The organism is Colwellia sp. BRX10-1, assembly GCF_014077545.1.
In the GTDB taxonomy this organism is placed as follows: domain Bacteria; phylum Pseudomonadota; class Gammaproteobacteria; order Enterobacterales; family Alteromonadaceae; genus Colwellia_A.
In genome coordinates, this window is sequence record NZ_JACGWC010000003.1 from 173,015 (window position 1) to 283,225 (window position 110,211).

The 110,211-nt window shown below is 38.3% G+C and carries 106 protein-coding genes and 1 tRNA gene (1 of these 107 running past the window's edge); 81 read left to right on the plus strand and 26 right to left on the minus strand.

Annotated elements, in window-relative coordinates:
• A protein-coding gene (locus tag H4J75_RS04635) for an acyltransferase (RefSeq protein WP_182221492.1) crosses the window boundary here: on the minus strand, nucleotides 1-1,095 show its 5' portion. Its footprint begins 57 nt before the window's first position; 1,095 of the gene's 1,152 nt are visible here — the first part of the coding sequence; the start codon lies at nucleotides 1,093-1,095; its stop codon lies off the left edge, out of view.
• Entirely contained in the window at nucleotides 1,092-1,823 is a 732-nt protein-coding gene (locus tag H4J75_RS04640; protein ID WP_182231391.1) for a GDSL-type esterase/lipase family protein, read from the minus strand. Before H4J75_RS04640 ends, H4J75_RS04635 begins: the two co-directional genes overlap by 4 nt.
• Before the next feature lie 205 nt (nucleotides 1,824-2,028).
• Between H4J75_RS04640 and H4J75_RS04645 the strand changes: the two genes are divergently transcribed.
• Nucleotides 2,029-3,927, plus strand: a complete 1,899-nt coding sequence (locus H4J75_RS04645) for an acyltransferase family protein (protein ID WP_182221494.1) — start codon at nucleotides 2,029-2,031, stop codon at nucleotides 3,925-3,927.
• A 195-nt stretch (nucleotides 3,928-4,122) separates the two neighbouring features.
• On the plus strand, nucleotides 4,123-5,583 hold the full coding sequence (locus H4J75_RS04650; RefSeq protein ID WP_182221495.1) for an oligosaccharide flippase family protein: 1,461 nt from the start codon (nucleotides 4,123-4,125) through the stop codon (nucleotides 5,581-5,583).
• 275 nt (nucleotides 5,584-5,858) lie between these two features.
• Here the strand turns inward: H4J75_RS04650 and H4J75_RS04655 are convergent, their stop codons facing one another.
• From H4J75_RS04655 to H4J75_RS04670, 4 genes are all read right to left on the minus strand, one after another.
• Nucleotides 5,859-6,431, minus strand: coding sequence for an acyltransferase (locus H4J75_RS04655; RefSeq protein WP_182221496.1), 573 nt, complete (start codon nucleotides 6,429-6,431; stop codon nucleotides 5,859-5,861).
• Between the two features lie 6 nt (nucleotides 6,432-6,437).
• The gene (locus H4J75_RS04660) at nucleotides 6,438-7,928 is read right to left on the minus strand and encodes a polysaccharide lyase (RefSeq protein WP_182221497.1); all 1,491 of its coding nucleotides are present in this window, start codon (nucleotides 7,926-7,928) and stop codon (nucleotides 6,438-6,440) included.
• A gap of 15 nt (nucleotides 7,929-7,943) precedes the next feature.
• Nucleotides 7,944-9,113 (minus strand): glycosyltransferase family 2 protein, encoded by a 1,170-nt coding sequence (locus tag H4J75_RS04665; protein ID WP_259368897.1) that lies wholly within the window; start codon nucleotides 9,111-9,113, stop codon nucleotides 7,944-7,946.
• A gap of 98 nt (nucleotides 9,114-9,211) precedes the next feature.
• The gene (locus H4J75_RS04670; protein ID WP_182221499.1) at nucleotides 9,212-10,159 is read right to left on the minus strand and encodes a glycosyltransferase family 2 protein; all 948 of its coding nucleotides are present in this window, start codon (nucleotides 10,157-10,159) and stop codon (nucleotides 9,212-9,214) included.
• Nucleotides 10,160-10,250: 91 nt separating this feature from the next.
• Between H4J75_RS04670 and H4J75_RS04675 the strand changes: the two genes are divergently transcribed.
• Both H4J75_RS04675 and prsT (H4J75_RS04680) read left to right on the plus strand, forming a co-directional pair.
• Nucleotides 10,251-11,396 carry a GNAT family N-acetyltransferase gene (locus H4J75_RS04675; RefSeq protein WP_182221500.1) on the plus strand — a complete coding sequence of 382 codons (1,146 nt, stop codon included), beginning with the start codon at nucleotides 10,251-10,253 and terminating at the stop codon, nucleotides 11,394-11,396.
• Nucleotides 11,397-11,490: 94 nt separating this feature from the next.
• Complete coding sequence (prsT, locus tag H4J75_RS04680; RefSeq protein WP_182221501.1) at nucleotides 11,491-14,148, plus strand: XrtA/PEP-CTERM system TPR-repeat protein PrsT; 2,658 nt, start codon at nucleotides 11,491-11,493, stop codon at nucleotides 14,146-14,148.
• 514 nt (nucleotides 14,149-14,662) lie between these two features.
• On the opposite strand, the gene H4J75_RS04685 is transcribed toward prsT (H4J75_RS04680), so the two are convergent.
• From H4J75_RS04685 to H4J75_RS04695, 3 genes are all read right to left on the minus strand, one after another.
• Entirely contained in the window at nucleotides 14,663-15,610 is a 948-nt protein-coding gene (locus H4J75_RS04685; RefSeq protein ID WP_182221502.1) for an EDSAP-1 family PEP-CTERM protein, read from the minus strand.
• Nucleotides 15,611-15,819: 209 nt separating this feature from the next.
• Complete coding sequence (locus H4J75_RS04690; protein WP_182221503.1) at nucleotides 15,820-17,445, minus strand: FAD-binding oxidoreductase; 1,626 nt, start codon at nucleotides 17,443-17,445, stop codon at nucleotides 15,820-15,822.
• A 231-nt stretch (nucleotides 17,446-17,676) separates the two neighbouring features.
• Nucleotides 17,677-18,552, minus strand: a complete 876-nt coding sequence (locus H4J75_RS04695) for a dienelactone hydrolase family protein (protein WP_182221504.1) — start codon at nucleotides 18,550-18,552, stop codon at nucleotides 17,677-17,679.
• A 175-nt stretch (nucleotides 18,553-18,727) separates the two neighbouring features.
• On the opposite strand from H4J75_RS04695, the gene prsT (H4J75_RS04700) reads away from it, so the two are divergent.
• On the plus strand, nucleotides 18,728-21,475 hold the full coding sequence (gene prsT, locus H4J75_RS04700) for an XrtA/PEP-CTERM system TPR-repeat protein PrsT (protein WP_182221505.1): 2,748 nt from the start codon (nucleotides 18,728-18,730) through the stop codon (nucleotides 21,473-21,475).
• A 113-nt stretch (nucleotides 21,476-21,588) separates the two neighbouring features.
• On the opposite strand, the gene H4J75_RS04705 is transcribed toward prsT (H4J75_RS04700), so the two are convergent.
• Together H4J75_RS04705 and H4J75_RS04710 are read right to left on the minus strand one after the other, a co-directional pair.
• Complete coding sequence (locus H4J75_RS04705; RefSeq protein WP_182221506.1) at nucleotides 21,589-22,395, minus strand: PEP-CTERM/exosortase system-associated acyltransferase; 807 nt, start codon at nucleotides 22,393-22,395, stop codon at nucleotides 21,589-21,591.
• 112 nt (nucleotides 22,396-22,507) lie between these two features.
• Complete coding sequence (locus H4J75_RS04710) at nucleotides 22,508-23,332, minus strand: patatin-like phospholipase family protein (protein ID WP_182221507.1); 825 nt, start codon at nucleotides 23,330-23,332, stop codon at nucleotides 22,508-22,510.
• A 152-nt stretch (nucleotides 23,333-23,484) separates the two neighbouring features.
• On the opposite strand from H4J75_RS04710, the gene H4J75_RS04715 reads away from it, so the two are divergent.
• A complete protein-coding gene (locus H4J75_RS04715; protein WP_182221508.1) occupies nucleotides 23,485-24,261 on the plus strand; it encodes a serine protease in 777 nt (258 codons plus the stop codon).
• 6 nt (nucleotides 24,262-24,267) lie between these two features.
• On the opposite strand, the gene H4J75_RS04720 is transcribed toward H4J75_RS04715, so the two are convergent.
• The 3 genes from H4J75_RS04720 to gpmI form a co-directional block, all read right to left on the minus strand.
• Nucleotides 24,268-25,032, minus strand: a complete 765-nt coding sequence (locus H4J75_RS04720; RefSeq protein WP_259364996.1) for a divergent polysaccharide deacetylase family protein — start codon at nucleotides 25,030-25,032, stop codon at nucleotides 24,268-24,270.
• Between the two features lie 208 nt (nucleotides 25,033-25,240).
• Nucleotides 25,241-26,392 carry a peptidoglycan DD-metalloendopeptidase family protein gene (locus tag H4J75_RS04725; RefSeq protein WP_182221509.1) on the minus strand — a complete coding sequence of 384 codons (1,152 nt, stop codon included), beginning with the start codon at nucleotides 26,390-26,392 and terminating at the stop codon, nucleotides 25,241-25,243.
• Between the two features lie 28 nt (nucleotides 26,393-26,420).
• Nucleotides 26,421-27,962 (minus strand): 2,3-bisphosphoglycerate-independent phosphoglycerate mutase, encoded by a 1,542-nt coding sequence (gene gpmI / locus H4J75_RS04730; protein WP_182221510.1) that lies wholly within the window; start codon nucleotides 27,960-27,962, stop codon nucleotides 26,421-26,423.
• A 203-nt stretch (nucleotides 27,963-28,165) separates the two neighbouring features.
• Here gpmI and H4J75_RS04735 point away from each other — a divergent pair, with 203 nt between their 5' ends.
• From H4J75_RS04735 to gpsA, 5 genes are all read left to right on the plus strand, one after another.
• Nucleotides 28,166-29,392: an RNA-guided endonuclease TnpB family protein gene (locus H4J75_RS04735; RefSeq protein ID WP_182221511.1), complete on the plus strand. Its 1,227-nt coding sequence runs from the start codon at nucleotides 28,166-28,168 to the stop codon at nucleotides 29,390-29,392.
• A 190-nt stretch (nucleotides 29,393-29,582) separates the two neighbouring features.
• Nucleotides 29,583-30,011 carry a rhodanese-like domain-containing protein gene (locus tag H4J75_RS04740; protein WP_182221512.1) on the plus strand — a complete coding sequence of 143 codons (429 nt, stop codon included), beginning with the start codon at nucleotides 29,583-29,585 and terminating at the stop codon, nucleotides 30,009-30,011.
• Nucleotides 30,012-30,037: 26 nt separating this feature from the next.
• Entirely contained in the window at nucleotides 30,038-30,292 is a 255-nt protein-coding gene (grxC, locus tag H4J75_RS04745) for a glutaredoxin 3 (RefSeq protein WP_070375115.1), read from the plus strand.
• Nucleotides 30,293-30,335: 43 nt separating this feature from the next.
• Complete coding sequence (gene secB / locus H4J75_RS04750) at nucleotides 30,336-30,854, plus strand: protein-export chaperone SecB (RefSeq protein WP_182216040.1); 519 nt, start codon at nucleotides 30,336-30,338, stop codon at nucleotides 30,852-30,854.
• A 55-nt stretch (nucleotides 30,855-30,909) separates the two neighbouring features.
• Nucleotides 30,910-31,917, plus strand: a complete 1,008-nt coding sequence (gpsA, locus tag H4J75_RS04755) for an NAD(P)H-dependent glycerol-3-phosphate dehydrogenase (RefSeq protein WP_182216042.1) — start codon at nucleotides 30,910-30,912, stop codon at nucleotides 31,915-31,917.
• A 43-nt stretch (nucleotides 31,918-31,960) separates the two neighbouring features.
• Here the strand turns inward: gpsA and trmL are convergent, their stop codons facing one another.
• Entirely contained in the window at nucleotides 31,961-32,425 is a 465-nt protein-coding gene (trmL, locus tag H4J75_RS04760; protein ID WP_070375112.1) for a tRNA (uridine(34)/cytosine(34)/5-carboxymethylaminomethyluridine(34)-2'-O)-methyltransferase TrmL, read from the minus strand.
• A gap of 95 nt (nucleotides 32,426-32,520) precedes the next feature.
• Here trmL and H4J75_RS04765 point away from each other — a divergent pair, with 95 nt between their 5' ends.
• Nucleotides 32,521-33,459 carry a cation diffusion facilitator family transporter gene (locus H4J75_RS04765; protein ID WP_259366403.1) on the plus strand — a complete coding sequence of 313 codons (939 nt, stop codon included), beginning with the start codon at nucleotides 32,521-32,523 and terminating at the stop codon, nucleotides 33,457-33,459.
• A 2-nt stretch (nucleotides 33,460-33,461) separates the two neighbouring features.
• Here H4J75_RS04765 and H4J75_RS04770 read toward each other — a convergent pair whose 3' ends face one another.
• From H4J75_RS04770 to H4J75_RS04780, 3 genes are read right to left on the minus strand one after another with little or no spacing between them, the layout of a single operon-like run.
• Nucleotides 33,462-34,502, minus strand: a complete 1,041-nt coding sequence (locus H4J75_RS04770; RefSeq protein WP_182221513.1) for an alpha/beta fold hydrolase — start codon at nucleotides 34,500-34,502, stop codon at nucleotides 33,462-33,464.
• Between the two features lie 60 nt (nucleotides 34,503-34,562).
• Nucleotides 34,563-35,966, minus strand: a complete 1,404-nt coding sequence (locus H4J75_RS04775; protein ID WP_182221514.1) for an ATP-binding protein — start codon at nucleotides 35,964-35,966, stop codon at nucleotides 34,563-34,565.
• Entirely contained in the window at nucleotides 35,966-36,679 is a 714-nt protein-coding gene (locus H4J75_RS04780; RefSeq protein WP_182216048.1) for a response regulator transcription factor, read from the minus strand. The genes H4J75_RS04775 and H4J75_RS04780 overlap by 1 nt, the downstream gene beginning before the upstream one ends.
• A gap of 241 nt (nucleotides 36,680-36,920) precedes the next feature.
• Between H4J75_RS04780 and H4J75_RS04785 the strand changes: the two genes are divergently transcribed.
• Nucleotides 36,921-37,418, plus strand: a complete 498-nt coding sequence (locus tag H4J75_RS04785) for a Spy/CpxP family protein refolding chaperone (protein ID WP_182221515.1) — start codon at nucleotides 36,921-36,923, stop codon at nucleotides 37,416-37,418.
• Between the two features lie 5 nt (nucleotides 37,419-37,423).
• On the opposite strand, the gene H4J75_RS04790 is transcribed toward H4J75_RS04785, so the two are convergent.
• The 4 genes from H4J75_RS04790 to rsgA all read right to left on the minus strand — a co-directional run bounded on the left by H4J75_RS04790 (nucleotide 37,424) and on the right by rsgA (nucleotide 42,306).
• A complete protein-coding gene (locus H4J75_RS04790) occupies nucleotides 37,424-39,406 on the minus strand; it encodes a M56 family metallopeptidase (RefSeq protein ID WP_182221516.1) in 1,983 nt (660 codons plus the stop codon).
• A 71-nt stretch (nucleotides 39,407-39,477) separates the two neighbouring features.
• Entirely contained in the window at nucleotides 39,478-39,858 is a 381-nt protein-coding gene (locus H4J75_RS04795; RefSeq protein ID WP_070375106.1) for a BlaI/MecI/CopY family transcriptional regulator, read from the minus strand.
• 508 nt (nucleotides 39,859-40,366) lie between these two features.
• Complete coding sequence (gene asd / locus H4J75_RS04800) at nucleotides 40,367-41,239, minus strand: archaetidylserine decarboxylase (protein ID WP_310733761.1); 873 nt, start codon at nucleotides 41,237-41,239, stop codon at nucleotides 40,367-40,369.
• Between the two features lie 29 nt (nucleotides 41,240-41,268).
• Complete coding sequence (gene rsgA / locus H4J75_RS04805) at nucleotides 41,269-42,306, minus strand: small ribosomal subunit biogenesis GTPase RsgA (protein ID WP_182221517.1); 1,038 nt, start codon at nucleotides 42,304-42,306, stop codon at nucleotides 41,269-41,271.
• A gap of 325 nt (nucleotides 42,307-42,631) precedes the next feature.
• On the opposite strand from rsgA, the gene orn reads away from it, so the two are divergent.
• The 5 genes from orn (at nucleotide 42,632) to H4J75_RS04830 (ending at nucleotide 49,348) form a co-directional block, all read left to right on the plus strand.
• Nucleotides 42,632-43,177, plus strand: coding sequence for an oligoribonuclease (gene orn, locus H4J75_RS04810; RefSeq protein WP_182221518.1), 546 nt, complete (start codon nucleotides 42,632-42,634; stop codon nucleotides 43,175-43,177).
• Nucleotides 43,178-43,427: 250 nt separating this feature from the next.
• Entirely contained in the window at nucleotides 43,428-43,913 is a 486-nt protein-coding gene (locus H4J75_RS04815) for a DUF4442 domain-containing protein (protein ID WP_070375103.1), read from the plus strand.
• Nucleotides 43,914-44,089: 176 nt separating this feature from the next.
• The gene (locus tag H4J75_RS04820; RefSeq protein ID WP_182221519.1) at nucleotides 44,090-47,443 is read left to right on the plus strand and encodes a hypothetical protein; all 3,354 of its coding nucleotides are present in this window, start codon (nucleotides 44,090-44,092) and stop codon (nucleotides 47,441-47,443) included.
• A 24-nt stretch (nucleotides 47,444-47,467) separates the two neighbouring features.
• A complete protein-coding gene (locus tag H4J75_RS04825) occupies nucleotides 47,468-47,671 on the plus strand; it encodes a DUF1289 domain-containing protein (RefSeq protein ID WP_182221520.1) in 204 nt (67 codons plus the stop codon).
• 12 nt (nucleotides 47,672-47,683) lie between these two features.
• Nucleotides 47,684-49,348, plus strand: a complete 1,665-nt coding sequence (locus tag H4J75_RS04830; protein ID WP_182221521.1) for a response regulator — start codon at nucleotides 47,684-47,686, stop codon at nucleotides 49,346-49,348.
• On the opposite strand, the gene queG is transcribed toward H4J75_RS04830, so the two are convergent.
• Nucleotides 49,335-50,495, minus strand: coding sequence for a tRNA epoxyqueuosine(34) reductase QueG (queG, locus tag H4J75_RS04835; protein ID WP_182221522.1), 1,161 nt, complete (start codon nucleotides 50,493-50,495; stop codon nucleotides 49,335-49,337). The genes H4J75_RS04830 and queG overlap by 14 nt on opposite strands.
• Nucleotides 50,496-50,539: 44 nt before the next feature.
• On the opposite strand from queG, the gene H4J75_RS04840 reads away from it, so the two are divergent.
• The 13 genes from H4J75_RS04840 (at nucleotide 50,540) to H4J75_RS04900 (ending at nucleotide 64,871) form a co-directional block, all read left to right on the plus strand.
• Nucleotides 50,540-52,162, plus strand: a complete 1,623-nt coding sequence (locus H4J75_RS04840) for an NAD(P)H-hydrate dehydratase (protein WP_182221523.1) — start codon at nucleotides 50,540-50,542, stop codon at nucleotides 52,160-52,162.
• Between the two features lie 19 nt (nucleotides 52,163-52,181).
• Nucleotides 52,182-52,655 carry a tRNA (adenosine(37)-N6)-threonylcarbamoyltransferase complex ATPase subunit type 1 TsaE gene (tsaE, locus tag H4J75_RS04845; RefSeq protein WP_404842705.1) on the plus strand — a complete coding sequence of 158 codons (474 nt, stop codon included), beginning with the start codon at nucleotides 52,182-52,184 and terminating at the stop codon, nucleotides 52,653-52,655.
• A 38-nt stretch (nucleotides 52,656-52,693) separates the two neighbouring features.
• Nucleotides 52,694-53,998: an N-acetylmuramoyl-L-alanine amidase gene (locus H4J75_RS04850; RefSeq protein ID WP_182221525.1), complete on the plus strand. Its 1,305-nt coding sequence runs from the start codon at nucleotides 52,694-52,696 to the stop codon at nucleotides 53,996-53,998.
• Nucleotides 53,999-54,029: 31 nt separating this feature from the next.
• Entirely contained in the window at nucleotides 54,030-55,937 is a 1,908-nt protein-coding gene (gene mutL / locus H4J75_RS04855; protein WP_182221526.1) for a DNA mismatch repair endonuclease MutL, read from the plus strand.
• 4 nt (nucleotides 55,938-55,941) lie between these two features.
• Nucleotides 55,942-56,907, plus strand: coding sequence for a tRNA (adenosine(37)-N6)-dimethylallyltransferase MiaA (gene miaA / locus H4J75_RS04860; RefSeq protein ID WP_182221544.1), 966 nt, complete (start codon nucleotides 55,942-55,944; stop codon nucleotides 56,905-56,907).
• 102 nt (nucleotides 56,908-57,009) lie between these two features.
• The gene (gene hfq / locus H4J75_RS04865) at nucleotides 57,010-57,267 is read left to right on the plus strand and encodes an RNA chaperone Hfq (protein WP_070375096.1); all 258 of its coding nucleotides are present in this window, start codon (nucleotides 57,010-57,012) and stop codon (nucleotides 57,265-57,267) included.
• A gap of 88 nt (nucleotides 57,268-57,355) precedes the next feature.
• The gene (gene hflX, locus H4J75_RS04870) at nucleotides 57,356-58,663 is read left to right on the plus strand and encodes a ribosome rescue GTPase HflX (RefSeq protein ID WP_182216096.1); all 1,308 of its coding nucleotides are present in this window, start codon (nucleotides 57,356-57,358) and stop codon (nucleotides 58,661-58,663) included.
• 54 nt (nucleotides 58,664-58,717) lie between these two features.
• Nucleotides 58,718-59,863 (plus strand): FtsH protease activity modulator HflK, encoded by a 1,146-nt coding sequence (gene hflK / locus H4J75_RS04875; RefSeq protein WP_182221527.1) that lies wholly within the window; start codon nucleotides 58,718-58,720, stop codon nucleotides 59,861-59,863.
• 3 nt (nucleotides 59,864-59,866) lie between these two features.
• Nucleotides 59,867-60,754: a protease modulator HflC gene (gene hflC, locus H4J75_RS04880; RefSeq protein WP_182221528.1), complete on the plus strand. Its 888-nt coding sequence runs from the start codon at nucleotides 59,867-59,869 to the stop codon at nucleotides 60,752-60,754.
• An 86-nt stretch (nucleotides 60,755-60,840) separates the two neighbouring features.
• Nucleotides 60,841-61,029: a DUF2065 domain-containing protein gene (locus H4J75_RS04885; protein WP_182203168.1), complete on the plus strand. Its 189-nt coding sequence runs from the start codon at nucleotides 60,841-60,843 to the stop codon at nucleotides 61,027-61,029.
• Between the two features lie 144 nt (nucleotides 61,030-61,173).
• Entirely contained in the window at nucleotides 61,174-62,472 is a 1,299-nt protein-coding gene (locus H4J75_RS04890) for an adenylosuccinate synthase (RefSeq protein WP_182216102.1), read from the plus strand.
• Nucleotides 62,473-63,029: 557 nt separating this feature from the next.
• On the plus strand, nucleotides 63,030-64,271 hold the full coding sequence (locus tag H4J75_RS04895) for a malic enzyme-like NAD(P)-binding protein (protein ID WP_182217248.1): 1,242 nt from the start codon (nucleotides 63,030-63,032) through the stop codon (nucleotides 64,269-64,271).
• Between the two features lie 246 nt (nucleotides 64,272-64,517).
• Nucleotides 64,518-64,871, plus strand: coding sequence for a hypothetical protein (locus H4J75_RS04900; protein WP_182221529.1), 354 nt, complete (start codon nucleotides 64,518-64,520; stop codon nucleotides 64,869-64,871).
• Nucleotides 64,872-64,893: 22 nt separating this feature from the next.
• Here the strand turns inward: H4J75_RS04900 and metJ are convergent, their stop codons facing one another.
• On the minus strand, nucleotides 64,894-65,223 hold the full coding sequence (gene metJ, locus H4J75_RS04905; protein WP_070375088.1) for a met regulon transcriptional regulator MetJ: 330 nt from the start codon (nucleotides 65,221-65,223) through the stop codon (nucleotides 64,894-64,896).
• Between the two features lie 183 nt (nucleotides 65,224-65,406).
• On the opposite strand from metJ, the gene metB reads away from it, so the two are divergent.
• From metB to rluF, 4 genes are all read left to right on the plus strand, one after another.
• Nucleotides 65,407-66,564: a cystathionine gamma-synthase gene (metB, locus tag H4J75_RS04910; RefSeq protein ID WP_182221530.1), complete on the plus strand. Its 1,158-nt coding sequence runs from the start codon at nucleotides 65,407-65,409 to the stop codon at nucleotides 66,562-66,564.
• A 40-nt stretch (nucleotides 66,565-66,604) separates the two neighbouring features.
• A complete protein-coding gene (gene metL / locus H4J75_RS04915) occupies nucleotides 66,605-69,055 on the plus strand; it encodes a bifunctional aspartate kinase/homoserine dehydrogenase II (RefSeq protein WP_182221531.1) in 2,451 nt (816 codons plus the stop codon).
• A 192-nt stretch (nucleotides 69,056-69,247) separates the two neighbouring features.
• Nucleotides 69,248-70,699: a hypothetical protein gene (locus H4J75_RS04920; protein ID WP_182217241.1), complete on the plus strand. Its 1,452-nt coding sequence runs from the start codon at nucleotides 69,248-69,250 to the stop codon at nucleotides 70,697-70,699.
• A 487-nt stretch (nucleotides 70,700-71,186) separates the two neighbouring features.
• Nucleotides 71,187-72,002: a 23S rRNA pseudouridine(2604) synthase RluF gene (rluF, locus tag H4J75_RS04925; protein WP_083277955.1), complete on the plus strand. Its 816-nt coding sequence runs from the start codon at nucleotides 71,187-71,189 to the stop codon at nucleotides 72,000-72,002.
• A 95-nt stretch (nucleotides 72,003-72,097) separates the two neighbouring features.
• Here the strand turns inward: rluF and fusA (H4J75_RS04930) are convergent, their stop codons facing one another.
• Nucleotides 72,098-74,203, minus strand: a complete 2,106-nt coding sequence (gene fusA, locus H4J75_RS04930) for an elongation factor G (protein WP_070375085.1) — start codon at nucleotides 74,201-74,203, stop codon at nucleotides 72,098-72,100.
• A 324-nt stretch (nucleotides 74,204-74,527) separates the two neighbouring features.
• On the opposite strand from fusA (H4J75_RS04930), the gene H4J75_RS04935 reads away from it, so the two are divergent.
• From H4J75_RS04935 to H4J75_RS05095, 33 genes are all read left to right on the plus strand, one after another.
• Nucleotides 74,528-75,067, plus strand: coding sequence for an RNA polymerase sigma factor (locus tag H4J75_RS04935; RefSeq protein ID WP_182221532.1), 540 nt, complete (start codon nucleotides 74,528-74,530; stop codon nucleotides 75,065-75,067).
• On the plus strand, nucleotides 75,057-75,602 hold the full coding sequence (locus H4J75_RS04940; protein WP_182221533.1) for a hypothetical protein: 546 nt from the start codon (nucleotides 75,057-75,059) through the stop codon (nucleotides 75,600-75,602). The genes H4J75_RS04935 and H4J75_RS04940 overlap by 11 nt, the downstream gene beginning before the upstream one ends.
• Nucleotides 75,586-77,613, plus strand: coding sequence for a hypothetical protein (locus H4J75_RS04945; RefSeq protein WP_182221534.1), 2,028 nt, complete (start codon nucleotides 75,586-75,588; stop codon nucleotides 77,611-77,613). Before H4J75_RS04940 ends, H4J75_RS04945 begins: the two co-directional genes overlap by 17 nt.
• 73 nt (nucleotides 77,614-77,686) lie before the next feature.
• Nucleotides 77,687-78,160, plus strand: coding sequence for a hypothetical protein (locus tag H4J75_RS04950; RefSeq protein ID WP_182217232.1), 474 nt, complete (start codon nucleotides 77,687-77,689; stop codon nucleotides 78,158-78,160).
• A 246-nt stretch (nucleotides 78,161-78,406) separates the two neighbouring features.
• The gene (gene rpsJ / locus H4J75_RS04955) at nucleotides 78,407-78,718 is read left to right on the plus strand and encodes a 30S ribosomal protein S10 (protein ID WP_070375080.1); all 312 of its coding nucleotides are present in this window, start codon (nucleotides 78,407-78,409) and stop codon (nucleotides 78,716-78,718) included.
• A 12-nt stretch (nucleotides 78,719-78,730) separates the two neighbouring features.
• Nucleotides 78,731-79,369, plus strand: coding sequence for a 50S ribosomal protein L3 (rplC, locus tag H4J75_RS04960; protein ID WP_070375079.1), 639 nt, complete (start codon nucleotides 78,731-78,733; stop codon nucleotides 79,367-79,369).
• Nucleotides 79,370-79,384: 15 nt separating this feature from the next.
• Nucleotides 79,385-79,990: a 50S ribosomal protein L4 gene (rplD, locus tag H4J75_RS04965; protein ID WP_070375078.1), complete on the plus strand. Its 606-nt coding sequence runs from the start codon at nucleotides 79,385-79,387 to the stop codon at nucleotides 79,988-79,990.
• Nucleotides 79,987-80,289, plus strand: a complete 303-nt coding sequence (gene rplW / locus H4J75_RS04970; RefSeq protein ID WP_070375077.1) for a 50S ribosomal protein L23 — start codon at nucleotides 79,987-79,989, stop codon at nucleotides 80,287-80,289. Before rplD ends, rplW begins: the two co-directional genes overlap by 4 nt.
• A gap of 12 nt (nucleotides 80,290-80,301) precedes the next feature.
• Entirely contained in the window at nucleotides 80,302-81,126 is an 825-nt protein-coding gene (gene rplB, locus H4J75_RS04975; protein ID WP_070375076.1) for a 50S ribosomal protein L2, read from the plus strand.
• Nucleotides 81,127-81,214: 88 nt separating this feature from the next.
• A complete protein-coding gene (gene rpsS, locus H4J75_RS04980; protein WP_070375075.1) occupies nucleotides 81,215-81,490 on the plus strand; it encodes a 30S ribosomal protein S19 in 276 nt (91 codons plus the stop codon).
• Nucleotides 81,491-81,500: 10 nt separating this feature from the next.
• Nucleotides 81,501-81,833, plus strand: coding sequence for a 50S ribosomal protein L22 (gene rplV / locus H4J75_RS04985; RefSeq protein ID WP_070375074.1), 333 nt, complete (start codon nucleotides 81,501-81,503; stop codon nucleotides 81,831-81,833).
• A gap of 12 nt (nucleotides 81,834-81,845) precedes the next feature.
• Nucleotides 81,846-82,541: a 30S ribosomal protein S3 gene (rpsC, locus tag H4J75_RS04990; RefSeq protein WP_070375073.1), complete on the plus strand. Its 696-nt coding sequence runs from the start codon at nucleotides 81,846-81,848 to the stop codon at nucleotides 82,539-82,541.
• A 10-nt stretch (nucleotides 82,542-82,551) separates the two neighbouring features.
• Entirely contained in the window at nucleotides 82,552-82,965 is a 414-nt protein-coding gene (gene rplP / locus H4J75_RS04995) for a 50S ribosomal protein L16 (RefSeq protein ID WP_070375072.1), read from the plus strand.
• Complete coding sequence (rpmC, locus tag H4J75_RS05000) at nucleotides 82,965-83,156, plus strand: 50S ribosomal protein L29 (RefSeq protein WP_070375071.1); 192 nt, start codon at nucleotides 82,965-82,967, stop codon at nucleotides 83,154-83,156. Before rplP ends, rpmC begins: the two co-directional genes overlap by 1 nt.
• The gene (gene rpsQ / locus H4J75_RS05005) at nucleotides 83,156-83,407 is read left to right on the plus strand and encodes a 30S ribosomal protein S17 (protein ID WP_070375070.1); all 252 of its coding nucleotides are present in this window, start codon (nucleotides 83,156-83,158) and stop codon (nucleotides 83,405-83,407) included. The genes rpmC and rpsQ overlap by 1 nt, the downstream gene beginning before the upstream one ends.
• A gap of 333 nt (nucleotides 83,408-83,740) precedes the next feature.
• A complete protein-coding gene (gene rplN / locus H4J75_RS05010; RefSeq protein ID WP_070375069.1) occupies nucleotides 83,741-84,109 on the plus strand; it encodes a 50S ribosomal protein L14 in 369 nt (122 codons plus the stop codon).
• Nucleotides 84,110-84,121: 12 nt separating this feature from the next.
• The gene (rplX, locus tag H4J75_RS05015) at nucleotides 84,122-84,436 is read left to right on the plus strand and encodes a 50S ribosomal protein L24 (RefSeq protein WP_070375068.1); all 315 of its coding nucleotides are present in this window, start codon (nucleotides 84,122-84,124) and stop codon (nucleotides 84,434-84,436) included.
• 15 nt (nucleotides 84,437-84,451) lie between these two features.
• Entirely contained in the window at nucleotides 84,452-84,997 is a 546-nt protein-coding gene (gene rplE, locus H4J75_RS05020) for a 50S ribosomal protein L5 (protein ID WP_070375067.1), read from the plus strand.
• 4 nt (nucleotides 84,998-85,001) lie between these two features.
• Nucleotides 85,002-85,307 carry a 30S ribosomal protein S14 gene (gene rpsN, locus H4J75_RS05025; RefSeq protein ID WP_070375066.1) on the plus strand — a complete coding sequence of 102 codons (306 nt, stop codon included), beginning with the start codon at nucleotides 85,002-85,004 and terminating at the stop codon, nucleotides 85,305-85,307.
• A 19-nt stretch (nucleotides 85,308-85,326) separates the two neighbouring features.
• The gene (rpsH, locus tag H4J75_RS05030) at nucleotides 85,327-85,716 is read left to right on the plus strand and encodes a 30S ribosomal protein S8 (protein ID WP_146799770.1); all 390 of its coding nucleotides are present in this window, start codon (nucleotides 85,327-85,329) and stop codon (nucleotides 85,714-85,716) included.
• Between the two features lie 10 nt (nucleotides 85,717-85,726).
• A complete protein-coding gene (gene rplF / locus H4J75_RS05035) occupies nucleotides 85,727-86,260 on the plus strand; it encodes a 50S ribosomal protein L6 (protein WP_070375065.1) in 534 nt (177 codons plus the stop codon).
• A 9-nt stretch (nucleotides 86,261-86,269) separates the two neighbouring features.
• Complete coding sequence (rplR, locus tag H4J75_RS05040) at nucleotides 86,270-86,623, plus strand: 50S ribosomal protein L18 (RefSeq protein WP_070375064.1); 354 nt, start codon at nucleotides 86,270-86,272, stop codon at nucleotides 86,621-86,623.
• Nucleotides 86,624-86,632: 9 nt separating this feature from the next.
• Nucleotides 86,633-87,142 carry a 30S ribosomal protein S5 gene (rpsE, locus tag H4J75_RS05045; protein WP_070375063.1) on the plus strand — a complete coding sequence of 170 codons (510 nt, stop codon included), beginning with the start codon at nucleotides 86,633-86,635 and terminating at the stop codon, nucleotides 87,140-87,142.
• A gap of 6 nt (nucleotides 87,143-87,148) precedes the next feature.
• Nucleotides 87,149-87,328, plus strand: a complete 180-nt coding sequence (rpmD, locus tag H4J75_RS05050; protein ID WP_070375062.1) for a 50S ribosomal protein L30 — start codon at nucleotides 87,149-87,151, stop codon at nucleotides 87,326-87,328.
• 2 nt (nucleotides 87,329-87,330) lie between these two features.
• Nucleotides 87,331-87,765 (plus strand): 50S ribosomal protein L15, encoded by a 435-nt coding sequence (rplO, locus tag H4J75_RS05055; RefSeq protein ID WP_070375061.1) that lies wholly within the window; start codon nucleotides 87,331-87,333, stop codon nucleotides 87,763-87,765.
• Between the two features lie 6 nt (nucleotides 87,766-87,771).
• Complete coding sequence (secY, locus tag H4J75_RS05060; RefSeq protein ID WP_070375060.1) at nucleotides 87,772-89,100, plus strand: preprotein translocase subunit SecY; 1,329 nt, start codon at nucleotides 87,772-87,774, stop codon at nucleotides 89,098-89,100.
• Between the two features lie 38 nt (nucleotides 89,101-89,138).
• Nucleotides 89,139-89,252, plus strand: coding sequence for a 50S ribosomal protein L36 (gene rpmJ, locus H4J75_RS05065; RefSeq protein WP_083277954.1), 114 nt, complete (start codon nucleotides 89,139-89,141; stop codon nucleotides 89,250-89,252).
• Nucleotides 89,253-89,410: 158 nt separating this feature from the next.
• Complete coding sequence (rpsM, locus tag H4J75_RS05070; RefSeq protein ID WP_070375059.1) at nucleotides 89,411-89,767, plus strand: 30S ribosomal protein S13; 357 nt, start codon at nucleotides 89,411-89,413, stop codon at nucleotides 89,765-89,767.
• A 13-nt stretch (nucleotides 89,768-89,780) separates the two neighbouring features.
• Entirely contained in the window at nucleotides 89,781-90,170 is a 390-nt protein-coding gene (rpsK, locus tag H4J75_RS05075) for a 30S ribosomal protein S11 (RefSeq protein WP_070375058.1), read from the plus strand.
• Nucleotides 90,171-90,203: 33 nt separating this feature from the next.
• On the plus strand, nucleotides 90,204-90,824 hold the full coding sequence (gene rpsD / locus H4J75_RS05080; RefSeq protein WP_070375057.1) for a 30S ribosomal protein S4: 621 nt from the start codon (nucleotides 90,204-90,206) through the stop codon (nucleotides 90,822-90,824).
• Nucleotides 90,825-90,848: 24 nt separating this feature from the next.
• Nucleotides 90,849-91,838 carry a DNA-directed RNA polymerase subunit alpha gene (locus H4J75_RS05085; protein ID WP_070375056.1) on the plus strand — a complete coding sequence of 330 codons (990 nt, stop codon included), beginning with the start codon at nucleotides 90,849-90,851 and terminating at the stop codon, nucleotides 91,836-91,838.
• A 42-nt stretch (nucleotides 91,839-91,880) separates the two neighbouring features.
• On the plus strand, nucleotides 91,881-92,285 hold the full coding sequence (rplQ, locus tag H4J75_RS05090) for a 50S ribosomal protein L17 (protein ID WP_070375055.1): 405 nt from the start codon (nucleotides 91,881-91,883) through the stop codon (nucleotides 92,283-92,285).
• Nucleotides 92,286-92,435: 150 nt separating this feature from the next.
• Complete coding sequence (locus tag H4J75_RS05095; RefSeq protein WP_070375054.1) at nucleotides 92,436-93,335, plus strand: phosphoribulokinase; 900 nt, start codon at nucleotides 92,436-92,438, stop codon at nucleotides 93,333-93,335.
• Between the two features lie 39 nt (nucleotides 93,336-93,374).
• Here H4J75_RS05095 and H4J75_RS05100 read toward each other — a convergent pair whose 3' ends face one another.
• Entirely contained in the window at nucleotides 93,375-93,779 is a 405-nt protein-coding gene (locus tag H4J75_RS05100) for an OsmC family protein (RefSeq protein WP_182221535.1), read from the minus strand.
• A 251-nt stretch (nucleotides 93,780-94,030) separates the two neighbouring features.
• Between H4J75_RS05100 and H4J75_RS05105 the strand changes: the two genes are divergently transcribed.
• From H4J75_RS05105 to H4J75_RS05165, 13 genes are all read left to right on the plus strand, one after another.
• Nucleotides 94,031-94,107: transfer RNA gene (locus H4J75_RS05105), tRNA-Trp, on the plus strand.
• A gap of 87 nt (nucleotides 94,108-94,194) precedes the next feature.
• Nucleotides 94,195-94,575 carry a preprotein translocase subunit SecE gene (secE, locus tag H4J75_RS05110; RefSeq protein WP_070375052.1) on the plus strand — a complete coding sequence of 127 codons (381 nt, stop codon included), beginning with the start codon at nucleotides 94,195-94,197 and terminating at the stop codon, nucleotides 94,573-94,575.
• Between the two features lie 2 nt (nucleotides 94,576-94,577).
• Complete coding sequence (nusG, locus tag H4J75_RS05115) at nucleotides 94,578-95,174, plus strand: transcription termination/antitermination protein NusG (RefSeq protein ID WP_197517671.1); 597 nt, start codon at nucleotides 94,578-94,580, stop codon at nucleotides 95,172-95,174.
• A 267-nt stretch (nucleotides 95,175-95,441) separates the two neighbouring features.
• Nucleotides 95,442-95,870, plus strand: a complete 429-nt coding sequence (gene rplK, locus H4J75_RS05120) for a 50S ribosomal protein L11 (RefSeq protein ID WP_070375051.1) — start codon at nucleotides 95,442-95,444, stop codon at nucleotides 95,868-95,870.
• A gap of 3 nt (nucleotides 95,871-95,873) precedes the next feature.
• Complete coding sequence (gene rplA, locus H4J75_RS05125; protein ID WP_070375050.1) at nucleotides 95,874-96,578, plus strand: 50S ribosomal protein L1; 705 nt, start codon at nucleotides 95,874-95,876, stop codon at nucleotides 96,576-96,578.
• Between the two features lie 299 nt (nucleotides 96,579-96,877).
• Nucleotides 96,878-97,372, plus strand: coding sequence for a 50S ribosomal protein L10 (gene rplJ, locus H4J75_RS05130; RefSeq protein WP_182217228.1), 495 nt, complete (start codon nucleotides 96,878-96,880; stop codon nucleotides 97,370-97,372).
• Between the two features lie 114 nt (nucleotides 97,373-97,486).
• The gene (rplL, locus tag H4J75_RS05135; RefSeq protein ID WP_070375048.1) at nucleotides 97,487-97,846 is read left to right on the plus strand and encodes a 50S ribosomal protein L7/L12; all 360 of its coding nucleotides are present in this window, start codon (nucleotides 97,487-97,489) and stop codon (nucleotides 97,844-97,846) included.
• A 259-nt stretch (nucleotides 97,847-98,105) separates the two neighbouring features.
• The gene (gene rpoB / locus H4J75_RS05140) at nucleotides 98,106-102,134 is read left to right on the plus strand and encodes a DNA-directed RNA polymerase subunit beta (protein ID WP_070375047.1); all 4,029 of its coding nucleotides are present in this window, start codon (nucleotides 98,106-98,108) and stop codon (nucleotides 102,132-102,134) included.
• Between the two features lie 101 nt (nucleotides 102,135-102,235).
• Entirely contained in the window at nucleotides 102,236-106,447 is a 4,212-nt protein-coding gene (gene rpoC, locus H4J75_RS05145) for a DNA-directed RNA polymerase subunit beta' (RefSeq protein WP_070375046.1), read from the plus strand.
• Between the two features lie 186 nt (nucleotides 106,448-106,633).
• Nucleotides 106,634-107,008 carry a 30S ribosomal protein S12 gene (gene rpsL, locus H4J75_RS05150; protein WP_011045492.1) on the plus strand — a complete coding sequence of 125 codons (375 nt, stop codon included), beginning with the start codon at nucleotides 106,634-106,636 and terminating at the stop codon, nucleotides 107,006-107,008.
• A gap of 116 nt (nucleotides 107,009-107,124) precedes the next feature.
• The gene (gene rpsG, locus H4J75_RS05155; protein ID WP_070375045.1) at nucleotides 107,125-107,598 is read left to right on the plus strand and encodes a 30S ribosomal protein S7; all 474 of its coding nucleotides are present in this window, start codon (nucleotides 107,125-107,127) and stop codon (nucleotides 107,596-107,598) included.
• A 223-nt stretch (nucleotides 107,599-107,821) separates the two neighbouring features.
• Entirely contained in the window at nucleotides 107,822-109,930 is a 2,109-nt protein-coding gene (fusA, locus tag H4J75_RS05160) for an elongation factor G (protein ID WP_182217227.1), read from the plus strand.
• Nucleotides 109,931-110,008: 78 nt separating this feature from the next.
• Nucleotides 110,009-110,211, plus strand: a 203-nt coding sequence (locus H4J75_RS05165) for a GTP-binding protein (protein WP_259364653.1), incomplete at its 3' end; no start/stop codon positions are given.

Genomic DNA, 110,211 nt, shown 5'->3' on the forward strand with positions numbered 1-110,211 from the left:
GATGCCTCTACTTTCAATATATTTAAATGATAATTTTGCGACATAATATGTGCCGATTAATGTTCCAGTAAATACAATAAATAATAACCATTCATTGACAATTTCAAATTGAATACAGAATAATATTAATGCGGCAATGATTAAATTATGAAATAGATAGGCACTATACGAAATGTTGCCACAAACGTTAAGTATTTTTATTAATTTTGAAGGAAGATGTACTTTTCCAAATAAAACTGCAATAACAGCTACGAATGAAAGTAGAATATACCAGTTCCAAACACCTGATATTATTGGGTAATCAGGAAGGTCTATGAGACTGTTTGCAATAAGTGAAGCTGTAATAAAGCTTAACAATAATAATGGCATAGCAAACCTGAGTGTAAGTATCTTCTCTTTTGATAGGAGTTGACTGTAAATATATCCAATAGTAACGCCACCACAAAAACTAAATCCCAGCATGAACACTGTAGTTTGACTGAAATGAGATAGGTTAAATTTATAAATTAAATATAATACAAGGCCAATGACTAGAGGCCCAATAAATTTCATATATTTTAACGATAGTATCAATAATGGAAAAATCAGATAGTATTGAAACTCAACGGGTAAGCTCCAATATGCATTGTTAAATAGACCAGATGTGCCAATCACGTTTTGAGACAAAATTAGGTACTGAATTATGTCATTTAAAGAATATGGTGTTACAAATTGTTTTTCAATCCAAAAACCTTGTAGCTCGGTATAAAACGTAGAGAATATAGGTTGAAAAAGAATATAGATTAATAACGAAACACTAAATGCAGGCCATATTCTAAAAAATCTTTTTATATAAAAATGGCTTAAGGGTACGGCTTTATTGATATGGCTAATGTATAAGGTTGTGCCACTAAGTGTAAAGAATAGTAATACACCAAAAGTTCCTAAATCGAAAGAATATAATATCGCAGGTAATGATGTGCTATTTTCAGAGAAATAGTCAACCTCTGTTGCTCTAATAATGTGGGATATAACAACGAAAAAAGCTGCAATTCCACGAAGCCAAGTTAATTGTTCTAGGTACCCTGAATTCGCAGTTGTTGTTTTCTTCTTCATTTAGCACTCAGCTGTTGTTTTAATTGTTGAATCCATATTTCATAACCATCTTTATTCAAATGTAACCCATCACCTAAGTGTAAGCTCTGTTTTAAATCACCATTTATATCAATGAATTTATTAGAAGACTTTAATAATGCTATGTTATCAAAGCTTTTAGCTAGCTTTAATAAATCTTTATTAAACGAGGATATTTTTTTCTTTAACTCAATACCCTGTAACTTACTATCTATTGGTAATAGTTCATGAATAAATATATTAGATATTCTTCTTAATTGTTTAAGCATAATTGCATATTCAGCGATAACCTGCTCGACTGAATTGTTCCTTAAATCATTAATTCCTACGCTGATAATTACGGAGGATGCACGCCTTAAAGACTTATAATGTAAGCTGCGTTTGAGTACACCGTTAATGGTATCATGACCTATGCCAAAATTTACTGCAACAGGGCGAATCGAACTTACGGATAGCCCTTGGATAAGACTATCACCTATAAAAATGAAAGCATTCGGCCCTGTGTTTTCATCTACTCTAGCGTGCATGGTGTTCATTGCTGCTATGTAATAAATTACCGATTCATTAGCGGGAGCTAACTTCAGTTTTATTGCAAGCCTAAGTGCTAAATTTGGGTAAATAATAATACCAATCAAAATACTATGAAGTATAAATATATAGATTAGAAAGGCAAAGGATCTTTTGCGATTGCTTGTTAAGAAATTTACCATTTGAAATTAATATCTGCAAATAAAGCTAATTATATAGATAGTAGAATATAGCAATATTAATACTCGCACAATTCAAACTCGTGAGTATTTGATTTTTGAATCTAAAGTTTTTAATTGTGCTATATTATTAACAGGATCAGCGTGTTGACAATAGACATTTTTCACGCATTACGCATTAAAATCATTACATATAAAGGCTCATCAATTGTTTAGAAAAGATATTAATGGTTTGAGAGCTATTGCTGTGATTGCGGTTGTTCTTTTTCATTTTAAACCTAATTGGCTTCAAGGTGGATTTGCAGGCGTAGACGTATTCTTTGTTATTTCAGGTTTTTTGATGACGGGGATTGTCTTTAGGGGCTTAGAACGAAATAGCTTTTCAGTTTTTCAGTTTTATATTGCAAGAGCTAATCGTATTGTTCCTGCATTGTCTGTGCTGTGTATCTTTTTACTCTTAATCGGTTTCATATTTCTAACACCCATTGCTTACCAAGCATTAGGGAAGCATATAGTTGGCAGTATTGGTTTCTTTTCAAATATAACATATTGGACAGAATCTGGTTATTTTGACTCTTCATCTCATGAAAAATGGCTACTGCATACTTGGTCATTATCTGTTGAATGGCAATTCTATATTATCTATCCGTTAGTGTTGTTTTTACTCCATAAGCTTTTATCCATCAAAAATCTTAAAGTAATTATATTAATTGGAACCATTATTAGTTTTATTCTATGTGTTTTCTTTAGTTACCAATGGCCTTCTGGTGCTTATTATCTTCTACCATCACGTATGTGGGAAATGTTACTTGGTGGTGTGGCTTATATTTACCCCTTAACTTTTTTTGAAAACAATAAAAAACGAGCTGAAATTATAGGTTTATCCTTTATAGCAGGTTCTTATGTTTTAATCTCTCAAGCAACACCATGGCCAGGTTACCTAGCTATCTTTCCTGTGTTTGGTGCTTACTTAATTATTCAGGCACGCAATGAGGAAAGTTTTATAACAGGGAATTTTATTTTTCAAAAGATAGGGACTTGGTCGTATTCTATTTATCTATGGCACTGGCCGATAGTTGTGTTTATCTATTATTATTCTTTACCTAAATATTACAGTTTAATCGGAATCGGGCTATCTGTATTTTTAGGGTATTTAAGTTATAAGTACATTGAAAAAATCAAACTAGCTTATGTATTTACATATAAAGACTTTATATTTAAGTGTAGGCCTTTATTAATGGTGTGTTTCGTCGGCGCTGTATCGCTATATGTATACTATACAAATGGAACGCTTGCGCATTCTTCAGCTGCACTTTCTCCGATCACGAAACACATGGTACCTAGTCCTTATCGTAATAAATGTCATGCAGGTGTTGACCATTTCATTGAGCCAAGTAACACATGTGTTTATTTTAATGATAACGTTACGTGGGCTATTTTGGGAGATAGTCATACTGTCGAGCTAGCTTACGCATTAGCAAAAAAGCTGGAATATAAAAACGAGTCTATCAAGCATTTCAGCTTTTCCGATTGTATTCCGTCCTATGGACAGAATGAAGAGTTTAGTAAGTGCTCTAGGTGGACTAAGGATTCTGCAGAAAGTATAATAAATGATGATGCTATTCAGAATGTCGTAATTAACTACAGATACTCCTTAGCATTATTTGGAGATCAGTTAACCAATTATCCCGCAATTCCTCACACATACCTTAAAGACGAGCTCAAACGAAAACAAATACTTAATGCTTTAGATCTGCTTATTCAAGTTATTGCCAAAAATAAAAAAAATGTTTTTGTAATTAAACCAATACCTGAGTTAGGTAAAGATGTACACGTCCTTTTGAGGAATAACTACCGTCAGGGCGCAGATATTAAAAATGTAAAAGGAAGTACTGTAGAATACTATGAAAAAAGAAACGAATTAATCCTTAATCATTTTAAAAACACTGAATATCAAGATAATGTAAAATATATAGATCCTGTAAAATACATATGTGATAAAAGAGATTGTTGGGCTATTAAGGAAGGTTTGCCCATTTATTTTGACGATGATCATCTAACTGTTTTTGGAGCATCGTTAATAGCAAATGAAATATTCAACGATTAATTTTTATATGATGTTTATAAAGATAACTAAAAGCTCAATATTATAGTTTAGTTAATTAAAAATATTTTAAATGTAATTAATACAAACGAATAGTTCGTTTATATTAGGTTATAATCTTATTAAAATTAATTAGCGATATAATACTTCTACTTTTTAATGATTTTTAAGTCTAGCATAAAGGAATATAATTTAAGAATGGCTTCACTCACGACTCAAGTTCTTAGCAGTTCATTTTTACTACTTATCATTAGACTAATTCAACGTAGTATTGGATTGATTAGTACGTTGATCTTAGCACGGGTTTTGACACCTAATGATTTTGGTATCGTTGCTATATCAGTACTAGTCGTTCATTTTTGTGATGCATTATCTGCTACAGGCAGTCAGCAGTATATTGTGCAAAAAGCTGAAGTTGATTCTGATGATGTTAATTCGGCTTGGACGATTGATATTATAATGAAATCAGTATTATGGATAATATTGGTGCTTGCCGTTCCGCTAATTACTTCTTTTTATGAACGTCCTGAAATTGAAAATGCTTTATATGTTAGTTCATTAGTACTGTTAATTGGGGCATTTAAAAGTCCAGGTTTAATGCTATTAAGAAGGGCACTCTCATATAAACCAATATTTAGAATAAGTATTCTTCAGAAACTGTTATCGTTTAGTATTGTTATGATCTTCGTTTATTTTGAGCCCAGTTATTGGGCACTAATTATAGGAGATCTTGTTTCTAGTCTAACATTAACTATTGGCTCATACTATATTCACTCGGCTAAGCCTAAATTTTGTTTGAGCAAAATTAAAGAACAATGGTCTTTTTCTCAGTGGGTATTACTTAAAGGTGGAGTAGGTTTTGCTCGAGCAGAAAGTGATACTATTTTGGTGTCAAAATATTTTTCTTCTGAAGCGCTAGGCGCTTATCACTTGGCTCGCCACCTTTCTATTATGCCTAGCAGTGAAATTATTGGACCTGCTATAGAGCCTTTAATAGCGTCATTTGCTAGAGTTAAAAATGAGCCTGAAAAATTAGTTTATCAATTCACATTAAGCTTATTGGTTATTGTTTTATTAATAATGCCTGCTTGTGCTTTTATTTGGACATTTCCTGAACCTATTATTAATTTTTTTCTTGGTGATCAATGGAGTGTTGCTTACCCAATATTAAGTGCTTTATCTATTTTTTTGTTTACAACCGTTATAAGTCAATTATTGAATCAATTTTGTATCGCGCTTGGTAAAGTTAAGTCCTTATTTATGTATGACGTGTTAAGCTTATTAATTATCGTAGGCGTTTTATTAACGCTTATGACCGATAGTTTATATCACTTTTCCCTTCTAAGAGGTGGAGTGGCATTTGTTCTAGTGTCTTTATTTTTTGTTTACCTAAAATCTATCGCAAATTTATCAATTCTTTACATCAGTAAATTGATTCTCCCCATTGCTGTTTTATCTTTAATCTCCGCTACGTTAACTCTCGAAGTTGGTATTGAAAGTTGGGGGGGGGGGATGTTCAGCTTGTTTTATTACATGATTGTTTTTGGGTTAATCCACATAATATTAATTGTCCTTAGTTATATTATTTATTATAAAAATATAAAAGAGGGTATTCATATTTATAACCTAGCTAATAGTGTTTATAGTAAATTTAGATGAGCGTCTGGTAAACGAACCTGATAATTTATCCACAATTTTTCTGGTTACAACTATGAAAAGCAAAAAAGCATTGACTAGTATAATCATGTGACGCTTAACTTAACATACAGAGACTCAAAACCATTTACCTTGATTCAGTTGTGTGTACCAGCAGCCTGTGAGTATCTATTACTTTGCCACGTTACCCATCTACCAATTTAGCTTAGGTATTGTGATCGTATTCATTAGACGCAGCAATTTCAAAAAAGCTAGTTGCAATTCCGCCCACGTTTACGCTATTTACCAGTTCTATACTTTAAAATCTTAGCTGGATTACCAGCCACAATAGCAAATGGTGGCACATCTTTAACTACAATAGTACCAGCCGCAACAATAGCTTTGTTTCCTACATTTGCCATTATAATAGAGGCATTGCCAATCCAGCAGTCCTCACCGATTCTTATCTTTTCGTATTGCCCTCCTTGCTGCTGAATAGGTATTTCAATATCATCAAAGTTGTGTTGATTCTTGCCACTCAGGATATGTACGCCACTCGCAATTAGAGTGTTTTTACCAATTATTGATTTACCAATATTACATTGTGGTCCAATATAGACATTTTCATTAATTTCGGTATCTTGATGTGAAAATAGCGTACCGAAAGATATTACGCCACTGAAGGAACATTTTTTCATTGTTAATTGATAGAAGGCTTTACGGTAATAGCTTCCAACCTTTCCAGGTATAAGGCTTAAAAGTTGTGATATAGTACTGAATATCGATTTACGATGACCTACTGGTGTTATTTTTAACAGTAAGTAAAATGGAATTGTTAACAGTGTAAAAAAAATTTCTAATGTGTATTTCATATACTTTTATTTCTTGTTGTGAATTCTTGAACCTATATATTTTGAAGCGATAACAAGATCATCTATAAATAAGGTTAGATCTTTAGGGGCTGTTGCACTACCACCGTGATAAATATTAAGCCATACACTCTCAATACCAATAAGTAGGTTGTCTGTGAAACGAATGTTATCTCGTGAATATACTAATATACCATTCACCCATGCTTTCAAAACACCATCATTTTGTCCTAAAGTATTCATATGGACATATTGTTCTATGCTATACCAAGTGTTATTTTTTAGCACACTGAGGTCATTTAAATTCCATATATCTTCATCACCATATGAATATTTCATATCAGCATGGTAGATATAGCTTCCAGTAGGTGTTTTAGACGCAAGTATATTTTCATTACTTAATGTCGATGAGAACGAGCCTCTTGTAGACCAACCGTTTGTACCATCACTCCTTCTGCCACCCCATCCTGCTCTATAGCTTTCATTACCATAAATGCCAGAAAATCCGGGTAACTTTCCACCAGTAGATGAAGACCAATTACTGCCTAGCTGCAGGTTATATCGAAAGTAAGCCGATTTAACCTTTTTATTAGTATCTAATGATAAGGTGGTAAGGGGATAATGTGCACTTATACCGGAATGCTTACCTTTTTTTATAGTTATCTCTAAGGCAGATTTATTTAAAGGGATAAAGCTTTCATATTCATTATTATCTGTTGTTCTATAGCTCTCCCAAAAAGATACACCCCATTTTTCTCTCCATTGTTCATCATCAAAACTTTCATAATATAAAACATGCTTGTCATGTTTTAAAGCTTCATCATTTTCATAGTTATCAACCAAACCAAACTCTCTAATGTAAAAGTTAGGCTCAATATTTACCGAATATAAATTTAGCGATGAAGTCCGTATGTCTTTAGCTGAAGTTAATTGTAGATTGGCTTCAATTATATCTTCTTTTACTTTACCTAAATCAAATCTTATTAATAAGTTGTGATAAGCATTAAGTAGTGGTTCATTATTTAGGCAACGGTAAGTTGACACATCCAACTCTGTATCAGCTACAGCCGTTAAATGATATGTTTTAAGTTTAGTTTTAATCTTTAGACTAGGCGATAAAGGTGCAGAACTATTATCTTTAGAAAAAAAAGTGGCATTATCCCCTTTTAAACGTTTAACTAAAAAACCATGATTAACAATTACGTTTTTTTGCCAATATTTTACTAATATAGTTACATTAATACTGATTACATCATTCTTTTTTTTATTTTTGATGTTAATACTTGTAAATGGTTTATTCCCTTGTGGAATTAATTGAGCATCTAGCCAATCACCCTGTTTATTCTTCCAAGTTTTCCCTGCTCCTCTATTATAGAAATCTCTTGTAGCACCTTCATGGATGTTTTTAATATCATCACACTTCCCTTCAGACCAAGTCGATGTTTGACTAAAAGAGTCATTAGAAAATAATGTTAATAAAATAAATAAAACATATTTCATATAAATCTGCCTTTACTATTGATAATTAAATAAAGTATCAAAGAATATTTTTATTAGGGCTAAATTACAGATAGTAAGTATCACAATACCTTTTGTTTTGAGTAGGCCTTTTTCTTTTGTAGATACTCTAGGTGTACTCCAAGTTACTTGAATATTACCAGCAAGAGCGGTTAAAACCCCCAAGAGCGAGTAATAATTTACCATTAAAAAATAATAGGGGATAGAGAACAGAGGAGAGATTATTTTATTCCTAGACTTTAAAAAACCAACTTGAGCAAGCAAGATAAACAAAATACCCAATAAAGTTATTATTTGAAAAACAAAAATATTTTCATAAGATAAAAATAATGAACCGAGGGCAAAGCACATTATAAAAACAGGTATTAGCCAACGTAGCAACTTGTGAGATATAACTTCAAAGCTAAAAAAACCAAATTTTAAAGGATTCAAAACTTCCTTCATTTTCATTAAACCACGAAAGCTTCTATTTACTATTCGTTGTTTTCTTTTAGCTTCTTTGGCGAAATCTCCTGCAGTTTCTTCTAAACAATTTGCTTCGTGATCAAACACACCTCTATATCCTTGAGCAATGATTTGTAATGGGTTAACAAAGTCATTAATATCTTTTGCATCTAACTTGATAAATAAAGCTCGACGAATAGCATAAATAGCACCATCGCCACCCACAACAGAATGTAATTTACTTTCTAATGTTTTTAACTTGATTTCATAACGCCAGTATATATCTTCACTGGCTGCTGCTGCACTCGTTTTTCCATCGGTATACAAAGCTGCGCCAACTACATATCCAACGGTTTTATCCGCAAAGTTTCGGACTAATTTTTTAATAGCATCAGTTTCATACATTGCATTTGCGTCAGAAAAAACCACAATTTCTGAAGTTACTTGCTCCATGGCTAAGTTAATTGCAGAGGTTTTACCTAAGCGACCTTCTTGTCTGATTAGCATTATACCTTCTGTAGAGTATTGTTTTGCTATTTCGTCAGTACCGTCATCAGAACCGTCAGAAACTATGATGATCTTTAATTTATCTCTAGGGTAGTCAATGGCTAAACTGTTCTCTATTTTCTCTTTAACTACATCTACTTCGTTATAACAAGATATAATTAATGATACTTCAGGGGTTAGCATTTCATCTTGGCGTGTGGCTTTAGTTTTTAACAAAATACTAAGCAGCTTAAGTAAAAGTGGGTAACCAAAATATACATATAAGATAATGCATAGGGATAGTAATGTGATAACTAGAATAAAAAATGTCATATTTACCTAAATTTTTTTGAATATCTTAATGTGATCCGATCAAAGAATGACAGTGTGCGGCCAATAATATAAAAATAATGCATTAAGGATGTTTTTACTATTGATTCTAACTTTAGTTCTTTGAATTTATATAAGGTTAAAGGAATAGTCATTAATATCATAGATAATATATAAAAAATAATCCCCTGTAATAAGCCTGTACTGATTATCTGTATTACGCTTAACGATAAAAGGCATAAATGAAAAAGCGTAATTAATGCTATTTTCGACTTGAATATAGAATATATATTTTTAAAATCTTCACGACCATGCCAACGCTCCCTTTTAATGAACTCGCCTATTGTTGCAGGGTATCCATAATGAATCACCTTCAATGATGGTGTGGGTCTTATTTTAGCACCAGTTTGTTTTGCTCTTACGCAAAAATCGTGGTCTTCAGCTGTTTTAAGTGTTTCATTGAATCCAGATATTTCATCAAATAAAACTTTAGATGTTATTAAGTGACCGGAGTTAATATAATTATCTGATGTGCTGATTGACAATATATTAAACCAGCTATTATTAATGATGTTGGATGTTTCTGGTGCCAAACATCTTGACCCAGTTATTAATAACGGTTCTTCAATAATTTGGTTAATAACACCCATGATATTATTTTGCCATTCTTGGGTGAGTTCTACGTCAGCGTCTAAAAAAACTAATATATTCCCCTTTGATTTACTTACACCATAGTTTCTAACGGCTGCAATGGTACCCTCAGGACAAGTTAAAACAGTATCATTGAATGATTGAGCTATTTCTATAGTATTATCAGTAGAACCATTGTCTACAATAATCACTTCATAATGGCATTTTGGCGCGAAATTATGCAGTTGCTTTAGTGTATTGCTAATAAAGTTCTTTTCATTAAAAGCGGGGATTATAAAAGACAAGTAGGGTGTGGTTATCATCTAAATCTCATAAGTTAGGCTATATGTGAAATTAACACTTTCTCATGCAACGTTTATATAGTATTTTGCTAAAGTTGTTTTAAGAAAAGCTTTGTTTATTAAGTATAAGGGAATAGCCATTAATATATCAATAATACCTTTTAATACGTCAAATAAAAGGGATGTTTCATTAAAATGGCAAAATCTTGAAAAAAGAGCTGAAAGTAATGTTTTCTTATCCTGGGCATGGATCGGAAGTTGGCTTGATCTAATTACTGGTAAAGTATTTATTGTTGAAGCTGAAGATAATAATCGAGTTGTTGGATTAGGTTTTTTGGTTGAGAAAGAAAGAAAGATATTTGGATTGTTTTCTATAAAGCAATGGTATCTACATCGAACTGGTAATACACCGCAAGATCAAATATGGATTGAACATAACGACTTTTTACTAGATGCAAATGTTGCAGAGCTAGTTAGAAAAGAAATGATAGATTCGGTTTGTGTTTTTGCCTCCCATATTCATGAGGTGATTATTGGCTTATCTACTGATAATGTTATTAGAAGTTTTACTTCATGTTTTCATCATGATTTCCCTGATATTACCCCTCTAATAGAAACAAACGCATATACTGTCGAAACACAAAGTTATACGGAAGAAGTAAAAGAAAAATTTATAAACGAGGTGCTTTCAAAAAATACTCGTTCACAGGTTGCGCGAAGTGAAAAATTATTAAAGCAACTCGGTGAAGTCGATTTCTCAATCATTACCCAAGCTGATGAAGTTAGAGCGTTAATCAAGAATATTGCTAAAATACATATTGAACGATGGAGTAACTCAGTTGAAGGAAGTGGCTTTACAAACAGTGTATTTAATGACTTTCATGATGCAATGATTAATGATGATGAAAACAATGTTGTGCAAATTGCAGTCTTATCTCTGAATAAAGAACCCGTAGGCTATTTATTGAATTATGTTTATAAAGATCAAGTGTGCTTCTATTTATCAGCGTTAACCTCTTTTGATGATAATAAAATTAAAGTTGGTCTAACTTTACATACTAAGGCTATTCAATATTATATTGATCAGGGTATATATAGTTATGACTTTCTTGGTGGTGATGCCCGTTATAAGCGGTCAATGTCGAATAAAAAGTATAATTTAGTTATGAATTGTTACCAAAGAAAATATCTATTGTTAAAACTAGAGAATAAATTTAAAAATTATAAAGCAATATTCAAAAAGGTATTATCTTGTTAGTATTTGCCATATTACTCATAATTATTTCGGCTAGAATTGGTTGGATTTTCAGCTATAAGTATGAATGTACAATAAAATAAAGTGAAGGAATACCATGAAATTCAGTAATAAATTAATTATCACAATGGCGGTGGCTTTCAGTTTAGCTGCTTGTTCACCTCAAAAAACAGCGAATGAATACATTCAAAGTGCTAAATCGCATGTTGCGAATGGTAATAGTTCAGCTGCAATTTTAGAATTAAAGAATGCGATCTCAATTGAATTGGAAAATCCAGAATCTCGACTCCTATTAGGAACTTTATATTTAGAAGTTGGTGATATTGAAGCAGCAGAAAAAGAGCTTACAAAATCCTTAGAGCTAAATGGCCCTTTAGATCTAATATTACCAAAATTATTTAAAGCGCTTAATTTACAAGATAAAAGTGAACAAGTAATCACATTAGCAAACCAAAATGCAAAATTACCTGAAAGTGTTTTACCTGAAATATTACTCTATAAAGCACTCGCGCATATTAAACTTGGCGATCAGGCAAAAGCCGAAGAAATTATAACTCAAGCAAGTGAATTTTCATCTGAGTCAGTTTATAGTCAATTAGGTGAAGCTTACATTATGGCAGAGTCTACCAATATAACTGATGCTTTAAGTCTCATTGAAAAGATTTTAGTCAAAACACCAGAGTTAACAGAAGCGTTAATATTAAAAGGCCAGTTATTATTTATTCAAGGTGACTTTAATACTGCTATTACATCTTTCAATAAATTTTATCTCTTATTACCAACCAACACAAAAATTAGATTATTCTTGGCAAATAGTTATGTGCGGGCTGAAAGATATTCTGAAGCCGATGAGCATTTAGATTTTTTGTTAAAAATAATTCCAGAACATCCATTTACAAATCAATTGAAAGGCTTGGTCTATTATCAAAAGGGAGATTATGAAAATGCTTTAGCACATACAGATAAAGCTATACAAAATGGTTTGAATGTTTCTTCAAATAGAATCGTTGCTGGTTTAAGTGCATTTAAATTACAACAATATGAGCGAGCACACCATTTCTTAATTACTCTTGATGAATCTTTAGCGCCTACCCACCCCGTGCGTAAAGTTTTGGCTGTCGTTCAATTAAAGCTTGGTTATAGTTCTGAAGCTGCAAGTACATTGAAAACTATGGATGGAGCAACGGCTGACGATATTAACCTTCTTACTACCGCCAGTTTTGAACTATTAAAAGCTGGAAAGTTTCAAGAAGCTAAGGCATTAGTAACTAAAACTAATGATATAGATATTAATAATCCTCAAGATATAGCGAAAATTGGTATTTTGAAACTTTCAATGAATGATTTGGAAGGAATTACAGATTTAGAAAAAGCCTCTGAGATTGACCCTGATTTACCAATAGCTAAATTCGCACTTGCGTCTGCTTATATTCAAAATAAAGAATACCAGAAAGCATTAGACTTGGCTGCTAAATGGAAAGAGACTAAAACAAATGAAATTGAAGGTTACAACCTAACAGCCAAAATTTTACTGTTGAAAAATGAAATTGAAAAAGCTGAACATGAACTTGAATTGGCTTTGAATATCAATGAGTACAACCCATACTCTCTAATATATTTTACTATAAAAGAATTTGGAAACAAAAAGTATGATAAATCTTTAGAGCTTGTAGAAAAGTTACTTGAGAGGTCTCCTTATCATTTAGCCGGACTTCGTTTGCAATATAAGGCTTATAAAAAACTGGATAAAGTTAACATAGCTATTTCACGAATAGAAAAAAGTTATATTGATAATATTGAAAGTCAGAAGTACTTAACTTTATACGCTGAAGTTCTTTTTATCGAAAAAAATTATATTAAAGTCATTGACCTATTAAGTGCTATTGATGAAGAAAAGATGACTCAAGCCATTTATTGGGTTCTTCTTGGTGACAGTTATATGCAACTTGACAAAAATGAAAAAGCATTAGATACGTTTAATCGTTGGTTAACTTTACAGCCTCAATATCGTGTAGCTTGGTTGAGAAAAGTCACATTGCAAGAGAATTTGAAAGACTATTTAGGAGCATTATCAACAACTAATTCAGCGTTGAAAATAGCACCAGATAACCTAGAATTTAAGCTCCTGAACATTCACTTTCTAATTATTACTAAAGACTTTGTGCAAGCGCAGGAGCAATTGGATGGGTTAACTAACGATCAGGGAAGTTTACCTTTAGCTCAAGGATTACAAGCTAAGATATGGTTGTCTGAAGGTAAATTTAAAGAGGCAGTTCAAGGAATTAAGGGGTTGTATAAAGAGTTACCTAGTACTTATAATGGAATATTGGTATTTTCTACACTGAAAAAAGTTGATCAAGAAAAGGCGGCATTTACGTTTATTAAAAAGCATGTTGAAAAATTTCCAGACGATTTAATCATTCAAAATTTACTAGCGGAAAGCGCTCTTAAGTTTGATAAACCTTTGGCTCAAGCACAATATACCCTGCTTTTGGATAAATCACCCGATGATCTGTCTATTCTGAATAATTTGGCTTGGGTTGAATATGAATTAGGTAATTTTCAATCTGCAAATAAATACGCTGATAAAGCATTAGTTATTAACAATAATCATCCTGAAGTTCTCGATACTGCGGCTTTGATTAAGCTTCAGTTAGGAGATAAGAATAAAGCTATTGAACTATTAAAAAGGGCGGTTTTACTCGCACCAAAAAATAAGGAAATAGCAAAGCACTATCAAGACGCAATTAGATAAACCGTAACAAAATTAGTATAGATGCCTATCATTAAGACCCATTTTGGGTTTAGGATAGGCAGACTATGAATAAGAAAAACTTAACCGACCCTCGTAAAACACTCAATAAGATAACCGTTGAAGCTGCTTTAAACACAGGTTTAATGGCTCCTTAGGCATCTTTAGAAAAATATAACACCAGCAATAGCCTAAATGGCCACACATCAAGGTATATTCTCAGTAAATACGTCCTAGTAACGCATGAAACTTTACGTGACAGAGAAGGCAGTTTTTAACATCAGTTAGTTAAAAGTAACTAAACTCAATTCACGTCAATGAACGATAAAGTTTTTGTAAATTTAAATAAATAGTGATGCGTTATTGTAGGTGGATAAGTGAAGGGAAATTATAATTTAACGTAGTTACAAGATAGGGAGTAGGAAAGAATATTCAGATTTTTTTGTTAAAAATAAAGCCCTCATATGAGGGCTTTAAATAACGGAGCTTGGTGTAATTAAGAATTAAGAATTAAGAATTAAGAATTACGACGACGTGCTGCACCAGCTAGACCTAATAAGCCTAAACCGAACAATGCAATAGAAGTTGGCTCTGGAACAAGCGAAACGTTAGTGCTTGTAGTTTGAGAGATATTCAATGCGTACGCGTTTTGAGCTTCTAGTAAAAAGTCACCAGAATTAAAGTTTTCATTTGAGTTAACTGCTTTAGAGTTTGAACCAGGGAATAAAGTATTAAACATAGCGCCGTCACGACCTGAAACAGTTTCATCAACAATGTTCCATTGTTGTCTTAAACCAGTATTAATATTTGTTAGTGAAACAGTAAAGTTTGCAAATGCAGTGGTTGTAGCTGTTATAAGGTCATCAAATGCAACATCAGCAGTTATAACAGATGCCATATCTAAAACATAATCTAAAGTAAAGTTAACATTAGCATTGGTACCGCCATTAAATTTGAATATAGCTTCAAATTCATTAAATATATTACCATTTGAACTCGCATTACCTTGAGGTACGCTTGATAATGAACTTTCTGCTAGAGTAAAGCCTGATGAAGTCCCATCTATTGCATTGCCCGATACATTTTGGTCAGAATATGAATAATTTAAATCATTAGCTAATCCAGTTGACCAATGCAAGGTGCCAGCATTTTCTGCTGCAGGGGTATTCAAACCTAAAACTGTACAGTTACCAACACATGCTAATAATGCATCAACATCGCCTAATGCTGATGATGAATCAGCATCGCCTGCAGTTAAGTTTGTGCCTATATTTATTTGTGCTGAAGTATTACCTTCACGAGACCCTGAAGCTAAAAATAATAAGTCCGCTGAAGATACACCGTTTAAAGCAAAGTTATTTACTTCAAGGTATGAGCTAGCAATTACACCAGCATTCGCGCCAAAAGACGCTACAGTTAAAACAGAAGCAGCGATTAAGCTTTTTGTTAGATTAATTAATTTCATTTTTCTCTCCGATTCCATTTGGAATGTTAGTTCGTTTGATTAGTTGTCTACCTACTAATATGCTTACATCGTGCCAATAATTCATGCTGTTGTTTTTTATGTTGTTTTTTTTTAGTTTTTTGCTTGGGTATTCAATAGTGTAAAAAAACCTGACAACTTATTAGGCCAAGGTGTTTTGTTATAATGAATGATCCCTAGTTATCGTAATTCTAAATCCCATATTTATCTGGTGATAAAACAGTCTGTTGATCAAGAACACTCTTTATTTTTTTCAACTGAGGTATTAAGGAACTGTCAATTTTACTATAGGCTTCATGCGCATGGCTCGAAAGCCGATAAGGAAAATAGCCTTTATTGGTTAGCGCTTCAAACATCTCATCATGACACGCTAAAGCTTTTACATCTTCACCCTCGATATCACGATCATAAACCAGCGACACAACGCAGTCTAAAGTTCGTTCAGTTAATAGCGTGATAGATAATCCTGGTTCATAACCATATTTAATTTGAATAGCATTTATAATCTTAACCATTGCTTTTACATGTTGGCCATCAATGGGGGCTATTGGGGCTAACCATAATAAACCGACGTTGTCTTGGGTGGGATCTAATCCGTCGATAGTTTTGGGTGGTGTTTTCTTTCGCCAATAAGTACTCGGAATAAAGTAATTAGTGGGAATTCCTTGTTTGAGACGAAATACTTTTTCAAGCAATGGGATATTACTATTGAAATCTATCCCGGTAATTAGACTCAGTATGCCTTTAAATTTCATCGCTAGATTTAAAGTCGATTGATCGATGAACTTGATATCAGTTGTAACGGGTTTAATCGCCTGTTTAAGTATTTTTTTCCATACTTTTACTTCCGCCTTTGTGCCGTAGAATGCACCCGATACACTCCAAGCATTAACCATAAACTTCTTTTTTAACGTGTTTTTGATGGATTCGGGTAATGGCGTTTGATTTTTCGCTTTTTTCCAAGGATAAAAGCTGAGTGCTTGAATAGCTTTATGATCGTTACCAATATGCGCTGAACTTTTAATAATGCCATTTAATTTTAACGGTTGTAGTGCATCTATTAAATCAGCTATTTTATCTTCGTCTTTAATGCTGATAAAGAATGCTTCAAAATGTTCAGGCTTTGGCATAAGCCATAAAGTCATCTTAGTGACAATACCAAAATTTGATTGCGTGAATAAACCATCAACATAAGGGCCAATGCCCCATTTATAACAATCTGCTGCAACCGGTATCACACCATTTTTTGAGAACTGTTTAAAGCCGGTGTTAATTAAACTGCCATCAGCTAATATCACTTCAAAACTACAAACGTTGTTAAAATGATCACCATATTCGGTATGGCCAAAACCTCTTTCCATCGTATTGCCGATAATACTACACTCAGGAGACGACCCTGTGGCGTCCATCCAGAACTTTCCACCTTGTTCTTGTAAGTATTCGTAAAGATCTTGTTGGGTTACACCTGGGGTTAAGGTAATAGTTCCTTGTTTGTCGTCGTAGTTATCGAGTTCTTTAATACGTGAGAGTTGCATTAATATGGCATTATCAAAACTTGGTTCTTGCGCCGAATATCCCCAGTTTTTTCCTGAGCTTACCGTGCTAATTGCAAACTTTGAGTCGTCATTGGATAAATTATACTGGTTAATAGTTTTAACTATTTGCTGAACTTGCGCTGTATTTGCAGGCTTGATTACAATTTTATTTGTATTTTTATGGGGGAACGTTCCTAAATTATATTCAGCGACTTTTTCACTTGAAGTAAAAATGTAGTCTTTACCCACTATTGTTGTTAATAGCGAAATTAGGTTATTCATAGTTACTCTTTTTGGATATATAGATTGTAAATTATTATATGACATAATAATTTTATTGGCATTTTTAAGACAATAAATTCGTGTTTTTATTGATCCTGCATCAGTTTCATAAAATTTTGTAGAGGGAGTTATTGCTTTTTTAAAACTCGTATTGTGATGCCAGTCGTTTTATTTTGAAAGCTACCGGCATCACAGGGTATTTATTATATTTGCTGATATTTTTAAATATTATTACTCATTAAGATCAAAAGCTTTGTTGAAAAATTTAACTGCTTTATGACGAGATTTAACTGCAAGTTTCTTATTCGGCTTTAAGGTAACAGTGCCGCCTTGTCCTAAATGTGCAAAGGGATCTTCAACGATTAATGTCGGTTCAAGTCTATCCCATGCGTGGTAAGCTTTTTTATATACATTAAGGTCAGTTAACTCCTTATCTACATCAACCAAATTATTCACCATGTTTGAACAGGTGTCAGGTAAATCGTAATCGTCATATTGCCCGGTTTGAATTAATACCGGTGCACCGGTGAGTTTTTCAAATTCAAAACCAGGAACATTATTGTATACCCAACAAACAGGGTAATGAGCAACATGGGCGGCATATCGAAGAGAGCTACCTGTCATACCCATATATTGTTCAGTAGCCGTTAACATGGATAAAACTCCACCCCAAGAAAATCCAATAATACCTATTTTAGACGAGTCTATGTCGGGTCTTGACGCTAAATAATGTAATGCAGCAATAGCATCGGGTAAGGTTTCTTGTGGACTGGCTGGTCTGTCGGTTCCTCCGGCTAGGTTGCGAGCGCCCCAAAGATCAAGTTCAATGGTTACGATCCCATTTTTATTAAGCGACTTTGCGTAAAAATCACCCGTGCTATCTATACCGCCTGAGCTATGCATAATGACTACTGCAGGCATTTTTGATGTGTTATCTGTTCGTGGAATACTTAATTTTGCCGATACTAGCCAGTTATTTTCAAGTGTTTGAACGGGAATACTTACGTAATTAATGATTGGAAGCTGGTATTTTTCAATTTTAATTTTTGCAGAAACGGGAAGTGAGCATAAGAGTACAGATACAATAAAGCCTAATATTTTAAACATAATAAATTCCTTTTATTTAGAGAGTTTTTTATCAAATAACAATACACACGATAAAAGCATTTGTCATATATATTTATACGTAAGTGTGATTATTTATATTTCATATAAAAAGATGTCTTAATGCTTTAGTATCATATGTAAGTATTTAATCCAGAAAAAAGATACAGGAAGTTTAATGAAATTTTTAAAGTCGATAATATGTATAAGTGTTGTTATGGTTTTATCTGCATGTTCTGACACTGAGTCGGCACAAACATATATAACCAAAGCAGAGAGCTCAATTTTAGAAAAGCAAAACAACGCGGCAATTATTTCATTAAAAAATGCCCTTAAAATTGATGGTGAAAATGCACATGCGCGATTCTTACTAGGCCGGTTATATTTAAGTGATGGTGATGCCGAAAACGCGGTGAAGGAGTTAGAACGCGCTAATAAATTAAAATATGACTTTGATAAAGTTCTCCCTTTACTCGCTCGAGCCTATATATTGACAGAATCTGATGACGATGTTTTAGCGCTTGAAATACACGAAAAGTCTTTATCAATGCCAAATACTCAATACCTCGCCTATAAAACTTTAGCATCATTGAGATCTGGGAAAAATGAGCTTGCCCAGGCAATAGTTGATGAAGCACTTTCTCTATTTGGATCAGATGGCTACAGCCAGTTAGCGAATGCCTATTTAGCCTTCTCAACACAAAATATTGATCATGCAAGTTCACTTGTGAAGCAAATTTTAACGACAACGCCAAACAATGCTGATGCACTTATGTTACAAGGTCAGATTGCGACGGTTGAAAATAACTATGCTTTAGCTGTTGATAGCTTTAAGCAATATCAAGTATTACAACCTAATTCAGGTAAAGTGCAATTTTTTATCGCTGATTCTCTCATCAAAAATGGCCAATATGATGAGGCTGAAGCCATTGCTGATGTTATTTTAGCAAGAATTCCGACTCAACCTTTTTTACAATATATTAAGGCGATGGCACGCTTTGAAAATAAAGACTACAAAACGGCAAACGTTCTTGCTAATCAATCGTTAAGTTCAGGGTTTAATTCTTTTAGTTTGAAATTAGTTGCCGGGGCAAGTGCTTTTTATTTGCAAAACTATGAGCAAAGCCATCTTCATCTGAAAGATTTGATTTCATATTTACCCGCAGAACATCCGGTCAAAAGAATGCTTGCGTTAAGTCAATTACAGTTAGGTTTGATTGATGATATTAGTGAAACACTAAATGGTTACGACTCAAATAATAAAGAAAACGCACAGTTTTTATCTACATTAAGCTATGAATTATTAGAAGTAGGGGCTTACGAAAAAGCACAAGAAATGGCTAATTATGCCTCTAGTGCGGAGGATATGACGGCTGAAGAAGTTGCAAGAGCCGGTATTTTAAAACTAATGATGAACGATCCTTCTGGCATTGAAAAATTAGAATTAGCTTTACAGCAAGACCCTGAATTGATTTCAGCAGAGCTTGCACTGGCCTTTGCTTCAATTCAGTCTGGAAACTTGGCTAGAGCTACTAAAATTGCAGACAAGTGGTTGGAGTTATACCCAAATAAAGCAGGGGGACATAATCTACAGGCGAGAATCTTATTCAAAAACAATAAATTTGAGGAAGGAAAGGCTGCATTAGAGAAAAGCCTAGCATTAGAGCCTAATAATGTGTACGCATTAACTGAAATTGTAAAGTTGGCTGCTTATCAAAAAGATACCGAACAAGCTACGTTATTGACAGAGCAGGCACTTAAAGCACATCCGAATAATATTGAAGTACTTCGCCTATACTTTGAGTTTCACAAAAATGAAGAAGGCTTAGAGGTGATTGCTCAGGCTCAAAAAAGTAATGCCGATAATGTTAAACATGGAATGCTATTAGCCGAAGCTCTTATACAGTTAGATCAATTTAGGCAAGCTAGTACGATATTGAATGGTTATCAATTAAGTGGAAGAACCCCAAAACGTTATTGGCAGTTAGTACTTATGGCTAATGCTAAACAGCCAGATGCTAAAGATGTCTATTCAATCTTAGATAAGTGGTTTAAGAATAATCCTTATCATATTGAACCTGCCTTTTTATTAGCAAATTATTGGACGAGCAAAAAATTTCCTGACAGAGCATTGGGTGTATTAGATGAAGCCTCTAAAAAGCATCCTAACAATCTAATGATTAATTTGGTGAAAATGCAGGTTTTATTAGATAGTGGTGGAATAGCAGATGCGAAAGATTTGTTTAAATCATTAGAAAAATTTGATGTTAATGAAGATTTAAAAGCAGGAATAGAAGGTAGGATTTTCTTACTGGAAAGAAATTTTATTGATGCAATACCTAAACTTGAGCAGCAGTATAAGGCCAGACCTACTAGTAATAATGCGACGTTTTTAGCTTTTGCTTTGGAAGGAAATAATCAAAAATCGCAAGCTATTGAGCTGTTAGAGCAGTTTTCTGATAAGGAAAACATAGAAAATAAAATTGATCCTCGCGTTAGCCTGAGTTTAGCAAATATGTATTTAGCTGAACATAAAGACAAAGCTATTATTGAATATGAACGACTTATTAAAGCTAGCCCGAAAAATATTGTGGCATTAAATAATTTATCATGGCTGTATATGGAAGACAAAAAACATTCACAGGCCCTGGAATATTCGAAACAAGCCTATGCTATTAATTCGACAATACCGAATGTTGTTGATACTTACGCTCAGGTCTTATTAAAATTAGATAATAAAGTCGAAGCATTAGCAAAAGCAAAAGAAGCTTATGATTTGTCTAAAGGGAAAGATACTGATATTGCTTTAAACTATGTAGAAACGTTATTAGCAAATAATAATAGAGTAGAAGCCCAACGTATATTGAGCGAAATAACGGTGGTATCAGCGGAGCAAATAGAGAAAAAAAGGAAATTGTCTGAATAGTTGAAGGTTTGTTGTATTAGTAGCGAAAAGAGAAGACGTACATTTTATTTTCGCTACTTTTATCAGTATTTTCTCTGATGATATTATGAACAGTGAATATTCGAGATAGTTAATTAAAACTGGCTACGGATATCTTTTTGTATTTCTTTATACAAGCTCTTAAAGCCACTTGTTAGGTTTTCTAAAAATATTTCAGCATTAATATAATAAGGAGCGCGTAAACCATGATATTCAATAGGCTCACCAATTTGTATGAATTTAATGCCAACAAACTTCATACTACGGGCTAAACGTGGCTCCATCATAACAAAAGCATGCTTTATACCGGTATCGATAGCTAAAGTGCCAGCAACCATATACAAACCTATCGCAATAAATGGGAAACAGCGCAGTTCTGATTCAGAATATGAACCTTCACTAATGGCACCAATGGCAGAACCCTTAAAACGATCTGATTTACGACGTCTGAAGTCAGCTTTTACAGCCAAGCGAGAAAATTCACCAATCTCTTCACGTTTGAATTTTTTAGGATCGTAGTCTTTATTTTGAATCGCGTCATAACAAAACTTTTCAATCGGTAACAATTCATCTTCATTGCTTGAGCGAACTATACGTACACAACTGGTGTAATTATTGGTTGGCTTGTGCTGAATTAGAGCAAAAATAGAGTGAGGATCAAACTCATCCATTTCCATACCATTATCTTTTTGATTTTCGAAGGCTAATTCTTCACAGTAAACATTGTGACGAATTTTAAATACTTCGTTACGAAGGCTTTTAGTAGAGGCGTATTGTGGCTTGAGAAACTTGGTGAAATGCTCCGCAATATTTCCGGCATCATGATTGACCTTAAACGACGCCACTTTTTTTGCGACATCGCCAATGATAGGGGAATTTAATATTAATTTGCTTAGACTCATTTTCTCATCCATTTGTCTTCATGTTATTTCGTGATAGAAGTCATTGCGTCACGAGACATACTATTAATATAACCTAATACCGGAGAAATATTACTATTAACTGTTAAAATTTTTATTTTTTTCCCAGTTTTATCGGTAATACTTCCTCTGCTGTTTTAAAGCCAATATCAAATAAGCTTTGTTTTTGCTCTGTCGTCATGGAAAAGTCAACGGCAGAGTAATTGCCAATATTAACTACTACGGTATTGTGCCAGAAGGCTTCATTAATATATTCGCGCGAGATCGTGGTCATAAAGGTACGAATAAGCAGGGTTACGTACTTATAAATTGGGAAAAAACCTTTAATATTAACTTCGTTATTTTCATGCTCACCCTTAAGGCGAAAACATAAAACCGGTGTCCCATCTTTTGCCCAGTCTCGATGTAGGGCGTCTTCAGATAAAATACTGCCATCAACCATGACATGTTCGCCAAAAGTCTTAAAACTAAATATTAAGGGAATGGACATCGAGAATCTTACTGCCAGTGATACTTTTACATCAGGGGTGAGCTCTTTGTTGAAAATAACGGGGGTACCTTTAGCGACATCTGTTGCAACAATATGTAAATTATAATCAAGCTCGGCAAATGTTTTTCCACCGAGTAGGCCATCCATCCATTGTTCAAAACGGTCACCTGAACTTAAACCGCCGTTGCGAATTAATTTTAATAATGAAAATTCTCGGAACTTGTTATAGTTAGTATTTAAAGCGATATCTTTAATTTCCGCTGGGCTTAAGCCAGCTGCAAACAAGCTGCTAACAATACTGCCACCTGAAACCCCTACTAAGTGATTGAAGTCGATGTCATAAGCTTGTAGCGCATGTAAGATGCCAACATGTGCCGGCAGTCGTGTGCCGCCACCAGCGAAGATAGGAACTACTGTTTTTTTTGTCATATTGTTGAACGACCTTAAGAAATAGCTGCCTACAGAGATATAACATATTGTTATAATTATTTTAATTATGAGTAATCATAGCTGTTTTTGCGAGTAAAACGCAGTAAACTTATTGACGATAAATAATATTTATAATGAATGGAGGGTTTAAGATGCGTTATTTGAAAATAATATTAAGTGTTTATTTAATTTTTTATACCAGCTCAGTACTAGCCGATTTAGCGGATACCGTTGAAAAAATAAAACCGTCAGTAGTGGGTATTGGTGTTCATACCCCATCGGGTCGTCAGCAAAATAGTTTGAACGGCAGTGGCTTTGTTATCGGTAATGGCCGCTATGTGGTCACCAACTTTCACGTTTTACCCAAAGAACTTGATGAAAATACTCTTCAACAGATGGCGGTGTTTACTGGCTCTGGAAAAGCGGCGAAAGTGCGAACCGCTGATATTGTTGCTAGTTCGCAGTTGCACGATATCGCCGTACTAAAAATCCATGGCGCGCCACTGCCCGCGATGCAACTTGCAAATAAAGAATTTAGTCGAGAGGGCAGCTATGTTGCATTTACGGGCTTTCCTATTGGCGCTGTTTTAGGTCTATACCCTGTGACCCACCGCGGTATTATTGCCAGTATTACACCAACGATAATCCCGGTGGATAATGCTCAGCAAATTAGTATTAAGATGTTGAAAATGTTACGTAATCCTTATTTAGTTTATCAACTTGATGCTACCGCTTACCCTGGCAATAGTGGCAGTGCTTTATATGATGTTGATTCAGGAGAAGTGATTGGTATTATTAATAAGGTGTTTGTGCAGGAGTCAAAGGAAGCGGTTATTACTAATCCTAGTGGCATAACATACGCGATTCCGGTTAAATATTTATTAGCCTTACTAAAAAAAGATAACATTGATTATCTCGGTACTAATTAGTAATTTTTAGTCTTCAGTTATGACGGTAAGGTCTTGCAGGATTTTGGGTGAGTCTATTAAGGATGAAACGGGCACTAAGTCAATATCAAGGGCTGCGAGTAACGGTATTAAACGATTGAGTGCTGCGATCGTTTCAGGGTGAGGGTGCGCAATAGCCACCACTGATTTATATTGCTGGGCGTGCTCTATAAGCTGCATAAATTGCTGATCAATATAGTCAGTGGTTAATTCGTTATCTAAAAATATTTGTCGGTGGGTTGTTGGAACACCTACCTGAAGGGCGATATGTTCTGCTTTGGTTTTGTTGGTAGTAACACTGTCGACAAAAATTAAATCTCGCTCTTTTAAAAAGCGCATGGTCCACATCATAGGATTATAAAGTTTGGTTAGTTTACTCCCCATATGGTTGTTGATACCAATAGCAAAAGGTATCTCAGCGAAAGCAAGTGCTAACTGATGGCGGATTGACTCTTCATTCATTTTAACGGTTAGTGCGCCAGGTCCTAGCTTTTTACCATTTTCTGCTTCCATTGGTATGTGCAAAATAATTTCGTTATTTTTATGATAGCCTTCTAAAGCCAGCCTTTTACCATAAGGCGTATGGGGGAGAATAGCGAAGGTTATTGCGCCGGGTAAGGTTAGCACGGCAGCATCACTTTTTCGGTAACCAATATCGTCAATAATAATGGCAACTTGTGCGTTTTTAGCGGTTGCTAAAGGCGTTATACTTAGTAACGTCAATAAAATAATTAGTTGTGGGAATAAAGGCAAAAGAACTCTTAATTTGGAAAACATCATTATTAACCGAGATTATCAGTAGAAAAAGTTAAAATCGAGGAGAAGTTAACTTTTTATCTTCATGTAAACCAAGCTTTAGGGTTAACTGCTTGACCATCGCTGGGTATTTCGAAATATTTACAGCGAATTGACTGTTTTTATTAGCAGAAAAATAAGACTCAGCAGGCGCTATATTTTCACTTTATTTAAACCAAGCTTTAGGGTTTACTGCCTGACCATCGCTGCGTATTTCGAAATATAATCCAGATTGACTCTGCCCACCACTTTGTCCAACAAGTGCTATCGGTTCACCGGTTTCTACCCGGTCACCTACTGACTTTAATAACGCTTGGTTATAGCCATATAGGCTCATATAGCCGGCGCCATGATCTAACACTGTGACTAAACCATAACCTTTTAACCAATCTGAAAATAATACCGTGCCGTTATGAATGGCTTTAACTTGTTTACCAACAGGAGCGGCTAACAAAATACCTTTCCATTTTAAGTAGCCTTGTTTGCGAGAGCCAAAACTGTGGCTAATTTTGCCTTTAACCGGCCAAGAAAGTTTTCTTTTTAATTTTTTTAGGCCAACTAACTCTGCACTTTGCTGTGCTAATGTTGCGATTCGTTGTAATGCCACCACTAAGTTTTGTTCTTCGGCCACTAATTGAGCTAACAGCTGTTTGCTACCAAGCAGCTCTTGATTTAATGCGCGAATGGTGTTTTTTCGTTCTTGCTTAGTGTTTTGAAATACGACTTTTTGTTCGGCTTGTTGTTGTTTTATGAGATTTAACTTTTTGGCTTGCTCTTGGTGTTGTGTCGTTACGGCGAGCAAATCACTTAAGACAATCTGAAATTGGTCAATTTCTTTGATGCGAGCATCGTTCAAATATTTATAATAGGTAACGGTACGTTCTACGCTAGCAGGGCTTTGCTGGTTAAGTAATAATTTAATATAGTCGTGATGTCCCGATGTATAAGCGGCTCTTAATTGTTGGGCTAACACTTTTTCTTGTTGCTGTTTCTTGTGCGTTAAGGTTATTTTTTCTTGCGCGAGTTCTTTTAATGTTTGCTGAGTATCTTCAAAATCATCTTGGGTTTTAATCATCGCCTTTACTATTTTAGCGATTGAAATATCGTCATTTCTTAATTGATTTTCTAAAGATGAGCGTTTATTACTCGTTTGTTTAATCGATTTTTCTTGCTCAACTATTTGCTGCTGAACTTTCGACAATGCTTGATTGGTTTTATTGGTCGTATCACCATTACTCGACGACTGTTCAGTGGCGTTCACCGACATCAATACGCAGCTAAGGCTGAATATTGATGCAAATAAAGATATTTTTTTCACGGTAAATTTCATTTTAATAATAATTTTCTTAGATAAACTTCATTAACGAATGACCGGTCATTTGCTCGGGTTGCTCTATATCCATCAGCTGTAATATTGTTGGCGCAATATCACTCAATGCGCCATTTTCTGCTGGTTGAGCGGGTCGGCCAATATAAATTAGCGGCACAGGTTCACAGGTATGCGCTGTGTGTGCTTGCCCTGAATTGTTATCAACCATTTGTTCAGCATTGCCATGGTCAGCAGTAATTAAACACTCGCCACCCACTTTTTCTAGAGCGGCAACAACACGGCCTACGCTAGCATCAACCGCTTCACAAGCGGCTACGGCAGCATCAAACTTTCCAGTATGACCCACCATATCACCATTTGGATAATTACAAACGATAAAGTCGTGTTCACCGCTTTCAATGGCGGCGACTAATTTATCAGTGAGTAACGCTGAATTCATTTCTGGCTGCAAGTCGTAGGTGGCAACTTGTGGAGAAGGTACTAAAATACGCTGTTCGCCAACAAATTCACTTTCTTTACCACCGCTGAAGAAGAAGGTAACGTGCGCATATTTTTCTGTTTCTGAAATACGTAATTGCGTTTTGTTGTTTTTCTCTAACCATTCACCCAGTACGTTCTCAAGTGCTACTTTAGGAAAAGCGATATTGGCTTTTATGTCACCGGCATATTCGGTGAGCATGACAAAGTCAGCAATAGCAGGACACTTCTTACGCTTAAAGCCAGAAAAGTCTTGTTCAGTAAAGCAACGGGTAAATTGACGCGCACGGTCGGCTCTAAAATTCATAAAAATTAAGGAGTCACCATCATCAATTTCTATGGTTTGGTTGTTCTTGTCTACAATCGCTGAAGCGGCAACAAACTCGTCATTTTCATCACGGGCATAAGCGGCGGCTAATGCCTCAGTTGCGCTTGAATATTTATACTGCGCTTCACCACTAACCATTAAGTTGTAGGCTAATTCGACACGATCCCAACGTTGGTCACGGTCCATGGCATAATAACGACCAATTACCGAAGCTATCTGGCCACAGCCTAGCTGTTGGAATTTTTCTTGTGCTTTAATCAATGACGCTTCTGCGCTACGTGGTGGCGTATCGCGGCCGTCTAGAAAAGCGTGTAAGTAAATTTTACGGGCACCTTTTTCTTTAGCGAGTTCGAGCATTGAAAAAATATGATCTTCATGGCTATGAACGCCACCTGGTGATAATAAGCCAAAAATATGTACGGCTTTATCATTTTTAACGGCTTTATCAACCGCATCATTAAGTGCTTTGTTGCTGTTAAATTCTTTATCTTTTATCGATTTGGTAATACGAGTGAAGTCTTGATAAACAATACGACCAGCGCCTAAATTAACGTGACCCACTTCTGAGTTGCCCATTTGTCCGTCAGGTAAACCTACTGCCATGCCTGAGGTGCCAATTAACATATGTGGATAGCGAGCATTTAAATCGTCGAGTACCGGCGTTCTTGCATGAAAAATAGCATTAGATTCTGTAGATTCTCGGTATCCCCAACCATCTAAAATCAGTAATACGGTAGGTTTTTTATTTGGCATTTTAGTTTCCATAACGGTGAAATTAGCTAATTATTCACCAGTATACCAAGGCAAATCAAGAATTGCTTGTGTGGTATTAGACAAAATATTTCAAATGAATTGTGTGCTTTTATCAGCACCGTCGAGAAAACTCGGTACTTTAGTGCCGAGATGAATCGATAATTTCTTGACAATCTCTGCTTGTACAGTACTCTATACAGTATATGAAAAGGACGCTTAGATACAATTACCGGCTCAAGCCGACAGCAAACCAAGAAGCCAAACTCATTGTGTTTGGCTCATATGCTCGTGGGCTATGGAACTTGTTGCTGTCTGAAAATATACGTCGATATCGCTATGATAAAACGTTTTTATTTTACCATGAAATGGCTGGTTTGATTCGAGATTTAAAAAAATTCGATGAACTCTTATGGCTGAAATCCTTTGATTCTGCGGCTTCTCAGCAAGTGGCTCGCGACCTTGAAACGGCACTGAAAAATTCATTCACTAAATGTCGGGCTCAGAAATTCCCAACGTTTAAAATCAGTTTTAAACAAAAAAAGCTTCACGATGATAGCTTTCGATGTGTTAACAATTCTAATTGTATTCGCATAGAAAATGGCGCTATCAGTATTCCAAAAATTGGTAAAGTGCCGATTGTATTACATCGAAAACTAGCCAGTAAAATCAAAACAGCTACGGTGCAATTTAAGCACGGAAAATGGTATGTTTCACTCACTCAAGAAGTTGAGTGCAAAAGCGCAAAGCAAGTGCTATCAACGCTTGTAGGTTATGATATCAACAGCCAGTACACCGTCGTTGGTTCAAATGGGTGGTACGTTAAAAATCCGAAAGCTTTCAAAAAATCTTCAACCAAATTAAAGCAAATTCAAGTCCAGTTGAGCCGTCGAAAGAAAGGCTCTACTCGCTGGCACAAAACAAAAACACGCTTAAATAAACTTCATGGAAAAATCTCTCGCCAACGCTTAGCGTTTGCTCACGAAGTATCATGTTCGATAGCCAAGACCAGTGATATTATCGTGTTTGAGGATTTAAACGTGAAAGGAATGCAGCAGTTTAATGGCCAAATGGTGAACGATAATGTGATGGGTATGGTCACAGTGTTAACTAAGTACAAGGCTGAATTAAATGGCGCTGTGTACCATGAAATAGGTCGATATGTGAAATCGTCAGGCATTTGTTGCGAATGCAAACATGAGCATAAATTCGATTTGAGAGTGAGAAATTTCGCGTGTGAGCGCTGCGGCACAGTGCAGTGTAGAGATTTTTCTGCGGCTAAGTCTATTGCAGACACAGGCGAAAAAGAGTTAATAGCTAATGGGATATTAGTTAGGGCGTTGCCCAAAGCTCAGCAGAAATCACCTTCTAAAATGAAAGTCTTTGAGCAATCAAAGTTTGGTGTGGGAACTGAGAAAAAAGAAGCAGCCTAGCCGTTAAAAGCTAAATTGCAGAAGCTCGGTACTTTAGTGCCGAGTAGTTCACTCGTTATCAGTCGGTTGTATCAACAAAAAAAACCTTTTCATTGATTTAATCGCTTATCACGTAAAGTTCTTTTTGGGTTTGCTTGGTAATTCTGTATACTATCGTCAACTTTTTATTCAACCAATATTTATTATTTTTATGGATCAATTAATTATTTTTGCTGGTAATCATCCAGCACTAAGCGCTGCTTGGGCAGTTATTGTCGTTCTTATTATTGTGACGACTATTCGTATTCAAATGTCTCCTATTAAGCAAATATCTACACAGGAACTTACTTTTTTAGTAAACCGTGAAGAAGGTGTAGTAGTTGATATTCGTACCGAAAAAGAATTTAAAGCGAGTCGTATCATCGATTCGAAAAATTTAGTGAAAGAGAAAGTATCAAATAATGATTTTGCTACCCTTGAAAACTATAAAGATAAACCCATCATAGTTGTATGTACCGCAGGAATTACTGCTACCCCGGTTGCTAACCAATTACTTAAAGCAGGCTTTACTAAAGTAAGCTTGTTAAAGGGTGGTATGAATTCTTGGGTTAATGCCGGTTTACCACTGGTTAAAAAATAATAGCTAATAACTAATAAAGGTTTGATATGACAGTTGATATTTATACTAAAGTAACTTGTTTTTACTGTATGCGAGCAAAAGCTTTACTCGAAGAGAAACAAGTAAGCTTTAATGAAATTAAAATCGACAATAATACAGAATTGCGTAATGCCATGATCAAGCGTAGTGGCGGTGTAACTGTGCCACAAATCTTTATTGGTGATCATTATGTCGGGGGCTGCGATGAACTATTCGCACTTCACGCCGCTAATAAATTAGATGAACTTTTAGCAAAAGATTAAAAGTCATCATTATATAAAATAATAAATACAATAGGAAAAAACTATGTCTGATGAGAACACCAATAACGCTGATGCGCCAGAAGCAGCTACTGAACAAGCCGCACCACAATTTGCTATTCAACGTATTTATACAAAAGATATCTCTTTTGAAACGCCAAATTCTCCTGCTATTTTCCAAAAAGATTGGAAGCCTGAAATTCAATTAGATTTAGATACTAAATCAAATAAATTGGCTGAAGATACTTATGAAGTTGTTCTTTCAGTAACCGTTACCGCGACTGTTGAAGGGCAAACGGCCTTTTTAGCTGAAGTCCAACAAGCTGGTATCTTTTCTATTGGTAATTTACCTGAAGCACAACTTGCTCATACTATTGGTGCATTCTGCCCAACAACATTATTTCCGTATGCACGTGAGTCAGTGGCGAATTTAGTGAGTCGTGGTTCATTTCCACAAATTAATTTAGCACCAGTAAACTTTGAAGCACTATTTGCTTCATATGTTCAACAACGTGCCGCACAAGCACAAACTGAACAGATGCCTGCGAGCAGTGAAACTCACTAATTAACGGTTTTTTTTCAAAATCGGCTAGTAGTAACAATAAAATGGAAGTGATGATATGTCGAAATTAACGGCAAAAATCACGGTTTTGGGGGCAGGGTCTTATGGCTCTGCCCTTGCTATTTGTCTCGCTCGAAATGGTCACAAAACCGTATTATGGGGACGAGATCCTCAACATATTGCGCAAATGCAAGCGTCTCACTCAAATGAGAAATATTTACCGGGTAGTGAGTTTCCACCCTCACTGACAACGACTAACGATCTTGAAAGTGCTGTTCAAGCGAGTGAAAACATTTTAGTGGTTGTACCGAGTCATGCCTTCGGCGAAATGCTCAGCCAAATTAAACCCTACTTATTACCAAAGGCTAAAATAGCTTGGGCAACCAAAGGTTTAGATCATAAAACAGGTCGATTACTGCAAGATGTTGCCCGTGATATTCTGGGGGATGATATTTCATTGGCCGTGCTTTCTGGGCCAACCTTTGCAAAAGAGATGGCGGCTGGCTTACCAACGGCTATTTCATTATCGTCAACTGATGATGATTTTGTCACTGAAATTTCTGATCTATTACATTGTGGCAAAACCTTTCGGGTCTATGCAAATAAAGACTTTATTGGTGTACAACTCGGTGGTGCGGTTAAAAATGTGATCGCTATTGGTGCTGGCATCGCCGACGGTATTGGCTTTGGTGCCAATGCTCGTACTGCGTTAATTACCCGTGGTTTAGTTGAAATGACACGTTTAGGCTGTGCACTTAATGCCGAGGCAAGTACTTTTATGGGGATGGCTGGATTAGGTGATTTAGTCTTAACTTGTACTGATAATCAATCACGCAACCGTCGATTTGGCTTAGCACTTGGCAGCGGCGTTGATGTTGAAAAAGCGATGGCTGATATTGGCCAAGTTGTTGAAGGCTATCGTAATACCAAAGAAGTTTATATGCTAGCACAACGTATGGGCGTAGAAATGCCGATAGTTGAGCAAGTCTATCAGGTACTTTATTGCGGAAAATCAGCAAAGCTAGCCGCTGCTGATTTACTGTCCCGCGACCGTACTGTCGAATAATTTTACACCTTGTTTGGCTTCGTTTATCTTTACTATTGTAAATTTAAACTGAGCCTTCAAAGCCCATTTGTCGCCAAGCTTCAAAAATAAGCACTGCGGTGGCATTCGATAAATTCATACTCCGGCTGTCTTTTAGCATGGGGATACGAATTTTATCTTCATCGGGTATTTGCTGTCTTACTTCTTCTGGCAAACCACTGGTCTCTGAGCCAAAAAGTAAATAGTCCCCAGGTTTAAAGGCAATATCACCATAGTAATTGGTTGTTTTAGTGGTTACCGCTAAAACTCGCTCAGGTTGTTCACTTTCGATAAAAGCTTGGTAATCTTTATGGCGCTTAATGGCTGCAAACTCATGGTAATCTAAACCTGCTCGGCGAAGCTTTTTATCGTCTAGGTCAAAGCCAAAGGGTTCAATAAGGTGTAGCCTAAAGCCTGTATTCGCACAGAGGCGGATAATATTACCGGTATTCGGTGGAATTTGTGGCTGAAACAAAACGACGTCTAACATAAAAATGTACTTAAATTCGAAGATGATAAGGTATTATACCAAACGAATTACTATATTGTACAAATTAGCGCTTAAGTAGCAAGCATGGAAAAGTAATGACTATGAGTGAAGCTTTATCAAAAAAAAATGATTACAGTTTTTGGGTAAGAGTAGCTGCTTTCGCTGCTACTGGAACGGCCTTATTACTTTTTCTTTTGAAACTATATGCTTGGGTGGTAACAGATGCTAGCTCAATGCTGGCTTCGGCCACCGATTCGATGTTGGATTTATTTGCTTCGTTGATGAATGTGGTTATTCTTCATTATGCATTGGCACCCGCCGATGAAAAGCACAAATTTGGTCACGGTAAAGCCGAGAGTTTAGCCGGTTTAGTACAAGCCGCTTTTGTGACCGGTTCTGCCTTGTTATTGATCTTTCATGGCTTTGACCGAATTATTCACCCCAAACTGGTTGTTAAAACAGAAATAGGCATAGTGGTGACGATTATAGCTATCGTGATGACACTGTTACTAGTGGTGTTGCAACGTTTTGTGATTGCCAAAACCCGTTCCGTTGCCATTAGTGCAGATGCTTTGCATTACCAGTCAGATTTATTATTAAACCTGGGCGTATTAGCGGCGTTGATTTTAAGCAGTGGCTACTCTTTATATGCAGATGGCATCTTTACTTGTCTTGTTGGAGTGTTGCTATTGAGTGGCGCTTTAAAAATTATTTACTTAAGTGTGCACAACTTAATGGATCATGAACTGAGTGAAGAAGAGCAGACTGAAATTACCGCTATTGTGGTTGCTCATGATTCGACCATAGGTGTTCATGACTTGAGAACCCGACAATCAGGCCCGCATCGCTTTATTCAATTTCATTTAGAGCTCGATGACCGACTGTCTTTACTGGAAGCTCACGATATTGGTGAAGCGATAGAAGAAGAAATTGAAGCGAAATTCTCGCCTTGCGAAGTGTTTATTCATCATGATCCCACTTCAGTGGTGCCAATTAAAACGGTTAATGTAGATCAAGAACCGAAACAGAAATAACATTAAGTTGAATGTGTATCAAACCACTGCAGTGCTTTTTTTAAGGCGGGGCTGCGGTACTGGTCTTGCTCAAACATAAGCTCGTGCCGCGCATTGTCGACAGTGAAAGGTTTGCCTTCAGGGCAAGACTGTTGGTGGTATTGGTGCAATTGCTGGCAGAAAGTGTTTTGCGCTTTATTACAAACGATCGTGTCGTTACTTGCCTGCATGACTAAGATAGGTGTAGTCAATTTAGCTAAATCTGCAAAAATATTTTTCTTAGCGATAATGGCTTCTTTGAGCCAATGAGTGGTGACGCCGCCCAATTGTATTTCTTTATTTTTCTGATAAAGTTCCACAAAAACTTGGTAGCGAACAGTCGATTGACTAAGCTCATTTTTAGCAAAAGGTGTATCGTTAAAGGCCGTTTGTCCAATAAAAAAATTAGCTTCAGTAGCTAAGTAAGCGTTAAAAAAATCACCTAAATAAATAATCCCTTTGGCAAGCCAGTTAGCGATATTGCCGTAGTTAACTGCAATCATTGGCGAGGTTAACACCGCAGATTTTGCTGACAGTGGGTATAACTGCATCATGCGAACAGCAATGGCTCCCCCCATCGAATGTGCTAATAAATGGGGTTTTTTAGCGGGCGTTTTACTGGCATTATTTGTGGCACTTTCTAAAACAACCTCATCAATAAATTTTTTAAGATCTTCGGCGTAGTCATCAAATTTTTTTACATAGCCTTTTTGGCTATCATTCAACAAACGTTGTGACAAACCTTGACCACGGTGGTCGACGATAAATATATTATAACCTTGCTGATATAAGTCAAAGGCGAGCTCTTGATACTTTAGATAGCTTTCAGACCGTCCGGTAACCAGTACAAGATTTTCTTGATTTTTGGAGTGAGTAAAGGTTGCGTAATTTATTCTTATTTTATCGACGCCACTAAAAGATGAAAAATAACCTAGCTGCCAAAACTGTTTTATTTCAGTTGATAAGCGAGCACTAAGCTCACTTTCTTTGCCATAGTCATTACTATTGATTTTCGCTAAAGCCATGTTGTTTAATCCTAAGGTCGCATGACATTAGCGGTGATAACTCACTTATGCTCATCAGTTTTATGTCAGTGTTGTGCTTATTGGCAAAGTAATGGTTACAGATAAACCACCAGAGTCGTTGTTTTTAGCACTAATTTCACCATTATGTGCTAATACTGCTTGCTGCGCTATCGCTAAGCCTAAGCCGGTGCCACCCGTGTTTCTATCTCGGGCTTCATCGACACGATAAAAAGGCTGAAAAAGTTTTTCGATGGTACCTTGAGGAACGCCATTACCGCTATCGCTAATGATAATCTTAATACTGTCTTGTTGATTGAGAATAACACTCGCCATATAAATGACCACTTCACTGTGCTTTGGGCTATATTTAATGGCATTAATAATGACATTACTAAAAGCACTGCTTAATAAATTTTGATCTCCAGGTAGATCCAAAGAGAAAAAGTGCTTCATAGTAATTAAGATATGTTTTTCGTCAGCAAGGTACTGGCAGTCTTGACAGATATCGGCTAATAATTCATCAAGATGAACGGTTTGCAAATTAATTTTTTGAAAGGTGTTTTCTAATCGAGAAAGAGAAAGCACATCGCTTATCATTTCATTTAAACGGCTAACTTCTAGTTCACAGCGCGCGAGATGCTTTTTTTGCAGCTCGGGTTTGTTAATCGCTTGCTGAGCTAGGCCAACCGCAAGTTGTAAGCGAGTCATCGGGGAACGAAGCTCATGGGAAACATCGGCTAATAAACGCTGATTAGCGGTTAGATTTAATGATAACTTGTCGGCCATAGTATTAAAGCTGGTGGCAAGTGAACCCAGTTCGTCTTTTCTTTTATTGGCATGTTCGATACGGGCATCAAGCTGACCGTTACCAATATCGGTTGCCGCACGTCGTATTGCCAATATTGGCTTAATTAATGTTCGTGCTAATAACCAGGCTAATAGAGCACTGACCGCAATGGGGATGGCAAGTTTCAACCAATTGGGCAGTTGCATAATAAAGGAATCAAAATGTCGAGACTGACCTTTAATGGCTAAATATAGTTCGACGGGTTGATTATCTAAAATGATATTTTTAGGGCCGGTAATACGAGATCTCGGAAATTGAATCGAGGTGATGGCTGAAAAGCGATTTTTTTCTAGGTAGCTAACCAAGTCTTTTAAAAAACGGCTACTATCGGTGGTGAGCTGACCACTATCAATATTTCTGATAATAATAGCTTCATTAGGTGACTTTCCTCGATATCGCAAAAGTCCATCGGCTGAAGTATTATTCCTTTCAATATGTTTAGCGATACGGTTCAATTTTTTGAGGTCACCATGGTGTGCAGGCAAAACAATACTGTTCTGTGCTAACTGCGCTGAGATAAATCGTGTTGCTATAATAGAGCTTAAGGCGAACAGCCAAAACCATAAAAATATCTTAAAGCCAATCGATGAAAATGACTGTCTAATTTTATTGAGCATTAGTCATTTATCCCCGTGCTCTCTCCTGTGAGGAAGATATAACCCGCGCCTCGAATGGTTTTTAATTTATCACTTGCAGAAAACTCGAGTAACTTACGGCGAATATTACTGATGTGCATGTCGATACTGCGATCAAAAGCACTCAATTTTCGTTTCAAAATTTGTTCTGATATTTCATTTTTACTGACGATTTGACTGGCATTATTCATCAGCAAAGCCAATATTTGAAATTCGGTACCGGTTAATTCAACTAACTGTTGATGGCAAAAAGCCTGACGAGTGCTATGTTCAAGCCTGACCTCATTAATTTGCTGATGGCTGATAGTACTTTCATTGGACTTAACTATTTTAATACGCCGTAAAATAGCTTTAATGCGTGCCAGTAATTCACGATGCTGAAAAGGTTTCGCTAAATAGTCATCGGCGCCTAGCTCCAAGCCTAATATTCTGTCGTCGTTATCACCTTTAGCCGTTAACATTAAAATTGGCGTTTTATGCTGGCCACCTAAGGCTTTTAATACTTCAAAGCCATTTAGTTTTGGCATCATAACATCAAGTAATATCAGTGAGAATTTTTCATCATAAGCACGTGCCAGACCACTAACACCATCATGGCAGGCTTCTAATTCAAATCCTTCATACGAGAGATACTCAGTTAATAACTCAGTGAGTTCTTTGTCGTCATCGATGATTAATATTTTCTGTTTGCTCATGAGGTTTTGTTATCTTTTGTTAGTGACGGTATTTGGCGTATCTTAATATTAACTTAACTGTTATTAGAAAACTGACTTTGTTGTTGCCTTTACAAAAACTTTACACTGCCTTGCGTTTCTTTGCGTTGCAAGGTTTATAGTTACCTCACTTAGAAGAATGAATCGATTCACCGAGCTCGCTCAGTAATTGATTGATTAACTTATTCGATATTATTATCAATTTAACCCAGAGGTAAATCTTATGAAAAGTAAACTATCAGTTTTATTAGCCAGTGCAGTATTAACCTTATCCTTAGCAAGTACAGCAGCGTTGGCCATTAATAACGGCGATGGCGTTAACAATGACCGTCATGATGCCAAGCATACCGGTAACCATCAGCACAAATCAAAGCGTGGCATGAAAGGTGACTTTAAAAGAATGGCGAAGTATTTAGCGCTTACTGACGAACAACGTGAACAGGCAAAGGCGATAAATAAAACGGCAAAAACAAGTGGTTTAGTATTGAAAGAGAGCATGCAAGGTTTTCATCAACAACGTAAAGTGTTACTGATGGAAGAGCACTTTAATGAACAAGCTTTTGTTGATTTACAAAGTCAATACCAAGATATTATTGCACAAAAAGCCTTAATTAAAGCAAAGAAAGAACACAGTTTTATGATGATATTAACGGAGGCACAAAAAGAAAAAATGCAGTCACATCAAAAGCATGATGGGAGAAGAAAGCATCTTGCTGAGTAATCTTATTATCTAGCAATACTGAAAGAAAATATTTTAGACATGGTGCTTTCTACCGGTTGGTCATTATAACTTGCCGGGGTGAAACGCCATTTTTCTAATGATGAACGAATAGTATTACGAAAATAACTGACTCTGCCTTCACCATCGTATTGAATATCACGTACATAGCCATTTTTATCTATGGTGAATGTAACTTCTACATCTGTTTCAATACCTTTTCGCTTAGCATTGGCAGGGTATTTTGGGTATGTTGATGTCAGTAATTGCGCGGGTGCGTGTTCTGGCATGTAGTTAGTTGTCGATTCACTTGTCGAGGAAAGTACTTGCTCTATCATCTGTGAGCGACGAGTTGTTGGTAGCGCTAAGTGCGAATTTATGGCTAATGGCTGCTTAGTCAAATCAGCTATTTGTGCAGCGTATGGGTTTTTTAATAATGAAGCTTTTTTGGTTGAGTCAGTGCGCTCAAAGGCTAATTCTGCTGGCGATTTACCCATAGTAACCGTTTGACTTAATGCCAATTGAGCTAAAGATTTGTTTACCTTTACTTGAGTACTAGGCAGTTCAGCTTGATTTTTTTGAACAGCCAAAGATTCAGTAAAATTACTTAAAGGTTCAGATTTAGCCTTTTTAAGCCCGACTAATTTATTGTTTACGACTGTCGCTAAGGTATCGACAGTATTCTTTTCTTGGGGATTGTTGGCATTACCCGTGTTTTTAGTACTGTCGTTGTTCTCAAAGTAAGCTTGTGCGACTACGAGCTCAGCATTTACTGGATTTTTATTGGTCTTTTTAGGAAAAAATGGCGCTATCATCTTTGCGGGTAGTTTGTTTTCTAAGGCATTACTTTCATTGCCTCGGTGTAATAATTGCTGCGCCAAAGAAGGTAACGCTATTTCATCGCCACTATCTGTGTATGTTTTGAAGTCATCATCGGCGCTGCGGTATAAAGGAATGGTATCAGTGCCTATATCTAAGCTAGGAATTTGGATGTATTTTTTACTGCCCACAGCAATAATTGAGAAAATAATGACGATAGACGCTAACCATTTTCCTGAGTGAGTCGTTGTTGAGCAGTGTTGGTCGTGGTCAACTAAACGTAGAACGCGTTGCTTTAAATCACCACCCGATGCCGCCATTGCCATAGCGGGAATAGAATGATGACGGTGGCTGTCACATATTGAAGCGGTATCTGCCAGAGTGTGCGCATAAGCAACAGGGTTACCACAATGCTGCACAGCAATATCATCACTACAATATTCACGCTCATTACGCATTTGCTTTGACACCCAACGCACAGCGGGGTGGAAGAATAAAAAGATTTCTACCAAGGTCTGAATGAAGTTAACTAGATAGTCATGTCGACGAATATGTGCCAGTTCGTGCAATATCAACATATCAAGTTGTGCGGGTGTTAAACCTGTCAACATAGTAACGGGAACAAGTACTATCGGCTTTAACCAACCTATTGCCATAGGCACATCATTTTTAAGCGAGATTAAAAGTCGAGGTGAACAGGTTAATTTTACTTGTTCAACTAAGTGCTGAAATCTGGCTTCAAGTTCAGCATTTGCCGGCGAGGTGCCTATTTTGGGTAGTTGGTTAACATTATATAATTCGATGAACAGCTTTAGCGCTAAGGCAAAGCTTATTGTTACCCATGTTAATGATAAATAGGGTAAGAATTCAACCGCATTGGAGTACCAAACAGCTGTGTTTTGGGCGTCATTATTTATGATATCGCCCAGCAAGATGCTGTTATTTAATAAAGGACCAAATTGTGGAAAGTCAGCTTGAGAGATAATATAGAAAGTGAAAAAAGGCAGTAATAAATTAGCTACCATAGCCAATGACGCCATCGCATAACGCCATTGTGGTTTTTTATAAGAAGTAAAGGTTAATGCCAACTTTAGCGCAAGCGCAACGAAAATCCCTTGCCAAAGAAAATGGATAAGGGTTAACGATAAATTGTATAAAAATGGACTACTCATTAAATTAATCTGACATTATCCTTCCATGTTATAGCACTTTTTAGATTGTACTATAACAAGTGTAGCAGTTTTTACTTTTCTAGCTCATTAAGTAATTGACGAATGTCGGCAATTTCTTCTTTACTGGTTGATTCATCTAAAGCTCGCATCACTAATTTTGACGTTGAGCCACCAAAAGCCTTTGAAGCTAGGTCTTTTAATAATGAAGATTGTGTAAAAGTTTCACTATTTGATGGTGCATAGACATGGGCACGATTACTTTCGTCTCGAATGACCAAGGTTTTTTCATGCATAATTTGTAAAATCTTCAAAACAGTGGTGTAGCCTGTCTTTTGCGTTTTACTGACAACATCATGTACCTGACGAACTGTTGCTGGACCGACTTTCCAGAGAACATTAAGCAAAGTTAACTCTGCTTCTGTAGGCTTGATATTTGTATTATCTCGAGCCATCTAAAATCCTTAATACTATGAATAATTATAAGTTATATACGAATGCAATCGTATCTTGTGTTGATAAAATGAGCAACACCTTTTGTTGTTAGTGGCTTTGTTTTAAAATATCACTATGATAACAAAGGTTTTTAAATTGAATTTATTTTTGATTTGCTCAAGGTTTAATGTAGTACGAGCGAGGTAGTTAGTAAAAATGGTAGCGATTTTTAGTGTGATATTAATTAAACATCGACCGGTGATTTTTGATGGTGTTTGACTAAGCTCCGTGATTACAGGGGGCAGTGAACTTATCGATAATCGAGATAATTATGCACTAGAAAAGACATCAAAACAGAGTGGTTAGCGATGTTATTGGTCACGAAGGCATCATCGACCCAGACTTATTGCCCTGATTGCTGGTCGTACTGAACGTCAAGCTCTATAACCCTTACCAAAATCTAACGAAAAGCCAATAGCATATTCAGGAAATACACTACTGACTCTTTAATGAGCAATGACTTTATGGTTAATCAGCGTTAACAACATTGGCGTAGAGTTCACCTAAGCGGGTAACTGTGCCTGGATAAGCATCAACATCAAACTCGATCATGCCAGGACCAAACGTTGATACTACCGTAGAGCCAAGTTTAAAACGTCCCATTTCATCACCTTTTTCAAAAGTGATCGCATCAGCGCCGTCAGCAGGGTAACTTTCTCTGAAAATTCCTTTGGCTCTAGGTGAAGTAACCGTACCTGCCCAAGTCGTCTCTATACTAGCAACTATGGTTGCGCCAACAAGTACCATAGCTAAAGGTCCTGAATTTGTATCAAAGATAGCGACAACACGTTCGTTACGAGAAAATAAGTTAGGCACGTTATTAGCGGTTAATGGGTTAACAGAAAATAAATCACCGGGTACAAAGATCATTTCGCGTAATGTTGCTGCCATCGGCATATGAATACGATGATAATCTTTTGGTGCTAAATAAATACAAGAAAACTTTCCGCCTTGAAAAGGCTTTGCCGTGTTATATGAACCACCCAGCAAGGTTTCCAATGAATAATCGAAACCTTTTGCTTGTATTAAACGTCCGTCTTCAATATCGCCTTGCTGACTAATAGCACCGTCAACGGGATAGCAGAGTGTTGTTTCATTGTTATCAATAGGGCGCGCGCCATCTTCAAGTTCGCGGGTAAAAAAATCGTTGAAGGTGGTAAAGTCTTCAGCATTTTTAAGCTTTGCTTCTGACATATTAATGCCGTAATGCTTGATAAATGCCTCAATGGCTTTTGTGGTTACTCGGCCACATTCCGCAGCGGCAAATTTTCCAGCTAAACGCGAAATTAAATGTTTAGGCATGAGGTATTGAAGTGTGATTTTTAATTTATTTAAAAGCACTGAATTTCCTTTATATTATTAATATTAATTTAGTCGTTAAAACGAGAGGTTAATTTATTATCGCCTAGGCTGGCTAAAATGCGTTGAAAGCTCGCTAAACGTTTTGGATGTATTTTCATTTCTTCACCTGCTGCTATCAATGCACAACCAGGATCATTTTGGTGTTTACAATCTCTAAATCGGCAACCACCCAAGTAATCTTCAAATTCAATAAAGCCACCATAAACTTCTGCTGGCGTTAAATGCCACAAGCCAAACTCTCGAATACCGGGTGAATCAATTAAATCACCACCTTGTTTAAAATGGTATAAGCGAGCAACCGTTGTCGTGTGTTGACCTAAACCAGAGTTTTCAGAGACTATTTTTGTCATTAAACCCAGTTCAGGCATTAAGGTGTTTGTAAGTGTTGACTTACCCACACCAGATTGGCCTACAAAGATACTGGTATGTTCGCTAAGTTGTTTCTTAAGCTCTTCTATACCGTGTTGAGATTCATTACTGACATAAATCACCTGATAACCAATCTCACGATAAATATCGAGATGTTGCTCAATTTCGGCTTTACTGGCTTTATCAAGTAAATCAGTTTTATTGAGTAAGATAACCGGTGTGATACCTGTTTGCTCTGCAGCCACTAAATACCGGTCGATAATATCAGGGTTAAAGGCAGGTAACACCGAAGAGACAATTAATATTTGTGTGATATTTGCCGCTATGGGCTTTACACCGTCATAAACATCTGGACGACTTAATACCGACGTTCGCTCATGAACCGCTTCAATGACTCCTGAAATACTGTGTTGTGTTTCTTTACCTCTGCGCCATAAAACTTTATCACCACAGACCAAAGATTTAACGCCGCGGCGTATATTACAACGTATGCATTCACCATTTTCTGCTTCTACATCGGCATGTTGGCCAAAGCGACTGAGAATAGTGCCGTTTTCAGGCTCTCCCAACTCAGTATCTTGCCATTGCACTTGCTCTGGTTTATTACGCAGTTTTTTAGCTTGATTATCTTTAATGCGCCTTGTCTGACCTTTAGTCAGTTTTTTTAGCTTAGACATGGAGTTTTATCATGATAATTATGGAGTTTCACTCGTCTTTTAAAAGGGTAATGCGACAAAAAGTTTTAATCACAGTTCATTGTCACGTATTATACTGACTAAATCACCATTCATCTAATATACTTGTAATAGTAATATCAGTCTCACTTAGTTTGTTACCTTGCTGTGGCGAAGAAAACAAATGAAGATAAGGCGCTTGATTGAATAATCGTGAGCTATTACGATAAAGAGCAACTTAGCCTTGGCGTACTTTAGGGGGCACAAGTGGGTGATAATTTAATGATATTGGTATCAGTAAAACAGTTGGCATTTTTAAGGAAGCGGCATGACAGGTAACGAGACAAATTTAATTTGGTTAGATTTAGAAATGACAGGCCTAGAACCCAATACAGATGTGATTTTAGAGATTGCCAGCATAGTGACTGACAGTCAGTTAAATATTTTAGCTCAAGGACCTGTTTTTGCTATTCACCAAAGTGACGAGGTGTTAGACAATATGAGTCAGTGGTGTATCGAACACCATGGTCAATCAGGCTTAACTACACGTTGTCGTGAAAGTGTTAGTACGCTAGCCGATGCTACCGAGGCGACGATTAAGTTTGTTGAACAATATGTGCCAAAAGGTAAGTCACCGATGTGTGGTAATAGCATTGGACAGGACAGACGCTTTATTAATAAATATATGCCTGATTTTGAAGATTACTTTCATTACCGGAATATAGACGTTAGCACCGTTAAAGAATTAGCGCGTCGCTGGAAACCTGAAGTGTTAGATAAAGTGGTAAAAACGGGCGCTCATTTAGCGCTTGATGATATTTTAGAGTCAATTGCTGAAATGAAAGTTTATCAAGAACACTTCTTTAAACTATAACGCTCAGCAATAATGTATAAATCAAAGCGCTTAGGGCGCTTTTTTTATGCACGTTTTTAACTGGACACTCACTATAATTTTGTCACGCGCTTTTATCTGGACACTCGCTTTTAACTGGACACTCACTATAAGTTTGTCACGGGCGTTTTTAACTGGACACTCACTATAAGTTTGCCACGGGGTAAAAAAACTTGAAGGTCAGACCAGTTTGCGCGACACTTAATTAAAATTAACAGCAGGCAAATAAATTATGGCGAACAAATTTGGAAAAATAATCAGTAAAGTTAATAGAATGCCGCGCTTTATGCGCTCTTTTTTACTGACTAAAATCTTCTGTTCGACAGTAAAGTATGCTGGTACTTCATCAATAAAGTTGATTTCTGTTTCTCATACCAAAGCGGTATTATCGTTAGAAAACAAAAAGAAAGTACAAAACCATATTGGTGGTGTTCATGCCATTGCTGCGGCACTGTTGGCAGAGTCGGCGACGGGTATCGTTTTTGGGATGAATGTTCCCGACACTTGTGTACCGCTATTGAAAAGTATGACATTTCATTTTCAAAGACGAATGCAGGGAAATTTGTCTGCGGTAGCTGTATTAAGCCTCGCTGACATAGAACAAATAGAAAATGCGGATAAAGGCAGTTTGATGGTTAGTGTCGAGATTACCGATGAATCTGATCAACAGCCTATTGTTTGTGAAATGGAGTGGGCTTGGGTAACCAAAAGACGTTAAATTTGAGAAGATAAAAAGAGCCTGCAAACGCGCTGATTGATTTAACCTTAGTCGGCTATGAGGCGCGTTATTTTTAAAACAGCTTACTCATATCGTTATTAAAAACCGTTGATTCTTAGTGACAATTCCTTACACTGTATTTTTAACTAAATTTACCGTTGAAGGTATTGATCAATATGGACGCTACTCGTTACTTTTTTCAGCAATTATCAGGACGATTCTTTCGGATTGCTTTTCTTTCATTTATTCTCTTTAGCGCCTTAACTGCTCTGTTAGTTCTTCGTGATAATCAAGTGACCTCGTTAGTAGAGAACGAGCTGCCATCGTTAGCGAATAAGCATAAACAACAACAACAAATTTTAATCACTTATCTAGCATTAGAAAATTTAGCTAAACGTATTGATGCCAAAAATTTATCTGCTGACTATGAGGTCGCCCAACAGCAAATTAATAAAATATCTTTACTGGTAAAAAATAATAAAGCTCAGCTTGATTTGATGTATGTTGGCCATAAAGAATTTTCAGGTGTTATTGATAAACTTAGTGAAAATCATCAGAGAAACACTCAACTTAAGCAAAATACCATTATTCAACTGCAGTTAATTAATGATCAATTAACGGTTGAGATTAAGGAAAAACAGCGACAAAAAAATCTGCTGTTACAGCAACTCAATTCAGATAAATACACAGATAAAGTCACCGCAACCCGCGCTAAGGCCTATGTAAAGCAAATTACAGAATTGAGTGACTTGCAACAATTACAACAAACCATTATCCGTGCACTATTAGCCTTTCAACAATTGAATTTACAGTCTTCTATTTTAGATTTTGATGATGTTAGTACCGAGCTAAAGCAAGTATTAACAACCTTTCTCCCAGAAGAAAGCACGGTTAGCCAACAGGGTGAGTTATTAACGCTACAACTTAATACTTTAGAGCAATTATTATTTTCACAACAGAATTCGGTAGCCAAGTGGCGCAGTCATTTACGGTTATCTCGTTTATATGTCGAATTTATTGAGCAACAACAACAAAAATTACAGCTGTTAGTGCTTGAATCTATATCACCAGGGTCTTTATCTGCAGATAAAAAATTACGATTAATCGATTGGCTGCCTACTGAGATAAATGATTTTTTAGAAAAGCAAAACCTCAATGTTAACAATCAAGATTTACAAGTGACTGTGCTTAGTTTGATCGCACTACTATTTGTGCTGTTATTGTCGATGTTATTTAAAAGTAAAAGCAAAATAAAAAAATATGGCCAAGAGAGTGTGCAATTATTTAGGCAGTTCATTGAAAAAAGAACAAAGGATAGTGATGAAAAACTGACCCCCGACTGTTTTAATTCAATGGAAAATAAAGAAATTGCTGAACAGCTTGAAACCGCGCTCGAAACAATGATTAACCCTGAGCACAGTGAGCAAGAGTATCAGCAACAGCTTAGTGAGCAGCAAGCCGCTAATGACAATATAAATCAACAAAATGAAGAGATTAAAAAATTAAAAGCGTCCCTACAGCAACTCGCATTAACCCATAACACGCAAATTTTAGAGCGACAATCACAAGACAATGAAAACACCGCAAAGTTAACCAATATGGTGGTGCGTAGTATGTTGCAAAGCCAAAGTGTTTCTATTGGTGCTGGTGTAACTTCGGTACAAGTTTATCGACAACTCGCGCGTATTTTTGATTGCTGTCAACAACATAAAATTCGTAGTGAATTTTTATCTGCGGTCAAACCTATGACGCTAAGCGATGTTGCTTTACACAGCGAAATTGACGCGGCATTACTTAATATTATTGCCGATGCCCATTTACAGCGTAATAAAATTTATTACCAACAAGATCCACAATTGTTAACTGCTGCGAAAGTTGACGTACGCTTATTTCACCGGCTGTTAAGTGGCCTATGCCGATTACTGCTTGCTGATTTATTTAAAGCTAATTTACATATTAGTACCCTTGTTATCGATAAAAATGAAGGCCAGCAAATTGTTCGTTTTGATTTTTCTGTGACCAGCAAAAAAACAATCGCAAAGCTACCTGAGGCCCTCGAGTGCTTATTATTAGACGAGCGCCTTGAGTCAGCAAAAACCAATACAAACGATACCCTTGATTACATATGCTTACTGTTTGATTCACTTAACGTCACAGATAAAAATGTGCAGTTACAAGAAAAGGGTTACCAGTTCTGCTTTACTCTGCCGATAGGTTTTGCTGATGTAGCACAAGAGATATCGGTAGAGCGTATTAATTTAAAGCAAGCCAATATTTTGTTGTTATCAAGTGATGCCGACATTTGCAGTATTACAGAAAAAGCGATCACTTCAGCTAATGGCATAATAACTACCTTAGCCGATCCTGAACAAGTTATTGAACAACTGAGTACCGCGCAGTTAATTGATAAAAGCATTGATGTCGTTATGTTGGCCAGTGACCTTTATGTAAAATCAGTTGAAAAAATACAGCAACAGATATCAAGTTTATCGATAGATATTCGGCCAAAGCTTTTTGTTATGCAACCCTATCTTAATGCGCCTTTAGAGCGATATGGCTTGTTTGAACAGACAGAAACGCCATTGCAAATACTCACACTTCAGCAAAGCTTAGCTGATTTTTTAACGACAGAAAAAACGACTAACCATCAACTTTCTGCCAGTGTGTTTAATAAACATCAGTATTTATCGACCCAAGTTGAAGTGCTCTTTGCGGTGGAAAATCCAAGTAAACAGTTAACTTTGCTGCGTATTTTACAATGGTTAGGACTACAGGTAAAAATTGTCTGTCAGCCTAAAACAATGACTCAATTGTGGAGCTCTGGAAGATACTTATTGTTATTTACCGAATTTGAACAATCACCTTTTATTAAAATGTCTGCTGGAAAAAGTGTACGCCGTGACATTTTTACTTTTAATCAAAGTAATTTCTCCGTTGAAGACTCACCAAAATTGGCAGATAAGTGGGCTGTTTCTATTTTACCTGCTTTGCATGATGTCGATGCTTTGGTGCTACTTTTACAGCCTTGGTTGAAAGCAAAGCCAACTAAAGTGGTTGCTATTAATACAGTAAAAGCACAAAGTAATAAGACTAAAGAGCATAATAATATTGACGCTGAACTGTTAAAAACAACTGAAAAGCTTGATAGCGTATTATCAAACTTAGATTTAACACCCGCTGCGAAAACAAATCAACCTGAACCTTTTAACCTTGAACACTATGCAAAAAATCAGGGCTCTGCAGAATTGGCAATGTTGATGCTAGATGACTACCTTGCTGATATTGATGACGCGATGAAAAAATTATCAACGGCACTAGCGGTACATAATTACCCATTAGCGATGAGTCTAACGAGTAGCATGTTTACAACCAGTAAAATATTAACCGCTAACGACTTTATTGATATTAGCCAACAGCTATTATTTAGTCTTACGTCAAATACGGTCATAGAACATCAACAAGTTATGTCGTTATTTAGTCAATTAAGCAAACAGCAACGCCTGTTAAATGAGTTTGCTGAGGCAATATAATATGACTACTGGGATATTAGTTAAATGAGTTTCAAAACTGAAAAAGAAATGGATGTTGCTAGTCCTTGTGTAAGAAATTGCTGTTTAAATGCCGATGATGTCTGCCTTGGTTGTTTCCGCCATATTGATGAGATTTTGGCGTGGACAAGCTATAAAAGTAAAGAAAAAATAACGGTAATTAACAACTGTCAACAAAGACGAATAGTGATTCAAAAGAAGCACGATTAAGGTAAAAGTTAAATGGAAATTACTGAACAAAGTGAATTAGACGATTTTTCACAACTTACCGTGCTGATAATAGACGATAACCGATTAGTTCATGACACCTTAAAAAGAGGATTGTATGATATCGGTATTAATCACGTAAAATGTGCAGAAAGTGCTTATTACGGTATAAGGTTATGTGAAACAACACGTTTTCATATTGTTATTTGCTCATTCAATGTAAATAGTGATAAAGACGGTTTTCATTTACTCGAAGAATTAAAATTCAGAGGTCATGTTAACAAAACCACAGTTCTTATTTTTCTCAGTACTGAAACGAATGAGTCTCTTGTTAATTCAATTGTCGAATTACAGCCCGATGACTTTTGGGTAAAACCACTCGCCCCTAAAACAGTGCAACAACGTTTAATCCATACCTTGCAAACTAAAAAGCAATTATTCAATATGTATCGAGCGACTGATACTAAGAGTTTTTCGAAAGTTATATATTTTGCTGACCGCCATCTTGTTAATCAAAGTTTACACCAATATCACCCCAATATATTGCGGATGAAAGGTGAGGCTTACTTAAGTCTTTTAGAATTTGAAACGGCAGAATCTTTTTTTAAAAGCCTATTGAAAACCTATACCTACGCTTGGGTTTATTTAGGCTATGTAAAGTCTTTGTTAAAGCAAGGGCGTATAAACGAAATTAATGAACTGATTGAAAAGTTAATTAATAAGCCCGCTACTCGATTTGGGGCTCATGATATGCTGGCGCAATATTATATTGAGCATGAGCAATATGAAAGAGCCTACGATGAGATAAAAAAAGCAACTGCGTTGTCGCCACGAAATATTGAACGTAATAAAAAATCATGGGATTTAGCACGACTCAATCATGACCATGAAGGACAATATATAGCGACACGAAATATCGCCCAGCAAGCGAAAAATTCTATTCATGATTCACCCGAATTACTCTTAAATGTTATTCGTTCAGGCATTGATTTAGCGGCGGCTATTACTGACGAACGATCCTTTAAAGTTTTGCAGCAAACAGACAAGCATATTAAACAACTTCAAAATGATTATAGCGACGCAAATGAGTTTAAACAGCAGTTATTAGTGATCCAAGCACGGTTATATATTGTTCGTGAACAAAAAGAGAAGGCCACTAAACTTGTTGAAAACCATGTTAATTTTATTGCGTCACCGCAAATTGAAGACAACCTAGATAAAGTGAAAGTCTTTCACGAATTGGGTATGCGCGAAGAAGCGCTGAAAATGTTAGAGATTATCGGTAAACAAGTCTCAGGTGATTCATTAACGAGCCAAGTGATCAATAAATATATTGAGCAAGAAAGTCTTGAGCGTGCTGAAATTAATTTTTCACCCAAACAACTGAACGATATGGCGATTGAACATTTCGAAAAAAATCGTTTACAGCCCGCGCTTAAGGCTATTCAGCAAGCTCTAAGATTAACACCTCATAATATTAAATTAACGATGCGTATGTTAAAAATATTGGTGGTGATTAAACAAAGTAATGAATTTGATGAAAGTCATCAAAAACTGGGCGATGATGCGTTTGCTTTACTCTTGTCTGCGAACATTAAAGGCAGCGGTGTTGAGTCTATAGAGCAGTTAAAAATAAAGTGGCAGCAAGCTGAATCAGCTGAGCCTGCTAAGCATCTCTAGGTAAACCTTTTTCAACACTGCGGATCAAGCGCTCGGTTAATCGTTGATTTTTTATTGGAAAGTCACTTTGCTGTTCTGCAGCGATTCGCTTATTGTCTTGTTGATGCAATGCCCAATTAATATGTTCAGCAACCATAGGCTCTGCGGTTGCTAACTTATTATTTAACGCCTTAACATTTTCTGCACTATATGGCGCATTACCGATGGCAACGGAAATATTTCGTTGCCAGCTATTAAAACCAATACGGCGAATGGGAGACCCCTCTGTTTTATTGAGAAAGGTCGCTTCATCCCAGCTAAATACGGTTAATAATTCAACATCATCAAGATTTTGGCGAGGGGAAAAGTCGCCTTCGTGACTGATGTTAGCAAATTTGTTCCATGGGCAAATGAGTTGGCAATCATCACAGCCATAAATTCTATTGCCAATTAACGGCCTAAACTCTTCTGGAATTGCGTCACGTAATTCGATGGTTAAATAGGATATACAACGGCGAGCGTCTACGACATAAGGAGCCACTATCGCTTGGGTTGGGCAAATTTTAATACAAGAAACACAACTACCGCATTCATTGGCTGTTTTTTCATTAGTCGGTAACGGGATATCAACTAAGAGTTCACCCAAGAAAAACCATGAGCCGGCACTTTTGTTAATTAATAACGAATGTTTACCGACCCAGCCTAACCCTGCTTTTTCTGCTAAAGGTCGCTCTAAGATAGGTGCTGAGTCAACAAATGGGCGAAAGTTGAAGGTTTCACAGTACTCACTAATTTTATCACCGAGTTGTTTGAGGCGTTTGCGCATTAATTTATGATAGTCTCGCCCCAAGGCATAGCGGCTGATATAAGCATGGTCTTTCTTTTTGAGCGTACGGGCAAATTTTGCTTCGGGGGGTAAATAATCCATGCGAACACTGATCACCCGCGTTGTTCCTTCAACAAGCTCTTGGGCGCGTGCTCGCATTAAACCATGCTTTTGCATGTAATCCATTTCACCGTGATAATTATTTTCTAGCCACGTTGTTAAGGCTTGTTCATGACTTGATAAGTCAATATCACTGAAACCTATTTGCGAAAAGCCTAATTCTTGACCCCAAAGCTTGATTTTTTCAGCTAATTCTTGATAGTTAATATTAGGTGTTGTCATAGTTAACATGTCATCGCAGTACAATTTGGTAAAGGGAGATAGAAATGGAAATAAAACTGTTGAGTGCAAGCTTACCACAAGCTGCTTTTTCCGCGAAGCAAGTGTTAGCTAATGAAGCAAAAGTTGCTGCTATAGAAAATATTGAAATGTATTCATTGATGAAAAATGCAGGTCAGGCTGTTTTTCAGCATATCAAGCAAAAATATCTTCAAAATGAAAATGATATAGGTCAAAAAATAGCTAGCCAAAAGCTGTTAGTTATTTGTGGAAAAGGTAATAACGGTGGTGATGGGTTTGTGATTGCACGTTTAGCTGTGCAAGCTGGTTTTCAGGTTTCTGTGCTACTAACGACAAAACCAGAAGAATTATCCGGCGATGCTTTACGCGCTTACCAAGCTTACATCAATGTTAATAAAGTTGAAAATGGCTTGATTATATTTGATCAAAAAACGGCTAATGTTGAAATGGTAGCGAATTTTCAAGGGAAGTTAATTATTGATGCACTATTTGGTATTGGTTTTAAAGGACGCCTACCAGAAACTCTAGTGACATTAGTTACTTCTATTAACCAGCATTTGGCAAAAGTGATTAGTGTTGATGTGCCTTCAGGTTTATGTGCAACTACAGGTGTTGTTGAAAATACGGCAGTCATTGCTAACAGTACTGTCACTTTTATTGCTCTAAAGTGCGGTTTAGTGACGGGACAAGCCATTAACCATGTTGGGGAAATCTATTTTGCTGATTTAGCATTAGGTCAAGCATTTACAGATCAAGTGAAGACCAATATCACGGTTTTTGGCAACGACTTTTTTGCTGCTTTACCTAAACGCAAAGCAAGCAGTCACAAAGGAAATATTGGATTATTACTGGCTGTTGGGGGCGGAGAAGGTTTTGCTGGTGCGATACGTTTGTCGGCAGAGGCGTCATTGCGCAGTGGTGCTGCATTAGTGAGTGTTTGTTGTCATAAAAATAATCGAGCATTAGTCTTTAATGGCCGCCCAGAATTAATGTTAGCGCCTAGTTGCGCAGAACAACTTGTGGGATCAATGACATTAAGTAAAGCTAAGGCTTATGTGCTTGGCCCTGGTTTGGGTCAAAATGAGTGGAGTCAGGCATTATTTGATTTAGTACTGGCTCAAAAAAAATTATGTGTGATTGACGCCGATGGTTTGAGTTTGTTGGTGCAAGCTTACCAACAAAATTTATTAACGGATAAAATTAAAAGTAACCCTTGGGTTTTAACGCCGCATCCCGGTGAGGCTGCAACGCTATTAAATTGCACTGTGACAGAAATAGAGCGAGATCGTTTTAGCGCCGTAAAAAAAATAGCCCAACAATATCAATGCGTGAGCGTATTGAAAGGAGCAGGGAGTTTGATAAGTGATGGTCAACAGGTTTGGGTGAACACAACGGGTAATTCAGGCATGGCAAGCGGAGGCATGGGCGATGTGTTATCAGGTATTATTGCGGCATTGCTAATGCAAAAAAGCTCGTCAGAAAAAGGGGAGGGACTGCAAGAGCGAACTGATTTTGCAAAGCTTACAGCCTTGGCCGTTTATATTCATGGTAAGGCTGCTGACATTATTGCGCAAAAGCATGGAAAAATTGGTATGCTAGCAAGTGACCTATTGCCAGTTATACGGCAGCTTATAAATAATAAATTTTAGAAAATAATTGATGAAAGAAATGCTTACAAACAAAAACTACTTTTTAGCTGATGAATCAGCAACTATAGCTATGGGTAATAAATTAGCTGATATTGTAAAAAAAGAACTAAAACAAGGTATTGTAGTATATCTTTATGGTGACTTAGGTGCGGGAAAAACCACCTTAACTCGAGGTTTTGTGCAAGGTATGGGGCATATTGGCCACGTAAAAAGCCCAACCTATACTCTCGTTGAACCTTATGAATTACATGACTGGTTAGTTTATCATTTTGATTTATATCGCTTGTCAGATCCTGAAGAACTAGAATATATGGGCATTCGAGATTATTTTGCAGATAACTGCTGTTGCTTTATTGAGTGGCCAGAAAAGGGGCTAGGTATGATCAAGGCACCTGATTTGCGTATCGACTTAGCGTATAGTGAAGAGCAAAGAACCATCAACATACAAGCAAAGACCTCTTTGGGTGAGCTCGTAGTAAATGCGCTTAGTTAATGTGCGCTAATAGACGCAAAAGGAAAGGGCAGCAGTAAATGAATATTCGATCGTTATTATTAGCTATGTTATTAACCGTTAGTGTTTTCTTTGAAGCGCAGGGTAATAGCATCGATGGCGTTCGTGTCTGGCCAGCCCCGGAAAATACCCGTATTGTTTTTGATCTCAGTGAACAGCCTGATTATAAGTATTTCAGTTTACAGAATCCTCAGCGTTTAGTCATAGATTTTAACAACAGTAAGAATCATGTTTCGTTTAAGAATATCCTTAAAAAGGATAAACGCATAAAACTGATCCGCACCAGTAAATCGCGTATTAAAGGCACAACACGTTTAGTATTAGAATTAGCGGATAATTACTCTTTGGCTGTTTTTCCGCTTGCACCAGCTGGACAATACGGTAACCGTTTAGTGATTGATTTATTCGATGAAGAGAAAATTAGCCAAGGCGACCATACCCCCAAAAATGATCATCGAGATATTCTTATTGCCATTGATGCTGGCCACGGTGGTGAGGATCCTGGTTCTATAGGCGGTAAAGGCAGCTATGAAAAACGTGTTACGTTAGCGATTGCTAAAAAACTTGCTACCTATATTAATAATGAAAAAGGCATGAAAGCGGTAATGGTGCGCGATGGAGACTATTATGTTTCGGTCGGTCGACGTAGTGAAATAGCCAGAAAAAACCAAGTGGATTTTTTAGTGTCAATCCATGCCGATGCCTTTAGAACACCTCAACCTAACGGAGCCTCAGTCTGGATTGTATCGCACAAACGGGTTGAGTCAGAAATGGCCAAATGGCTGCGTAACCGCTCGAACAACTCCGAGCTTTTAGGTGGTGGCGGTGGTGTTATTAAAAATACCCGCGATGATAACTTGGCAAAAACCTTAGCAGATATGAATAAAGAGCATTCGCAGGGTGTCAGTATTAGCATGGCGAATAGCGTACTAAAACAACTGAAAAAAATTACTAAAATGCACAAGAAAGTTCCCCAACATGGTAATTTTGGTGTGTTAAAATCTTCAGATATTCCTTCGATTTTAGTTGAAACAGGTTTTATTTCTAACCATAGAGAAGAGCAAAATTTAAACTCTAGTGCTCATCAGCGCAAGCTCGCTAAAGGTATTTTTAAAGGTATTAAAGACCATTTTATGATTCAACCGCCGATGGGCAGTTATTATGCCTCTATTGAAACACGACAACATAAAATTACTCGCGGTGAATCTTTATCTGTGGTTGCACAACGCTATAGTGTTTCAGTACGAGAATTAAAAATGGCAAATAGTTTAACCTCGAATACCGTTCGCATAGGTCAAACCTTAACCATACCTCGCGCCGATTAATTTATTATAAATAGTTAACAGATCAAAATTTATGACCATAGAAATCCTTCCAGCACGCCTAGCTAACCAAATTGCTGCCGGTGAAGTCGTAGAACGTCCTTCATCAGTGGTGAAAGAGTTAGTTGAAAACAGCTTAGATGCTGGCGCAACGACCATTAAAATAGACATTGAAAAAGGTGGCGCTAAACGTATTCGTATTAGTGATAATGGCTCGGGTATTGTTAAAGATGAACTAACGTTAGCGCTAAGTCGTCATGCGACCAGTAAGATTAAAGATTTAAATGATTTAGAAGGTATTTGTAGTTTAGGGTTTCGTGGTGAAGCACTGGCAAGTATTAGCTCAGTCTCTCGTTTAACGTTGACGTCAAAACCTGCTGAGCAAGAATCAGCTTGGCAAGCCATTGCCGAAGGGCGAGATATGGCAGTAGCGTTACAACCCGCTGCACATCCTAATGGCACGACCATTGATGTTGTCGACTTGTTTTTTAATACCCCCGCGAGACGAAAATTCCTTCGTACTGAAAAAACAGAGTTCACTCATATTGAAGAGGTTATTAAGCGTATCGCTTTGGCGCGCTTTGATGTTAGTTTTATTTTGTCACATAATCAGAAAGTGATTAAGCATTTTAAATCAGTCAATAATAAAAGCTTATACGCAAAACGGGTAGCACAAATTTGTGGTCAGAAGTTTATTGAGCATTCACTGGAAATAGACTGCCAGCATGGCGATTTACAATTATCAGGTTGGGTAGGGCTACCAAGCTTTGCCCGTAACCAAAATGATTTATGCTTTAGTTACGTGAATGGCCGTATGATGCGAGACAAGTTAATTAATCACGCCATTCGTCAAGCTTATAGTCATCTGTTACCTGCGGATACTTACCCAGCTTTTGTGCTGTTTCTGGTGCTTGATGTCCGAGAAGTTGATGTAAATGTTCACCCAGCAAAACATGAAGTACGGTTTCATCAAGGGCGTTATATTCATGATTTTATTTATTCGGTTTGTCATAACGCGTTAAGCGAAAATGCTAATGTTGGCTTATTGCCTGGATCAGAGGATCAACCCTCGGCTACTTTACCACTTCAGCCTGAAAGCCATGCGGTAAATTATAGACAAGACAATCAGCTTGAGTCAGATGAAACCGGGCAGCAATTAACGCGTGATTATATTAAGCCATTGACGAAAGTTACCGATGTTCAAAGCGAACCCTATCAAGGTAGCAATCCAGGTAGTCAAAAGAATTATTCATCTTATACGCACAGTAATAACCAAGTGAGCAGAAATGCTGCGCAAGCTTATCAAACATTGATGACGCCTTTGTCTAATGGAAAGTCAGATGAAGACAGTACCGCTCTGCCAATACACGAGGTGAATGAAAATGAGCACTTAGTGTTAACCAAGATTATTGATGAAAAATATGCGGTGATAACGTTAGACAATGAACTACGTTTATTGGCATTACACAAAATAGAGCAAGCGGTTAAATTCTTCGAAGTAAAAAACAGATGGCAGCATAATTTTGTTAGCCAGCCGTTACTATTGCCAATTAAGATATCGTTAACGCAAGCACAAGTCACTTTTGTTGAAGCACAGACTGATGCACTGAAAAAAATAGGTATTATCGCGAGTGTTTTATCTAAGAGCAGCATACAAGTACGAGAGTTTCCGGCCTTGTTAAGAAATAAAGATGTAAATTTAAGTGTTAATAAGCTCTTAACTCTTTTGTGTTTAGAAGATGGACAAGAATTAACAAATAGTGATTGGCAACAAGCCTTTGCAAGTTTATTATCCGCTGATTCTTACGATAACCAACAAGCTAAAAGCCTACTCCGTTTGAGTCAGCAACAATTAAATCCTACCTTTGAGCAGCAGCTACGCTTGAATTCGGTATTGATAGACCTCACATCATCAATAAGAATGTTAACGAATGCTACTTAAATTGATGCCTGACGCTTTATCAACAAACAATATTGACAGTAAAAACCGTAAATTACCGCCAGTCATTTGTTTGATGGGGCCTACTGCATCAGGTAAAACAGCGTTAGCAATGGCATTACATGATGCCTTGCCATGCGATATTATCAGTGTTGATTCTGCGCTTGTTTATCGTGATATGGACATTGGTACTGCAAAACCAACAGCAGAAGAATTAGCAAAGTATCCGCATCGATTAATTAATCTAATTGATGCCAGTGAGAGTTACTCTGCCGCTGATTTTTGTCGTGACGCTTTAGTAGAAATTGAGAAAATTAGGGCGAATAACCGCATACCTTTATTGGTTGGCGGTACTATGATGTATTTTAAAAGCCTGATTGATGGTATTTCGCCTCTGCCGGCGGCCGATGTAAAAATTCGCCAAGGCATAGCCGACGAAGCTGAACAATTTGGCTGGGAGAGCATTCATCAACAACTTGCTAGCGTAGACCCGGTTTCTGCCGAACGTATTCACAAAAATGATCCGCAACGATTAATGCGGGCATTAGAAGTTTACCGCCTAACGGGCAAAAGTATCACCGACTTAACGAAAGTTAAGGGTGAACGACTCAGTGGTGATGTTTTACAATTTGCTATCTCACCGAAAGAGCGTAAAGATTTACATGGTCGTATTGCGCTTAGGTTTGAACAGATGATTGAACAAGATTTTGAATCAGAAGTTGTTAAGTTAAAGCAGCGTGACGATTTGCATGAAAATTTACCCGCTATTCGTTGTGTTGGTTATCGACAGATGTGGGAATATTTAGATGGTGAAGTCGACCATGATGAAATGGTTTTCAAAGGCATTTGTGCGACGCGACAACTGGCTAAACGACAGTTAACTTGGTTGAGAAATTGGCCAAATTTACAATGGTTGCATATGGAAGACGAAAATAATTTAAAACTAATTATGTCTTCAGTAAGCAAACTTTAAACCTTGATGTATAATAAAAACAGTTGCATAGTAAGTAACTAGTTTTCTAGAGAAAAAACTCTTACATACATTTATTAAAAATAACAAAAAAGGGGCCAAACAATGGCAAAGGGGCAATCTTTACAAGACCCATTTTTGAATGCTTTACGACGTGATCGCATTCCGGTAGCAATATATTTAGTTAATGGCATTAAACTACAAGGACAAGTAGAGTCCTTTGATCAATTTGTTATTTTACTTAAAAATACAGTGAGTCAAATGGTCTATAAACACGCCATTTCTACTGTTGTTCCTTCACGGGCAGTTTCTACGATGCCAGCACCACAAACTGGTGATTATAGTCAGGAACAGCAAGATTAATGATTTCGTTGAGTTTGGTTGTACACCAAATATTACGTGTCCAAAAGTTTCTTTTGGTTTAACTATTTAGTTTATAGGTAATACTCAATTGTTTGATCGTTATCAAGCAGGTGAACAAGCTATTCTTGTTCACCTCGATTTCCCTGATGAAAATGCGCGCGAAGACTTACAAGAATTTGAAATGCTTGTTAGCTCTGCGGGCGTTAACGCGCTTGCAATTGTTACAGGTAAACGTACTACACCTCATACTAAATTCTTTGTTGGTAGTGGTAAAGCTGAAGAAGTTGCCGAGGCGGTAAAGTTACATCAAGCCAATGTGGTACTTTTTAATCATGCACTTTCTCCTTCACAAGAAAAAAATATTGAAGCATTGTGTGAGTGCCGCGTTGTTGACCGAACAACACTCATCCTAGATATTTTTGCCCAGCGCGCTCGAACACATGAAGGTAAGATGCAAGTAGAACTTGCGCAATTACGTCATATGAGTACGCGTTTGATCCGTGGCTGGACACACCTTGAAAGGCAAAAAGGTGGTATTGGCCTCCGCGGGCCTGGTGAAACTCAGTTAGAAACTGATCGTCGTTTACTTCGCGACCGTATGGTAAATATTCGTAAACGCTTAGAACGTGTGGAAAAGCAACGCCAGCAAGGTAGAAGAGCAAGAACACGCGCTGAAATACCGACAATTTCTTTAGTGGGTTATACCAACGCAGGTAAATCGACGCTGTTTAATATTATTACTCAGGCAGACGTTTACGCAGCAGATCAATTATTTGCAACCTTAGATCCCACATTACGAAAAATTGAAATTGAGGATGTTGGCCGAGCAATTTTAGCTGACACCGTTGGCTTTATTCGTCATTTACCTCATGATTTAGTCGCCGCTTTTAAAGCAACATTGACTGAAACCCGTGAAGCTGAACTATTATTGCATGTCATTGATATTTCAGATGATAGGCGAACTGAAAATATTGAACAAGTTGAAACGGTTTTAAAAGAGATCGAAGCGGGCGATGTTCCGCAATTATTAATTTGTAACAAAATAGATGCTTTGGAAGATATTGAACCACGCATTGACAGAGACGATACAGGTCTACCTATACGAGTATGGTTATCTGCACAAAAAGGCATAGGGATTGAATTACTTTTTCAAGCGCTAGCTGAACGACTCGGCAAGAAAATAGTCAAGCATAACTTATGCTTACCTCCTAGCGAAGGTAAACTACGTGGTGTGTTTTATCAATTAAATTCTATTGTTGATGAACGGTATGACGAAGATGGAAATTGTTTATTGAAAATTAAATTACCTGCAAGAGAGTGGGATAGATTAATTAAACAGAGTGAAGCTGATATAGAAGGCTTTATTGAACGTAAACAGACTGATATATTACCGTAATGGGTAAATAGTAGTTTTAGCACTTATTTAAATTTATAGTTAGTGGAGAAGACCATGGCGTGGAATGAACCGGGGAATAATGATAAAGACCCCTGGAAAAAGAAAGATGATAAGAATCAAGGCCCACCAGATTTAGACGATTTACTAAAAGATATTGGTAATAAGTTTGGCGGTATTTTTGGCGGAAAATCATCAAAAGATGGCAGCAAGAAAGGCGCATCAAATGTTGGTATCGCTATTGCGCTAATCGTGGGTATTCTTGTTTATGCTTTTAGTGGTTTCTACACCATTAAAGAAGCTGAAAAAGGTATCGTATTACGTTTCGGGCAATACGATGGCACAGTTGAACCAGGTTTACGCTGGAAATGGACATTCGCCGAACGTATTATTCCTGTTGATATGCAAACAACACGCGACTTACCTGCATCTGGTTTTATGCTAACCAAAGATGAGAACGTGGTACGTGTTGAAATGCAGATACAGTATCGTGTTGTTGATGCCCGTGATTATATTTTCAGTGTTACTGATGCTGACGACAGTTTAAGCCAGTCACTAGACAGTGCTTTACGCTTCGTTATTGGTGACTCTAAAATGGATGATATTTTAACAAGTGGCCGTGAAAAAGTGCGTCAAGATGTCTGGAAAGAATTAGATGACATTATTGCCCCGTATAATCTTGGTTTAATTGTTGTCGATGTTAACTTTAAAGATGCTCGTCCTCCTGAAGAAGTCAAAGATGCTTTTGACGATGCTATTTCAGCACAAGAAGATGAAGTTCGTTTTTTACGTGAAGCCGAAGCCTATGCCCGTGGTATTGAACCAAGAGCACGTGGCCGAGTGAAACGTATGGAACAAGAGGCCATCGCTTATAAACAACAAACGGTATTAGATGCCGAAGGTGAAGTTGCTAAATTCAATAAATTACTTCCAGAATACCTTGCTGCTCCAGAAGTTACTCGCCAGCGTATGTATTTATCAACAATGGAAAATGTTTATGCCAATACCAGTAAGGTTATGGTTGATGTTGAAGGTGGCAATAACATGATGTATTTACCATTAGATAAAATGATGCAAAATCAGTCTTCTGGTCAACGTACTTTACCTGAGAGTCAAACTCGAGCGACGCAATCGATTAATACCCAAAGTACTGCGCCTGATTTATCAGGTCGTGCAGACAGATTTAATGAAGGGAGAAATTAAGCAATGAAAAACTTTATTATTGCCCTAATTGTATTATTCTCAGTATTAACCGTCTCTTCTGTTTTCATTGTTTTTGAAGGACAACGTGGTATCGTTTTTCAGTTTACAAAAATTAAACGTGATGCTGATTCAGGTGAAATGATTGTTTATGAACCGGGTTTACACTTTAAAATACCCTTCATTAACAACGTTCGCAGACTTGATGCTCGTATTCAAACGCTTGATGAAGCGCCTGATCGCTTTGTAACATCTGAGAAAAAAGATTTAATGGTCGACTCATTTGTTAAGTGGCGTATTGTTGACTTTTCAACGTTCTACTTACGTACTTCTGGCTCAGTAGAAAATGCTCGTGCGTTATTGAAACAAAAAGTAAATAATGGTTTACGTACTGAGTTTGGTACGCGCACCATTAAAGAAATTGTTTCAGGTGACCGTGACGGCATTATGGCTAAAGCGTTAGCAAGTGCCTCAAGTAGTCGTGAAGACTTAGGTATTGAGGTTATTGATGTACGTATTAAAGCGATTAACTTACCCGCTGAAGTCAGTGCTTCTATCTATGACCGTATGCGAGCAGAGCGAACAGCTGTAGCAAAAGAGCATCGTTCTAAAGGTCAAGAGCAAGCGGAAATCATCCGTGCTACGATAGATTCTAAAGTAACAGTTATGTTAGCGACAGCACAAAAAGAAGCACAAGAAATGCGTGGTGAAGGCGATGCGTTAGCGGCTAAAGTTTATGCTGATTCATATGGACAAGATCCTGAGTTTTTCAGTTTTTACCGTAGCCTTGAAGCATATGAAAAAAGTTTTAGTAGTAAAAGTGATATCTTGGTGGTTAAACCCGATAGTGATTTCTTTAACTACTTAAAAGAAGGCGCTACAATTAAAAAGTAAGCTACTTTTTTGATAAAAAAGCCATGACTTGTCATGGCTTTTTCGTATCTGCTAGTTACCTATAGAAGTGATTGAGGAGTAATAACATGGTAGAGACACTATTAACGGCATTTGCTTTGGTACTGATTATTGAGGGGCTTATTCCTGCACTTTTTCCAAATAAGTGGCGCGACACTATGGAAAAGTTAGCGCAACAATCAAGCTTATCTATTCGTAATATTGGCATTAGCTTACTCGTCGTAGGCACATTTATTTTATGGTTACTGAGTTATTAGACTAAAGAATGACATAAAAGTTTTTCATAACCCCTTTAGTTAATTGAATATTTTTAAATTGCATTAAAAATCATCATTTATTACTTGGACTACTATTTGATTTTTGATAAAATCCCCGCCTAATTTTTTATCGAAATTGAAAACATGGGCAAAAACGTCGTAGTTCTAGGCACCCAATGGGGTGACGAAGGTAAGGGTAAGATTGTTGATTTACTCACAGATAAAGCTAAGTACGTCGTACGTTATCAAGGAGGCCATAATGCAGGTCATACTTTGGTAATAGACGGTGAAAAAACCGTACTTCATTTAATTCCATCGGGCGTATTACGTGACAATGTGAAATGTTTAATCGGCAACGGCGTAGTTTTATGCCCGAAAGCCTTGATGACAGAAATCGCAATGTTAGAAGCCAAAGGCGTTCCTGTACGTGAACGTTTACTTATTAGTGACGCTTGTCCGTTAATTCTTCCTTATCATAATGCTCTAGATGCTGCGCGAGAAATCGCTCGCGGTAATAAGCCTATTGGTACGACAGGGCGTGGTATTGGTCCAGCTTATGAAGACAAAGTTGCTCGCCGTGGTTTACGTGTTGGCGATTTAGTTTGTGCTGAGTCATTTGCGATTAAATTAAAAGAAATTGTTGATTACCATAATTTCTCTTTAGAGCATTACTACAAAGTTGCACCCGTTTGTTATGACACTGTGCTTGCTGATGCTTTATCAGTTCGTGACGTTATCCTTAAAATGGTTGCCGATGTCGCTGAAATTCTTGATCAAGCCCGTAAAAACGGCGAATCAATTATGTTTGAAGGTGCTCAAGGTACTTTACTTGATATTGATCACGGTACTTATCCTTATGTAACGTCTTCAAACACTACTGCAGGTGGCGTTGCTACCGGTTGTGGTTTTGGACCTCGTCATTTAGATTATATTCTAGGTATTACTAAAGCATACACGACACGTGTTGGCTCTGGTCCTTTCCCTACAGAATTAGATGACGAAATTGGTGAACATTTAGGTACTGTAGGCCATGAATTTGGCGCGACTACTGGACGTGAACGTCGATGTGGTTGGTTTGACGCGGTTGCTATGCACCGTGCCATTCAAGTTAACAGCGTAACAGGATTTTGTTTAACTAAACTTGATGTTTTAGACGGTTTAAAAACCCTTAAAATATGTACAGGTTACCGCACTGAAGCTGGCGACATTATTACTGTACCGCCTACAGCTGCTGAAGGTTATGACAGAATTACACCTGTTTATGAAGAAATGCCAGGTTGGTCTGAAGTTACTGTTGGCGCAACTTCTCGTGACGCTTTACCTGCTAATGCGATCGCTTACATTAAGCGTATTGAAGAATTAACAGGTGTACCGGTTGATATTATTTCAACAGGTCCAGATCGTAATGAAACCATTATTTTAGTAAACCCGTTTGCTGAGTAATTACAGCGAATAATTTTTTTCTAAAATAAGACGAAAAAAACCACCCCTGAGGTGGTTTTTTTTTACCTAAAATAAATTATTTCAACAGCCATTATTGAATATAAATTCAAAAGCAATTAATCAAGGTTATAAGCGATAGTGACAACGTTGATGAAGATTAATTATTAATTGGATAACTTCACCGATAAATTCGTTGTTGTGTATTGAAAAAAAGGAAAATCGATGGCTAAATTTTTTAAGTCAAAGAAGTTTATAAAAGTGGTCATAAAATACGGTGAATAGATTAAGCTGTATAGCGAATATTTAGTTTTATGATGTGCAATACAAAAGGGCTAAGGGTATGTTTGTTATAGCTTCTAGCACTTTTTTATATAAGAATAACGTTGGAACAAAATGTAAGATTACAATAGTATATACCCGTTACTTTTTAAAGATCACAGACAAAGGTGTATCTTGATTGATAACGAGTCTATAAAACTATGCTGTATATAAACAAAATAAAACGTGAAAAATGGCATATATAAGACAATAAATTCACCTAACGCATAGGATCAATCATGACTGACTTTCGCCAACAAGCACTTGATTACCATCAATTCCCAACACCTGGAAAAATAAGTGTTGAATTAACCACGGCCGCTGAAACTAGCCGTGATTTAGCACTCGCCTATAGCCCAGGTGTTGCTGAACCGGTTCGCGCAATTGCGGCAAATCCCGATGATGTTTACAAATATACGGGCAAAGGCAATACCGTCGCTGTTATTACCAATGGTACCGCTATTTTAGGGTTAGGTAATCTAGGTGGTATGGCGGCTAAGCCGGTAATGGAAGGCAAAGCATTATTATTTAAGCGATTTGCAGGTATTAATTCATTTGATATCGAAGTTAAACATAAGACAGTTGAAGAATTTATAAATACGGTCGCCAATATCGCTGACAGTTTTGGTGGTATTAACTTAGAAGATATTAAAGCACCAGAGTGTTTTGCTATTGAAAAGGCACTTATTGAACGTTGTAAAATACCGGTATTTCACGATGACCAACATGGTACGGCTATTGTTACTGCTGCTGGAATGATCAATGCCTTGGAAATCCAAGGTAAAAGTATTAAAGATGCCAACATTATTTGTCTTGGCGCAGGCGCAGCAGCGATTGCTTGTATGGAACTATTAATCAAATGTGGCGCTCAGCGCGAAAAAATCTACATGCTTGATACTAAAGGTGTCATTCACACCCGACGTGATGATCTTAACGAATATAAGCGTATGTTTGCTAATAATACTGATAAACGTACCCTTGAAGATGTTATCGATGGCGCAGATGTATTTGTTGGTGTTTCTGGACCTAATCTACTTTCTGCTGAGCATGTAAAATTAATGGCACCCAATCCAATTATCTTTGCTTGTTCAAACCCAGATCCTGAAATAAAACCCTCATTAGCGCTTGCTGTTCGTGATGATCTTATTATTGCTACGGGTCGCTCTGATTACCCTAACCAGGTCAATAATGTGTTATGTTTTCCTTTTATTTTTCGTGGCGCTTTAGATGTTCGCGCTAGAACGATTAACGATGAGATGAAAATTGCCGCTGTTCATGCAATTCGTGAATTAGCAAAGGAACCTGTTTCGCAAGAAGTGTTAGATGCTAGTGGTGAGAAAAGTTTGACCTTTGGTAAGGAGTATATTATTCCTAAGCCGATGGATCCACGTTTGTGTGGTCGAGTAGCGCTTGCCGTTGCTAAAGCGGCGGTTGAGTCTGGAGTGGCAGCCCTAGAATTACCTGAAAACTATATGGAATAATCAGTAGTATTTATTAATAACGCTGTAAAAGGAGAGCTCGACTCTCCTTTTTTTATTTATGACAAATAGTAGGTCACGGTGCAGTGACTAGATGGACGCAGAAAGTAGGAATTAAGAAGTAGGTTAACGCAGGAGCAGTTACCTCTTCTACGTCATTTATGTTCCAGATAAATCATTAGTAACAGCATCTATTTAGCCAATGTCACCGATGGCAAAGCATGACAATATTGAGTAGGACGAATAACAATGAAAACTTCAACGAAAGCCGTTTTACTCTCAGCACTTGTTTACCCGGGTATTGGCCAACTAATGTGTCACGCTTATCGACGGGCTACGTTATTTATTTTAAGTTTTTCTGTGACGGTATATTTGTATATTGAAGAAGTGATGAGGCAATATCAGCCACTTATTAATAAAGTTAAATCAGGTGACGTTGCGCTCAATAGCCAAGCACTGATCGCTGAGATGTCAAAAAATCCCATTATTGTTGACCCTATCTTAATGAGTACATTAACCTATACACTATTAACTTGTTGGTTACTGGCTATTGTAGATGCTTACCGTATGGGCATAAAAAAAGACGCCAGAGCGTCTTTTTAAGGAAGTGTATTAAAACCCTAAGCTACTCGTCTTCAATTTCAAATTGACTGAAGTCGGTAATACCTTTTGCTATTAACGCTTCGCGCACACTTTTAGGTAGCATCTCTGTATTGTCTTTTGTTAAATCGCCATCATCAGGAAGAGGCTGTCCGGTAAAAGCATGCAGAAAAGCTTCACATAACAATTCGCTGTTAGTTGCATGGCGTAAGTTGTTAACTTGCCGACGAGTACGTTCATCCGTTAACACTTTCAGTACCCGCAACGGGATTGAGACCGTGATTTTTTTAACTTGCTCACTTTTTTTACCATGTTCGGCGTATGGTTTTATATAATCGCCATTCCACTTTGCCATTTAATTACCTTTGTTTAGCTAAATTACTTTTTATAAGTTAGATTTTACTGGTTGTTGGCGTTGAGTCAATAACGAATGTGTAGAAGTTTAGAAGTCTAAAGTTCTTGACCGACAAAAGTAAAGCGTTTAGAGTTATAGACGTCCAAACATCTATTTGATTTTACTGCCCGATTGGAGCAAAAAATGACAAGCAAAAAACCAGCAACATTAGCTGTTAGAGCCGGCATTAATAGTGATGAACATCACGGTGCGGTTGTTCCTGCCATTCATTTATCGAGTACTTATGCTTTAAAAGGCTTCAACAATAAGCGCCAATTTGATTATTCCAGAACAGGCAACCCCACTCGAAGCACGTTTGCACAAGCTATCGCTGATTTAGAGCAGGGGGCTGTAGGCATTGTTACCAGCACAGGAATGTCAGCGGTGCACTTAATTTGTCAGTTACTGACAACAAAAGATACGGTTGTTATTCCACATGATTGCTATGGTGGAAGTTATCGCTTGTTTACCCACCTAGCAAAACGTGGCTTATTTAATGTGCTTGTTGTTGATCAAAACGATGATCAAGCGTTAGCGCAAGCGCTTGAACAAAAGCCAAGATTAGTTTTGATTGAGTCACCCAGTAACCCATTATTACGGCTGGTTGATATAAAAAAGGTTACTCAAGCCAGTCATGCTGTTGGTGCTTTAGTGGCAGTAGATAATACGTTTCTTTCTCCCTTGTTACAGCAACCGCTATTATTAGGTGCTGATATTGTTTTTCACTCGACAACTAAATATATTAATGGTCATAGTGATGTTGTGGGTGGGGTGTTAGTAACAAAAGAAAAAGAACTGGGTGAAGAGCTAGCGTGGTGGGCAAATTGTATTGGTATTACTGGCTCACCTTTCGACAGCTATCTGGCATTACGTGGCTTAAAAACCTTACCACTGCGCATGAAACAGCATCAAGAAAATGCTAATGCTGTTGCAAAATACTTAGAAAATCATCGAGCAATTAACGCGGTATACTTTCCTGGTTTAAAAAATCACCCGGGACACGAAATTGCTAAGCGTCAGCAAAAAGATTTTGGCGCTATGATGAGTTTCGAAATAAAAGGTGGTGTTGAAGCGGTTAAAGTACTCTTTGACAACTTATCACTCTTTACCTTGGCACAGTCATTAGGTGGCGTTGAAAGTTTAATCAGTCATCCATCAACGATGACCCATGCAGGTATGGAAATTGAAGCACAAATTGCAGCGGGTATTACTCAATCTTTAATCCGAATTTCTGTCGGTATTGAAGATGTTAGTGATATTATTAATGACTTAGAACAAGCTTTATCGGCAAGCCAAATTTAAAGTTGTAGACTATTTTTAGTAGAAGAATTAATGAGTGAAAATGACACAGTCAAATACAGTAGAACAATTATCATCAGGGAATAATCAACTGGCGAAGCATGCTATTCATGTACATAAATTTGGTGGCAGTAGCTTAGCAACTACCCAATGTATTGAACGTGTGGTTGATATTATTCGTCAAAACTGTCAATTAAATGATTTAGTTGTTGTTTCGGCAAATGGAAACACTACGGATGACTTATTCAATATTTATAAACTCGCACTTGAAAAAAGTGACGAGCTGTTTTTGGCTATTGAAACACTAGAGAAATCACAAAGCACATTAATTGGTGAGTTATTGAACCCTAGCAGTGCAGCAGACCTTATCAAGGTTTTGTCTGATGATATAACACAATTAACGGCTTGGTTATCTGATCAGCCAAGCCAACACCATGCAGATATGCTGGCATTTGGTGAGCTGTGGTCGGCGCGTTTATTATCGGCGGTGTTAAGTGAAAAAGTTTGTCCAAGTTATGCTATTGATGCGCGTGACTTTCTGGTTATCAATAATGATAAAGACTGTGCAGTCGACAATCAGCAAAGTAGTCAAAATTTTCAGCAGAACTTACAAAAAGGAAAGTTGGCGGTTATTACTGGCTATATCACTAAAAATTCTCAAGGTGAAACCTGTACTTTAGGTCGTAATGGTAGTGACTATTCAGCAACAATTATTGCATCACTGTCGGGCGCGCTGAATGTTACCCTATGGACTGACGTTGATGGCATTTATAGTGCCGATCCTCGTATTGTACCACTTGCCCGTAAATTACATCGCTTACCTAATGGTGTCGCGAAAGAATTAGGCCGCTTAGGTAACCCGGTTCTGCATGCAAAAACCTTACAGCCGCTCACTAACCACAGCACACACCTTCATGTAGCAAGTAGCTTTGATCCTGAAATTTCTGGTACAGAGATAGGAAAATTTGGTCAAATTGCTAAACAGGAATTGTCAGTTACCTCGCTTAACGATCTGTTACTGGTAAAATCGACCAGTTTAGCCGGTTCGTTTGGTGAACAAGCCAGTAATGAGTTTTCTGCGATATGTAGTGATATTCAGCAAGGCTTTATGGTTATCCACCAAACACAACAAAAATTAGTGAGTCAGTGGCTGGCGAGTCATGATACCGAAGTATCATTCACACCGGTGTCGATTATAGCGATTGTTGGTCATAGTGTGGTAAATCAAGGTAATATCCAAGCGCGTTTTAAACGTGCCCTCAAACATACTCATGTACTGCAGGTGGTGAACTCGTTAAGTGAGCATAGTATTATCGCCATTCTTCAGCAGAGTTGTACCGGTGAGTTACTTAATAATGTTCATTATGATATGACTAAAGACGCTCGACACATAGGTGTTGTTGTTTCAGGGCTTGGTAATATAGGTCAACGATTCTTAGACTTGTTACCCGCGCAACTCAATCGAGTCTCTGTGTTAGAGAACGTTCATTTAGTCGGTTTAGTCACTTCTAAAAAAGCATTGCTTAATACCGATGGTATCGATGTTAATCAAGCAATGTCGCTTTATGAAAGAGATGCTACGCCTTGTGATAATGCCTTATTGATGTCGTGGTTAACGAACCATCCTTACGACGAATTAATTGTTGTCGATATCACCCCTAGCGAACATTTTAGTGATTTATACAGTGAGTTCTTTAAAGAAGGTATTCATGTTATTGGTGCCAATAAATGGGCGGCTTCTGCCAGTACCGCTCGCTATAATGACTTAGTATTAACCGCGGCTGAAAATAAAAGCTTATGGTTAGGAAGTACTACTGTTGGCGCCGGTTTACCGGTTAACTTTGCCATTAACGATTTATTGAAAAGTGGCGATAAGATAACGGAAATATCAGGAATTTTTTCAGGCACGCTTTCTTGGCTATTTGAAACCTATGATGCCAGTGTACCGTTTTCAACCTTATTAATGGATGCCTTATCACAAGGGATCACTGAACCCGATCCACGAGAAGATCTGTCTGGGCGAGACGTGCAACGAAAATTACTGATCTTAGCGCGTATGGCAGGTTTTGAATTATCACTTGATGATATTGAATGCGAAAATTTAGTGCCAGAATCCTTACAAGGGTTATCAACGACGGAATTTTTAGCAAAGTCAGCAGACTTGGACAGTTACTTTGCTGAACAACTCACTAGCGCATCTAAACAGCAAGCCTGTATTCGTTATATTGCAAAATTCTGTGTCAACGAACAAGGCCAATTGAGCGCTAAGGTTTATCTTGCGACGCTTGCTAAGAATGATCCCTTTGCCTCTTTAACTCCGGGTGATAATATCTTTTTAATTAAGAGCCATTGGTATCAAGATAACCCGCTTATTATTCGTGGACCAGGCGCGGGTCGTGATGTTACCGCGGGTGGCCTACATTCAGACTTAGTGAGTATCTGCCAGCAACTGGCCGGTAAAAAACACCAAGTTAAAATCAAAGGTCTAAGTTAAATTAGCATAATCTAACTATCATCATTATTACTACACTAGGCATTAATACGCTAAATGAGAAAAAGCACAACTTGTAGGTTGTGCTTTTTCTCAATCGATACTAATAAACACTTGTCTGTTATCGCATTATTAACTAGCATTTAGATAATTAAAAAAAGTAGCTACTTAGCACAGGCACCAAGTTGTATTTACATGGAAAATAAAACCTATAGCGACAGCTATTTTACCAGCCAAGTAAAAAGTCTTTTAAGCAGAATTTATGGCCACAGCCAATTAAATGATTCCGTTCTTGAGCGTGCGATTGAGTACTATGAAAAACAATCTTTTATTGAGCATAAGTTAGATGAGCTCAAGCAAAATATTGAAAAAGTTAGTCGGCAAACAGCCACGGATAAAGCTAAAACTTTACGGGTAAGACTCGAACGTGAACAACGCAATTATTACGAGGAATTACGTTTTGAACGCAATGAGCGTCATCAACACCTCTATAAACTCTGTAAAGAGATCATCAAGTTGTCTGAGGGTGATTGCTTTGAAGACAGTAATCGTAAATCTAGCCAGCTTTTAGGTACCATACAATTAGTGAGCCCCACCCAGGGGCGAAAAATTGCTTTAACCAACGAGCAACATAAACCGCTTTATAAAAGCGTGTTATGTTTGCGTTTACTTGACCGACTATGCATGGATCAACATATTGTTGAGCCCTATATCAAGAGTGCTTTGGGGGATATCAACGCAGAGCAATATCAAACGTTGGCTCAAGATAATCCCGAGGCCTATCAAGCCTTTGTAGAGAAAGTAAAAATTCCACTGGTCATGGCGGCGCTATTACAAGATATCGGTAATAACCACCCCGAGTCGCTAGCCATTTTGCGTGGTGCAGATTATCAAAAAGATCCCCATCGAACCTTACCTATTGAAGAGCGAAAAGCACTCTTACAAATAAATTATCGGGAAACGGTTAAGTATCTTATTGATGGTATTGGCGCAGGTATATATATTGGTAATTCAAAAAAAGATCGCGACGAGCACAATGTCGTTGAGCATAAAAAATTATTGTTCATTAAGCATTTACTCAAAAGTGCCGTCAACCCAAAGAAGGGTATTGGCAACCTTCTTAAAGTACCACAAATATACAGTTCTATTATCTTGTCGACAAAAGATAGCTATAACTACAAATTATTACCGAAAGTTTATTATGTTCTTAATCAAAACGCGGAGCGGGGAGCTTGTTGTCAAGCAGTGGTTAATGCACTGACAAAAATTACTGGCCATTTTCCACAAGGTTATGGTGTTACCTATGTCCCGTATGAGCAAGATATTAACGACCGCTATGAATATGCCATCGTCAGCCAGCTTTATCCTGCAAATGCTGATTATCCTATTTGCCGAACGGCAACACGCAACTTAGCCTTCATAAGTCATGGACAAGAGATAGTCATTAAGAAATCTGCTAATTTATATTTTACTGAAACCGCTAAAAGTTTCTCTACTATCAGTAAAGAGCGCCTCCATGAAATCTTAGAGTTGTTAGTGTCAAACTCCCATGAGCGTAAACAACTAGATCTACTTCCTCGCTGTTGGCAGCCAGGAGAATTCTTTTCAGTCAATATTAATCAAAAGCTGTGGAACAAAGCTAAATAACGTTAAAGTCTTTGCTTTTATAACGCCATAGTGAAAACACTTAGCAAGTTAAGTAAGTAGACTTACCCTGTTGTTGTTATCAAAGAGGGATATTTACAGTCAATATTAATCAAAAGCTGTTGAACAAAGCTAAATAACGTTAAAGTCTTTGCTTTTATAACTCCATAATGAAAACACTTAGCAAGTTAACTAAATAGACTTACCCTGTTGTTGTTACCAAAGAGGGATATTTACAGTCAATATTAATCAAAAGCTGTGGAACAAAGCTAAATAACGTTAAAGTCTTTGCTTTTATAACGCCATAGTGAAAACACTTAGCAAGTTAAGTAAGTAGACTTACCCTGTTGTTGTTACCAAAGAGGGATATTTACAGTAAATATTAATCAAAAACTGTCAAATAAGGCTAAATAACCATAATGCTTTTTCACTGTCTGTTAAAGTTCAGGTAAAATGGCGTTTATTACTTTGCATAACTTTGGAATATCTCGTGAGCGATCAAGAAAAAAGACTGAATAAATTTATCAGTGAATCAGGTTACTGCTCGCGCCGAGCTGCTGATAAGTTGATTGAAGAAAGTCGAGTTACGATCAATGGTAAAACCCCTGAGTTAGGTACTAAGGTACAAGCGGGTGATGTGGTTTTTGTTGATGGTAAGCAAATTGGTGCTATGCCGGCTAATAAATCTGACCGGGTTTACATTGCTTATAACAAGCCAGTGGGTATTACCTGTACGACCGAGTTACATGTTAGAGGTAATATTATTGACGCTATTGGTCACAAGGAAAGGATCTTTCCGATAGGGCGCTTAGATAAGCCTTCAGAAGGATTAATTTTCTTGACCAGTGATGGTGATATCGTTAATAAAATTTTGCGCGCTGAAAATGCCCATGACAAAGAGTATATTGTCACGGTTGATAAACCCATCAGTGAGCGTTTTATCCAACGGATGTCAAAAGGTGTACCTATACTGGGAACCATCACTAAACCCTGTCTTGTTAAAGTAGAAAGTAAATTTGTTTTTCGTATTATCTTAACGCAAGGCTTAAATCGTCAAATTCGTCGGATGTGTGAATATTTAGATTACGAGGTTTTACAGCTAAAACGTTCGCGTATTATGAGTGTCGAGCTGGGTGATTTACGACCAGGACAATGGCGAGATTTAACCACAGCGGAAATGGTTGAAATTAATGCAGCGGTAGCCACGTCGACGAAAACAGCTTTACCAAAAGAAATCGATGAATCGGGTGATCCATGGGCAACCGTTATTGCAGTAACAGACATAGAAAATGATGTTAAAAAATAAAGCTTAGTTATACTAAACGTTAATTACGTTTGGTTTTTAAGACAATAAAAAAGGACGCCTAAGCGTCCTTTTTTTGTTTTCTTACTTAATGCTTACTATTTTCTAGCAGCATCTTTTGCTTCTTTAGCTGCTTTAACTTCAGCGATAACAACTTCTGCTACGTTATTAGGACAAGGCATGTAGTGAGAGAATTCCATTGAGAATTGACCACGACCTGATGTCATTGTACGTAATGTTCCGATGTAACCAAACATTTCTGAAAGAGGTACGTCAGCTTTAATACGAACACCAGAAACACCTGCGTCTTGACCTGCGATCATGCCACGACGACGGTTTAAATCACCAATAACATCACCAACGTGATCATCAGGCGTAAACACATCAACTTTCATGATAGGTTCGATTAACTGTGCACCAGCTTTTGGAATTGACTGACGGAAAGCACCACGAGCAGCAAGTTCAAAGGCAACAGCAGATGAATCGACCGCGTGGAAACCACCATCGTATAATTCAATTTCAACGTCAAGTACAGGGAAGCCAGCAAGAACACCAGTATCCATCATGCCTTTGAAGCCTTTCTCGATTGCTGGGAAGAATTCCTTAGGAACATTACCACCAACAACAACAGAGCTGAATACGAAACCAGTACCAGGTTCGCCGGGCTTAATACGGTAATCAATTTTACCGAACTGACCAGAACCACCAGATTGTTTCTTATGTGTGTAAGAATCTTCAATTGCCGTAGTGATTGTTTCACGGTACGCAACTTGTGGCTTACCAACTTCTAATTCAACACCGTAAGTACGTTTTAGAATATCTACTTTGATATCTAAGTGAAGCTCACCCATACCAGATAAAATCGTTTCACCTGAATCGATATCAGTTTCAACTTTAAAAGTAGGATCTTCTGCAACCATTTTACCGATAGCAAGACCCATCTTCTCAGTTGAACCTTTATCTTTAGGTGTTACAGAGATTGAAATTACTGGCTTAGGAAATACCATAGCTTCTAGAACGATAGGGTGCTTAGGATCACATAATGTGTGACCTGTCTGAACATTACTCTTCATACCAACAATCGCGATGATATCACCAGCTTGTGCTGAAGTAAGTTCGTTACGGTCATCAGCTTGCATTTCACACATACGTCCAACACGCTCAGTTTTACCTGTAGCAGCGTTAAGAATGGTATCGCCTTTCTTCAATGTACCTGAATAGATACGTACGAAAGTTAATGTACCAAAACGGTCATCAGTGATTTTGAATGCTAACGCTTTGAATGTTTCTTCTGCAGAAACAATTGCGAATTCGCCATTAGGCGTGCCTTCTTCATCAGTAAGTGGTTGAGGATTAACATCTGTAGGTGAAGGCAAGTAATCAACAACAGCATCAAGAATTAATTGAATACCTTTGTTTTTAAATGCAGAAGCACCGTAAGTTGGGAAGAAAGTCATATCACGAGTACCAGTACGGATACACGCTTTGATTTGTTCTGTAGTAGGAACCATTTCCCCTTCTAAGAACTCCATCAACATATCTTCATCAACTTCTAAAGCTGTTTCGATTAACTGTATACGGTACTCAGCAGCTTTTTCTACCATATCCGCTGGAATATCAGTAATTTCATAGTTTTCTGGAAGACCTGTGTCATCCCAGATGTAAGCTTTTTCGCTAAGAAGGTCAACAACACCAACAAAGTCATCTTCTTCGCCAATTGGCAAAGTCATAATAAGTGGCGTAGCACCTAAAACGTTTTTAACTTGCTTACAAACACGGTAGAAATCAGCGCCTAAACGGTCAAGTTTGTTGATCATGATAATACGAGCAACTTTTGAGTCGTTCGCGTAACGCCAGTTAGTTTCTGATTGTGGTTCAACACCACCAGAACCACAGAATACGCCGATACCACCATCAAGTACTTTAAGTGAACGGTAAACTTCAACAGTGAAGTCAACGTGACCAGGAGTATCGATGACATTGAAACGGTGATCGTTCCAAAAACAGCTTACCGCAGCAGACTGTATGGTAATACCGCGCTCAGCTTCTTGTTCCATGAAGTCAGTGGTAGATTCACCATCATGTACTTCACCAGTTTTATGGATCTGACCGGTTAATTTAAGGATACGTTCAGTTGTTGTGGTTTTACCAGCATCAACGTGAGCGAAGATACCAATATTTCTATATTTAGATAAATCTGCCATTACTTTACTCTATTTAAGTCGCTACTAAAAAAGCGGAATTGTTGAAAATTTGCGCGCGAGTATACCATTAGTAAGTTCAAACAAAAATAAAAAATGAAAATTAATTAATAACAGTGATAAAAAGTTGGGCTAATCTGACGGTGTTTTATCGTGAGTTTATGGCATTAATTATCGAATTATAGCGAGTTGTCGACGGCCAAGACTTTAATAGCTTGTTTGATAAGGTGCGATAGCTGTTTTTAATGATACCTTAACTAACATAATTGCGACCTTTTACACGCCCCAATTGTTATACTTATTAAGACAGCTAAAAAGGGATCAGTTTTGACGAAATGGAATGACAAGCTACTGGAAAGTATGAAGCAGGGTGATGAGGTGGCATTAGAACAATGTTACCGGTTACTCTCTCCTATTATCTTTACTGCAATTCTTAAGATTTGTAAAAACCGCCATGATGCTAATGACCTATTACAAGATACCTTTGTAGATGCCTTTAACAATTTAGCTTCTTTTCATCAACAGGTGCCTTTTATTGCTTGGCTAAAAAGAATAGCCTTTAATAATACCTTTAATTTTTTAAAAAAAATTAAACGCTTAACGATTGGCATTGAGCATTTATCCGAAGCGGTGTCTTTAGAAAATAGTATGGAAAGCGACTATGAGAACCGCAATTTATTACTTTACTTGTTCGAGCGATTGTCCGAAATGGAGTGTTTGATTATGTGGCTATATATAGCAGAGCAATATAAGCATAGCGAAATCGCGGAAGTTATTGGAAAAACACCAAGTTATTCAAAATCAGTTGTCTGTCGGTGTTTACAAAAATTGAGGGCGAATGCAGAGGTAAAAAAGTATGTTAATTAGCAAAAAAAATGGTGATGACTTAACTGAGCAAACGCATCAGCTTGATTCATATTTAACCTTTGATTCGGTACGTAAAGAAATAACTGCATTGCAACAGTCGACAGATGAAATAGCGCTAGAAACACCCGATGAACTCAATTGGCAGAAAATTAATCATCGTTTAGCCGCTTCAACTCATCGTACAAGGGGGCAGAGTAAATCTACAAATATATTTACAGAGAAAAAACTGTTACTCGCTATGGCTGCGTCGCTGTCATTTTTATTTATAGGTGGTTTGAGTTGGTATAACTATCAATTACAACAACAGTTAGTTATGGCATTAAAAACTAACCAAAGCATGGAATTACAACTCGCTGAATATAGCCAGCTACAAGTAAATCAATACTATCTATTGCAAGAAATCTCTGCAGTGGAAGCCAAGCTGCTTAACGAGCCATCTTTGAAAGTTAAAGTAGCGATATTAAAACACAGAAGCACATTAATGCAACAAGTGCTCGAGTATCAACAAGGAGGTAACGATGAGTTTAGTATTTAAGGCCTTATTCACTAATAAGTATAGCGGTGTGTTATTAGTGCTGCTTTTATCAAAGCCCTTATTCGCCGCAACGCCACAAACGCATGAATGTGCAACGCTAGCGCTGACTGCTAATAATCAACAAAACCAGTCGATAACCTTCCAGCTGTTGTCACATAACAATAGTGCGATTGACAACAACGCCTATTTAGATAATAGCTACCAAACTGTGTTTGTCGCTCCAGGACAACATAGCTTAAAGGTAAGGGCTTGGCGGACAGCCGATTATCTTAGTTACCACAATGGTATTGATGTAAATAAACAGCAGGCATTGATTAAAAAAACTGTTGACCACCAGCTATTAATAACCGTGGTTGCCGACGCTAACTATCAACTGTTACCGATAAACGAAGAGGATGGAACTGTACTCGTCGTAGAAAAAAATCTGCAAAATTGTCATCCAGACACTCGCAGCGTGTTAGTAGCTAAGCATCAGCCATTAACATCCCAGATGATAAATTCGGTCTCCTTACCTGGAGATCTTGAGATACGCTTATATAATTTAATGGGAAAGTTAGCGCTTGAGAACTCATCAAGTATTAAGGGTTCAGTAGCAACAAGTAATATAGTGCCGCTTAGATTAAAGGGGAGTTTTGGTCTGACATTTGACCAAGGTAATGATACCAACAATGACACGCTGAAGGTATTAACCGTTCATCCTTTCTCCGTCGCCCATACCTTAAAATTAGCCAGTGGTGATGTGATTGTAAATCTAAACAATAAAAGTGACTTAACGGTAAAAGCTTCACCCAATCAGAAGTTTCAACACTATGTTAATCGTTTAGCTATTGGCGAGGATATAGAGATTACCGTTCGACGAGATAATAAAGAACGGCTATTAAAAGGTAATTACCAGCCAAAAATATTGCCTGAAAGCCACTATAAAATAAATGGTACTGCCATTGTAGATTCAGTCGACGATAAGCAATGTGCATCGTTAAGTCGATACTTCACGGGGATAAAAGGCTATAAGATAATTAGCCACAATGGTCAGTCACTGAGTGAGCTTTATGGAAATTCAGCTCCAACAAGGTTAAGCCTGTCGCCAGGCGTTCATCGATTTCAAGCGGTATTTTCTCCTCGACCTTCTCGTGCCATTAATAGTCAAATGGCGAGTACCCTTGATATTGCCCCAAGAATATCGGGCGGTAGCCGGACGGGTGAAGCGGGTATTAAAACCTTAATCCGTACAAGAACAGGTTCGATTAAAGGTTGGTTTGGTAATCCTACTGATCGTAATTCAGCCAGAACCAATGGTACGATAGTCGACGATTATATCATTGAGCCAATGGTGGGGCGGCCATTATTAAATGTTACCCTAAATGTTGAACCGGCTAAGCAATATAAATTAACGCTAGCACAGGAATCTACTGAGTCTAAACAGTCGATTTATGAAATTACGTCAACAGCTACGTTAAGTGAAATAGATTGTGCTGAAACCGTCTTATCGGCAATTTTATCGCCGCCATTAACAACGCAGTCCTTAATAAATAGTCAGACCTTAACGCCTTCACTTCAGTACGAATTAGATCAATTGTTGTTAGAAGTGGCCTCTTATTATCAGGTCAGTGGTATTAACACTGGTATTGTTGATATTTACCGCGAGAAAAAGCTCGATAACAAGTATGGTCTAATTGGTAAGATGACTGATTATCAAGCAGGTTATGCTTTGTTAGTTAAACAAGTCAGTAGTAATAGCATGGCAAGTCGGGCAGGTTTGTTGGCGGGAGATAAAATATTGGCTTTAAACAACACCATTTTTATTAATAACAAGCCAAGTGAATTTTTAGCCGGTATAGCAAAGTTAAAAGCGGATGAAGTCTATACATTACTTATTTTAAGAGAAAATGAACAGCATGAGTTCGTTGCGGTTTACCAAGATAAAGATCTTCCTGCTTTCTTCTTGTCTGTAGATATGAGCTCTGTAGCACAAGCCCAACAGGCTTTGGATCGGATAAACAGTTCAAACTAAGCTGATAATAAGGATAGCAGTTTGTACTAAAAAGCAGATAACCTATATTAACAATCAATAACGGAGACAACTGATGAATAAATTTACAATTATAACCGCGTTATCATTAATACTGGCTGGATGTAGCGCTTATCAAATCAAAGCCGATGTTGATGAAGGTAAATTTCGCTTTGTTAACTTTGAAAAAGAACGGGGTAAGCAATTTGAGTATATCCATCTTATGTGTCTATATAAAAGGCCAATTGAATGGAATTTACCTAAGCAGTATCAAGCAGGTAATCACCAATTATGGGTAAAAGCGCAAATTTATCAAAATGGCATGAGCATTCGTGAAAAGAATGCCTTCGTTAAATTTGACGTAACGTTAAAAGCAGGCCTGAGTTATAAATTGAACCGCTCTTTTGATGATGATAATAATATTTCCATTTGGATCGAAGAAGAACAGTCTAAAAATATTGTTTCAGAAATTATTACCACTGAACTCCTTAGACCCTTGCTTATTGAAAAATCGTTGAGAACTGAGCAATGTGAGTCGGGATCAATTTAGTCTGATCGCCACCGCACCTGAGCTTTAGTGATAAAAAATATTTAGGCTTGATAAATATTATCAGTTATGTATAATACGCATCCGCACATCGCTCACGCTTTGTGCGGATTTTCACCTTAGCCTTTACGGTTAAGGTTTACAGCAGCTCCGATAGGGAGTTGAATGTTATTAGCGATACACCCCCCTTTTACATATAAAAGGTGATGGGATGTATTTTGTTGTTCTTTAAAAATGGGGATTTGATTAATGTCAAATCAAAGAATTCGCATTCGTTTGAAAGCGTTCGATCATCGTTTGATTGATCAATCAACAGCTGAAATCGTAGATACTGCAAAGCGCACTGGTGCTCAGGTTCGTGGTCCAATTCCACTTCCTACACGTAAAGAGCGTTTTACTATCTTGACTTCTCCACACGTTAACAAAGATGCGCGTGATCAGTATGAAATTCGTACTCACAAACGCATGATTGATATCGTAGAGCCAACTGAAAAGACTGTAGACGCATTAATGCGTTTAGATCTAGCAGCTGGCGTTGACGTTCAAATCAGCTTGGGTTAAGGGGTTTTAACAATGACTATTGGTCTAGTTGGACGTAAAGTAGGCATGACTCGTATCTTCACTGAAGATGGCGTTTCAACACCTGTAACCGTTCTAGAAGTTGAAGCCAACCGTATTTCTCAAGTGAAAACTTTAGAAACTGACGGTTACTCGGCGCTTCAAGTTACAACAGGTAGCCGTAAGGCTAGCCGTGTTACAAAACCAGCAGCTGGGCATTTCGCTAAAGCTGGCGTTCAAGCAGGCCGTGGCCTGTGGGAATTCCGCTTAAACGAAAATGAAGGCGAAGGTTTAGAATTGGGCGGTGAAATCACTGTTTCAATTTTTAATGACACTAAATTAGTAGACGTAACCGGTACATCTAAAGGTAAAGGCTTCCAAGGCGGTATTAAACGCTGGAACTTTACTATGCAAGATGCTACTCATGGTAACTCTGTCTCTCACCGTTCAAACGGTTCGTTAGGTCAGTGTCAAACACCAGGTCGCGTTTTCAAAGGCAAAAAAATGTCTGGTCACATGGGTTCTGTGCGCTGTACTACACAAAACCTTGAATTGGTTCGCGTTGACGCAGAACGTAACTTGCTCCTTATTAAAGGTGCGGTTCCGGGTGCTATCAACGGTAACGTAATCATCAAACCAGCTGTTAAAGCTTAGTCCAGGAGATTCGTGATGGAATTATCATTAAAAGACGCTGCAGGTGCTCTTGAAGTTTCTGAAGCAACTTTTGGACTTGAGTTTAACGAAGCATTAGTACATCAGGTAGTAGTTGCATATGCAGCTGGCGCTCGTCAAGGTACTCGTGCTCAAAAGACTCGTTCAGAAGTAAGTGGCGGTGGTGCAAAACCTTGGCGTCAAAAAGGTACTGGCCGTGCTCGTGCTGGTACTAGCCGTGGTCCAATTTGGCGTTCTGGTGGTGTAACATTCGCTGCTAAACCTCAAGACCACAGCCAGAAAGTAAACCGTAAAATGTACCGTGGTGCGATTAAAAGCATCCTATCTGAGCTTGTTCGTCAAGATCGCTTAGTAGTGGTAGAAAACTTTACTGTTGAAACACCAAAAACTAAAGAATTAGTAGCTAAACTAAACGGCTTGGAGTTAAAAGATGTATTAATCATCACTCCAGAAGTTGATGAGAACTTGTTCTTATCAGCACGCAACTTGTACAAAGTTGACGTTCGTGACGTAGACGGTATTGACCCAGTTAGCTTGGTTGGTTTCGAAAAAGTTTTGATGACTGCTACTGCAGTTAAACAACTTGAGGAGATGTTAGGATGATAAGCGAAGAACGTTTGTTAAAAGTGCTTTTAGCACCGAACATTTCTGAGAAAAGCACTATGGCATCTGAAGCAAACAACACTGTTGTTTTCAAAGTTGTTACTACTGCTACTAAAGCTGAAATCAAAGCTGCTGTTGAGAAACTTTTTGAAGTTTCAGTAGACGGTGTTCGCACATTAAATGTTAAAGGTAAAGTGAAACGTACTGGTGCTCGTTTTGGTCGCAGAAGCGACTGGAAAAAAGCATACGTTACTCTTGCTGAAGGCAGCGACATCGACTTCGTCGGCGCGGAATCATAGGAGTTTACGAAAATGGCTATAGTTAAATGTAAACCTACTTCTCCGGGTCGTCGCCACGTAGTTAAAGTGGTAAACACGGAGTTGCATAAAGGTAAGCCTTACGCACCATTACTAGACACTAAGTCTAAGTCTGGTGGTCGTAATAATAACGGTCGTATTACGGTTCGTCATATTGGTGGTGGTCACAAACAACATTACCGCATGATCGATTTTAAACGTAATAAAGATGGTATCCCTGCAAAAGTTGAACGTTTGGAATATGATCCAAACCGTTCTGCTAATATTGCACTAGTATTATATGCTGATGGTGAACGTCGTTACATCCTAGCCCCTAAAGGCTTAAGCGCTGGAGATACAGTCCAGTCAGGTGTTGATGCTCCAATCAAAGCTGGTAATACTATGGCTTTACGCAACACACCATTAGGTAGTGTTGTGCATGCAATCGAACTTAAACCAGGTAAAGGTGCTCAAATAGCACGTGCTGCTGGTACTTACGCTCAACTAGTTGCTAAAGACGGTGCATATGTCACTTTACGTCTTCGCTCTGGCGAAATGCGTAAAATTGAGTCTGACTGTCGTGCTACTTTAGGTGAAATCGGCAATTCTGAACACATGCTTCGCTCTTTGGGTAAAGCTGGTGCTTCAAGATGGCGCGGTGTTCGCCCAACTGTTCGTGGTGTTGCCATGAACCCAGTTGATCACCCACACGGTGGTGGTGAAGGTAAAACGTCTGGCGGTCGTCACCCGGTATCCCCTTGGGGCGTACCAACTAAGGGTTACAAGACTCGTTCAAACAAACGTACTGATAAATTTATCGTGCGTCGTCGTACTAAATAGTACATTTAATTAATACTCTGATTGTTTGAGCTTGGTTTACTTCGGTAAAGTTAAGTTCAACATGAAGGGTAAATAAAGAGGATTCACCATGCCACGTTCTCTCAAGAAAGGTCCATTTATAGACCTACACTTGCTGACGAAGGTAGAGAAAGCTCTGGAAAGCGGGAATAAAAAGCCAATTAAGACTTGGTCCCGTCGTTCAATGATCATCCCAACGATGATCGGATTGACCATAGCTGTCCATAATGGCCGTCAACACGTACCTGTATTTGTAACTGATGAAATGATCGGTCACAAATTAGGAGAATTTGCACCAACTCGTACTTATCGCGGTCATATCGCTGATAAGAAAGCGAAGAAATAGGGGAAATTGAATGGAAGCTATCGCTATACATAAATTTGCCCGCGGTTCTGCTCAGAAAGCACGTTTAGTTGTGGATCAAATCCGCGGCTTACATGTAGAGAAAGCACTTGAAATTTTAACTTTTAGCAACAAATCAGCTGCTGAATTAGTTAAAAAAGTACTTAACTCTGCAATTGCTAACGCTGAACATAACGAAGGTGCAGACATTGATGAACTTATCGTAAAAACTATTACAGTTGACGATGGTCCTACAATGAAACGTATTCGTCCTCGTGCAAAAGGCCGCGCGGATCGTATAATTAAGCGCACAAGTCACATTACTGTGATCGTGTCTGATTCTTAGGAGTATATTAGTATGGGTCAAAAAGTTCATCCTAACGGTATTCGCTTAGGTATCACGAAACCTTTCGCGTCTACGTGGTTTGCAAGTAACAAAGACTTCGCTGAAAATTTACGCGGTGACCATTTGGTTCGCGAATATTTGAAAGAGAAGCTTGTTCGTGCATCATTATCAAAAGTAGTTATTGAGCGTCCAGCTAAATCTATCCGCGTAACAATTCATACGGCTCGTCCGGGTGTTGTTATCGGTAAGAAAGGCGAAGATGTTGAGAAACTACGCTTAGCAGTTTCTAAAATTGCTGGTGTTCCTGCTCAAATCAACATTGCTGAAGTACGTAAGCCAGAAATGGATGCGCAGCTTGTTGCTGACAGTATTGCTAGTCAATTAGAACGTCGTGTGATGTTTCGTCGCGCTATGAAACGTGCTGTACAAAATGCTATGCGTCTAGGCGCAAAGGGTATTAAAGTACAAGTAAGTGGTCGTTTAGGCGGTGCAGATATTGCACGTGCTGAATGGTATCGTGAAGGTCGTGTACCACTACACACTTTACGTGCTGACATCGATTACGCTATTGCACGCGGTAACACAACTTATGGTGTTATTGGTATCAAAGTGTGGATCTTTAAAGGTGAAATCATTGGTAACATGCCTCTACAGGCAGAAGTACCAGCGGCTAAACCTAAAAGAAAAAACAACCGCAAGCCTAAGTAGGAGCTAAGTAATGTTACAACCAAAACGTACTAAATTCCGTAAGCAATTTAAAATGCGCAACCGTGGTCTTGCACACGTCGGTAGCTCAGTTAGCTTCGGTACTTTCGGTTTAAAATCAATGGAACGTGGTCGTATGACTGCGCGTCAGATTGAAGCGGCACGTCGAGCAATGACTCGTCACGTAAAGCGTCAAGGTAAAATCTGGATACGTGTATTCCCTGATAAGCCAATTACTAAAAAGCCTCTTGAGGTTCGTATGGGTAAAGGTAAAGGTTCAGTGGAATATTGGGTATGCCAAATTCTACCTGGCCGTGTTCTTTATGAAATGGAAGGTGTATCGGAAGAAATCGCACGCGAAGCATTTGCTTTAGCAGCGGCTAAACTTCCGTTCAAAACATCTTTCGTAACTAGAACGGTGATGTAATGAAAGCTAGTGAATTAAAAGATAAAAGCATTGAAGAGCTAAATACTGAAATGCTTGCATTATTACGCGAACAGTTTAACTATCGCATGCAAGCAAGCACAGGACAATTAGCACAAACTCATTTGCTAAGAACGGTACGTCGCAATATTGCACGTGTAAAGACTATCATAACTGAAAAGGCAGGTAAGTAATGAGCGAAGCTAAAATCCGCACACTACAAGGTCGTGTTGTCAGTGATAAAATGGATAAGTCTATCACTGTATTAATTGAACGTCGTGTTAAGCACCCTATTTACGGTAAGTACCTTACACGTTCAACTAAGTTGAAAGTGCATGATGAGACTAACCAATGTAATGCTGGTGATTTAGTAACAATTCGTGAAGTTGCACCAATTTCAAAGTCTAAAAACTGGACTTTAGTTGCTGTAATTACTAAAGCATAATTTACTTTTTGTAAATTTGTTTTAACGAACGTGTTAAATAAAAACCCTATCACAGTGTGATAGGGTTTTTTTTTGCTTAAAATATTGCCGACAACTAATAGCTTGATGATGAGATGCCAATGGTGTTAAAGGATATTTTACTAGGGTGAATGCCTAGCAATTGTTTATTTTTTAACTAAATAAGGTATCACTTTCATTTTGGTGGTGTTATAATCTCGCGCCCTCCGAATTCGTCTGACGTTTTTATGGGGGCAGTAGAAGGCAGTGACGGGTCAAATTTCTGGCCTTAAATTATATCTAAGTTTGTTTAGATAAATAGCGGAGTAAAACTCAATGATCCAAATGCAATCACAACTGAACGTAGCTGATAACAGCGGCGCTCGACGTGTACAGTGTATAAAGGTTCTTGGTGGTTCGCACCGTCGCTACGCGCGTATCGGTGATATCATTAAAATTGCAGTGAAGGAATCAAATCCTCGCGGCAAAGTTAAAAAAGGTGATGTTCTGACTGCGGTAGTTGTGCGCACTAAGAAAGGTGTTCGTCGTTCAGATGGTTCAACCATCCGTTTTGATGAAAACGCGGCTGTAATGTTAAATGCTAACTTACAACCAATTGGTACTCGTATTTTCGGTCCAGTGACGCGTGAACTTCGTAATGAAAAGTTCATGAAAATCGTTTCACTTGCACCTGAAGTACTATAAGGAGTCACGATAATGGCATCTAAGATTCGTCGTGATGATGAAGTTATTGTACTAGCTGGCAAAGACAAGGGTAAGACTGGTAAAGTCACTAAAGTTCTTGTTGATGACGGCAAAGTATTTGTAGAAGGCATAAACTTGATCAAGAAACACACTAAGCCTGTACCTCAGTTACAGCAGCCTGGTGGGATTATTGAAAAAGAAGCTTCTTTACAAGTTTCAAACGTAGCGATTGTTAACCCTAAAACGGGTAAAGCAGATCGTGTAGGCTTTAGAATTGAAGACGGCAAAAAAGTTCGTTTCTTCAAATCTAACAACGAACTAGTTTAATTATTGGAGTAAACGATGGCGAAACTGCATGATTTTTACAAAGATACTGTTGTAAACGACCTTCAGAAGAAGTTCGAATACAAAAGTGTCATGCAAGTCCCTCGGATTGAAAAGATCACCCTTAACATGGGTGTTGGTGAAGCTATTGCTGATAAAAAAGTATTAGACCATGCCACAAATGATCTTACTGCAATCTCAGGTCAAAAACCAGTTACGACTGTAGCACGCAAATCTGTTGCGGGCTTTAAGATTCGTGAAGGTTATCCTATTGGTACAAAAGTAACTCTACGTGGCGAACGTATGTGGGAATTTTTAGAGCGTTTAATTTCGATCTCTATTCCTCGTATCCGCGATTTCCGTGGCTTAAACCCTAAGTCATTCGATGGCCGTGGTAACTACAGCATGGGCGTACGTGAGCAAATAATCTTCCCTGAAATCGATTACGATAAAATCGATAAAATTCGTGGGATGGATATTACTATCACTACTAGCGCGAAGAATAATGAAGAAGGACACGCATTGTTGTCTGCCTTTAGCTTCCCGTTTAAGAACAAGGTGTAGAGTTATGGCTAAAACGTCAATGAAAGCTCGTGAAGCTAAAAGAACCAAATTAGTAGCACAGTACGCTGAAAAGCGTAGTGCATTAAAAGCAATCATCTCTAACGATAATTCTTCTGAAGAAGATCGTTGGGATGCTGTATTGAAACTTCAAAGTTTACCTCGTGATTCATCAAGTAGTCGTCAACGTAACCGTTGTAACATTACTGGTCGTCCTCATGGTTTCTTACGTAAATTCGGTTTAAGCCGAATCAAATTGCGTGAAGCAATGATGCGTGGTGAAGTTCCAGGTCTTAAGAAAGCTAGTTGGTAATTCACGGGAGTAAATTGTTATGATGACTGATCCTATCGCGGATATGTTTACACGCATTCGCAACGGTCAATCTGCAGCAAAAGTTGCAGTTACAATGCCATCTTCTAAAGTAAAAGTTGCTATCGCAAACTTGCTTAAAGAAGAAGGTTATGTATCAGAGTTTTCAGTATCAGGCGAAGTTAAGCCTGAGTTATCTGTAACTTTGAAATATTTTGAAGGTAAAGAAGTAATTGAAACGATCAAGCGTGTTTCACGTCCTGGTCTTCGTATATACAAAAGCTGTGATGAACTTCCTAAAGTTCTTGCAGGTATGGGTATTGCGATCGTATCTACTTCTAAAGGTCTGATGACTGATCGCGCTGCTCGCTCTGCGGGTATCGGCGGTGAAATCATCGGTTTCGTAGCGTAAGGAGAAATATATGTCTCGTGTTGCAAAAGCACCTGTCGTTGTTCCTGCTGGCGTTACTGTTACGTTATCAGGTCAAGACATTATAGTTAAAGGTCCAATGGGCGAATTATCTCGCACGATCCATAGTGACGTTGTTATTTCTCAAGAAGAAAATAGCATCATTACTAATATCGTTGCCGATGTTAAAGGCGCTTGGGCTCAAGCCGGTACTACACGTGCTTTAATCCAGAATATGGTTGAAGGTGTAAGTACAGGTTATGTAAAAACATTGTTATTAAACGGTGTTGGTTATCGTGCAAAAGCTGATGGTAAGTCTTTAAACTTATCTTTAGGTTTATCACACCCAGTTAACCACGCAATCCCTGATGGGATTACTGTTGAAACTCCTAGTCAAACTGAAGTCATACTGAAAGGTGCTGATAAACAGTTGGTTGGTCAAGTTGCTGCAGACATTCGTTCTTACCGTAAGCCAGAGCCTTATAAAGGTAAAGGTATACGTTATAGTGACGAGCATGTTCGCCGTAAAGAAGCTAAGAAGAAGTAGGATAATACTATGGATAAGAAAACATCTCGTTTGCGCCGCGCTAAACGCGCTCGTGCAAAAATTAGCGAGTTGGGTGCGAATCGTTTAGTTGTATTTCGTACTCCTCGCCATATTTACGCGCAATTGATCGCTCCAACGGGTTCTGAAGTTATCGCATCTGCGTCTACTTTAGACAAAGAAATCAGTGCTCAGTTAGATAAAACAGGTAACGTTGCCGCAGCAACTGCAGTCGGTACAGCAATTGCTGAACGTGCAGTAGCTAAAGGGATCACTAGCATTGCTTTTGATCGCTCTGGTTTCCGTTATCATGGTCGCGTAAAAGCGTTAGCAGAAGCAGCTCGTGAAGCTGGTCTGCAGTTCTAGGAGTTGATAATGGCTAATCATAATCAAGAAAACTCACAACAAAGTGATATGGCTGAAAAGCTAATTGCCGTTAACCGCGTTTCAAAAGTGGTTAAAGGTGGTCGCATATTCAGTTTCACTGCACTTACAGTAGTTGGTGATGGTGCTGGACGCGTTGGTTTTGGATACGGTAAAGCACGTGAAGTGCCTGCTGCAATCCAGAAAGCAATGGAAAAAGCACGCCGTAACATAGTAACCGTAGATTTGAAGGGTACTACTCTTCAGCATGTCATTATTGGCAAGCATTCTGGTTCTAAAGTTTACATGCAACCAGCTTCTGAAGGTACAGGTATCATCGCCGGTGGCGCGATGCGTGCAGTACTAGAAGTTGCAGGTGTTCAGAACGTATTGTCAAAAGCATACGGTTCTACTAACCCGATCAACGTAGTTCGTGCTACTGTTTCAGCTCTTGCGAATATGAAATCGCCGGCAGGTGTTGCAGCTAAGCGTGGCAAAACCGTTGCAGACATACTGGGGTAATTGAGCATGGCTAAAACAGTAAAAGTAACTCAAATGAAAAGTTCTATCGGTCGTTTACCGAAGCATAGAGCTACATTAAGAGGTCTTGGATTACGTCGTATCCGTCATACAGTAGAGTTAGAAGACACTCCATCTGTACGCGGTATGATTAACACAGTATCTTATATGGTTAAGGTGGAGGATTAATTATGCATTTAAATACTTTATCTCCTGCACCAGGTGCAAAGAAAGCTAAGAAGCGCTGTGGGCGTGGTATTGGTTCTGGCATTGGTAAAACAGGCGGACGTGGCCACAAAGGTCAGAAGTCTCGTTCTGGCGGTAGTGTACGTCCAGGTTTCGAAGGTGGTCAAATGCCATTGAAACAACGTTTACCTAAGTTTGGTTTCACGTCACGTAAATCTTTAGTTCGCGCTGAAGTACGTTTACATGAACTAAACAACATCACAGGTGATGTTGTCGATATCTTTGCTCTTAAAGATGCAAACCTAATTACACGTAACATCAAAACAGCAAAAATTATGTTGTCTGGTGATATTAACCGTCCAATTACGGTTCGTGGTTTAGGTGTTACTAAAGGCGCACGTGCAGCTATTGAAGCTGCTGGCGGAAAAATCGAGGAATAGTACAGCATGGCTACACCAGGAATGGCTCCTTCAAAAGGTAGTAAAGGCGCAGGCGGAATGTCTGAGCTCAAGCAAAGATTATGGTTTGTTCTCGGCGCACTAATTGTGTTCCGTTTAGGATCATTTGTGCCAATCCCTGGTATTGACGCCGCTGTATTAGCTCAGTTGTTTGAACAACAAAAGGGCACCATCGTAGAAATGTTTAACATGTTCTCTGGTGGTGCACTTGAGCGAGCCTCTGTATTGGCACTTGGTATTATGCCGTACATCTCAGCTTCAATTATCATGCAATTGCTTACTGTGGTTCATCCCGCAATGGCAGAGCTGAAAAAAGAAGGTGAAGCTGGACGTCGTAAGATCAGTCAATACACCCGCTACGGCACGTTAGTTCTAGCGACAGTACAATCAATTGCAATTGCAAGAAGTTTACCAGGAATGATGCCGGGTCTAGTAATGGACGCAGGTTTTGGTTTCTACTTTGCCGCTGTAGTAAGTTTAGTAACCGGTACCATGTTTTTAATGTGGTTAGGTGAACAAATTACTGAACGTGGTATTGGTAACGGTATATCTATCTTAATATTTGCAGGTATTGTTGCTGGCATGCCTTCAGCTGTTGCACAAACAGCAGAGATGGCGCGTCAAGGTGAATTGCACTTATTAGTATTATTGCTGATGTGTGTCATAGTATTCGCTGTAACCTTTTTTGTAGTATTTGTAGAACGTGGTCAACGACGTATTGTTGTTAACTACGCTAAGCGTCAGCAAGGCCGTAAGGTTTTCGCCGCGCAAAGCACGCATTTACCGCTTAAAGTTAATATGGCTGGTGTTATACCACCTATCTTTGCATCAAGTATTATCTTGTTCCCCGGCACTCTAGCGAGTTGGTTTGGACAAGGTGAAGGTGCAGTTGCTGACTTTCTACAAGAAGTATCTATTGCTATTTCTCCAGGTCAGCCGTTGTACGTTATGTTACTTGCCGCAGCGATAATATTTTTCTGTTTCTTCTACACGGCTCTTGTTTTCAATCCGCGTGAAACAGCAGATAACCTAAAAAAATCAGGTGCGTTTATTCCTGGGATTCGTCCTGGTGAGCAAACGTCTAAATATATAGATAAAGTGATGACACGCTTAACCTTAGCGGGTGCGTTGTATATTACCTTTATCTGTTTGGTACCTCAGTTCATGATCATCGCATGGGACGTTCAGTTCTACTTCGGTGGTACATCATTACTTATTATAGTAGTGGTTATTATGGACTTTATGGCACAAGTACAAACGCATATGATGTCTCATCAATATGACAATGTGCTTAAGAAAGCTAACTTAAAAGGTTAGGTCGTTAGACTTAACTCAATAGGTAAACGGAGTATAAAATGAAAGTACGTGCATCCGTAAAAAAGATTTGTCGTAATTGTAAAGTGGTTAAACGCAAAGGCGTAGTACGCATTCTTTGTGTAGAACCAAAGCACAAACAAAGACAAGGTTAAGCTTAGTTTCATCTAAGCTGACAGCAATATCTTTTAGAAGTAGCATTGTGCAGAGATTTCTGTATAATGCCGCTTCGATTTGCAGAAAAGAAGACGGGTTGGGTATCCTAACGGGCTTTCCAACCTGATAATTTTAACCTTAAATAGGAGATGTGTTAGTGGCCCGTATCGCTGGCATTAACATCCCTGATCGTAAGCATGCAGTAATCGCCATTACTGCGATTTTCGGTATCGGAGCGACTCGCGCAAAAGCAATTTGTGCAGCAGCAGGTATCGCAGAATCAACGAAGATCAGTGAATTAGACGAAGCAAAAATAGATTTGCTACGTGCTGAAGTGGATAAATACACCGTAGAAGGTGATTTACGCCGTGAAGTTTCAATGAATATTAAACGTCTTATGGATTTAGGTTGTTACCGTGGCATACGCCATCGTCGCAGTCTTCCATTACGTGGTCAACGCACTAAAACTAATGCGCGCACCCGTAAAGGTCCTCGTAAGCCAATTAAGAAGTAAGAGGAACTAGACAATGGCTAAAACACCTGTACGTACGCGTAAACGCGTTAAAAAACAAGTTGCTGATGGCATGGCTCATATCCACGCCTCTTTCAACAACACAATCGTAACTCTTACAGATCGTCAAGGTAATGCTTTATCTTGGGCAACTGCAGGTGGTTCAGGTTTCCGTGGTTCACGTAAATCTACCCCATTTGCTGCTCAGGTAGCTGCAGACCGCGCTGGCGCCGCTGCAAAAGAGTTTGGTTTGAAGAATATTGAAGTTTTCGTTAAAGGCCCTGGACCAGGACGTGAGTCTGCAATCCGTGCCCTAAATGCTGCTGGTTTTAAAATCACCAACATTACTGACGTTACGCCTATTCCTCATAATGGTTGTCGTCCTCCTAAGAAACGTCGCGTTTAATCGTACTTTTTTTAGGATAGTTGGAGAAAGAAAATGGCTAGATATTTAGGTCCTAAGTTAAAGCTTAGTCGTCGCGAAGGAACAGATTTGTTCCTTAAAAGCGGTGTTAGAGCAATTGACACTAAATGTAAAATCGAAACAATACCAGGTCAGCACGGCGCACGTCGCGGTCGTTTGTCTGATTACGGTATTCAACTTCGTGAAAAACAAAAAGTTCGTCGTATTTATGGCGTACTAGAAAAGCAATTCCGTAATTACTACAAAGAAGCGGCTCGTTTGAAAGGTAATACAGGTGAAAACTTGTTACAACTTTTAGAGATTCGTCTTGATAACGTAGTATACCGTATGGGCTATGCAAGCACTCGTGCTGAAGCTCGTCAACTAGTTAGCCATAAAGCTATCGTAGTAAACGGCGTAGTTGTTAATATTCCATCTTTCAATGTTAAAGCTGAAGATGCAGTTTCTATTCGTGAGAAATCTAAAACTCAAGCGCGTATCATCGCTGCTTTAGAATTAGCTGAGCAACGTGAGAAGCCAGTCTGGGTTGAAGTAGATAACAAGAAACTTGAAGGCGTTTTCAAACGTGTTCCTGATCGTTCTGACTTGTCTGCCGAAATTAATGAACAGTTAATTGTTGAACTTTACTCTAAGTAAAGTAGCACTTAAGAGAGGAAATATATGCAGGGTTCTGTAACCGAATTCCTTAGACCGCGATTGGTTGGTATTGAAACCATTAGCGCGACTCGTGCTAAGGTAACTTTAGAGCCATTAGAGCGTGGTTTTGGTCATACTTTAGGTAATGCTTTACGTCGCATTCTTCTATCTTCAATGCCAGGTTGTGCTGTAACTGAAGTTGAGATTGACGGCGTTCTACACGAATACAGTAGTAAAGAGGGTGTGCAAGAAGACATCATCGAAATATTGTTGAACCTTAAGGGATTAGCTATAAGTTTAGAAGGTAAAAACGAAGCTGTTATTACTTTAACTAAATCCGGTGAAGGCCCTGTAACGGCAGCTGATATCCAACATGACGGAGATGTAACAATCGCAAATCCTAATCATGTAATCTGTAATTTAACAGGTGAAGGTTCTATCAGCATGCGCATCAAAATTGAAATGGGACGTGGTTATGTTCCTGCTTCAGTTAGACGCGATGCCGAGGATGAAGATCGTGCAATCGGACGTTTGTTAGTTGATGCTTCGTTCAGTCCAGTTGTAAGAATTGCCTACGATGTTGACTCTGCCCGAGTAGAACAGCGTACTGATTTAGACAAACTTGTACTTGATATGGAAACCAATGGTACATTGGATCCAGAAGAAGCTATTCGTCGTGCTTCAACAATTTTAGCTGAACAGCTAGATGCGTTTGTAGAATTGCGTGATATTAAAGAAGTAGAGCCAAAAGAAGAGAAACCTTTATTTGACCCTATTTTGCTTCGTCCAGTTGATGATCTTGAATTAACAGTTCGTTCAGCAAACTGCTTAAAAGCAGAAGCAATTCAATACATTGGCGATTTAGTACAGCGTGCAGAAGTTGAGCTTCTTAAAACACCTAATTTAGGTAAGAAGTCTTTAACAGAAATCAAAGACGTTTTGGCGTCTCGTGGTTTATCTTTAGGTATGCGCCTTGAAAATTGGCCGCCTGAAAGCATCGCTGATAACGACTAATTCGTTTATCGTTTTTTAATAGTTTGAGAGAAGGATTAACTTATGCGCCATCGTCAAAGCGGTCGCCAGTTAAACCGTAATAGCAGTCATCGTCAAGCGATGTTCCGTAATATGGCAAGTTCACTAGTTAAGCACGGCGTTATTAAAACGACTGTAGCTAAAGCTAAAGAACTACGTCGCGTTGTAGAGCCACTGATTACATTGGCCAAGACCGACAGTGTTGCAAATCGCCGTTTAGCGTTTGCTCGTACACAAGATAAAGAAGTAGTAGGTATTTTATTTAACGAACTTGGTGCACGTTACCAAGAACGTCCAGGTGGATATACTCGCATTTTAAAATGTGGTTTCCGTACTGGTGATAAAGCGCCTATGGCTTATGTTGAATTAGTAGACCGTCCTGCATCAGATGTTGTTGCAGAAGAAGTTGAAGAGTCAGCAGAAGCTTAATTTAGCCTAGCTAAATTTGCTTTAAAATTAAAAACGGAGCTTCGGCTCCGTTTTTGTTTTTAAAAATAATGATAATCAACCCTAGTGTAAACTTGACCAACCTTAAAATTCTCCGTATAACATTTACCCCCACTCTTAAGAGAATCAATTATGTCATCACGTAATCCTATCATTGCTGTAACCGGATCATCAGGAGCAGGTACATCGACAACGATAGAGTCGTTTGCACATATATTTCGTTCATTGGGTATCACTCCAGCTACGGTTGAAGGAGATAGTTTTCATCGCTACTCTCGACAAGAAATGGACCTCGAAAAGCGTAAGGCGAGAGAAGACAGAAGAAACATTAGTTATTTTGGTGATGAAGCTAACGATTTCGACGCCCTAGAAAAACTTTTCAGCACTTACTCTGAAACGGGTAAAGGCCAAATGCGTCGATACCTACACACTTTTGATGAAGCCGTTCCCTATAACCAAATGCCGGGTACGTTTACACCCTGGGAAAAACTCGGTGATGGCACTGACTTACTTTTTTATGAAGGGTTACATGGCGGCGTGGTCACTGAAAAAAATGACGTAGCAAAACATGTCGACTTGTTAATTGGTATGGTACCTATAGTTAACTTAGAGTGGATACAGAAAATAATACGCGATACTAACCAACGTGGACATAGTCGAGAAGCGGTAACAGCAAGCATAGTACGCAGTATGGAAGACTATATCTCTTACATAACGCCACAATTTTCAAAGACACATATCAACTTCCAGCGCGTTCCGACAGTAGATACCTCGAACCCTTTTAGTGCAAAAGCGATACCAAGTCTTGATGAGAGTTTTGTGGTGATACGCTTTCGCGAAGCTACCGGGGTTGACTTTCCTTACTATTTATCGATGATTGACGGTGCCTTTATGTCACGGATCAATACCTTAGTTGTGCCGGGTGGGAAAATGGGGCTTGCCATGGAATTACTGTTAACACCATTGATCAGAGATTTAATGGAGAAAAAGCACCGCGCCAATAAGCAATTAGATTGGATGACTGATTTGTAGTAAATTGTGCTGTAACGTAAATTACAGCACATCGTGCATTTACTCTTCGACTATTTCAAAGTCATGGGTGATTTTTACAGTTTTATTTAACATTAATGCCACTGAGCAGTATTTGTCAGCAGAAAGCTTAACGGCGCGCTCGACATGTTTTGCTGAAACTTCCTGACCTGTTATCACAAAGTGCAGATGAATATCAGAAAACAGTTTCGGCACTGAGTCTACACGCTTAGCTTCAATATCCACTTTACAGCCACTGACGTTTTGCCTAGATTTATCAAGAATACTGACAACATCTACTGAGGAACAAGCCCCCAATGAAATCAATACATTCTCTAGCGGGCTAGGGGCAGATGCACCGGCGTTAGCGTCCAAAACAATCGTATGACCACTTTGCGAAGTACCCATAAATAATTCTTCACCCATCCATTTTACACTTGCTTTCATTGTTAGACCTTATATCTACTTATTAATGGGTAATATATTAACGTGCATCGGCTGAAATTTACTAGTGCTTCACCTAGATAATCAGAAAAAGAACCTTGAAGCCAACAAACAGCAGACAAAAGAAAATATCACTTGAGAAAAGTAATATCATTAGTATAATGGCGCCTCACTTCTTGAGTCTCTTTAAATTCCCAAACAAACTAAGATTCACCAGAAAAGTGTAACTCTTCATCTTAGATGGAAAGTAAACTAGGGGTATAGTTCCAATTGGTAGAACAGCGGTCTCCAAAACCGACGGTTGGGAGTTCGAATCTCTCTACCCCTGCCATATTTTATAAAGTATTTTTTAATACTTTTGAAGTAACTTCAGTGATGAAGTTAACATGCCATAGGCAAATATTTACAGGTCAATATTATGAATGCAAGTACAGAAAGCCAGCCAAACGGATCTCTTGATTCGCTAAAATGGATGATCGTTATCCTGCTTTTAGCCGGAGTCGTTTTCGCCAATTATTTTTACGGTGATGAATCCGTTTTATACCGTGCGATAGGTGCCGTTGTCGGTATCGTTATTGCTGGTGTAATCGCCATGCAAACTGTTAAAGGTCACAACGCCGTTGCATTTGCGAAAGAATCACGTACTGAAATTCGTAAAGTTGTTTGGCCAACACGCCAAGAAGCGATACAAACTACAGGTATCGTATTGTTCGCTACTTTTATTATGTCTTTAGTGATGTGGGGACTTGATTCTACGCTATTTTGGGTAGTTGGCTTTATTACAGGTTTGAAGGTGTAATCATGACTGAAGAAATTTTATCTCCTGAAGAGAATGAACAAAACGAAGAAAAAGCAATTAACACAAACCCGAAATTACGTTGGTATGTTGTACAAGCTTTTTCTGGCTATGAAGGACGCGTGCAAAAAACATTGGTTGAGCATATCGAAATTCAAGGATTGCATGAAAAGTTTGGTCAAATTCTTGTGCCTACCGAAGAAGTCGTTGAAATGCGTGCTGGTCAAAAGCGTAAGAGTTCACGTAAGTTTTTCCCTGGCTATGTATTAGTACAAATGGAAATGGATGTTGAAGCCTGGCATTTAGTTAAAAGTGTGCCACGTGTTTTAGGTTTTATCGGTGGTACCAGTGATCGCCCAGCACCTATTTCACAAAAAGAAGCTGACCGTATTTTACAAAGACTAGAAGATACCGACAAGCCTCGTCCTAAAACATTGTTTGAGCCCGGCGAAGTGGTTCGTGTTATTGATGGCCCATTTGCTGACTTTAACGGTGTTGTTGAAGAATTAGATTACGATAAAAACCGTATTAAAGTATCGGTATTAATCTTTGGTCGTTCAACACCAGTAGATTTAGAGTTCGGACAAGTCGAAAAAGGCTAACCACTCAGTAATAAATAATAATTCGAAAAGGCTAGAGATGTGAATCTCTAGCCTTTTTTGTTATATCAATAACATCCGTTCAACTACCTCTAAAGCCATATAAATAAGAATTTCATTAAAGTCTTGTGTAAAAGGGCTTTTTTAATATATAATCCGCTGCCTATTTTTTTTAAGTGACTTCGTCGTTTAGGAAAAAGTAAGGATAATCGAACAACGGGGAGCTGAATTAAATTTTAGCGTTAACACCCAAACTAAAGGTATTGAAAAATGGCTAAGAAAGTCCAAGCTCTAATCAAGCTACAAGTTGCTGCTGGTGCAGCAAACCCGTCACCGCCAGTTGGTCCTGCTTTAGGTCAACACGGTGTGAATATCATGGAATTTTGTAAGGCGTTCAACGCAAAAACAGAATCTTTAGAAAAAGGCGCTCCAGTACCAGTAGTTATTACTGTATACAGCGATCGTTCTTTTACATTTGAAACAAAAACACCACCTGCTTCTTACTTATTGAAAAAAGCAGCTGGCATCAAAAGCGGTTCTGGCCGTCCTAACACTGACAAAGTGGGTACTGTTACTACAGCTCAACTTGAAGAAATTGTTAAGACAAAAGAAGCTGACTTAACTGCTGGTTCTATGGAAGCTGCAGTGCGTACCATTGCGGGTTCTGCTCGTTCAATGGGTTTAGTGGTAGAGGACTAATCAATGACTAAATTAACGAAACGCGCTCGTCTAATCCGTGAAAAAGTAGACGTATTAAAAGATTATGATATTGCTGAAGCCATTTCTTTATTAAAAGAACTTGCTACTGCAAACTTCCGTGAAAGTGTAGATGTTGCTGTAAACCTTGGCATCGATGCTCGTAAATCAGACCAAAACGTACGTGGCGCAGCTGTATTACCAAATGGTACTGGCCGTGATGTTCGTGTTGCTGTATTTACACAGGGCGCAAATGCTGAGAAAGCGAAAGAAGCTGGTGCTGACATCGTAGGTATGGAAGATTTAGCTGAATTAGTTAAAAAAGGCGAGATGAACTTTGATGTTGTAATCGCTTCTCCAGATGCTATGCGTGTTGTTGGTCAACTTGGTCAGATTTTAGGCCCACGTGGTTTAATGCCTAACCCTAAAGTTGGTACTGTAACACCAGACGTTGTAACCGCTATTAACAATGCAAAATCGGGCCAGATCCGTTACCGCAATGATAAAAACGGTATCATCCATACTACTATTGGTAAGGCTGATTTCGACGATGCTAAATTACAAGAAAACCTAGAGTTTTTATTGGAAGCTTTAAAGAAAGCTAAACCAGCAAATGCTAAAGGTCAGTACATTAAGAAACTTTCTATCTCAACTACTATGGGCGCCGGTGTATCGGTAAACCAAGCTAGTTTGACAGCAGTTTCTAAGTAAAGTCACATTTTTTGCACTTTACAAGGGTTAAATTATAGACTATAATTTCGCCCTTAAAAATTTTGGTAGGTGTTGTTTTATTCTTTTAGAAGTTTAAACAACCCCGTCAAAGACCGTAGGAGTTTATGAGGTAATTATTTACTTTAATAGACTTAATTTTTCCTACGTAGATGGTGATTACCCAGTATTTCCTAATTCTGGTCCTCGCCGTAACGGCCTAGTTTACTTTCTTTGAAAGAATATAAACTAGGGATAGTAAATACCGGTTTATTTAACCGGTGAACCAGGAGTTAAAGCCAATGGCTATCAATCTTGATGACAAAAAGGCAATTGTTGCTGAAGTTCAAGAAGCTGCTAGTGGCGCTCACTCAGTTGTAATCGCGGATGCCCGTGGTGTTGGAGTGGAAGCAATTACTGCATTGCGTAAGCAAGCACGTGAAAGTGGTGTATGGATGAAAGTTGTCCGTAACACATTAGCACGTCGTGCAGTAAAAGGTACTCAATTTGAATGTGTTTCTGACGTATTCAAAGGACCTTCATTAATTGCTTTTTCATCTGATCACCCAGGTGCCGCTGCACGTTTATTCACAGCCTTCGCTAAATCTAACGAAGCCTTTGATTTAAAAGCAGCTGCATTTGAAGGTAATTCAGTAGACGTAAATGTGTTAGCTAAGCTACCTACTTACGACGAAGCGATTGCACGTTTAATGAGCGCAATGAAAGAAGCATCTGCAGGCAAATTAGTCCGCACGATTGCTGCAGTACGCGATCAGAAAGAACAAGAAGCCGCTTAATAATTGTTTACCTCTGCTATTACTTAAACATAGGCAGAGCACAATTCGCACTTTTTGTATTTATAGTTATTTCAAACAGCCAAAGGCTGTTTATTAAAAAACAGGAAATTTAAAATGTCTATTTCTAAAGACGATATCCTAAACGCAGTTGCTGACATGTCAGTAATGGACGTTGTTGCTTTAATCGAAGCAATGGAAGAAAAATTTGGCGTATCTGCATCAGCTGCTGTTGCCGCTGCTGGACCAGCTGAAGCTGTTGAAGAGCAAAGCGAATTCAACGTTGTTATGACTAGCTTCGGTGAGAAGAAAGTTGCAGTAATCAAAGCAGTTCGTGGCGCTACAGGTTTAGGCCTTAAAGAAGCTAAAGACTTAGTTGAAGCTCTTGGCGTTGTTAAAGAAGGCGTTGACAAAGCTGAAGCTGAAGCTCTTAAGACTCTTCTTGAAGAAGCTGGCGCTTCTGTTGAGATCAAATAATCTGTTTTTAAACAGATTATTTGCCTGAAAAGGCAATGGCTGGTGACTTTAAAGTCACCGGCCTTTTTGCGCTAAAGAAAGTGGTTTTTTTTAAACCAAAAAGTGCATAATTGGTACTAAATGTATTAAGTATCATTGCAATATCCTGTCTGATACCAATTGGATTAGCTAACACAAAGTATGAAGCTATACTGAAGTTGTCTAGTCCAATTGGTATTTTAAAGGCAGATCGGCCATAACCAGCAAGCTGAGGAACCCCATGGTTTACTCTTACTCCGAAAAGAAACGTATTCGCAAGGACTTTGGTAAAAGCATACAAGTAATGGATTATCCATTCTTGTTATCAATCCAACTCGAATCTTTCCGTAAGTTTATTGATATTGATCCAACAGGTGAAACAGGCCTAGAGGCTGCGTTTCATTCTATTTTCCCAATTAAAGCTTACTCTGGTAGCTCAGAGTTACAATATGTGAGCTACAGACTTGGCGAACCGTTATTTGATGTCAAAGAATGTCAAATCCGCGGTGTAACCTATTCTGCGCCGCTTCGCGTTAAATTACGTTTAGTAGTTTACGATAAAGAAGCGCCAGCAGGCACAGTTAAAGATATCAAAGAACAAGAAGTATACATGGGTGAAATCCCATTAATGACAGACAACGGTACGTTTGTTATTAATGGTACTGAGCGTGTTATTGTTTCGCAATTACATCGTTCTCCAGGTGTGTTTTTCGATCATGATAAAGGTAAAACACACTCATCTGGTAAAGTATTATATAACGCACGCGTTATTCCTTACCGTGGTTCTTGGTTAGATTTTGAGTTTGATCCTAAAGATAATTTATTTGTACGTATTGACCGTCGTCGTAAATTACCGGCGTCAATCATTTTACGTGCCTTAGAGTATTCTACTGAAGAAATTCTAGACATGTTCTATGACACCACTGACTTTTCAATCAAAGGCGATAAGTTGATCATGGATTTAATCCCTGAGCGCTTACGCGGTGAAACGGCAACGTTTGACATTTGTTTGAAAAATGGTGATGTATTAGTAGAACAAGGTCGTCGCATTACTGCACGTCATATTCGTTCATTGTCGAAAGAAAATCTTGAAAAGCTAGAAGTCCCAGCTGAGTACATCGTAGGTAAAGTTTTATCTAAAGCTTACATCGATGAGTCTACTGGTGAAGTTATTGCTGAAGCCAATGCTGAAATAACATTAGAGTTATTAGCAGAGCTAAGCCAAGCTGGCCATAAAGTTCTTTCTACCTTATATATGAATGAATTCGATGTTGGTTCATACATGTCTGACACTATTCGTGTTGATGGTACTTCAAACAAGCTAGAAGCTTTAGTTGAAATATACCGCATGATGCGCCCAGGCGAGCCACCAACGAAAGATGCAGCAGAAACGTTATTTACTAACTTGTTTTTTGCTCCAGAACGCTATGATTTATCAACCGTTGGTCGAATGAAGTTCAACCGTCGTGTTGGCAATTCAGACGATGTTGGAAGTGGCATTTTATCTAACGATGACATTATTTCAGTAATGAGAACCTTAATCGCCATTCGTGACGGTAAAGGCGAGACTGATGATATCGATCACTTAGGTAACCGTCGTATTCGCTCTGTTGGCGAAATGGCAGAAAACCAATTCCGTGTTGGTCTAGTACGTGTTGAACGTGCTGTACGTGAACGTTTAAGTCTTGGTGACTTAGACGCTATCATGCCACAAGACCTAATCAACGCTAAGCCTATCTCTGCGGCTGTGAAAGAATTTTTCGGTTCTTCACAATTGTCACAGTTTATGGATCAAAACAACCCGTTATCAGAAGTGACGCATAAACGTCGTATCTCCGCATTAGGCCCAGGTGGTTTGACGCGTGAACGTGCTGGTTTTGAAGTTCGAGATGTACATCCGACCCATTATGGTCGTGTATGTCCTATCGAAACGCCGGAAGGTCCAAACATTGGTTTGATTAACTCATTGTCGTGTTATGCACGTACAAACGATTACGGTTTCTTAGAAACTCCATATCGTAAAGTAGTTGATGGTTTAGTCACTGATGATATTGATTATTTATCAGCAATTGAAGAAGGTAACTTCGTTATTGCCCAAACTACAGCTCCGGTTGATAGTGAAGGTAAGTTAGTAGACGGCTTAGTACAATGTCGTCACAAAAACGAATTTACATTAATCTCGGCAGAACAAGTCCAATACATGGATGTTTCGCCACAGCAGATTATTTCAGTTGCAGCAAGTTTAATTCCGTTCCTTGAGCACGATGATGCTAACAGAGCCCTGATGGGTTCAAACATGCAACGTCAAGCCGTACCAACTCTTATCGTTGATAAGCCGTTAGTCGGTACAGGTATGGAAAAAGTTGTAGCTGTTGATTCAGGTGTAACTGCTGTTGCAAAACGTGGTGGTGTAGTCAGCTATGTTGACGCTTCTCGTATTGTTGTTAAAGTTAATGAAGACGAAATGCATGCTGGTGAAGCCGGTATTGATATTTATAACTTAACTAAATATACGCGTTCAAACCAAAATACATGTATCAACCAACGTCCACAGTGTCGTATGGGTGAACCTGTTACACGTGGTGATGTTTTAGCTGATGGTCCTTCAACGGACATGGGTGAATTAGCCCTAGGTCAAAACATGCGTATAGCGTTTATGCCTTGGAATGGTTACAACTTCGAAGATTCAATGTTGTTATCTGAACGTGTTGCTACAGAAGATCGTTTCACTACTGTTCATATCCAAGAATTAACCTGTATAGCACGAGACACTAAATTAGGTAGTGAAGAAATTACTTCTGATATTCCTAATGTTGGTGAATCAGCTCTATCTAAATTAGATGAAGCGGGTGTTGTTTACATCGGTGCTGAAGTTAATGGTGGCGACATCTTAGTGGGTAAAGTTACTCCTAAAGGTGAAACACAATTAACACCAGAAGAAAAACTATTACGTGCTATTTTCGGTGAAAAAGCAGCTGACGTTAAAGACAGCTCTTTACGTGTACCTAATTCAGTTAAAGGTACTATCATCGACGTTCAAATCTTCACCCGTGACGGTGTAGAAAAAGATAAGCGCGCTGTTGAAATTGAAGAATTACAACTTAAAGAAGTTAAGAAAGATTTAGGCGATGAATTTAGCATCTTAGAAGATGGTATTTATGCTCGAGCTAAAAACCTTCTTTTATCTGCTGGCTTAAACGAATCAGACATTAATAGTATGTCTCGTGCAAATTGGTTAGTTCAAAACTTGTCTGACGAAGGTCAACAATCTGAGCTTGAACAAATTGCTGAGCAATACGACAATATTAAAGCTGATTTCGATAAGAAGTTTGAAATTAAACGTCGTAAGATCACCCAAGGTGCTGATTTAGCTCCAGGTGTTCTTAAAATTATCAAAGTTTACTTAGCGATAAAACGCCACATCCAACCGGGTGATAAAATGGCCGGTCGTCATGGTAACAAAGGTGTTATTTCAAACGTCGTTCCAGTAGAAGATATGCCTTACGATCAATATGGTGTTCCTGTTGATGTGGTACTTAACCCGTTAGGTGTACCATCACGAATGAACATTGGTCAGATCTTAGAAACTCATCTAGGTATGGCGTGTCGTGGTATTGGCGAAAAAATCAACCGTATGTTGGAAGCGCAACAAGAAATTCATAAACTACGTAACTTCATTCAAGAAGTTTACAATGTTGGTGAATCTCGTCAAGTTGTTGACATCGCGAGCTTCTCTGATGATGAAGTGATGCGTTTAGCTAATAACTTACGTGCCGGTCTTCCTATTGCTACTCCAGCATTTGATGGTGCAGCAGAGAAAGAAATCAAAGAGATGTTTAGACTTGCTGATATGCCTGAAAGCGGTCAGTTTATCTTAACTGACGGTCGTACTGGTCGTGAATTTGAACGTCCTGTAACGGTTGGCTACATGTATATGTTAAAACTTAACCATTTGGTTGATGACAAAATGCATGCACGTTCTACTGGCTCTTACTCATTAGTAACGCAACAACCTCTTGGCGGTAAAGCGCAATTTGGTGGTCAACGTTTCGGTGAGATGGAAGTATGGGCACTAGAAGCATACGGTGCTGCTTATACGCTACAAGAAATGTTAACGGTTAAATCTGATGATGTTAACGGTCGTACTAAGATGTATAAAAACTTAGTAGACGGTGATCACAGAATGGAGCCAGGCATTCCTGAATCATTCAACGTATTGTTGAAAGAAATTCGTTCGTTAGGTATTAACATCGAATTAGATCAGGACTAGCTTCCAAAGCTGCATGCTGACTATCAAATTGATGAGTCAGTACACGGAGAAAGCAGGCAACTGCTTTCTCTTTAAGGTTTAACTCCGACAGGAGAAGAAGTGTGAAAGATTTACTTAAGTTTCTTAAGCAACAAAATCAAACAGAAGAGTTCGATGGTATACGTATCGGACTAGCCTCACCAGATCAGATTCGTTCTTGGTCATTTGGTGAAGTAAAAAAACCTGAAACGATTAACTACCGTACGTTCAAACCAGAACGTGACGGTCTATTTTGTGCGCGTATTTTTGGTCCAGTAAAAGATTACGAATGTCTTTGTGGCAAATACAAGCGTTTAAAGCATCGTGGTGTTATTTGTGAAAAATGTGGCGTTGAAGTTACATTAACAAAAGTTCGTCGTGACCGTATGGGTCATATCGAATTAGCAAGCCCAGTTGCACATATCTGGTTCTTAAAATCATTACCTTCGCGTATTGGTTTATTACTTGATATGACACTTCGTGATATCGAACGTGTTCTTTATTTTGAATCTTATGTTGTTACTGAACCTGGTATGACAACATTAGAAAAAAGCCAAATTCTAACTGAAGAAGAATATCTTGATGCTTTAGAAGAGCATGGTGATGAATTTGACGCATTAATGGGTGCTGAGGCTGTTTTAGCTTTACTACAACAAATCGATTTAGAAGGCGAAGTAGCGCAAATGCGTGAAGAGCTTCCTGAAATTGGTAGTGAAACTAAGCGTAAAAAAGTCACTAAGCGTTTAAAATTAATGGAAGCATTCGCCGCTTCAGGTAATAAGCCTGAGTGGATGATTATGAACGTACTACCCATTTTACCGCCGGATTTACGTCCGTTAGTACCTTTGGATGGTGGCCGTTTTGCTACGTCTGATTTGAACGATTTATACCGTCGTGTTATTAACCGTAACAACCGTTTAAAACGTCTTCTTGACTTAGTTGCTCCAGATATTATCGTACGTAACGAAAAACGTATGTTACAAGAATCTGTTGATGCACTTCTTGATAACGGTCGTCGTGGTCGCGCAATTACCGGTTCTAACAAACGTCCTCTTAAATCTCTTGCCGATATGATTAAAGGTAAGCAAGGTCGTTTCCGTCAGAATCTATTGGGTAAACGTGTTGATTACTCTGGTCGTTCTGTAATTACTGTTGGTCCTACACTGCGTTTACACCAGTGTGGTTTACCGAAAAAAATGGCACTTGAATTATTCAAACCATTTATTTACGGTAAATTAGAAGCTCGTGGTTTAGCGACTACGATTAAAGCGGCTAAAAAATTAGTTGAACGTGAAGGCGCTGAAGTTTGGGATGTACTTGACGAAGTTATTCGTGAACATCCAGTTATGCTTAACCGTGCACCAACACTTCACAGACTAGGTATCCAAGCGTTTGAACCTGTTCTAATTGAAGGTAAAGCAATTCACTTGCATCCTCTAGTTTGTGCGGCATACAACGCCGATTTCGATGGTGACCAAATGGCGGTACACGTACCGTTAACTATCGAAGCGCAAATGGAAGCTCGTACCTTAATGATGTCTACCAATAACGTGTTATCACCAGCAAACGGTGAGCCGATTATTGTACCATCACAAGATGTTGTTTTAGGCTTGTACTACTTAACACGTGACCGTGTTAATGGTTTAGGTGAAGGCATGGTTTTTGCTGACACTAAAGAAGCTGAAAAAGCTTACCGCACAGGTGTTGCAGAACTTCACGCCCGTGTAAAAATTCGTATCACAGAATACTTTAAAGACGAAGAAGGTAACTTTACTGTTCCTAAAACGACTTTACGTGATACCACGGTAGGTCGAGCCATTATGTGGCAGGTTTGTCCAAAAGGTATGCCTTACGATCTAATCGATCAACCGCTTGGCAAAAAACCAATTTCGAAATTAATTAACCACGCTTACCGTAACTTAGGTTTGAAAGAAACGGTTATTTTTGCTGACCAAATCATGTACACAGGTTTCCATTACGCGATGATCGCGGGTTGTTCTGTTGGTATTGATGATATGGTTATTCCTGCGGCTAAATACACTATTATCGAAGAGTCGGAAGAAGAAGTTGCTGAAATCCAAACTCAATTCGAGCAAGGTTTAGTTACTCAGGGCGAAAAATATAACAAAGTTATTGATATTTGGTCATCTGCCAACGAGAAAATCTCTAAAGCGATGATGGACAATTTATCAAAAGAAACTGTTATTAACCGTGACGGCGTGCCAGAAGAACAAGATTCATTCAACTCTATCTATATGATGGCTGACTCGGGTGCTCGTGGTAGTGCTGCTCAGATCCGTCAGTTAGCGGGTATGCGTGGCTTGATGGCTAAACCAGATGGTTCTATCATCGAAACGCCAATCAAAGCTAACTTCCGTGAAGGTTTGAACGTATCTGAATACTTCATCTCAACTCACGGTGCGCGTAAAGGTCTTGCCGATACTGCACTTAAAACAGCTAACTCGGGTTACTTAACTCGTCGTTTAGTTGATGTTGCACAAGATTTGGTTGTAACTGAACATGATTGTGGTACTTTCGACGGTCTACAAATGACACCACTAATCGAAGGTGGCGATGTTGTTGAACCATTAAGAGAACGTGTTCTTGGTCGTGTTGTTGCTGAAGATGTTATCAAGCCAGGTACTGACGAAGTTTTATTACCTCGTAACACCCTAATTGACGAAGCTTTATGTGATTTCATTGAAGAAAACTCAATTGATCAAATGAAAGTACGTTCAATTATTACCTGTAAAACCGATTTTGGTATTTGTGCTCATTGTTACGGTCGTGATTTGGCTCGTGGCCATATGATCAACCAAGGTGAAGCTATTGGTGTTGTTGCAGCACAATCAATCGGTGAACCTGGTACACAGCTTACCATGCGTACGTTCCACATCGGTGGTGCCGCATCGCGTGCTTCTGCTGAAAACAACGTACAAGTTAAAAACACAGGTACTTTGAAACTTCAAAATGCTAAGTTTGTAACTAACTCTGAAGATCATCTTGTTATTACCTCACGTTCATCTGAAATGACGGTAATTGATGAGCTAGGTCGTGAGAAAGAACGCTATAAAGTGCCTTACGGTACTGTGCTTTCTAAGAAAGATGGTGGTTCAATTGTTGCCGGTGAAATCATCGCTAACTGGGACCCGCATACTCACCCTATTATTACGGAAGTAGCAGGTAAAGTTCAGTTCGTTGATCTTTCTGATGGCGTGACTATGGTTCGTCAAACTGATGATCTGACTGGTCTTTCAAGTATTATTGTTACTGACGCAGGTCAACGTAATGCAACGGGTAAAGAAATGCGCCCAGCATTGAAACTTGTTGATGCTAACGGTGAAGAAGTTATGATTGCCGGGACTGAAATCCCAGCACTTTACTACTTACCGGGTAATGCGATTGTTAACTTAGAAGATGGCGCGGATGTAAACATTGGTGATGCACTTGCTCGTATACCACAAGCAAGTTCTAAAACTCGTGATATAACCGGTGGTCTTCCACGTGTTGCTGATTTATTTGAAGCACGTAAGCCTAAACTTCCTGCAATTCTTGCTGAGAAAACAGGTGTTGTTGCTTTCGGTAAAGAAACCAAAGGTAAAGTGCGCTTATTAATCACTCAACCTAGCGGTGAAGTATACGAAGAGATGATCCCTAAAACGCGTCTTTTGAATATCTATGAGGGTGAGCCAGTAATCAAAGGTGAAGTTATTGCCGATGGTCCTGAGTCTCCGCATGATATCTTGCGTTTACGTGGTGTTGCACCTGTTGCTAATTACATTGTTAACGAAGTACAAGAAGTATATCGTTTACAAGGTGTAAAAATTAACGACAAGCACATCGAAGTTATCGTCCGTCAAATGATTCGCAAGTGTGAAATCTTAGACGCGGGTGATAGTGATTTCTTGAAAGGCGAACAAGTAGAAGTAGCGCGTGTTAATATTTCAAACCGCGAGCTTGAATCTGCTGGTAAGCAACCTGCTGAATACGAAATGCAAATGATGGGTATTACTAAAGCATCATTAGCAACTGAATCGTTTATTTCAGCGGCATCTTTCCAAGAAACAACACGTGTACTTACTGAAGCTGCTGTTGCAGGTAAGAAAGATAAGTTACGTGGCTTGAAAGAAAACGTTATCGTTGGTCGTTTGATCCCAGCGGGTACAGGTTATTCGTACCATCAGGAACGTGCTAAACGTAAACTACAAGCAAAAATGCCTGCTGTTGAAGAAGTCGCTGTTTCAGCTGACGATGCAGCACAAGCATTAACTGACGCACTAAATGCTAGTGATTAAGTAAAAAATATAGCGTTAATGGCCTGTGCTACTTGACAGGCCATAGCTTGACCTATAGAATTCCGCGACCCTATATCCTGTACTGTTTATGTATAGCATTTAAGGTCGCGGATTTTCACGTTTATAAGGGTGTAAATTTCTCATTGATTGGAATTTACACAAGTTTAACTAATCGGGAGCTATTTAATGGCAACTATTAACCAATTAGTACGTAAACCACGTGTAAGACAAGTAACTAAAAGTAACGTTCCAGCGTTACAAGCTTGTCCACAACGTCGTGGCGTATGTACTCGTGTGTATACAACTACACCGAAAAAACCTAACTCAGCACTTCGTAAAGTTGCTCGTGTTCGTTTAACTAACGGCTTCGAAGTAACTTCATACATCGGTGGTGAAGGACATAATTTACAAGAGCATAGCGTTATTTTAATACGCGGTGGCCGTGTAAAAGATTTACCGGGTGTGCGTTATCACACCGTTCGTGGCGCGCTTGATTGTTCAGGTGTAAGCGACAGAAGACAAGGCCGTTCTAAATACGGTGCTAAACGACCTAAATCTTAAGTTTTCCTCTCTAACTCCTTATAGATAGGAAGAGAAAAAAACGTTAAGTAAGGCCAAATAAGAAATTTTTAAATTTATATATTTTGGATTAATCCTGAATACTACGGAGAATTAAGATGCCAAGAAGACGCGTCGTAGGGCAACGTAAAATATTGCCAGATCCTAAGTTCCATAACGAACTTTTAGCAAAATTCATCAACATCCTTATGGTTGATGGTAAAAAATCTACTGCAGAAAAAATTGTTTACGGTGCATTAGACATTTTAACTGAAAAAAACAGCGAGAAAACTCACTTAGAGCTTTTCGAAACTGCTTTAGATAATATCCGCCCATCTGTCGAAGTTAAATCTCGTCGTGTTGGTGGTTCTACTTATCAAGTACCAGTTGAAGTTCGTCCAGTTCGTCGTAATGCTCTAGCCATGCGTTGGTTAGTTGAAGCAGCTCGTAAACGTGGTGAAAAATCAATGGCTCAGCGCCTAGCTAACGAAATGTTAGATGCGTCTGACAGCAAAGGTTCAGCGGTTAAGAAACGTGAAGACGTTCACCGTATGGCTGATGCTAACAAAGCGTTCGCTCACTACCGCTGGTAAGCTAGCAGTTTTGAATGGATGTATGATTTACCCTTTGCATATGCTTAGGGTAAATACATGGCTAGCAAGAGTTTCTCTTGCTAGCCATACTAACTTTTACGGACTGATGCTTTGCGCAGTTCAAAAAGTATTAAACAGTAGTATTAAACAAATACTCACCGCTTACGCGAATATTTATTTAATAGTACTAATTATTAGTGACTAAGAATTAGAGGATTTCATTTTGGCACGTATCACCCCTATTGAGCGCTACCGTAACATTGGTATCTGTGCGCACGTAGATGCTGGCAAAACGACAACCACAGAACGTGTTTTGTTTTACACGGGTCTTTCTCACAGAATTGGTGAAGTGCACGATGGTGCTGCAACCATGGACTGGATGGAACAAGAGCAAGAGCGTGGTATTACCATTACCTCAGCTGCGACAACTTGTTTCTGGAAAGGCATGGACGGCCAATTTGTTGACCACCGTATTAATATTATCGATACTCCTGGTCACGTTGATTTTACCATTGAAGTTGAGCGCTCTTTGCGTGTCCTCGATGGTGCTGTATTAGTTTTATGTGCCTCTTCAGGTGTTCAACCGCAAACAGAAACTGTTTGGCGTCAAATGGAAAAGTATGCCGTTCCACGCATTGTTTTTGTTAACAAAATGGACCGCACTGGCGCAGACTTTCTTTCTGTTGTTGGTCAGCTAAAAGCACGTCTAAAAGCAAATGCAGTTCCTATTCAGTTACCTATTGGTTCAGAAGAAGATTTTAAAGGTGTTATAGACCTTGTTAAAATGAAAGTGATCAACTGGAGTGAAGACGATCACGGCATGACTTTTACTTATTCAGCAATACCTACCGATATGCAAGACCTTGCCGATGAATGGCGTGAGAATATGATATCGGAAGCGGCTGAAGTGTCAGACGAGTTAATGGAAAAATACCTTGAAGATGGCGATTTGACAGAAGATGAAATCAAGTCAGCACTTCGACAACGTACCCTTAATAATGAAATCATTCTTTGTACTTGTGGCTCTGCTTTTAAAAATAAAGGCGTACAAGCTGTTTTAGATGCCGTTATTGACTATTTACCCTCACCAACGGAAGTTGCTGCTATTACGGGTATTAGTGATGACAAGAATGAAACACCGGCAACGCGTGCCGCAGATGATAGTGCGCCATTTTCCGCGTTAGCCTTTAAAATTGCCACTGACCCTTTTGTTGGTACGTTAACCTTCTTCCGCGTCTATTCCGGAGTAGTTAAAACAGGCGATAGTGTCTTTAATCCAATTAAAGGCAAGAAAGAACGTCTCGGTCGTCTAGTGCAAATGCATGCCAATGACCGTCAAGAAATTAAAGAAGTTCGTGCTGGTGATATCGCTGCAGCCATCGGTTTAAAAGATGTGACTACGGGTGAAACACTGTGTGATGCCAATCACGTAATAACACTTGAGAAAATGGAATTTCCAGATCCGGTAATTTCAATAGCCGTTGAGCCAAAAACCATTGCTTCTCAAGACAAGTTAGCCCTAGCCTTAAGTAAATTATCAGCTGAAGATCCTTCGTTTAAGGTCGCTACTGATGATGAAACGGGTCAAACGATCATTTCCGGTATGGGTGAGCTACACTTAGACATTATCGTCGAGCGCATGAAACGAGAGTTTGGCGTTGAATGTAATGTCGGTAAGCCACAAGTTGCTTATCGTGAAACTATTCGTTCTACGGTTGAAGTAGAAGGTAAATTTATTCGACAATCAGGTGGTAAAGGCCAATTTGGTCACGTTTGGTTGAAAATGGAACCCTTACCAGAAGGTGGTGGTTTCGAATTTGTTAACGAAATTGTTGGCGGTACTGTTCCTAAAGAATATATACCTGCCATTGAAAAAGGCTGTTTTGAGCAAATGGATAGTGGTGTATTAGCCGGTTATCCAATGCTTGATGTTAAAGTAACACTTTATGACGGTTCTTTTCATGACGTTGACTCTAATGAAATGGCGTTTAAAGTTGCTGCTTCAATGGGCTTTAGAGAAGGGGCGTTAAAAGCTACGCCGACACTTCTAGAACCTATGATGAAAGTAGAAGTAACTACGCCAGAAGAAAACATGGGTGATGTCGTTGGCGATTTAAATCGTCGTCGCGGTATGATCGATGGCATGGACGAAGGTCCTGCTGGCTCTAAGATAGTGAATGCAATAGTACCACTGTCTGAAATGTTTGGTTATGCTACTGCATTACGCAGTGCAACACAGGGCCGCGCCTCTTATTCGATGGAATTTTTACAATACAGTGAAGCTCCTAAGAATGTAGTTGCGGCAATAACAGAATCTCTTGGAATCTCGTAAGACACTCACTTATAGTTAGTGAAAGTCTAGCTCGGTCATCTTGGCTGCGCTTTTAATAAACTTTAAGGTAATTGAAAAATGGCTAAAGCAAAATTTGAACGTTTAAAACCGCATGTTAACGTTGGTACTATCGGTCACGTCGATCACGGTAAAACAACTTTAACAGCTGCTATCTCTGCAGTATTAACTAAAGTACACGGTGGTGAAGTTAAAGATTTCGCACAAATCGATAATGCTCCTGAAGAGCGTGAGCGTGGTATTACAATCAATACTTCTCACAT

Coding starts and splice junctions, on each gene's coding strand:
- H4J75_RS04640 (WP_182231391.1), bottom strand. CDS start 1,823: ATGGTAAATTTCTTAACAAGCAATCGCAAAAGATCCTTTGCCTTTCTA.
- H4J75_RS04650 (WP_182221495.1), top strand. CDS start 4,123: ATGGCTTCACTCACGACTCAAGTTCTTAGCAGTTCATTTTTACTACTT.
- H4J75_RS04655 (WP_182221496.1), bottom strand. CDS start 6,431: ATGAAATACACATTAGAAATTTTTTTTACACTGTTAACAATTCCATTT.
- H4J75_RS04660 (WP_182221497.1), bottom strand. CDS start 7,928: ATGAAATATGTTTTATTTATTTTATTAACATTATTTTCTAATGACTCT.
- H4J75_RS04670 (WP_182221499.1), bottom strand. CDS start 10,159: ATGATAACCACACCCTACTTGTCTTTTATAATCCCCGCTTTTAATGAA.
- prsT (WP_182221501.1), top strand. CDS start 11,491: ATGAAATTCAGTAATAAATTAATTATCACAATGGCGGTGGCTTTCAGT.
- H4J75_RS04685 (WP_182221502.1), bottom strand. CDS start 15,610: ATGAAATTAATTAATCTAACAAAAAGCTTAATCGCTGCTTCTGTTTTA.
- H4J75_RS04690 (WP_182221503.1), bottom strand. CDS start 17,445: ATGAATAACCTAATTTCGCTATTAACAACAATAGTGGGTAAAGACTAC.
- H4J75_RS04695 (WP_182221504.1), bottom strand. CDS start 18,552: ATGTTTAAAATATTAGGCTTTATTGTATCTGTACTCTTATGCTCACTT.
- prsT (WP_182221505.1), top strand. CDS start 18,728: ATGAAATTTTTAAAGTCGATAATATGTATAAGTGTTGTTATGGTTTTA.
- H4J75_RS04705 (WP_182221506.1), bottom strand. CDS start 22,395: ATGAGTCTAAGCAAATTAATATTAAATTCCCCTATCATTGGCGATGTC.
- H4J75_RS04710 (WP_182221507.1), bottom strand. CDS start 23,332: ATGACAAAAAAAACAGTAGTTCCTATCTTCGCTGGTGGCGGCACACGA.
- H4J75_RS04715 (WP_182221508.1), top strand. CDS start 23,485: ATGCGTTATTTGAAAATAATATTAAGTGTTTATTTAATTTTTTATACC.
- gpmI (WP_182221510.1), bottom strand. CDS start 27,962: ATGCCAAATAAAAAACCTACCGTATTACTGATTTTAGATGGTTGGGGA.
- H4J75_RS04735 (WP_182221511.1), top strand. CDS start 28,166: ATGAAAAGGACGCTTAGATACAATTACCGGCTCAAGCCGACAGCAAAC.
- H4J75_RS04740 (WP_182221512.1), top strand. CDS start 29,583: ATGGATCAATTAATTATTTTTGCTGGTAATCATCCAGCACTAAGCGCT.
- grxC (WP_070375115.1), top strand. CDS start 30,038: ATGACAGTTGATATTTATACTAAAGTAACTTGTTTTTACTGTATGCGA.
- secB (WP_182216040.1), top strand. CDS start 30,336: ATGTCTGATGAGAACACCAATAACGCTGATGCGCCAGAAGCAGCTACT.
- gpsA (WP_182216042.1), top strand. CDS start 30,910: ATGTCGAAATTAACGGCAAAAATCACGGTTTTGGGGGCAGGGTCTTAT.
- trmL (WP_070375112.1), bottom strand. CDS start 32,425: ATGTTAGACGTCGTTTTGTTTCAGCCACAAATTCCACCGAATACCGGT.
- H4J75_RS04765 (WP_259366403.1), top strand. CDS start 32,521: ATGACTATGAGTGAAGCTTTATCAAAAAAAAATGATTACAGTTTTTGG.
- H4J75_RS04770 (WP_182221513.1), bottom strand. CDS start 34,502: ATGGCTTTAGCGAAAATCAATAGTAATGACTATGGCAAAGAAAGTGAG.
- H4J75_RS04775 (WP_182221514.1), bottom strand. CDS start 35,966: ATGCTCAATAAAATTAGACAGTCATTTTCATCGATTGGCTTTAAGATA.
- H4J75_RS04780 (WP_182216048.1), bottom strand. CDS start 36,679: ATGAGCAAACAGAAAATATTAATCATCGATGACGACAAAGAACTCACT.
- H4J75_RS04785 (WP_182221515.1), top strand. CDS start 36,921: ATGAAAAGTAAACTATCAGTTTTATTAGCCAGTGCAGTATTAACCTTA.
- H4J75_RS04790 (WP_182221516.1), bottom strand. CDS start 39,406: ATGAGTAGTCCATTTTTATACAATTTATCGTTAACCCTTATCCATTTT.
- H4J75_RS04795 (WP_070375106.1), bottom strand. CDS start 39,858: ATGGCTCGAGATAATACAAATATCAAGCCTACAGAAGCAGAGTTAACT.
- rsgA (WP_182221517.1), bottom strand. CDS start 42,306: ATGTCTAAGCTAAAAAAACTGACTAAAGGTCAGACAAGGCGCATTAAA.
- orn (WP_182221518.1), top strand. CDS start 42,632: ATGACAGGTAACGAGACAAATTTAATTTGGTTAGATTTAGAAATGACA.
- H4J75_RS04815 (WP_070375103.1), top strand. CDS start 43,428: ATGGCGAACAAATTTGGAAAAATAATCAGTAAAGTTAATAGAATGCCG.
- H4J75_RS04820 (WP_182221519.1), top strand. CDS start 44,090: ATGGACGCTACTCGTTACTTTTTTCAGCAATTATCAGGACGATTCTTT.
- H4J75_RS04825 (WP_182221520.1), top strand. CDS start 47,468: ATGAGTTTCAAAACTGAAAAAGAAATGGATGTTGCTAGTCCTTGTGTA.
- H4J75_RS04830 (WP_182221521.1), top strand. CDS start 47,684: ATGGAAATTACTGAACAAAGTGAATTAGACGATTTTTCACAACTTACC.
- queG (WP_182221522.1), bottom strand. CDS start 50,495: ATGACAACACCTAATATTAACTATCAAGAATTAGCTGAAAAAATCAAG.
- H4J75_RS04840 (WP_182221523.1), top strand. CDS start 50,540: ATGGAAATAAAACTGTTGAGTGCAAGCTTACCACAAGCTGCTTTTTCC.
- tsaE (WP_404842705.1), top strand. CDS start 52,182: ATGCTTACAAACAAAAACTACTTTTTAGCTGATGAATCAGCAACTATA.
- H4J75_RS04850 (WP_182221525.1), top strand. CDS start 52,694: ATGAATATTCGATCGTTATTATTAGCTATGTTATTAACCGTTAGTGTT.
- mutL (WP_182221526.1), top strand. CDS start 54,030: ATGACCATAGAAATCCTTCCAGCACGCCTAGCTAACCAAATTGCTGCC.
- miaA (WP_182221544.1), top strand. CDS start 55,942: ATGCCTGACGCTTTATCAACAAACAATATTGACAGTAAAAACCGTAAA.
- hfq (WP_070375096.1), top strand. CDS start 57,010: ATGGCAAAGGGGCAATCTTTACAAGACCCATTTTTGAATGCTTTACGA.
- hflK (WP_182221527.1), top strand. CDS start 58,718: ATGGCGTGGAATGAACCGGGGAATAATGATAAAGACCCCTGGAAAAAG.
- hflC (WP_182221528.1), top strand. CDS start 59,867: ATGAAAAACTTTATTATTGCCCTAATTGTATTATTCTCAGTATTAACC.
- H4J75_RS04885 (WP_182203168.1), top strand. CDS start 60,841: ATGGTAGAGACACTATTAACGGCATTTGCTTTGGTACTGATTATTGAG.
- H4J75_RS04890 (WP_182216102.1), top strand. CDS start 61,174: ATGGGCAAAAACGTCGTAGTTCTAGGCACCCAATGGGGTGACGAAGGT.
- H4J75_RS04895 (WP_182217248.1), top strand. CDS start 63,030: ATGACTGACTTTCGCCAACAAGCACTTGATTACCATCAATTCCCAACA.
- H4J75_RS04900 (WP_182221529.1), top strand. CDS start 64,518: ATGAAAACTTCAACGAAAGCCGTTTTACTCTCAGCACTTGTTTACCCG.
- metJ (WP_070375088.1), bottom strand. CDS start 65,223: ATGGCAAAGTGGAATGGCGATTATATAAAACCATACGCCGAACATGGT.
- metB (WP_182221530.1), top strand. CDS start 65,407: ATGACAAGCAAAAAACCAGCAACATTAGCTGTTAGAGCCGGCATTAAT.
- metL (WP_182221531.1), top strand. CDS start 66,605: ATGACACAGTCAAATACAGTAGAACAATTATCATCAGGGAATAATCAA.
- H4J75_RS04920 (WP_182217241.1), top strand. CDS start 69,248: ATGGAAAATAAAACCTATAGCGACAGCTATTTTACCAGCCAAGTAAAA.
- fusA (WP_070375085.1), bottom strand. CDS start 74,203: ATGGCAGATTTATCTAAATATAGAAATATTGGTATCTTCGCTCACGTT.
- H4J75_RS04940 (WP_182221533.1), top strand. CDS start 75,057: ATGTTAATTAGCAAAAAAAATGGTGATGACTTAACTGAGCAAACGCAT.
- H4J75_RS04945 (WP_182221534.1), top strand. CDS start 75,586: ATGAGTTTAGTATTTAAGGCCTTATTCACTAATAAGTATAGCGGTGTG.
- H4J75_RS04950 (WP_182217232.1), top strand. CDS start 77,687: ATGAATAAATTTACAATTATAACCGCGTTATCATTAATACTGGCTGGA.
- rpsJ (WP_070375080.1), top strand. CDS start 78,407: ATGTCAAATCAAAGAATTCGCATTCGTTTGAAAGCGTTCGATCATCGT.
- rplC (WP_070375079.1), top strand. CDS start 78,731: ATGACTATTGGTCTAGTTGGACGTAAAGTAGGCATGACTCGTATCTTC.
- rplD (WP_070375078.1), top strand. CDS start 79,385: ATGGAATTATCATTAAAAGACGCTGCAGGTGCTCTTGAAGTTTCTGAA.
- rplW (WP_070375077.1), top strand. CDS start 79,987: ATGATAAGCGAAGAACGTTTGTTAAAAGTGCTTTTAGCACCGAACATT.
- rplB (WP_070375076.1), top strand. CDS start 80,302: ATGGCTATAGTTAAATGTAAACCTACTTCTCCGGGTCGTCGCCACGTA.
- rpsS (WP_070375075.1), top strand. CDS start 81,215: ATGCCACGTTCTCTCAAGAAAGGTCCATTTATAGACCTACACTTGCTG.
- rplV (WP_070375074.1), top strand. CDS start 81,501: ATGGAAGCTATCGCTATACATAAATTTGCCCGCGGTTCTGCTCAGAAA.
- rpsC (WP_070375073.1), top strand. CDS start 81,846: ATGGGTCAAAAAGTTCATCCTAACGGTATTCGCTTAGGTATCACGAAA.
- rplP (WP_070375072.1), top strand. CDS start 82,552: ATGTTACAACCAAAACGTACTAAATTCCGTAAGCAATTTAAAATGCGC.
- rpmC (WP_070375071.1), top strand. CDS start 82,965: ATGAAAGCTAGTGAATTAAAAGATAAAAGCATTGAAGAGCTAAATACT.
- rpsQ (WP_070375070.1), top strand. CDS start 83,156: ATGAGCGAAGCTAAAATCCGCACACTACAAGGTCGTGTTGTCAGTGAT.
- rplN (WP_070375069.1), top strand. CDS start 83,741: ATGATCCAAATGCAATCACAACTGAACGTAGCTGATAACAGCGGCGCT.
- rplX (WP_070375068.1), top strand. CDS start 84,122: ATGGCATCTAAGATTCGTCGTGATGATGAAGTTATTGTACTAGCTGGC.
- rplE (WP_070375067.1), top strand. CDS start 84,452: ATGGCGAAACTGCATGATTTTTACAAAGATACTGTTGTAAACGACCTT.
- rpsN (WP_070375066.1), top strand. CDS start 85,002: ATGGCTAAAACGTCAATGAAAGCTCGTGAAGCTAAAAGAACCAAATTA.
- rpsH (WP_146799770.1), top strand. CDS start 85,327: ATGATGACTGATCCTATCGCGGATATGTTTACACGCATTCGCAACGGT.
- rplF (WP_070375065.1), top strand. CDS start 85,727: ATGTCTCGTGTTGCAAAAGCACCTGTCGTTGTTCCTGCTGGCGTTACT.
- rplR (WP_070375064.1), top strand. CDS start 86,270: ATGGATAAGAAAACATCTCGTTTGCGCCGCGCTAAACGCGCTCGTGCA.
- rpsE (WP_070375063.1), top strand. CDS start 86,633: ATGGCTAATCATAATCAAGAAAACTCACAACAAAGTGATATGGCTGAA.
- rpmD (WP_070375062.1), top strand. CDS start 87,149: ATGGCTAAAACAGTAAAAGTAACTCAAATGAAAAGTTCTATCGGTCGT.
- rplO (WP_070375061.1), top strand. CDS start 87,331: ATGCATTTAAATACTTTATCTCCTGCACCAGGTGCAAAGAAAGCTAAG.
- secY (WP_070375060.1), top strand. CDS start 87,772: ATGGCTACACCAGGAATGGCTCCTTCAAAAGGTAGTAAAGGCGCAGGC.
- rpmJ (WP_083277954.1), top strand. CDS start 89,139: ATGAAAGTACGTGCATCCGTAAAAAAGATTTGTCGTAATTGTAAAGTG.
- rpsK (WP_070375058.1), top strand. CDS start 89,781: ATGGCTAAAACACCTGTACGTACGCGTAAACGCGTTAAAAAACAAGTT.
- rpsD (WP_070375057.1), top strand. CDS start 90,204: ATGGCTAGATATTTAGGTCCTAAGTTAAAGCTTAGTCGTCGCGAAGGA.
- H4J75_RS05085 (WP_070375056.1), top strand. CDS start 90,849: ATGCAGGGTTCTGTAACCGAATTCCTTAGACCGCGATTGGTTGGTATT.
- rplQ (WP_070375055.1), top strand. CDS start 91,881: ATGCGCCATCGTCAAAGCGGTCGCCAGTTAAACCGTAATAGCAGTCAT.
- H4J75_RS05095 (WP_070375054.1), top strand. CDS start 92,436: ATGTCATCACGTAATCCTATCATTGCTGTAACCGGATCATCAGGAGCA.
- H4J75_RS05100 (WP_182221535.1), bottom strand. CDS start 93,779: ATGAAAGCAAGTGTAAAATGGATGGGTGAAGAATTATTTATGGGTACT.
- secE (WP_070375052.1), top strand. CDS start 94,195: ATGAATGCAAGTACAGAAAGCCAGCCAAACGGATCTCTTGATTCGCTA.
- nusG (WP_197517671.1), top strand. CDS start 94,578: ATGACTGAAGAAATTTTATCTCCTGAAGAGAATGAACAAAACGAAGAA.
- rplK (WP_070375051.1), top strand. CDS start 95,442: ATGGCTAAGAAAGTCCAAGCTCTAATCAAGCTACAAGTTGCTGCTGGT.
- rplA (WP_070375050.1), top strand. CDS start 95,874: ATGACTAAATTAACGAAACGCGCTCGTCTAATCCGTGAAAAAGTAGAC.
- rplJ (WP_182217228.1), top strand. CDS start 96,878: ATGGCTATCAATCTTGATGACAAAAAGGCAATTGTTGCTGAAGTTCAA.
- rplL (WP_070375048.1), top strand. CDS start 97,487: ATGTCTATTTCTAAAGACGATATCCTAAACGCAGTTGCTGACATGTCA.
- rpoB (WP_070375047.1), top strand. CDS start 98,106: ATGGTTTACTCTTACTCCGAAAAGAAACGTATTCGCAAGGACTTTGGT.
- rpsL (WP_011045492.1), top strand. CDS start 106,634: ATGGCAACTATTAACCAATTAGTACGTAAACCACGTGTAAGACAAGTA.
- rpsG (WP_070375045.1), top strand. CDS start 107,125: ATGCCAAGAAGACGCGTCGTAGGGCAACGTAAAATATTGCCAGATCCT.